General features: G+C 43.9%; 115 protein-coding genes and 1 tRNA gene (1 of these 116 running past the window's edge). 28 read left to right on the top strand and 88 right to left on the bottom strand.

The genetic code is table 11. The features are described from left to right. The 8 genes from AC6F33_RS04075 to AC6F33_RS04040 all read right to left on the bottom strand — a co-directional run. A protein-coding gene (locus tag AC6F33_RS04075) for an Imm59 family immunity protein (protein WP_500777778.1) crosses the window boundary here: on the bottom strand, nt 1-23 show its 5' end (the start). Its footprint begins 310 nt before the window's first position; only the first 23 of its 333 coding nucleotides appear in the window; it begins with the start codon at nt 21-23; the stop codon falls past the left edge of the window. Then, the gene (locus AC6F33_RS04070; protein WP_500777777.1) at nt 23-619 is read right to left on the bottom strand and encodes a TNT domain-containing protein; all 597 of its coding nucleotides are present in this window, start codon (nt 617-619) and stop codon (nt 23-25) included. The genes AC6F33_RS04075 and AC6F33_RS04070 overlap by 1 nt, the downstream gene beginning before the upstream one ends. A 148-nt stretch (nt 620-767) precedes the next feature. Beyond that, nucleotides 768-1,010 carry a T7SS effector LXG polymorphic toxin gene (locus AC6F33_RS04065; protein WP_480948264.1) on the bottom strand — a complete coding sequence of 81 codons (243 nt, stop codon included), beginning with the start codon at nt 1,008-1,010 and terminating at the stop codon, nt 768-770. Between the two features lie 334 nt (nt 1,011-1,344). Next, nucleotides 1,345-1,734, bottom strand: a complete 390-nt coding sequence (locus AC6F33_RS04060; protein WP_480947745.1) for a barstar family protein — start codon at nt 1,732-1,734, stop codon at nt 1,345-1,347. Between the two features lie 20 nt (nt 1,735-1,754). Then, complete coding sequence (locus AC6F33_RS04055; RefSeq protein ID WP_500777776.1) at nt 1,755-3,527, bottom strand: T7SS effector LXG polymorphic toxin; 1,773 nt, start codon at nt 3,525-3,527, stop codon at nt 1,755-1,757. Next, a complete protein-coding gene (locus AC6F33_RS04050; protein WP_480947749.1) occupies nt 3,524-3,778 on the bottom strand; it encodes a DUF5344 family protein in 255 nt (84 codons plus the stop codon). Before AC6F33_RS04050 ends, AC6F33_RS04055 begins: the two co-directional genes overlap by 4 nt. Further along, nucleotides 3,778-4,206, bottom strand: coding sequence for a hypothetical protein (locus AC6F33_RS04045; protein WP_480947750.1), 429 nt, complete (start codon nt 4,204-4,206; stop codon nt 3,778-3,780). The genes AC6F33_RS04050 and AC6F33_RS04045 overlap by 1 nt, the downstream gene beginning before the upstream one ends. 389 nt (nt 4,207-4,595) lie before the next feature. Further along, the gene (locus AC6F33_RS04040; RefSeq protein ID WP_480947751.1) at nt 4,596-4,889 is read right to left on the bottom strand and encodes a WXG100 family type VII secretion target; all 294 of its coding nucleotides are present in this window, start codon (nt 4,887-4,889) and stop codon (nt 4,596-4,598) included. A gap of 484 nt (nt 4,890-5,373) precedes the next feature. Here AC6F33_RS04040 and AC6F33_RS04035 point away from each other — a divergent pair, with 484 nt between their 5' ends. Both AC6F33_RS04035 and splB read left to right on the top strand, forming a co-directional pair. Next, a complete protein-coding gene (locus AC6F33_RS04035) occupies nt 5,374-5,607 on the top strand; it encodes a transcriptional regulator SplA domain-containing protein (RefSeq protein ID WP_500777775.1) in 234 nt (77 codons plus the stop codon). Between the two features lie 15 nt (nt 5,608-5,622). Continuing rightward, a complete protein-coding gene (splB, locus tag AC6F33_RS04030) occupies nt 5,623-6,651 on the top strand; it encodes a spore photoproduct lyase (protein WP_480947753.1) in 1,029 nt (342 codons plus the stop codon). A 283-nt stretch (nt 6,652-6,934) separates the two neighbouring features. Here the strand turns inward: splB and AC6F33_RS04025 are convergent, their stop codons facing one another. The 4 genes from AC6F33_RS04025 to AC6F33_RS04010 all read right to left on the bottom strand — a co-directional run bounded on the left by AC6F33_RS04025 (nt 6,935) and on the right by AC6F33_RS04010 (nt 9,447). Continuing rightward, a complete protein-coding gene (locus tag AC6F33_RS04025) occupies nt 6,935-7,801 on the bottom strand; it encodes a metallophosphoesterase family protein (RefSeq protein ID WP_480947754.1) in 867 nt (288 codons plus the stop codon). Between the two features lie 49 nt (nt 7,802-7,850). Next, complete coding sequence (locus AC6F33_RS04020) at nt 7,851-8,300, bottom strand: hypothetical protein (RefSeq protein ID WP_500777774.1); 450 nt, start codon at nt 8,298-8,300, stop codon at nt 7,851-7,853. Nucleotides 8,301-8,686: 386 nt separating this feature from the next. Further along, a complete protein-coding gene (locus AC6F33_RS04015) occupies nt 8,687-8,977 on the bottom strand; it encodes a YqfO family protein (protein WP_480947757.1) in 291 nt (96 codons plus the stop codon). A gap of 101 nt (nt 8,978-9,078) precedes the next feature. Beyond that, nucleotides 9,079-9,447, bottom strand: a complete 369-nt coding sequence (locus AC6F33_RS04010) for a MerR family transcriptional regulator (protein WP_480947758.1) — start codon at nt 9,445-9,447, stop codon at nt 9,079-9,081. An 80-nt stretch (nt 9,448-9,527) separates the two neighbouring features. Between AC6F33_RS04010 and AC6F33_RS04005 the strand changes: the two genes are divergently transcribed. Continuing rightward, the gene (locus tag AC6F33_RS04005) at nt 9,528-9,908 is read left to right on the top strand and encodes a carboxymuconolactone decarboxylase family protein (RefSeq protein ID WP_480947759.1); all 381 of its coding nucleotides are present in this window, start codon (nt 9,528-9,530) and stop codon (nt 9,906-9,908) included. A gap of 100 nt (nt 9,909-10,008) precedes the next feature. Here AC6F33_RS04005 and AC6F33_RS04000 read toward each other — a convergent pair whose 3' ends face one another. Together AC6F33_RS04000 and AC6F33_RS03995 are read right to left on the bottom strand one after the other, a co-directional pair. After that, complete coding sequence (locus AC6F33_RS04000; RefSeq protein ID WP_500777773.1) at nt 10,009-10,452, bottom strand: GNAT family N-acetyltransferase; 444 nt, start codon at nt 10,450-10,452, stop codon at nt 10,009-10,011. Next, nucleotides 10,449-10,697, bottom strand: coding sequence for a hypothetical protein (locus tag AC6F33_RS03995; RefSeq protein WP_500777772.1), 249 nt, complete (start codon nt 10,695-10,697; stop codon nt 10,449-10,451). The genes AC6F33_RS04000 and AC6F33_RS03995 overlap by 4 nt, the downstream gene beginning before the upstream one ends. A gap of 36 nt (nt 10,698-10,733) precedes the next feature. Between AC6F33_RS03995 and AC6F33_RS03990 the strand changes: the two genes are divergently transcribed. Then, on the top strand, nt 10,734-11,192 hold the full coding sequence (locus AC6F33_RS03990) for a hypothetical protein (RefSeq protein WP_500777771.1): 459 nt from the start codon (nt 10,734-10,736) through the stop codon (nt 11,190-11,192). 3 nt (nt 11,193-11,195) lie between these two features. Here the strand turns inward: AC6F33_RS03990 and AC6F33_RS03985 are convergent, their stop codons facing one another. After that, nucleotides 11,196-11,723, bottom strand: coding sequence for a GNAT family N-acetyltransferase (locus AC6F33_RS03985; RefSeq protein WP_500777770.1), 528 nt, complete (start codon nt 11,721-11,723; stop codon nt 11,196-11,198). 324 nt (nt 11,724-12,047) lie between these two features. Here AC6F33_RS03985 and AC6F33_RS03980 point away from each other — a divergent pair, with 324 nt between their 5' ends. Further along, nucleotides 12,048-13,040: a Gfo/Idh/MocA family protein gene (locus tag AC6F33_RS03980; protein ID WP_480947764.1), complete on the top strand. Its 993-nt coding sequence runs from the start codon at nt 12,048-12,050 to the stop codon at nt 13,038-13,040. A 14-nt stretch (nt 13,041-13,054) separates the two neighbouring features. Then, a complete protein-coding gene (locus tag AC6F33_RS03975) occupies nt 13,055-13,897 on the top strand; it encodes a MurR/RpiR family transcriptional regulator (RefSeq protein WP_500777769.1) in 843 nt (280 codons plus the stop codon). 79 nt (nt 13,898-13,976) lie between these two features. On the opposite strand, the gene metG is transcribed toward AC6F33_RS03975, so the two are convergent. From metG to AC6F33_RS03955, 4 genes are all read right to left on the bottom strand, one after another. After that, nucleotides 13,977-15,617, bottom strand: a complete 1,641-nt coding sequence (gene metG / locus AC6F33_RS03970) for a methionine--tRNA ligase (protein ID WP_500777768.1) — start codon at nt 15,615-15,617, stop codon at nt 13,977-13,979. Between the two features lie 777 nt (nt 15,618-16,394). After that, on the bottom strand, nt 16,395-17,828 hold the full coding sequence (locus AC6F33_RS03965; RefSeq protein WP_255749378.1) for a transposase: 1,434 nt from the start codon (nt 17,826-17,828) through the stop codon (nt 16,395-16,397). 226 nt (nt 17,829-18,054) lie between these two features. Further along, nucleotides 18,055-18,270, bottom strand: a complete 216-nt coding sequence (locus AC6F33_RS03960) for an AbrB/MazE/SpoVT family DNA-binding domain-containing protein (protein WP_480947767.1) — start codon at nt 18,268-18,270, stop codon at nt 18,055-18,057. Between the two features lie 563 nt (nt 18,271-18,833). After that, nucleotides 18,834-19,151 (bottom strand): hypothetical protein, encoded by a 318-nt coding sequence (locus tag AC6F33_RS03955; protein ID WP_500777767.1) that lies wholly within the window; start codon nt 19,149-19,151, stop codon nt 18,834-18,836. A 179-nt stretch (nt 19,152-19,330) separates the two neighbouring features. Between AC6F33_RS03955 and AC6F33_RS03950 the strand changes: the two genes are divergently transcribed. Continuing rightward, nucleotides 19,331-19,750, top strand: coding sequence for a helix-turn-helix domain-containing protein (locus AC6F33_RS03950; RefSeq protein WP_500777766.1), 420 nt, complete (start codon nt 19,331-19,333; stop codon nt 19,748-19,750). Between the two features lie 15 nt (nt 19,751-19,765). Continuing rightward, nucleotides 19,766-20,233, top strand: coding sequence for an Rgg family transcriptional regulator (locus AC6F33_RS03945; RefSeq protein ID WP_500777765.1), 468 nt, complete (start codon nt 19,766-19,768; stop codon nt 20,231-20,233). An 84-nt stretch (nt 20,234-20,317) separates the two neighbouring features. Here AC6F33_RS03945 and AC6F33_RS03940 read toward each other — a convergent pair whose 3' ends face one another. From AC6F33_RS03940 to AC6F33_RS03915, 6 genes are all read right to left on the bottom strand, one after another. Beyond that, the gene (locus AC6F33_RS03940; protein ID WP_500777764.1) at nt 20,318-21,190 is read right to left on the bottom strand and encodes an aminoglycoside phosphotransferase family protein; all 873 of its coding nucleotides are present in this window, start codon (nt 21,188-21,190) and stop codon (nt 20,318-20,320) included. Between the two features lie 85 nt (nt 21,191-21,275). Continuing rightward, nucleotides 21,276-21,890, bottom strand: a complete 615-nt coding sequence (locus AC6F33_RS03935; RefSeq protein ID WP_500777763.1) for a cation efflux transmembrane domain-containing protein — start codon at nt 21,888-21,890, stop codon at nt 21,276-21,278. 143 nt (nt 21,891-22,033) lie between these two features. After that, complete coding sequence (locus AC6F33_RS03930) at nt 22,034-22,492, bottom strand: GNAT family N-acetyltransferase (protein ID WP_255749550.1); 459 nt, start codon at nt 22,490-22,492, stop codon at nt 22,034-22,036. A 49-nt stretch (nt 22,493-22,541) separates the two neighbouring features. After that, nucleotides 22,542-23,261, bottom strand: a complete 720-nt coding sequence (locus AC6F33_RS03925) for a hypothetical protein (protein ID WP_255749549.1) — start codon at nt 23,259-23,261, stop codon at nt 22,542-22,544. After that, nucleotides 23,258-24,139: an ATP-binding cassette domain-containing protein gene (locus AC6F33_RS03920; protein WP_255749548.1), complete on the bottom strand. Its 882-nt coding sequence runs from the start codon at nt 24,137-24,139 to the stop codon at nt 23,258-23,260. Before AC6F33_RS03920 ends, AC6F33_RS03925 begins: the two co-directional genes overlap by 4 nt. Nucleotides 24,140-24,159: 20 nt before the next feature. Next, a complete protein-coding gene (locus tag AC6F33_RS03915) occupies nt 24,160-24,525 on the bottom strand; it encodes a GntR family transcriptional regulator (protein ID WP_255749547.1) in 366 nt (121 codons plus the stop codon). Nucleotides 24,526-24,767: 242 nt separating this feature from the next. Between AC6F33_RS03915 and AC6F33_RS03910 the strand changes: the two genes are divergently transcribed. Genes AC6F33_RS03910 through AC6F33_RS03895 form a run of 4 tightly spaced genes read left to right on the top strand, consistent with a single transcriptional unit; the run spans nt 24,768 to nt 27,412 of the window. Then, nucleotides 24,768-25,112 carry an ArsR/SmtB family transcription factor gene (locus tag AC6F33_RS03910; RefSeq protein ID WP_255749546.1) on the top strand — a complete coding sequence of 115 codons (345 nt, stop codon included), beginning with the start codon at nt 24,768-24,770 and terminating at the stop codon, nt 25,110-25,112. Further along, nucleotides 25,109-26,149 carry an ACR3 family arsenite efflux transporter gene (gene arsB / locus AC6F33_RS03905; protein WP_255749545.1) on the top strand — a complete coding sequence of 347 codons (1,041 nt, stop codon included), beginning with the start codon at nt 25,109-25,111 and terminating at the stop codon, nt 26,147-26,149. The genes AC6F33_RS03910 and arsB overlap by 4 nt, the downstream gene beginning before the upstream one ends. Nucleotides 26,150-26,165: 16 nt before the next feature. Next, on the top strand, nt 26,166-26,585 hold the full coding sequence (arsC, locus tag AC6F33_RS03900; protein ID WP_255749544.1) for an arsenate reductase (thioredoxin): 420 nt from the start codon (nt 26,166-26,168) through the stop codon (nt 26,583-26,585). 23 nt (nt 26,586-26,608) lie between these two features. Then, on the top strand, nt 26,609-27,412 hold the full coding sequence (locus tag AC6F33_RS03895) for an arsenite methyltransferase (RefSeq protein WP_255749543.1): 804 nt from the start codon (nt 26,609-26,611) through the stop codon (nt 27,410-27,412). Nucleotides 27,413-27,500: 88 nt separating this feature from the next. Here AC6F33_RS03895 and AC6F33_RS03890 read toward each other — a convergent pair whose 3' ends face one another. After that, nucleotides 27,501-27,773, bottom strand: coding sequence for a hypothetical protein (locus AC6F33_RS03890; protein WP_500777762.1), 273 nt, complete (start codon nt 27,771-27,773; stop codon nt 27,501-27,503). Between the two features lie 75 nt (nt 27,774-27,848). Continuing rightward, complete coding sequence (locus tag AC6F33_RS03885) at nt 27,849-28,748, bottom strand: APC family permease (protein WP_500777761.1); 900 nt, start codon at nt 28,746-28,748, stop codon at nt 27,849-27,851. A gap of 119 nt (nt 28,749-28,867) precedes the next feature. Between AC6F33_RS03885 and AC6F33_RS03880 the strand changes: the two genes are divergently transcribed. Further along, nucleotides 28,868-29,776 carry a LysR family transcriptional regulator gene (locus tag AC6F33_RS03880; protein ID WP_500777760.1) on the top strand — a complete coding sequence of 303 codons (909 nt, stop codon included), beginning with the start codon at nt 28,868-28,870 and terminating at the stop codon, nt 29,774-29,776. Here the strand turns inward: AC6F33_RS03880 and AC6F33_RS03875 are convergent. From AC6F33_RS03875 to AC6F33_RS03845, 7 genes are all read right to left on the bottom strand, one after another. Continuing rightward, nucleotides 29,749-30,036 (bottom strand): NUDIX domain-containing protein, encoded by a 288-nt coding sequence (locus AC6F33_RS03875; protein WP_480952895.1) that lies wholly within the window; start codon nt 30,034-30,036, stop codon nt 29,749-29,751. The genes AC6F33_RS03880 and AC6F33_RS03875 overlap by 28 nt on opposite strands. Nucleotides 30,037-30,473: 437 nt before the next feature. Beyond that, entirely contained in the window at nt 30,474-32,153 is a 1,680-nt protein-coding gene (locus AC6F33_RS03870; RefSeq protein WP_304654940.1) for a glycoside hydrolase family 13 protein, read from the bottom strand. A 35-nt stretch (nt 32,154-32,188) separates the two neighbouring features. Beyond that, a complete protein-coding gene (locus tag AC6F33_RS03865; protein WP_255749540.1) occupies nt 32,189-33,010 on the bottom strand; it encodes a PTS system mannose/fructose/sorbose family transporter subunit IID in 822 nt (273 codons plus the stop codon). Then, on the bottom strand, nt 33,003-33,833 hold the full coding sequence (locus tag AC6F33_RS03860) for a PTS mannose/fructose/sorbose/N-acetylgalactosamine transporter subunit IIC (protein WP_255749539.1): 831 nt from the start codon (nt 33,831-33,833) through the stop codon (nt 33,003-33,005). Before AC6F33_RS03860 ends, AC6F33_RS03865 begins: the two co-directional genes overlap by 8 nt. 21 nt (nt 33,834-33,854) lie before the next feature. Continuing rightward, complete coding sequence (locus tag AC6F33_RS03855; protein ID WP_500777759.1) at nt 33,855-34,346, bottom strand: PTS sugar transporter subunit IIB; 492 nt, start codon at nt 34,344-34,346, stop codon at nt 33,855-33,857. Between the two features lie 48 nt (nt 34,347-34,394). Further along, entirely contained in the window at nt 34,395-34,817 is a 423-nt protein-coding gene (locus AC6F33_RS03850; protein ID WP_255749537.1) for a PTS sugar transporter subunit IIA, read from the bottom strand. 215 nt (nt 34,818-35,032) lie between these two features. Further along, nucleotides 35,033-37,696 carry a sigma 54-interacting transcriptional regulator gene (locus tag AC6F33_RS03845; protein ID WP_500777758.1) on the bottom strand — a complete coding sequence of 888 codons (2,664 nt, stop codon included), beginning with the start codon at nt 37,694-37,696 and terminating at the stop codon, nt 35,033-35,035. A 189-nt stretch (nt 37,697-37,885) separates the two neighbouring features. On the opposite strand from AC6F33_RS03845, the gene AC6F33_RS03840 reads away from it, so the two are divergent. Together AC6F33_RS03840 and AC6F33_RS03835 are read left to right on the top strand one after the other, a co-directional pair. Beyond that, complete coding sequence (locus AC6F33_RS03840) at nt 37,886-38,185, top strand: hypothetical protein (RefSeq protein ID WP_255749535.1); 300 nt, start codon at nt 37,886-37,888, stop codon at nt 38,183-38,185. Between the two features lie 155 nt (nt 38,186-38,340). Beyond that, nucleotides 38,341-38,413, top strand: a tRNA-Ala gene (locus tag AC6F33_RS03835). Nucleotides 38,414-38,494: 81 nt separating this feature from the next. On the opposite strand, the gene AC6F33_RS03830 is transcribed toward AC6F33_RS03835, so the two are convergent. Beyond that, complete coding sequence (locus AC6F33_RS03830; RefSeq protein ID WP_255749534.1) at nt 38,495-38,842, bottom strand: winged helix-turn-helix transcriptional regulator; 348 nt, start codon at nt 38,840-38,842, stop codon at nt 38,495-38,497. A gap of 171 nt (nt 38,843-39,013) precedes the next feature. Between AC6F33_RS03830 and AC6F33_RS03825 the strand changes: the two genes are divergently transcribed. Both AC6F33_RS03825 and AC6F33_RS03820 read left to right on the top strand, forming a co-directional pair. Further along, on the top strand, nt 39,014-40,072 hold the full coding sequence (locus tag AC6F33_RS03825; RefSeq protein ID WP_480947773.1) for an LLM class flavin-dependent oxidoreductase: 1,059 nt from the start codon (nt 39,014-39,016) through the stop codon (nt 40,070-40,072). A 12-nt stretch (nt 40,073-40,084) separates the two neighbouring features. After that, nucleotides 40,085-40,651, top strand: coding sequence for an NADPH-dependent FMN reductase (locus tag AC6F33_RS03820; RefSeq protein ID WP_255749532.1), 567 nt, complete (start codon nt 40,085-40,087; stop codon nt 40,649-40,651). A gap of 73 nt (nt 40,652-40,724) precedes the next feature. Here AC6F33_RS03820 and AC6F33_RS03815 read toward each other — a convergent pair whose 3' ends face one another. Beyond that, nucleotides 40,725-41,162 carry a disulfide oxidoreductase gene (locus AC6F33_RS03815; RefSeq protein ID WP_255749531.1) on the bottom strand — a complete coding sequence of 146 codons (438 nt, stop codon included), beginning with the start codon at nt 41,160-41,162 and terminating at the stop codon, nt 40,725-40,727. A gap of 127 nt (nt 41,163-41,289) precedes the next feature. Here AC6F33_RS03815 and AC6F33_RS03810 point away from each other — a divergent pair, with 127 nt between their 5' ends. Next, nucleotides 41,290-41,892: a pentapeptide repeat-containing protein gene (locus AC6F33_RS03810; RefSeq protein ID WP_500777757.1), complete on the top strand. Its 603-nt coding sequence runs from the start codon at nt 41,290-41,292 to the stop codon at nt 41,890-41,892. Between the two features lie 493 nt (nt 41,893-42,385). Here AC6F33_RS03810 and AC6F33_RS03805 read toward each other — a convergent pair whose 3' ends face one another. The 11 genes from AC6F33_RS03805 to AC6F33_RS03755 all read right to left on the bottom strand — a co-directional run bounded on the left by AC6F33_RS03805 (nt 42,386) and on the right by AC6F33_RS03755 (nt 55,485). Continuing rightward, the gene (locus AC6F33_RS03805; RefSeq protein ID WP_255749779.1) at nt 42,386-43,612 is read right to left on the bottom strand and encodes an IS110 family RNA-guided transposase; all 1,227 of its coding nucleotides are present in this window, start codon (nt 43,610-43,612) and stop codon (nt 42,386-42,388) included. Nucleotides 43,613-44,073: 461 nt separating this feature from the next. After that, nucleotides 44,074-44,214 (bottom strand): FbpB family small basic protein, encoded by a 141-nt coding sequence (locus AC6F33_RS03800; protein WP_255748511.1) that lies wholly within the window; start codon nt 44,212-44,214, stop codon nt 44,074-44,076. A gap of 95 nt (nt 44,215-44,309) precedes the next feature. Next, nucleotides 44,310-45,449, bottom strand: a complete 1,140-nt coding sequence (locus AC6F33_RS03795) for a metallophosphoesterase (RefSeq protein WP_500777756.1) — start codon at nt 45,447-45,449, stop codon at nt 44,310-44,312. Between the two features lie 249 nt (nt 45,450-45,698). Further along, nucleotides 45,699-47,117, bottom strand: coding sequence for a M20 family metallopeptidase (locus tag AC6F33_RS03790; RefSeq protein ID WP_480947776.1), 1,419 nt, complete (start codon nt 47,115-47,117; stop codon nt 45,699-45,701). Between the two features lie 21 nt (nt 47,118-47,138). Next, complete coding sequence (locus AC6F33_RS03785) at nt 47,139-48,515, bottom strand: M20/M25/M40 family metallo-hydrolase (protein WP_255748508.1); 1,377 nt, start codon at nt 48,513-48,515, stop codon at nt 47,139-47,141. Between the two features lie 133 nt (nt 48,516-48,648). After that, a complete protein-coding gene (locus AC6F33_RS03780) occupies nt 48,649-50,283 on the bottom strand; it encodes an ABC transporter substrate-binding protein (protein WP_480947777.1) in 1,635 nt (544 codons plus the stop codon). A 30-nt stretch (nt 50,284-50,313) separates the two neighbouring features. Then, nucleotides 50,314-51,246, bottom strand: coding sequence for an oligopeptide ABC transporter permease (opp4C, locus tag AC6F33_RS03775; RefSeq protein WP_255748506.1), 933 nt, complete (start codon nt 51,244-51,246; stop codon nt 50,314-50,316). Nucleotides 51,247-51,261: 15 nt separating this feature from the next. Further along, on the bottom strand, nt 51,262-52,212 hold the full coding sequence (locus tag AC6F33_RS03770) for an ABC transporter permease (RefSeq protein WP_255748505.1): 951 nt from the start codon (nt 52,210-52,212) through the stop codon (nt 51,262-51,264). A gap of 14 nt (nt 52,213-52,226) precedes the next feature. Continuing rightward, nucleotides 52,227-53,222 (bottom strand): ABC transporter ATP-binding protein, encoded by a 996-nt coding sequence (locus AC6F33_RS03765; protein ID WP_255748504.1) that lies wholly within the window; start codon nt 53,220-53,222, stop codon nt 52,227-52,229. Nucleotide 53,223: 1 nt separating this feature from the next. Next, nucleotides 53,224-54,246 (bottom strand): ABC transporter ATP-binding protein, encoded by a 1,023-nt coding sequence (locus AC6F33_RS03760; RefSeq protein WP_255748503.1) that lies wholly within the window; start codon nt 54,244-54,246, stop codon nt 53,224-53,226. 18 nt (nt 54,247-54,264) lie between these two features. Further along, the gene (locus AC6F33_RS03755; protein ID WP_500777755.1) at nt 54,265-55,485 is read right to left on the bottom strand and encodes a M20 family metallopeptidase; all 1,221 of its coding nucleotides are present in this window, start codon (nt 55,483-55,485) and stop codon (nt 54,265-54,267) included. Nucleotides 55,486-55,887: 402 nt separating this feature from the next. Here AC6F33_RS03755 and AC6F33_RS03750 point away from each other — a divergent pair, with 402 nt between their 5' ends. Continuing rightward, nucleotides 55,888-57,126: a M20/M25/M40 family metallo-hydrolase gene (locus AC6F33_RS03750; protein ID WP_480947779.1), complete on the top strand. Its 1,239-nt coding sequence runs from the start codon at nt 55,888-55,890 to the stop codon at nt 57,124-57,126. A gap of 78 nt (nt 57,127-57,204) precedes the next feature. Beyond that, the gene (locus tag AC6F33_RS03745; protein WP_480947780.1) at nt 57,205-58,362 is read left to right on the top strand and encodes an amidohydrolase; all 1,158 of its coding nucleotides are present in this window, start codon (nt 57,205-57,207) and stop codon (nt 58,360-58,362) included. Between the two features lie 537 nt (nt 58,363-58,899). On the opposite strand, the gene AC6F33_RS03740 is transcribed toward AC6F33_RS03745, so the two are convergent. From AC6F33_RS03740 to AC6F33_RS03630, 23 genes are all read right to left on the bottom strand, one after another. Further along, nucleotides 58,900-59,559: a helix-turn-helix transcriptional regulator gene (locus AC6F33_RS03740; protein WP_255748517.1), complete on the bottom strand. Its 660-nt coding sequence runs from the start codon at nt 59,557-59,559 to the stop codon at nt 58,900-58,902. A gap of 121 nt (nt 59,560-59,680) precedes the next feature. After that, a complete protein-coding gene (rarD, locus tag AC6F33_RS03735; RefSeq protein WP_255748499.1) occupies nt 59,681-60,604 on the bottom strand; it encodes an EamA family transporter RarD in 924 nt (307 codons plus the stop codon). A gap of 75 nt (nt 60,605-60,679) precedes the next feature. Next, complete coding sequence (locus AC6F33_RS03730; protein ID WP_255748498.1) at nt 60,680-61,831, bottom strand: M20 family metallopeptidase; 1,152 nt, start codon at nt 61,829-61,831, stop codon at nt 60,680-60,682. Nucleotides 61,832-62,261: 430 nt separating this feature from the next. After that, nucleotides 62,262-63,398, bottom strand: a complete 1,137-nt coding sequence (gene nspC / locus AC6F33_RS03725; RefSeq protein WP_500777754.1) for a carboxynorspermidine decarboxylase — start codon at nt 63,396-63,398, stop codon at nt 62,262-62,264. An 11-nt stretch (nt 63,399-63,409) separates the two neighbouring features. Beyond that, on the bottom strand, nt 63,410-64,609 hold the full coding sequence (locus AC6F33_RS03720) for a saccharopine dehydrogenase family protein (RefSeq protein WP_480947781.1): 1,200 nt from the start codon (nt 64,607-64,609) through the stop codon (nt 63,410-63,412). Nucleotides 64,610-64,742: 133 nt separating this feature from the next. Then, on the bottom strand, nt 64,743-65,594 hold the full coding sequence (gene speE / locus AC6F33_RS03715) for a polyamine aminopropyltransferase (protein WP_480947782.1): 852 nt from the start codon (nt 65,592-65,594) through the stop codon (nt 64,743-64,745). Nucleotides 65,595-65,599: 5 nt separating this feature from the next. After that, nucleotides 65,600-67,048: an aminotransferase class I/II-fold pyridoxal phosphate-dependent enzyme gene (locus AC6F33_RS03710; RefSeq protein WP_255748494.1), complete on the bottom strand. Its 1,449-nt coding sequence runs from the start codon at nt 67,046-67,048 to the stop codon at nt 65,600-65,602. A 16-nt stretch (nt 67,049-67,064) separates the two neighbouring features. Then, a complete protein-coding gene (gene speD, locus AC6F33_RS03705; protein WP_255748493.1) occupies nt 67,065-67,856 on the bottom strand; it encodes an adenosylmethionine decarboxylase in 792 nt (263 codons plus the stop codon). A gap of 333 nt (nt 67,857-68,189) precedes the next feature. Then, complete coding sequence (gene tuaH, locus AC6F33_RS03700) at nt 68,190-69,338, bottom strand: teichuronic acid biosynthesis protein TuaH (RefSeq protein ID WP_500777753.1); 1,149 nt, start codon at nt 69,336-69,338, stop codon at nt 68,190-68,192. Between the two features lie 21 nt (nt 69,339-69,359). Next, entirely contained in the window at nt 69,360-70,130 is a 771-nt protein-coding gene (tuaG, locus tag AC6F33_RS03695) for a teichuronic acid biosynthesis protein TuaG (protein WP_480947784.1), read from the bottom strand. Nucleotides 70,131-70,148: 18 nt separating this feature from the next. After that, nucleotides 70,149-70,826, bottom strand: coding sequence for a hypothetical protein (locus AC6F33_RS03690; RefSeq protein WP_255748490.1), 678 nt, complete (start codon nt 70,824-70,826; stop codon nt 70,149-70,151). Beyond that, a complete protein-coding gene (gene tuaE, locus AC6F33_RS03685) occupies nt 70,827-72,311 on the bottom strand; it encodes a teichuronic acid biosynthesis protein TuaE (RefSeq protein ID WP_480947785.1) in 1,485 nt (494 codons plus the stop codon). A 13-nt stretch (nt 72,312-72,324) separates the two neighbouring features. Then, entirely contained in the window at nt 72,325-73,260 is a 936-nt protein-coding gene (locus tag AC6F33_RS03680; RefSeq protein ID WP_255748488.1) for an NAD-dependent epimerase/dehydratase family protein, read from the bottom strand. Between the two features lie 35 nt (nt 73,261-73,295). Next, nucleotides 73,296-73,913, bottom strand: coding sequence for a sugar transferase (locus AC6F33_RS03675; RefSeq protein ID WP_370646065.1), 618 nt, complete (start codon nt 73,911-73,913; stop codon nt 73,296-73,298). 235 nt (nt 73,914-74,148) lie between these two features. Beyond that, a complete protein-coding gene (locus AC6F33_RS03670) occupies nt 74,149-75,576 on the bottom strand; it encodes a lipopolysaccharide biosynthesis protein (RefSeq protein ID WP_480947786.1) in 1,428 nt (475 codons plus the stop codon). Nucleotides 75,577-75,663: 87 nt separating this feature from the next. After that, the gene (locus tag AC6F33_RS03665; protein ID WP_480947787.1) at nt 75,664-76,893 is read right to left on the bottom strand and encodes a glycosyltransferase; all 1,230 of its coding nucleotides are present in this window, start codon (nt 76,891-76,893) and stop codon (nt 75,664-75,666) included. Nucleotides 76,894-76,936: 43 nt separating this feature from the next. Then, complete coding sequence (locus tag AC6F33_RS03660; protein ID WP_500777752.1) at nt 76,937-78,256, bottom strand: UDP-glucose dehydrogenase family protein; 1,320 nt, start codon at nt 78,254-78,256, stop codon at nt 76,937-76,939. Between the two features lie 225 nt (nt 78,257-78,481). Then, nucleotides 78,482-78,775: a hypothetical protein gene (locus AC6F33_RS03655; protein ID WP_255748483.1), complete on the bottom strand. Its 294-nt coding sequence runs from the start codon at nt 78,773-78,775 to the stop codon at nt 78,482-78,484. Nucleotides 78,776-78,832: 57 nt separating this feature from the next. Next, nucleotides 78,833-80,308 (bottom strand): ABC transporter ATP-binding protein, encoded by a 1,476-nt coding sequence (locus AC6F33_RS03650; protein ID WP_500777751.1) that lies wholly within the window; start codon nt 80,306-80,308, stop codon nt 78,833-78,835. Between the two features lie 32 nt (nt 80,309-80,340). Then, nucleotides 80,341-81,027, bottom strand: coding sequence for an energy-coupling factor transporter transmembrane component T (locus AC6F33_RS03645; protein ID WP_255748481.1), 687 nt, complete (start codon nt 81,025-81,027; stop codon nt 80,341-80,343). Then, a complete protein-coding gene (locus tag AC6F33_RS03640) occupies nt 81,020-81,640 on the bottom strand; it encodes an MptD family putative ECF transporter S component (RefSeq protein ID WP_500777750.1) in 621 nt (206 codons plus the stop codon). Before AC6F33_RS03640 ends, AC6F33_RS03645 begins: the two co-directional genes overlap by 8 nt. Nucleotides 81,641-81,657: 17 nt before the next feature. Continuing rightward, on the bottom strand, nt 81,658-83,328 hold the full coding sequence (cydC, locus tag AC6F33_RS03635) for a thiol reductant ABC exporter subunit CydC (protein ID WP_500777749.1): 1,671 nt from the start codon (nt 83,326-83,328) through the stop codon (nt 81,658-81,660). Beyond that, on the bottom strand, nt 83,294-85,054 hold the full coding sequence (locus AC6F33_RS03630) for an ABC transporter ATP-binding protein/permease (protein ID WP_255748478.1): 1,761 nt from the start codon (nt 85,052-85,054) through the stop codon (nt 83,294-83,296). The genes cydC and AC6F33_RS03630 overlap by 35 nt, the downstream gene beginning before the upstream one ends. Before the next feature lie 258 nt (nt 85,055-85,312). On the opposite strand from AC6F33_RS03630, the gene AC6F33_RS03625 reads away from it, so the two are divergent. Beyond that, nucleotides 85,313-86,731, top strand: a complete 1,419-nt coding sequence (locus AC6F33_RS03625; protein ID WP_480947793.1) for a lipopolysaccharide biosynthesis protein — start codon at nt 85,313-85,315, stop codon at nt 86,729-86,731. Next, nucleotides 86,728-87,918: a glycosyltransferase family 4 protein gene (locus AC6F33_RS03620; RefSeq protein ID WP_255748476.1), complete on the top strand. Its 1,191-nt coding sequence runs from the start codon at nt 86,728-86,730 to the stop codon at nt 87,916-87,918. The genes AC6F33_RS03625 and AC6F33_RS03620 overlap by 4 nt, the downstream gene beginning before the upstream one ends. Before the next feature lie 145 nt (nt 87,919-88,063). Here the strand turns inward: AC6F33_RS03620 and AC6F33_RS03615 are convergent, their stop codons facing one another. The 4 genes from AC6F33_RS03615 to AC6F33_RS03600 all read right to left on the bottom strand — a co-directional run bounded on the left by AC6F33_RS03615 (nt 88,064) and on the right by AC6F33_RS03600 (nt 92,599). Further along, complete coding sequence (locus tag AC6F33_RS03615; protein ID WP_255748474.1) at nt 88,064-89,533, bottom strand: NAD-dependent succinate-semialdehyde dehydrogenase; 1,470 nt, start codon at nt 89,531-89,533, stop codon at nt 88,064-88,066. Between the two features lie 307 nt (nt 89,534-89,840). Continuing rightward, nucleotides 89,841-91,034, bottom strand: a complete 1,194-nt coding sequence (locus AC6F33_RS03610; RefSeq protein WP_500777748.1) for an N-acetylmuramoyl-L-alanine amidase — start codon at nt 91,032-91,034, stop codon at nt 89,841-89,843. Between the two features lie 149 nt (nt 91,035-91,183). Further along, entirely contained in the window at nt 91,184-91,507 is a 324-nt protein-coding gene (locus AC6F33_RS03605) for a hypothetical protein (protein WP_480947796.1), read from the bottom strand. A gap of 123 nt (nt 91,508-91,630) precedes the next feature. Then, on the bottom strand, nt 91,631-92,599 hold the full coding sequence (locus tag AC6F33_RS03600) for a phosphoglycerate dehydrogenase (RefSeq protein ID WP_500777747.1): 969 nt from the start codon (nt 92,597-92,599) through the stop codon (nt 91,631-91,633). Between the two features lie 461 nt (nt 92,600-93,060). Between AC6F33_RS03600 and AC6F33_RS03595 the strand changes: the two genes are divergently transcribed. Genes AC6F33_RS03595 through AC6F33_RS03585 form a run of 3 tightly spaced genes read left to right on the top strand, consistent with a single transcriptional unit; the run spans nt 93,061 to nt 96,331 of the window. After that, nucleotides 93,061-93,954 carry an ATP-grasp domain-containing protein gene (locus AC6F33_RS03595; RefSeq protein WP_500777746.1) on the top strand — a complete coding sequence of 298 codons (894 nt, stop codon included), beginning with the start codon at nt 93,061-93,063 and terminating at the stop codon, nt 93,952-93,954. A gap of 23 nt (nt 93,955-93,977) precedes the next feature. Further along, complete coding sequence (locus AC6F33_RS03590; protein ID WP_370646057.1) at nt 93,978-95,147, top strand: M20 peptidase aminoacylase family protein; 1,170 nt, start codon at nt 93,978-93,980, stop codon at nt 95,145-95,147. Next, the gene (locus tag AC6F33_RS03585) at nt 95,144-96,331 is read left to right on the top strand and encodes a M20 metallopeptidase family protein (protein WP_255748469.1); all 1,188 of its coding nucleotides are present in this window, start codon (nt 95,144-95,146) and stop codon (nt 96,329-96,331) included. Before AC6F33_RS03590 ends, AC6F33_RS03585 begins: the two co-directional genes overlap by 4 nt. Nucleotides 96,332-96,496: 165 nt before the next feature. Here the strand turns inward: AC6F33_RS03585 and AC6F33_RS03580 are convergent, their stop codons facing one another. The 5 genes from AC6F33_RS03580 to rpe all read right to left on the bottom strand — a co-directional run bounded on the left by AC6F33_RS03580 (nt 96,497) and on the right by rpe (nt 101,730). Continuing rightward, nucleotides 96,497-97,237: a gamma-glutamyl-gamma-aminobutyrate hydrolase family protein gene (locus tag AC6F33_RS03580; protein ID WP_255748468.1), complete on the bottom strand. Its 741-nt coding sequence runs from the start codon at nt 97,235-97,237 to the stop codon at nt 96,497-96,499. Nucleotides 97,238-97,327: 90 nt separating this feature from the next. Further along, a complete protein-coding gene (locus tag AC6F33_RS03575; RefSeq protein WP_500778133.1) occupies nt 97,328-98,029 on the bottom strand; it encodes a helix-turn-helix transcriptional regulator in 702 nt (233 codons plus the stop codon). A gap of 33 nt (nt 98,030-98,062) precedes the next feature. Continuing rightward, the gene (locus AC6F33_RS03570) at nt 98,063-99,253 is read right to left on the bottom strand and encodes a MalY/PatB family protein (RefSeq protein WP_500777745.1); all 1,191 of its coding nucleotides are present in this window, start codon (nt 99,251-99,253) and stop codon (nt 98,063-98,065) included. 784 nt (nt 99,254-100,037) lie between these two features. Next, nucleotides 100,038-100,967 carry a DUF1861 family protein gene (locus AC6F33_RS03565; protein WP_500777744.1) on the bottom strand — a complete coding sequence of 310 codons (930 nt, stop codon included), beginning with the start codon at nt 100,965-100,967 and terminating at the stop codon, nt 100,038-100,040. Nucleotides 100,968-101,070: 103 nt separating this feature from the next. Beyond that, complete coding sequence (gene rpe / locus AC6F33_RS03560; protein ID WP_500777743.1) at nt 101,071-101,730, bottom strand: ribulose-phosphate 3-epimerase; 660 nt, start codon at nt 101,728-101,730, stop codon at nt 101,071-101,073. 227 nt (nt 101,731-101,957) lie between these two features. Here rpe and AC6F33_RS03555 point away from each other — a divergent pair, with 227 nt between their 5' ends. Further along, nucleotides 101,958-102,944 (top strand): sugar-binding transcriptional regulator, encoded by a 987-nt coding sequence (locus AC6F33_RS03555; protein WP_500777742.1) that lies wholly within the window; start codon nt 101,958-101,960, stop codon nt 102,942-102,944. 70 nt (nt 102,945-103,014) lie between these two features. On the opposite strand, the gene AC6F33_RS03550 is transcribed toward AC6F33_RS03555, so the two are convergent. Both AC6F33_RS03550 and AC6F33_RS03545 read right to left on the bottom strand, forming a co-directional pair. Continuing rightward, a complete protein-coding gene (locus AC6F33_RS03550; RefSeq protein ID WP_500777741.1) occupies nt 103,015-105,024 on the bottom strand; it encodes a methyl-accepting chemotaxis protein in 2,010 nt (669 codons plus the stop codon). 166 nt (nt 105,025-105,190) lie between these two features. Next, nucleotides 105,191-105,565 (bottom strand): OsmC family protein, encoded by a 375-nt coding sequence (locus AC6F33_RS03545; protein ID WP_480947803.1) that lies wholly within the window; start codon nt 105,563-105,565, stop codon nt 105,191-105,193. 271 nt (nt 105,566-105,836) lie between these two features. On the opposite strand from AC6F33_RS03545, the gene AC6F33_RS03540 reads away from it, so the two are divergent. Further along, on the top strand, nt 105,837-106,859 hold the full coding sequence (locus AC6F33_RS03540; protein ID WP_255748454.1) for an LCP family protein: 1,023 nt from the start codon (nt 105,837-105,839) through the stop codon (nt 106,857-106,859). An 80-nt stretch (nt 106,860-106,939) separates the two neighbouring features. Here AC6F33_RS03540 and AC6F33_RS03535 read toward each other — a convergent pair whose 3' ends face one another. The 3 genes from AC6F33_RS03535 to AC6F33_RS03525 all read right to left on the bottom strand — a co-directional run bounded on the left by AC6F33_RS03535 (nt 106,940) and on the right by AC6F33_RS03525 (nt 110,268). Next, nucleotides 106,940-108,073, bottom strand: coding sequence for an iron-containing alcohol dehydrogenase family protein (locus tag AC6F33_RS03535; protein WP_480947804.1), 1,134 nt, complete (start codon nt 108,071-108,073; stop codon nt 106,940-106,942). A 16-nt stretch (nt 108,074-108,089) separates the two neighbouring features. After that, nucleotides 108,090-109,457, bottom strand: a complete 1,368-nt coding sequence (locus AC6F33_RS03530) for an aminotransferase class III-fold pyridoxal phosphate-dependent enzyme (RefSeq protein WP_500777740.1) — start codon at nt 109,455-109,457, stop codon at nt 108,090-108,092. A 175-nt stretch (nt 109,458-109,632) separates the two neighbouring features. After that, nucleotides 109,633-110,268: an HAD hydrolase-like protein gene (locus tag AC6F33_RS03525; protein WP_500777739.1), complete on the bottom strand. Its 636-nt coding sequence runs from the start codon at nt 110,266-110,268 to the stop codon at nt 109,633-109,635. A 238-nt stretch (nt 110,269-110,506) separates the two neighbouring features. On the opposite strand from AC6F33_RS03525, the gene AC6F33_RS03520 reads away from it, so the two are divergent. Then, complete coding sequence (locus AC6F33_RS03520) at nt 110,507-110,746, top strand: hypothetical protein (RefSeq protein WP_480947807.1); 240 nt, start codon at nt 110,507-110,509, stop codon at nt 110,744-110,746. Nucleotides 110,747-110,773: 27 nt separating this feature from the next. On the opposite strand, the gene AC6F33_RS03515 is transcribed toward AC6F33_RS03520, so the two are convergent. From AC6F33_RS03515 to AC6F33_RS03500, 4 genes are all read right to left on the bottom strand, one after another. Beyond that, nucleotides 110,774-111,667 (bottom strand): AEC family transporter, encoded by an 894-nt coding sequence (locus AC6F33_RS03515; protein ID WP_500777738.1) that lies wholly within the window; start codon nt 111,665-111,667, stop codon nt 110,774-110,776. A 562-nt stretch (nt 111,668-112,229) separates the two neighbouring features. Further along, on the bottom strand, nt 112,230-113,186 hold the full coding sequence (locus AC6F33_RS03510; RefSeq protein WP_500777737.1) for a ketopantoate reductase family protein: 957 nt from the start codon (nt 113,184-113,186) through the stop codon (nt 112,230-112,232). Nucleotides 113,187-113,326: 140 nt separating this feature from the next. Further along, nucleotides 113,327-114,751 carry a C69 family dipeptidase gene (locus tag AC6F33_RS03505; RefSeq protein ID WP_500777736.1) on the bottom strand — a complete coding sequence of 475 codons (1,425 nt, stop codon included), beginning with the start codon at nt 114,749-114,751 and terminating at the stop codon, nt 113,327-113,329. 63 nt (nt 114,752-114,814) lie between these two features. Then, the gene (locus AC6F33_RS03500) at nt 114,815-115,285 is read right to left on the bottom strand and encodes an Lrp/AsnC family transcriptional regulator (protein ID WP_500777735.1); all 471 of its coding nucleotides are present in this window, start codon (nt 115,283-115,285) and stop codon (nt 114,815-114,817) included. Between the last annotated feature and the right edge of the window lie 58 nt (nt 115,286-115,343).

Raw genomic sequence — 115,343 nt, 5'->3', positions numbered from 1 at the left:
TTTTTATCACTGAGCATATCCATTATTTTATCTCCCTTATTAATCCTAATTTTTCATACCAATCAACTGATGACTCAAATTTAATTTGAAGTCCCCCACCAGAACCGAAGACTTCTGATATTGTCCCTTTTTGTACATTTGCCATATCAGCTAATGAAAAATTATATCTTTCCATCAAAATACTTAATTCAGTTTTATCCAATTGTGATAATTGTTCAAAACCTTCGGCCATATTTTCAAAATTTATGTCTTTAACAACTTCATATCTATGATAATCCATAGTACTTTCCAGATATGGAAGGCCTCTAGAATCATAGGAAATTTGTTCTCCGTTCATTAAAGGACTAGTAAACCTCCCTCTTGCATCACCATATCTATCAATAATTTGACCCGATTTTAGATTGGCGTCAAAGGTTATGGCTTTACCATTACTGTCAACAACGAAGCCATCTGCTTCTGGCCATTTAATGTTGCCTGCTTCATCCAAATAATTCGGCGAACGTACAAGTACACCTTCTTTAGAATTAAAAGCTATCTCTCCATTACTTAAAACTACTTTTTTAGGTGTAAAACTACTGTTAGCTCCGCTGGTTTTCTCAACCTCATCAACTTTCGCCATACGATGCGTCTTCGCTATATCTTCGGCATCGTTGTTCATGTTCGTGAAGTCATTAGGCACACCTGCCATGGCCCCGGCGGCTACGCATTCGCCGGTGCTCAGCTTTCGCCCGGTCTCCGGATCAACGCCTTCGACCGCTCTAAGATAATCATAATAGTGCGTTAAAGTTCATCGGCTGAACAACCGCACCTTGCCGCGTTGCGTTGATCAGCTCGCCATACAGCGACGCAATGTACGGCAGGTCTTCGTTCACCTGACGATATTCATTGGTCAGATTCTGATCAAGGTCTTGAACATCAAGCACCGTTTGTGCGCGCTTTTTATCGGCCGCATCCAGTGCCTGATCAACTTCATGGTTGGAGAAGACGTTGATCGGCACAAGATCGGAAATACTTTGAAGAAATTTCTTCTGCTATAAAAAAGCATTCAGTGATGACCTAAGTCGGTCACTGAATGCTTTTTAATATCCTACGCAAAACAAACTCAATTTGACAGAATAGCCAATAATCAATTGAGTTTGTTCATTTATTTCCTTCAACTCTTTTGTTAATACGCACTACTAGCACACTACATAAAAGATAACTTGTAGAAAAATACTACCTAACAATTGCCTAGACCCATACGGATCACTTCCCAACTTTCCCAGCCACTACTTGCTGAATTAAAACGATCGTAAAAAAATTTGCAAGCACTAGTGCCCATAAGATACTGTGTAAAACATAAAATTAGCCAATCAAATACACATTAAATGACCTAACTCTTCCATTAACCATTGTTTCCATAACATTCTTCTCCCAAAAAGGTAAAATATCTTCTTGCAATACCTCTAAAAATATATCTTTATCTCCCTCATCCTTCTTTAAAAACTCTGAGTAATTATATATTACTAAACAAAGTTTTTCCTTATCAATCCAACTCAAGTCAGTCATCCAATCAATAAAAGAATCCCAACCAGAACTATCAGGCAATTTGAATTTTATCATCATTTCTTGAAATAGTTCACTTTTGGATTGTACTTGTCTTCCATCCACTTTGACAATATAGCAATCACTTTGATTCATTTTTTCTAACAAATTGTTATCTTTTTCTCTTATTCTTAAAATATTATTTGCCATATTCAAGTCTAATCCTTTCCTTATTCAATTTTTACGAAACTTTCATAATGGTCATCTGTATAATACAAATTATCATCACTACCTTTAATAAATCGTTCAGAATCTCTTCTAGCATCAGGTAATTTACTATTAACATCAAATTCTTGATAAGTCACTGGCTTTCCATTTTTGTCTATAGTTGGTAATTTACCATCACGATTTTTAAAAACACTTCCGGCCTTTGTTCCAGAGGATTGACCTGCCGCATTACCATTCCACCCACTCTTGTCATACTTTTTATACGATTTTGTAACATTTTCTGGCAGACCATCTAACTTTTTAGTAGGAATAGAAATTCCTTTTCCAGCTCCGCTAGCTTTCTTATTAGCACTGCTCACTTCATGATTCGTGGACAAATCTGAATTATTGCCCACTTTATCCGACTTTATCGTATTTTTTTCTCTGAGCTCTCCAACTTTTTCTGTTTTCTTAGCTCCACCACTGGTCTTCTCAACCGACATGTTCTGCTTTAGATTTTTAATGTCGTTGATTGAGTTCTTAAATCCGTTCGCTGTGACGAACCCACCGTGTCCAACGGCAGCTGTTCCCACGGCAAGGGCACCGGGTTCTAGAGCCAGAGATGCTCCAAGTGTTTCTGGTGCGCCCGCAACTGAAAGTGTGGTTCCGCCTCCGATGAGCGTACCACCGCCAATCATTTCAGCAATCCCTTCAAAAGCGGAGAGTACATCGCCAGCTAGTTCTCCACTTTTATAGGCGTTGAACTGACCCCATTCCTCCTGATGACCTTTTTCCAATCCGGTGTTGTTCTCAATGACTTGATCGCCGGCACCAACGGCAAAATGAACGGCACCTTGCACAGGAGCAGAATTGACCAGGTTATCTGCATCATCTTTGATCTCATCAACGATCTTTCCGGCTTGATTTGTTGCCTGCTTAACGTTGTCGGCAACCTGATCTACAGAGTCAATGACCTTATTCTCGACTTCTTGAGCTAAGTTTTCGATTGGTTCTTTCTCTGAATTTTTTTCTAGTTCTCTCACTTTTTCCTGCTGCTGCTTGTAATGGAGATAGTTTTGCGTCTCTTTTTTCATCTCATCCTGAACTTGGTAGACTTTACTATTATGATAGGCTTGCGCATTGAAATTCATCGGCTGAACTTCTGCACCTTGCCGCGTTGCGTTGATCAGCTCGCCATACAGCGACGCGATGTACGGCAGGTCTTCGTTCACTTGTCGGTATTCATTGGTTAGATTCTGATCGAGATCTTGAACATCGAGCACTGTTTGCGCGCGTTTTTTATCCGCTGCATCCAGCGCTTGATCCACCTCGTGGTTGGAGAAGACGTTGATCGGCACAAGATCGGAAATACTGCTCAGTATTTTGGAAATGTCCATGCGCTGCTCACGTACCATTTCTTTGGAACGCGCATACCCCATGGATAAGTCTTCATTCAGAAAGGGCACTTGAATCTGCGTGTCACCATCCAAATTTTTCTCCTCAACCGTGCCGGCAACGCCTTGGTAATAAGCAACCTTTTTGTCAATCAGCCGTAACCAGGCATCGACCACATTCACTTGCGCGGCATAGAATTTTTTGATTGCCTCGGCGCCCTTCCCCTGAAAATCAGGGCCAAGCCCCTCGATTTGCTGGAACGCCTGGCGCAACGTGTGGAATTGGCCGCGCAGCGTTTGATAGTGTTTGGCATGTGCTTTAGCGGCTGCGATCAGCGATTCGGCCTCATACGTTTGCGTATCGGAGGCCGAACCGGAACCACCGCTCATCGTTGCTCTCATTTGATCGCCTCATCTTGTCGTTGCAGAAGTGCAACATTCGCCTGCGTATCCGCTATGTTTTTCTGCACACCGGAAAGGTAGGCGGACAAAAGCTGCGCCATCATCTGTTCGCCCTCCTGCCAAGCGGATGTCGCGGCAAGATGATTCCGTCCGCAGGAGACAGATTTGAGCGGCAACACACCTTGGCGTGCATGCTCTGCCGCGACAATACGCCCCTCTGTAACATGGGTATTGAGTTCAATTTGAACCATTAGAACAACCGCCCTTTAATTTTGGATAACTTATGTTCCAAAGCGTCTGCTGCCTTTTCACCTTGGTGAACCAGCGCACTCGCTTCATGCGCCATGCTACTCGTTCCGGCGAGAAAATCGCTTTTCAGCTGCAACTCATGGATTTTAGCCTCTATTCGCTGCTGATAACTGTCCACACTCGTTGTGAGTTTTACTCGCATTTTATCCTGCGCGGAATCGCGTTTCTTTTGGAACGTGCGTGCCCTGGCTCCGGTCCAATCTGCACCAAGTTCCGGCTTCGTTAAGGTGCGCAATGCATGCATACCTGCTGCCTGTTCCTGACCAAGCTTGCGATTCGCTCGTTTCAACCGTTCAATTTGATCGTCAACCGCCGCCGACTGAAGGGCCAGCGCGCGGAAAATCACATTTAATGTTGCGGATGCGCCCATGAGACGCGCCTCCTTTCTTGACCCTGAGCCCTGAATTCACAAGGTATTTAGAGCCTTCATTAAGTAACGAGTAAAATAAGTGGAGATTTTCCGGTTATCTGCATCATGGCGCTTGTTTCACAGGTAAATAAGGGTAATTTTTCCGCTTATGTACTGCAAAACCCGCCATTTTCACGTTTTTCAAATTAGATAAGCGGAGTTTCTCCGTCTATTTAGGTTATTTTTTCGTTCATTCTCTAATTAAGCGGAATTCTTCCGTTTATTTCTCAGGCTTGGCGCTTACCTAATTGCCCAATCGAATCTTATGACCTTATCGTCGTACTAGCAAAGCAAAACGCTGTAAAAAAACCGGACTCCACCTAGAGCCCGGTCCTTTCACTTGTCTTGCGTTATGAGTTAATTTGTCCGGCAATCTGGCGGTCAGTATCTTCGAGGATCGTTGCACTTTTGGCGAGTTGATGATTCACATCTTCCAGGAGCTGCTGCATCTGTTGGAACGAAGGACGGAGCCGTTCATATTGATCTTTGAACGCGCGACTGGACGCACCTTCCCAAACTTGAGCCAGTTGATTGATCATGCCATCGAGACGGCCGATCAGTTCTCCTGTGTTCGATGATTCCTGACCATATTTAGCCGCGTAACTGCGCAATTCTTCCGGAGTTAATCGAATTTGCCCTGCCATAAGTAAAAAACCTCTTTGTTTTGTCGCATGCAGATAGACATGCGTATTGAAGCTTCACAGAATGGAGCGACCCTTGCGTTGTGTAAAAAGCCTTCATGAATCAAACTCCCATGAATGTATATGGATCCGCCCTAGGACGGTTTTCCGCTTAGTAAGGTTCTGTTTGAAAGAAAAATGAAGAAAATCTTGAGGTCGTTCGTGTATTGGGTCTCACCGGAGATATTTTTCTTGCTTGTTCGTATTATACAAAATGTGACGGTTTCTTGAACACGGCCAAAGCTCCTGAATTAGTGGAGGATTTTCATCAAATAAAGTTTATTTGACACGTTTCGACAAGAATCACCGTGCCTTTTTTACTAGTCAAGAAATCAGCACATTTCAAGTCGTTAAAAAGTCTACAATCGCTGCCTTGCTTCCAAAACATAATCCGGTTTTTTCTGGACATAATTAGTAGGTAAACAATTTGATCGGAGGTATATATCTGATGAAAAAAGAAGAAACGCAGATCGGTGATCATGTCTATGTCATTTGCCGAAATCCACACACAGCAACTGCAACATTGATTCAGGAAGCTGAAGTGATCCAAAATCCAAATAAAAAAGAAGACAAGATCTTATCCCTAAATGATATGTATTATGAGTTCGCTGAGGATAACGCGATGTTCCCAACGATCGACGACGCGAAACGCGTGTACAAGCAAATCTATGATGAAGACTAAGGAGATGCGGTACTCATGGTTAAACCCTTTGTTCCCCAGCTTGTCTATATTGAGCCTCGCGCATTAGACTACCCTTTAGGTCAAACACTTAAAGACAAATTTGAAGGCATGGGAATTGAGATTCGCGAGACCACATCGCACAATCAGATCCGCAACTTTCCCGGTGACAATGATTTTCAAAAATACCGCAACGCCAAATCAACTTTGGTCGTTGGCGTAAGAAAAACCTTGGATTTTCAAAGCTCCAAACCGTCGGCTGAGTATGCCATTCCGCTTGCAACAGGATGTATGGGTCACTGTCACTATTGCTACCTGCAGACCACAATGGGATCGAAACCGTATATCAGAACTTATGTCAACGTTGATGAAATTCTCGAACGCGCCGATCAATACATGGCCGAACGTGCGCCTGAGATTACACGATTCGAAGCGGCCTGTACTTCTGACATCGTCGGCATTGATCATTTGACACACTCATTAAAAAAAGCAATTGAATTTTTTGGTGAGCGCGATCTTGGTGAGTTACGTTTTGTAACAAAGTTCGCTCATGTGGATCATCTACTGGACGCTAAGCATAATGGGCGTACCCGATTCCGTTTCAGCCTCAATGATGAGTACGTGATCAAATTTTTCGAAGCGGGCACATCCCGCCTTGTTGAGCGAATTGAAGCGGCGAAAAAAGTGTCCGATGCAGGTTATCCGCTTGGCTTTATTATCGCGCCGATTTATATTCATGACGGCTGGCAAGAAGGTTACCGCAAGCTTTTTGAAACACTGCATGACTATCTGCCGGGACCCATGGCGGTTCCGATCACGTTTGAATTAATCCAGCATCGCTTTACCGGTCCCGCAAAGCGCGTGATTGAAAAAAATTATCCGAATTCAAAACTGGTCATGGATAAAGAGGAGCGCCGCTATAAATGGGGCCGCTACGGGATCGGAAAATACATTTATAAAAAAGAAGATGAACATCTGCTTCAAGAGACAATTGAAGGCTACATCCATCGCTATTTTCCAGATGCTGAGGTGGCGTATTTTACATAAAGAAAAAAATTGGGCCAGCAATGTCCTAGATGTTGACAGAGCCTTAGCTTTTCTGCTATCTATAGTCTCGCCTGTTCAGGCTCTGCAATTTGGTTAAAATTCGCCTTGTCTGGTCGAATTTTCCAAGGATTGGGTTGAACTTTTCGTTCGTTAGGTAGAACTTTTTTTCTTCGGTTCAACTTTCGCTCTCTTAGGTGGAACTTTTCAAGGATTGGGTTGAACTTTTCGTTCGTTAGGTAGAACTTTAGTGGGATTTAAATCAGACCTTGTTTCGCAATAGGTGTCAACTGCGATGCGCAGTCGATTCTGCTCCGATATCTTTTAAAAACTCGACCACATCTTTCTCATAACCAAAGCGTTGATTGATTTCTTTTAAAAAGTCTTTATCGTGTGTATGCGTTTTACCGGTTTCTAGTTGTTCTTTGTACAATGTGATATAAGGAATACTCTCCCGTTTTGCTTCTTCTAGTTCTTTGTTTACGTCGTAGCTGACTTTTTTAAAATTGATTTGAACGAGACCTTTTTCATCAATTTCAAGAATGGCATACTGCGCGCGCCGATCAGCGCGATGCTTCGCCCACTTGAAATAGGGCTGTCCCACGGAACCTGGATTGATGATCAGCTGGTCCTCACTGCTGTAGCGCATCATTTGGTGATGCACGTGGGCATAAATAGCAACATCACAATTTTTTTGAGTAAAAAGGCGATCAAAATTTTGTTGCGTTTGATCCGGTACCAAGTCTCCACCATAATTTTTATCCGGTAGGTTATGTGCAATACTAATGTTCAATCCATTAATTGTCTTGGTCGTATGTATCGGCAACTGCTTCAGCAACTCGAGTTCAGCATTTTTTAGGCTTTGACATTGGTACTGAACGAGCCTTGCAATGTAAATATCTGAAGGATCATTGAGATCAACTTGCCCATCCAGCACTTCGAGCAGACAGTCTTCCCAGTTGCCTTTTACATAAACGGATGTGTTGATTCTTTTCAGCAGAGCCAATAAATTGGCAGATCCCGGTCCGGGCATGATTAGATCGCCCAAAAACCAGTAGTCAGTGACCTTTTCACGAATGGTGTCTTCGATGACCGCCTCTAATGCGGTCGTATTTCCATGTACATCAGCAAACAAAGCTATTTTATGATTCACGTTCTTCCCTCTCCTCTGTATTTCTTCGAACGCAATGTACTCGCTATTTTCAACCACCGGCACCGGGCATATCAAACGTCTTCTTGGAGGTTGAAACCTGTTCACCGTTTAGCGAGATTTCTTTCAGATCGGATCGGCTTCTCACATGCAATGTGATTTTTGTTGATTTACTTCCTGCATAGATGAGATTTTTTGAGGTGTATAAGTTTAAGGATACTGCGTTGGAAGCGATTTTCATTTGATCAAGTTTTGTCTTGATTGAAGAAGGAACAGAACCAGTGATCGAAATGTAGTCGTACGGTTTCGTGCTCTTTCGGACCACTACGTGATAATCAATTTTTGCCCCTGTTAGTTTAAATGATTGAAGATGATCCTTAACGCTGATTTGTTCATTCACTTTGGCTAATGTATCGATCGATGTGAAGACCTTAATCATAAGGATGGCTGCTAAAATGACTGCAAGGCCGACACTAATCAAACGTTTCTTTCCTTTTTTCATTGTTCAAAATCTCTTTCCTACCTAGAGTGTTTTTCTACCCACTTCTCTAACTCTGCTTTGAAAACCTCTTTTTGTTCATCATTTTGAAATACTTTTTTTAAATTGTATTTCTTGATAAACCTTCTAAACTTTGGATCACTTAGAATTTTCCTGTCGTATTGGCGTTTAAACCATTCCTCGCCCTCAAGATATTCAAGATTAGACTGAATCCGAACCTGAGGAGCGAATAAAAAATCGAACAAAATAGAAATGAGGTCGAACAGATTCATCATGAACATCTCCGATAATGATTAACAATACTTCAAGAACAGTCTCCCTGTTTAAATAAAAGGAGATTCGGTTAAATTCGAAACACCCATTAGAAACATGCCAAGACAACCCATTATTCATAGCAAAGGAATGACGTTAATAATGGGTTCTTCATATGGATGAACAGCTTTAATGATCGTTTTGACACCATCAACATGCTCAAATTGACATCTAAATTCCATTTTGCATTCGGTCCCAGCAGATAGTTTACCTATTTCTCCATCATAGGGAGCGGCGCCTTCGAGCGGTCGCCAATAACCCTTAACTTCTGAATATGAGATAACGTTGTCATATTTTCCTACTTTTAGAATACCGGCTTCATTTAGTTGATTCCTAAGCGAAGCAATATAGCTTTCAGGGATTAGCACTTCTATTTTGCATGCTTTAAATTCTATTTTTTTATCTCCTTTACTGCTGTGGCGAAGCTCGTGTTTCCTTCAGACGGTTTGCTGAGTTCCCCCATACCGAATTATTGTTTCAGAGCAGCAATAGTCGCTTGATAGGTTTCTATTTTCTTGTCAAGATGTCCTAAATTGTTTTCAAGTTTTTCTATTTGTTTGAGCATTGAGCATCGATGTGCACGCAGCATTTCCATTCTTTCCTTCAACGTGACATCTCCCTCATCTCGTAATCGCGCATATTTTTTTATTTCTCGAATCGGCATCGCTGTTTCTTTCAGTCTGAGTATGAAGTCAATCCACGTCTTATCCTTCTCCGTGTACTGTCTCTGATTACTCTTATTTCTGGATGGATGGATGAGTTCTTCTTTTTCATAATAGCGAAGCGTATCGATGCTTAAGCGAGTTAACTTGGAAAATTCGCCAATTGAGTAATCCAAGAAAATCCCCCCTGATTTCTTGACATGGAGTGAACTCCAGCCGTTACAGTTTTATTGTATCAGAAAAGGAGATGGAAAAATTGAAAAAAAGTCGTTATGAATCGGGTTTAGAAAAATTAAACGAAGTAGATGGAAAAGTGGGCGACATGGTTATCCAATCATTGAAGGACATTGCGCCTGATCTGGGAACATTTATTATCGAATTTGCTTTCGGCGATATTTATACCCGCCGTGAATTGGATTTGAAGCAGCGTGAATTGATCACACTGAGCAGTCTCGCCTCGATTGGCGGTACGGAAAATCAACTGCGCGTACACATCAATGGTGCATTGAATGTAGGTATCACTGCAGAAGAGATCTCCGAAATTTTTATTCAATGTGTCCCCTATGTCGGATTCCCGAGAGTGCTGAATGCAGTAGCCATTGCAAAAGAAGTTTTCAAAGAAAGAGGGATTATTTAAACAAACCCAAGGCAATTTACTTTAAAAAAAGTAAGTTGCTTTTCTCTCTCTAGGGGAGGCTGCAATTCTTTTATGTTGACACCCTTTTCTCGGCCGGATTTTATTTAATCTTATAAACCATAAGATAATCATCTATGCCAAGTTGATGGTTATGATATTTACCGCTAAGATCTACGAATCCATTTTTTTGATAAAAGCTATGGGCAGTTGCCCTGGCGTTTACTTTGATCTGCTTAAAATCTTTACTTTTTAAATCTCCAATGGCAAATTCCAGAAATTTTGAACCAATTCCCTGCCTTTGAAAATCACGATCAACTGCAAAAGCGGTCAAGTGAGCGATTTGGGGTGCTTCAACAAAAATACTAAACGTAGCAATGATCTTGTTATCCATTAAAACCGCATAGAAATCATTATCTTTTTCAATGGACAAATTCTCGTTATAGATATCTTTCCCGATTGGTTTTCTTAAAACTATATTTCGTAGTGCTAAAGCCTGTCGATAATAGTCGTGATCATTGGATTTGTATTTAATCGTTTTCATCATTTATTTCCATTCCCCCTACTTAGATCATCCATTCCCAATTGTTTTTGGCACAACATTTTACTTAATCCTTCAATCGTCTCAAAGGTTATCATCGGGACATAGTCCGAATTTTTCGGCCGCTGCAGCCAAGCCGTCCCTTGCAGAGTTTTCATCCCAAGTTTGTTCGCCGGATAAATGTCAAAATCAAGCCGATCGCCAACCATGTAAGGCTTCACCGGGCAAAATGGATGTGTAAATAAAGCCAAACAAGGAGAACCTATTTATAAAAAAGGAATGACACGATGATCGGTCTGCTGCTCGCTGTTGTAGTCTTTAATAGCATTGCTTTTCTCATTAATAAACGACTCACTAAAAATCAAATTGTACATATTTGGATGTTTACCGTTGCCGTGCAGGTGCTTACCGATGGTTATTTGTGCAAAAAGTACCATGCATATTGGTATTTCTCAGGATCTCTTGAGTGGCAGACACTCTTTGCATTAACCGTATTGATCCCACCGGTAAACATCATTTTCTTAAACAGCTATCCATTTGGAAAAACGTTTGTTAAGCAACTGCTTTATATCCTTTTATGGGATGTAGCCATCACCACCTATGAGTTGATCGCACTTTTGCCTCAACCCTGGGGTTTCTTCAACTATGGCTGGTGGCGAATAGGCTACTCGTTCTTTGTGTATCCATTTTTATTGTCGAGTGTTGCTGCTTACTATAAATGGATTCGAAAGATTGAGCGGGAATAGCGCTTAGATGCCGCAGTCATTAGTGTCAATGACGTACTTAAAGAGTTCTTCATCTTCCTCTTTGTCATAGATGATCCCCAGGAATTTTCCGCCGTTTTTTTCGATGATTCTTTTTGACGGCTCATTATCTGTTCTGCAGGTTACCACTGCTTTTGTTATTCCAAGCTTTTGCGCTTCCGCCAAGGCTAACTTAAGAATCTGCGTCCCATATCCTCTTTTTCGGTGCTTTGGAGAGACATTATAGCCGATGTGACCGGCAAACATAACTTCCTGATGCCTAATTCGCACCACGCCAACCACCTCGTTTTGATCAATCAGCCAAAAGGTTGACGATGCTACCCGGCCATCAGCAAGATTATTTCCATGTGCTTCTTCAATCAAGTGATTTAAAAATCCAGAGAAATCCACTAATGCCTTGCTATATTTCTTAAAGTAATATGAGTCTTCACTTGCAACTTTATAATCGAGTGTGTAGTTCTTAAAGCTCTGCTTATAGTTGCTCGATGGTTCAGACAGGAATAGTTGCCTCATTATTTCACCCTTTGGATACATCGATTTAATATTCCAAACTGACGAACTTACCCCATTTTACCAAATAATCTCTTCGTCGCACTGTATCAAAATCAGATAATCATGGGATGTTTTTTAAAATATTTGATAGCAGATCTCATTATTATTAAATTTATTTTCATAATTAATTTTTATTGACAAATTAGTTTCATGAAGTTATATTAAAATTAGTTGCAAGATGAAAATAAAAGTTAAAATTATTTTCATTTTGTACAGCAAGACAATCGCTTGTAGTGGCTTGGCTTGGATCGTATCAAAAAATAAATCATTGGAAGGATGAGTTAAATGAAAACGTATAATTGGGGTATGATTGGTACCGGATGGATTGCACATGAAATGGCTGATGCATTAAATAGTGTCAATGGAGAAATTTACGCAGTGGCTGACGTTAATGAAGCCGCTTTAAAGGCCTTCAGTGAGGAAAAAAAGATTCAACGTACGTTCACGAATCCTGATGATTTGCTTAAAGACCCAAATGTTGATATCGTATACATTGCGACCCCGCATAATTTTCACTATGAATATATTATGAAAGCTCTGGAAGCCGGCAAAAATGTCTTTGCTGAGAAAGCGATTACGGTTAATTCCCGACAATTAAGTAATGTAAGACACTTAGCTGCTGAAAAAGGATTAATTGTGACTGAAGGCTTAACGTTATTTCACATGCCGCTTTATAAAAAAGTAAAACAGGTGATCAGCGACGGAAAAATTGGTGATGTTAACCTGGTACAAGTTAATTTTGGCAGTTTAAAAGATTACGATGTCAAAAATCGCTTCTTTAACAAGAATTTGGCCGGCGGTGCACTCTTAGACATTGGTGGTTATGCGACTGCCTTTGCACGTTCATTCTTAAAGACACAGCCTGTTAATGTTTTGACCACCGTTAAGTATTTTGAAACGGGTGTTGATGAACAATCAGGTATTCTTCTGAAAAATCTGGATGATCAAATTGCTGTGCTGTCATTGTCGATGCGCGCGAAACAGCCGAAACGCGGGGTCATCTCAGGTACCAAGGGCTATATTGAAATCTCTAATTATCCGCGCGCCACAGAAGCAGCGATCACCTATACCGATGATGCACATACGGAATCACATGAAGTGATTACAGCCGGAGATGCATCGCTTGCCCTGCAATACGAAGTTCAAGACATGCAAAGATATATTGAACAAGGCCATGACGACGGTGAATTTGCACTATCCTTCGACATCATGGACATATTAACCAACGTACGCAACCAATGGGGGATGAAATACCCGTTTGATCGTACAGACTATTAAATAAGGACTGTAACATGGAAGCGACTAATAAGGAATTCGTAAACAGAATCTACTCAAATTTAGGCAATTATTCTAAATCGGAAAAGAAGATTGTTGATTTAATTATCAGCGATGCCCAGTTTGTGATCAATGCAACCATTTCACAGCTGGCAAACCGAGCCGGTATTAGTGAAGCATCTGTCTCGCGTTTCTGTAAACGAATCGATTTGAATGGATTTCATCATTTAAAAGTATTATTGGCACAAAGTTCATTAATTAATGCTGAATTGCCAAGTACCTCCTTAACCAATCACGATAAAATTTTAGATAAATTAATGAGTGACAAGGAAGAGGAAATTCAAGCAACCTTAGAGGGTTTTGACAAAACACTCATCAAAAATACAATGAACGTCATTAAAGATGCCCGGTTAATTCAAATCATGGCGGAAGGCAATACGTTCCCTGTCGCGCTGGATGCTTGTTTTAAGTTCAATCAGATTGGTCGGTTAGCCTTTACATCGAGTTCTTGGGAAGTTGCCATGGGACAGACGTTAAACTTAAACGATTCAGATGTGCTTATTATCATTTCCAACTCGGGAGAATCCAGGCAGCTGCTTCAATTAATTGAGGTTGCTAAGAAGAACCAAGTAACGATTATCACGCTCACGAATAATGAGAGCTCCCCCATCGCCGCGCTGTCCGATCATAATGTGGTTACAGCCAGCAGAGGTACGATCTTTATGTCCGAGTATTTCTTTTCGAGAGTATCTGCAGTCACAGCAATCGAAGCAATTTTTATGCTGCTTATCGCAGATAATCCTCGGCTTAAGCGCAAAATTCAAGAGCATGAATTATTAATTGCGTCAAAAAAGATTTAAAATTAAGGCACCGGCGCCATAGTATCAGCAAACCCGCACCTGTTAAAAAGTGCGGGTTTGCTTTTGTTTATTAACATGCTCATTCCACGTTCGCGTTCTTTGCTAAGCGTTCATGCTCAATTTGAACTTGCTCCGGATCGATGCGGTCGAACAGTGGATCAAGGTCCTCCGGCAATTTTTCCGGGCAATGAATGGTCTCCCACTTAAATGGTCCGAGATGGAGTGCCTCAGCCAATTTCCGGCTGGAAAAAGGCAGAAATGGAGCCAGAAGCTTCGCCAGATTAGCGATACTGAACAAGCACGTATTTAAGGTTGCGTAAGTGTCAACTGGATCAGTGTTAACCGTCTGCCATGGTTTTTGTTCATCAAAATACTTATTTAAACTGCGAATCCACGAGAAAATTTCACTAAGTGCTGCTTTCAAATGTGCGGATTCGATCAGTCCGCCAACTTTTTTGTAAAGTACATGCGTTTCTTGCAAAATCTGCGGATTAATTTGATTTTTATCCACTTTAAAATCAGGCAGCTTTTCAATGAATTTGAGCGTGCGATTGACAAAATTCCCATACGCACCAAGTAATTCGCCGTTGTGGCTTTCGATAAATGCCTTCCAGGAAAAATCGGCATCATGTGTTTCGGGTGCATTGATCAACAAAAAGTAACGAATGCTGTCGTGATCATAGCGATCAAGAATATCCGGTGCCCATATTGCCCAGTTGCGGCTGGTGGACAGCTTCTTGCGCTCAAGCGTCACGTATTCATTAGATACAAGATGCGTCGGCAATGCTTTGTTGCCAATACCGAGTAGAATGGCCGGCCAAATAATCGTGTGAAACGGAACGTTGTCTTTCCCTTGAACATAGTAGGAAATCGTTTGCTCATTCCAAAATTCAGAGATATCCTGGTGATGCTCTTCTCCCCAGCGAACGCTTGCCGAGTAATAGCCGGACACCGCTTCAATCCAGACATACACTTTTTTATCTTCAAAGCCTTTGATCGGAACTGTAACGCCGATCGGCAAATCGCGAGTAACGGCACGATCCTGCAAGCCTTCGTCTAAATAGCGTTGTGTCAGATTCAGCGCGTTCTCCCGCCAATCGTTATTCTTCTTTGCCCGTTCATACAGCTGCTCCAATTCCGGTTGAAACTTACTCAGTGCAAAATAGAGATGCTCAACCTCACGAAGTTCCGGTGTGTGACCGCAAAGTTTGCATGTTGGCTCTTCAAGGTCGACTGGATCAAGAATGGTCGAGCACGCATCGCATTGATCACCTCTTGCATGTGCGCCGCAATGCGGACAGGTTCCTTCAACATAGCGGTCCGGCAAAAACTGCGCACAATGCGTACAGTACATCTGCTTTGTCTTCTTATGATAGATATACCCATTGTCATAAAGTGTTTTAAAAATATCCTGAACAACCTTGTGATGAATCGGTGTGTCTGTGCGCGTGTAACAGTCATAAGTGAACCCAAGTTGCTGAAAACATCGCTGAAATGAATCATGATAACGATCCGCAATCGTTGTTGGCGAGACACCTTCCTGTTTCGCGCGAATCGTGATCGGTGTACCGTTGCAGTCACTTCCTGAAACATAGAGTACCTTTTCACCCTTCTGCCTGAAATAACGTGCCAAACAATCCCCTGGGATTAAGCTTGATAAATGTCCAAGATGAAGATCTCCATTTGCGTAGGGCCATGCGCCTGCGATTAATACTGCCATATTTCCTCACTCCTTTTTTAAGAAAAACAAAAAAGCCCCCGACCTCATACATTCATCATGTATAAGGACGAGGACTTGTGTCCACGCGGTACCACCTTAATTTATCAGCCATTCGCATCACTGATCTCAGGCGAGTACGGAGCGTCTGCTCGATACTCGGGTTTTGTTAACCGGGTTTCCGCCCGACCATAGCCTAACCGCAAATGCCGCGGATCGGTATGGATGCTCAGAGGCCATTTTTCAGCTTGGGATTCTGCTTCTCTCACCAGTTACGAAGCTCTCTGCGGAGAATCCGGCTGCTTACTTCTTCTCATCATCGCATAATTTATCAATAGGATTAGTATAGACAGTTCAAATTCAAGATGCAAGAGCATACGATTCAACTTTTTTGTGTTGAACAATACGATTCCGATTTTTTGTTACAATTTTGAGAGGCTTTGTTACAACTTTTGTCCCGTTCGTTACTAGTTTAGATGCCTTCTTTTCAACTCTGACGCTTCATTACAATTTTTTCAAAGTATAATCAATCTTTGCTTTTAAAAATGGATATCATCTTTTTAATAAATGATACCAGCCAAATGATAATTATTATTCCACAAATATATAAAAAGGGGGGCGAACCCCAAAATGATAAAAGATCCATTTTCTCAGATCTTCTCCTTATTGTTATTTTGAATACCAGCTTTCTCTTAATTGCATCTCTTTAGAAAATTTATACCTTATATATATTTTGACTGCTCCTTCTGAAAGGTCTCGACAGTCAAAAGTTCTAAGCTGCTAAGAAATTCGTAATTCGTCCTGTACTTCAGGTGTTTCCTGCTTTTCTCGAATTATTTGCGTTATGGTTAAACGTGGGTTTCGGGCAAACAGGCAAAAAATCGAACGGCGCAAATAGACCATAACGGTCGCTTCAGAGACAATACCTTTCGATGGCGTGCGCAAATAACGAAAAAACAGTTGTGGCACTCTCTTTGAGTAGCGTAAGGCCACCATCTGAAGAAGTCCCAGCGCGATACAACTGCACATCATGTATCCTTCCATGGCGTTCACCGCTTGTAGGATTTGTTTCCGGGCGTTCCGGTCGACCACCTGATCCACCGGCTGAGATTCATCCTTTTTAAGGTAACGTTTCAGTTTCGGCATGGATCGACTCCAAAAATGATACGTGAAGGCTCCCAAGGACTGTTTCATTGTCCGAAAGGTGGTTTCGATGGTAAAACGCCGAGCATAGAGACGTATGATCGCTTCGGGAGACAAGGTCAGATCCGTGCTTACCAGAATGTCCTGCCGCCCGCACATCTTAACCAGTACAAAGCGCAGTTCGTGATACATCCCCGTACCCCAAAGCAGATCCCGACAGAGATACGACACGGGTTCTTCTTTACCATACAACGGAAGTGTGACCGCCTGAAACGCGTCGCTTCGGGAAGCAAACAGGGTGTTCAGCTTGACCTTCGCCCCTTTCTTTCTTGGCCGCCCCCTTCGCCCCGTTTGAACGGGATACTCATAGGCCGCTGCGGAAGCTTTGGCTCGGGTTACCAGATCCAGTTTCACCGTCCCTTCCTGATTCCGCAGATCGAGTCGTTGAAGCGCCGGCACCGATAAAAAATAACGATCAAGGAGAAACAGCGCATGCCCCAGAACTTTAGCTGCGGCATAGCCTTGATCGATCATCTGAACCACATGCGAATCGTCACACGCTTTGTGACCGTCCTCCCAGCTAAAGATGCTTTTGACCCCGTCTTGAAGGTTAAGGAATAGAGGTAGGCAAAGGACTTTGCCTGTGGTTCCCATCAGGACGCCGACGGCGCCCCAGAGATGACCAAAGATGAAAGCAGATTTGGACACATCCTCGGACTCTTGATAAAGCTTCTTTACGCCCGGCATGTGTCGCGCTTCTTTCGCCTGTTTGACCCCATCGCCAACGAGAATCACGGCTTCTCCTTCACGCTTAAGTGGCGCAAACTGGAGCACAATGTGCAGCCATTTCTGACGTAAATCATCCAGTGACCAAGCAGAGGAGCGAAAAAAATGAATCATCGATTCATAACCTCTAGGATTGAGGGTCAAGTCACGAATCACGGAAGTGACCCCAAGAGAATCGGAGCGAATCATCAAACCGGTAATGATCACAACAAACCATTTGAATGCGGCGAATCTATGGAAACAAGAACGGAATAACAGAAGTATAGAATCGATAAATTTTAACATGGCACTAGTCAATCGCGAAGGAACAGGATAAACTAGAAGAACGATAACCCTTGGCGATTTTTCCTCTCTATTTGTGGTGAATTAGAGGATACCATAAAATCCCATTTAAGGGTTATCCTTTTGTTTTATTTACACAGAACTTTTCACTCTCCAGCTGAAAGGTGAAGTTAAAAAAAAAGATCACCATGTTCAGGAACATACGTCATTACAACAATTCATTTCCTACTTAACCAAGATCTATTTCTTCATGACGATTTTCAGGTGTGATTCTGGAAAGCAGTTGATCAAGAGACGGAGCGGATTTTAATGATTTTAGAATAATGTCTTTACCCTTAATTAAAAATTCAAGTTCAGTCCCTTTTTCAATACCCGCAGATTCTGCGATGGACCCAGGCAAACGGACGGCAAGACTGTTTCCCCACATTTGAACTTTGATCGTCATGCGAATTCCCCCTTGTCCTTTCTCTTTAACTGGCTCTTCCCATTGACTAAAGTCACTGGTGTAATTATTATAAAAGTATGATAGTGGATTTCATGAAAGCATAAAATCTATCTAATTTACGTATAATGAAAAAGGCAACATTGATGCTGGAACATCAACGCTGCTTTAGATAAGAAGTTGCTTTAAGAGCAACGCATCACCTTTTAACTTCATATCTCAAGGATAATCCGTTACCGGCTGGTCGGCTCAGAGCGGATTATTTCTTTTCCTTAGAGATATGATCAAGCAGGTTTAGCAAGAATGAGCCACCTATAAAGAGCAAGCTCAGAATGCCAATGACAGCCATAATCGTACTCATGAAAAAGAATCGCACCTCCTCCGTCTCCGTCGTCTACACAGACAAGGAACACAGAAACAAAAGGTGTGCGCCGCTCTTTAGCCGTTCTTATCATGATCTTATTCTAGCATAATTTGGCAGCTATTAATTGGATAATCATCTTCTTTATTACATAAATCCATCCGTTTACTGCACCTCATTTTCCTGTATCACCTGCTTCTTATATTTACGGGTTAATGATAGATTGACAATCAATAATAATCCCGCTAGTGCGATCAGTAAGCCGCACAGCATAATGGTTAATCCTGCTGATCAGTATATCCTTGGACTCTCTATTTTCAACAAACACCCCTGCAAGTTGTCCCCCAATTAACCCGGCAATCATTTCGGCTGCGGTCAAAATCATAGTTGTTAAAACATCTTTTGTTTCATTATATACAGCAACAATCATAAGCATATAGGTAAACCACGTACCTAATTGTGAGATGATCACTGAGATCATCAAATAAAATAAATCCTTATGGGTTTTCAATAATCTGAACATTTAACCGCCTCTTAGTTTTTAAAGTCTGCGCATAGTGCCTAATCAACACGATTTTCAACAGCTAATTTTGCCCGCTCCTTTTCACAAGAGACATATTATTTGCTATTATAATACTAATGTTTGATTATTTTCTAAAATATGAATATGTTCATAATTAGATTTAAGGGGGGGGGATGTACATGACTCCTGTTGGGTCAATATTAAAGAAAATACGGCAGTCTAAGAACCTTACTCAAAAAGATATATCCGGTGACCAATTATCACAATCTACTTATTCTAAAATTGAAGCTTCAAAGGTGACACCAACCATTGATCATTTCTTCTATATACTAAACCGCCTTGATATATCCTACGATGAATTCGTTTTATTGAGCGAAAAGAATAATATTGACCCAAAAAAGCAGATTATTAAAGCATTCTCACGTATTTCCACCACGATTGAATTAGATAAAATTGTTGCGCTTAAAAGGGAATGTGTACAATTTTTAAGGTACACGGAGGATCCTGTTATTCAAGATATTCAATTAATTTGTCAATCGCTCCTATTTATCCAAGAGGGAAATGATGAAAAAGCACGACACTTGGCTAAGTTAGTCTGAGAAAGACTCTCGAAGATGGATTGCTGGTACTCACTCGAATTAAGATTAATCAACACTATTCTCTACATTTTCCCAATGGAAACACAGATATCTATTACCCGTATCGCATTAGAAAAGCTGCGCGAGATATCAGCTGATTCTAGAGAATACATGACTCTCCGTATTGCATTTCTACTAAATAGTGGATTGTTATTGATTAATCAAAATAGATATACTGAAGCATTAGATCGCGTTGAAAAGGCATTAGAAGAAAGCTTATCCATACAAAGAATAGATTTTACAACTATATCTCTGTGTAGAAAAGGGGAAATTTTAATTCATTTGGGAAACGCTCAACAAGGAATCACGCTAATCGACAAAGCTATACTGATTAATGAATCTCTCGGTAAAAATCAACTATCAGAAAAATTGAAAGACGAAGTCAAGAAAAAGATTGGAGACATTAAGGAATGTGGCATTAACTTTGAGGCCCATCTCGTGTAATCACCATTTGTTCCGAAAGACAAGCACCTCGCCGAACACCTAACCAATTCAGTTCCAAACGAATACACAAGACTCTTTCCCTTTTTACAATACCAATTGCTTTAAACTCATAAATCGCGTCAATAGTTTCCGATCAAACGCTTCATTTTTTTTGACGGAATGGAGCAGCTCATGAAATACCGGCTGTAGTCCATAAAATGTACTTATGCGATCGAACATCGCTTCAATTGACTCATCTATATGATAGAAAGAAAGTACTTTTCTCGTATACTCAGGACCATAATTCCAGTAGATTCCGGCAAAATCAAAGGCCGGATCACCCATTTGTGCATCTGTGAAATCGATGATCCCGCTGATTCGATTTTCAGCTCTGTCAAAAAGGATGTTAGACGCTGAAAGATCACCATGAATCGACACCTTTTTATAGCTGAATGCTGGGTATTTGTTCAAAAAATAAGTGAACACCTCTTCGATTGCCTGTTGTTCTTCGCCGTGTAACTGTGTGAATACCTTTTTTCTAAGCGATTCAAATAACGATTGCCAATAGCAAAAAGTATGAATTGAAGACAAATGACTCCCCTTGATTTGATGCAGCTTCGTGAGAAAATCGCCTAGTAATTGAGCATTTTCCGGGTTCTTCCTTAAATCAAATGGATGTTCATTCAACGATTCTCCACTCAAAAAAGGATAGGTGACCGCTTTGAGCACATCTCCTTCATAAATCATTTTGTATCGTGGAATTTGCAGAACAGGATTCTTTCGTGCAAGTTGCTCTAAAAGCTCGCATTCATTCTTAATTTGGTCAGTAATCTGATCTGTTTTCGGGAAGCGGAAAACCTGCTGTTTGTTTATGATCAAAATGTCATTGTCCCAACCGTTCGTCTTTACTTCACTCGTAGCAATGGGCAGCTTCGGCACAGCGCTTCGGACAAAACGGATCATTTCTTCTTTTCTCACAAACACTCATCCTCTTTTTCTACAAAAGAATAAATTTTTTCCGCTATTACGCAATGACCACCGATCCGCGGTTTCTCACATGAGCTCACTCCTCATCGGGATGGAGTGCCTCCCATCCTTCACTGACAATGAAGAAAACAAGAATCAATGCCGCCACGGAATCAGCCCACCACCAATTGAATAGTGCGGTAAATCCCGCACCAATCAAAACGGTAAACGCCATATAAGCGCAGACCAGATTGCACATGCCGTCTTCAATCAAGGCATCACTGCCAATGGCATGACCGATCCGCTTTTTGGCAATCATCAGCACCGGCATCAGCGCGCACGAGCCGATAACCAGAGCAATTCCTAGCACACTCGTTTCCGCAGTCTGTCGCGTGACCAAACGATAAATGGACGACAGGACAACGTAGAGTGCGAGCAGCATTAAGGCGGCGCCGACCACATACGAAGAAATCCGCTCCGCATGAGCAACTTTTTCCTCGCCGGATTGATTCTTTTCCGTCTGCAGCCGCCAGAGCAGAAACGCTCCGGAGATTAATTCAATCAGACTGTCTAGTCCCAAAGCAACCAGCAGCAAAGAGTGTGCCATCATGCCTGACCATAACGCAATCATGAATTCGACCGCCATCCATGCAATAGAAAAGCTTTCAATTTGAATCCCTCTATTAATTAAACGCACATCATTCGTGTTCACGGTTGTTTTCCTCCTCTGAAACAAAGCACTATATAAAATTGACGCGATGCGATCCATTCTCTCTATAAATCAATCATTATAGGAAAACTTATTTAAAGTCTATTATAGAGGACGATTTCCAAACATAGCCACAAGAACTTGTTTTATAAATTTAACCGCAAACGAACCATATCCTTAAGAATTAGTTTGTTTTCAATAATTGGCTCGCTATAATGCTTAACAAAGAAATCGGTATCAATGGAAACCATCCGAAACCCGCATTTCTGGTATAAATAAAGCTGACCAAAACTTGTACTTCCCGTTCCAATCTCAATAATTTGATAATGTCGCTCCTTGGCACATTGAATCGAATGTTCAATCAGTGCCTGTCCGATCCCTTTATTACGTTGTTCAGGCACTACCGCAATATTAACGATTTCAATGGTTTCTGGTCTTGTCGGCAACAAAATGACAACACCTGCCATTTCTCTTTGCGTATATGCTTCAATACAGATGCTTTGCGGTAAATAAGCGTCAATGAGCTTCTTTGATGGATCAGCATCGAGAAGCAGCTGGTAGTGTTGGGGTGTTGGTTGAAGAAAATTTTTGTATATGAGATCCATAACATACACCTCACTTATATTGAGATTGTAAGTCCTATGATTTGCTTTGTTAGGGCTTGATTGGCATGCGTCTAATCATCATATGGAGCAAAGCAATGAGCAGGGCAAGAATCACTGCACTGCCGACAAACCCTGTAACAAATAAAATCTGTGTATCAGGTAGCCAGCTCATAAGTAAATCCAACCGCCAAGGAAGCTTCATATAGGAATTCCAAAAATATTCGGACAAACCGACCAGAACGATTGATAAGGCAATGGAAAACATACCAGACAAAAAGCCGTACCGTGAAAATGCCAGGCCGATCAACCATCCGATCGCAAAGTAGATCACGCAAAGCAAGAAAAAGATAAGAAACAGAGATAGAAACTGATTATGATAAATCTGTGATAAACCATTAGATTGCCCAAATTCATTGCCGAAGATCCATAATGAAAGACCATAAAGAATCTGTACCACTAGTGACAGAACACCTACCGTGCAAGACATGCCGATAAACACGCCGTTGAACATATTTTTCCTAGTTACCCCATTTCTGATGTACGCGCCGGGCACCGAAAGTGCAAGGATGATCCCCACAACAAGCATGTAAACTTTTGCCGACTGTATTGTGCCGTCAAAAAAGTTAAGGTCAATCTGAATTTGCGGCACAAAATGCTCGATAATGAAAAAACCGATATAAAAAGGAAGACACCAAGCCATCCAAGTCGATAGCCTCCAAAAAATATCCACAGCGACTTTTCGAGTGACGTGATTCATGAATCCGCTCATTCTTCATCCCCCTCATGTTCCGTTAAATAAATAAACAATTCCTGCAATCCGATCGGACCAAGCTCAAATCCTGCTGACTCAAATTCTGCTCGTCGTCCGCTCTCTAGCTGCCCATAAATCATCACCGATTTCGTTCTCCCCAATTGTTGCTGTTTCAATAGGTGAAGACCACTTGTCAATTGGTCCACCTTTTCAGCCGGTCCTGTAACACTAAGTCCATGGCTCATGAGCGTGTCGACCGATTCATGGAGGAGCAGTTTGCCACAATCAATAATCATCACTTCTTCTATGAGAGAGGCTACTTCAGAAATCAAATGCGTCGACAAAATCATGCAACGTGGGTGTTCAGCATAATCCTTGATCAGTTCTTCATAAAATACTGACCGCGCCGGAGCATCCATGCCTAAGTATGCCTCATCGAAAATCGTGACCGATGTACGCGAAGCAAGACCAATCACCACATCCAGTGCCGACTGTTTTCCTTTGGACAACGCGTCGACCTTTTGATCCAATGGCAATTTAAATCGCTTCACAAGCTTTAATGCATACTCGGCATTCCAATTCGGACGATAGCGTTCGGCAAATTCGAGCATTCCTTTTACTGTTTCCGTCTCATTACTCTGATCTTTTGCATAGACAAAATTAACTTGATTCATCACTCGATCATTCTCAAAGGGCATCTCATCGTTAATTCGAATCGTTCCCTCCGTTGGTTCACGAAAAGAGGCGAGCAGTGACAACAACGATGTCTTGCCTGCTCCATTTCTTCCAAGCAAGCCGTATATTTTATCTCCCTTTAATTGAAATGAGATGTCCGATAAAACATTGTGATTTCCTAACCGCAGCGACACATGATCGGCTTTAATTTCAGTTGTCATAATATCCTCCTTTGCTTCAATCACTTTTGTCCGTCTTCAATCATCTGAATTAATGTTTCTTTTTCTATCTGCAGTTTTTCTGCTTCGTGAAGCATGGCAGCCACATAGTCATTGAAAAAGGTTTTTTTGCGTTTCTCGATCAATTTTTCACGCGCATGCTCGGCAACAAACATGCCGATCCCTCTTTTTTTATAAAGAATGCCTTCATTCACGAGCAGATTCACTCCTTTTGCTGCTGTTGCCGGATTAATTTTGTAGAAAGTAGCAAATTGATTGGTTGAAGGGACTTGGCCTAATTCCTCAAGTGATCCCTCAAGAATTTCGTTTTCAATGTGTTCAGCAATCTGTACAAAAATAGGCCGACCATCATTCATTGGTTCACGCATCGGTTCACCACCCAATCGGTTAATTACTTATGTAGCTAACTATATAAGATAATCTATTCTATGTCAATAAAAGTAAGCGATCAAATCGAGGAGCAAAAAGCCGATTTGAATTTACTATTCATAAAAAATTGACATCCTACACTCCGTGACGGCTCTGATTACTTTCGTTGAGTGTTTTGATTTGACTTGAACATAAGTGCATACTAATATAATTATATTATTATATAAGTGAGGATAAATATATGAATGATGAAAAAGAGATTGAATCCATGTCCGATTTGCTCAAGATTGTCGGTGATAAGACTCGGTTGAAAATGCTCGCCTTCTTAAAAAATGGTGAACGATGTGTCTGCGAGTTTGTCGATTTATTTGATTTATCGCAACCGGCAATCAGTCAGCATTTGAAGAAAATGCGTGCGGCCGGTTTAATCAACGAGCGCAAGCAGGGAACTTGGGTCTATTACCGTCTTAATGACCAGCTCCCAAGCTATGTATCAGAGATTATCCAGGCACTGCCGTCGCTGAAGGCAAAAACATGCGATTGTCAAAAAGCCGGCATGAGCATTCCATTGGAGCCATTAAAATGAAAAAGCTGTCCTTTCTTGATCGCTACTTAACCGTATGGATCTTTTCGGCAATGATTTTGGGAGTCTTGCTCAGTTATTTGATTCCATCATTTGTACGTACGTTAAATCGTTTGCAAGTCGGAACAACATCCATTCCGATCGCTATCGGTTTAATTGTGATGCTTTACCCGCCTTTGGCAAAAGTTCGTTATGAAGAATTGGGGATGGTCTTTAAAGATGTAAAAATCTTGATCTTGTCTTTGGTGCAGAACTGGCTGATCGGTCCTGTTCTCATGTTTCTTTTGGCAGTCATCTTTCTCCATGGCTATCCGGCCTATATGACCGGGTTGATTATGATCGGTCTTGCGAGATGCATTGCCATGGTCATTGTCTGGAATGATCTTGCTCAAGGAAATCGTGAATACACTGCCGGATTGGTCGCATTTAATTCTATTTTTCAAATTCTGTTCTACTCTGTATTTGCCTATTTTTTTGTTACTTTATTACCGGGATGGTTGGGATTAGACAGCCTTCGCATCCCGATCACTATGCTGGATATTGCGCAGAGTGTGTTGATTTATCTAGGTATTCCTTTCCTTGCCGGCATGCTGACTCGGCTTATTTTCGTCAAGATAAAAGGAAAGGCATGGTATGAAGCTGTTTTTTGTCCGCGGATCAGTCCGCTTGCTCTGATTGCTTTGCTTTTCACAATCATCATTATGTTCTCAATCAAAGGCGACATGATCATCCAGCTGCCTCTTGACGTCATTAGAATCGCCGTACCACTGCTGATCTACTTTGTGATCATGTTCTTCATCTCGTTCTTTTTGGCGAGAAAAGCGGGTGCTGATTACGGAAAAACATCCGCGCTTAGCTTTACCGCAGCGAGCAATAATTTTGAACTTGCCATTGCCACAAGCGTCGGAATCTTCGGCATTCAATCGGGCGAGGCATTTGCTGCAGTTATTGGCCCACTCGTTGAAGTTCCGGTCATGATTGCACTCGTCAACGTTGCTCTGCGACTTAGAAATCCATTCAATCGCCAGGATAAGGCGTAAAAAGGTGGTTCACGAAATGGAAAAGAAGTTGATTTATTTTCTCTGCACCGGCAACTCCTGCCGCAGCCAAATGGCTGAAGGATTCGGAAAAAAGTATTTAAGTGATGATTACGAGGTTCGATCGGCAGGAATCGAAGCACACGGCTTAAATCTAAACGCAGTTGCCGTCATGAAAGAAGTCGGCGTCGATATTTCCAACCATGAATCCAAGCTTATTGATCCCGATCTGCTCAACCGCGCATACCTTGTCGTCACACTATGCGGCGATGCGGAGGATCGATGCCCGATGACTCCGCCGCAGGTAAGAAGAGAACATTGGGGATTTGACGACCCGGCCAAAGCGCAGGGAACTCCTGAAGAAATCTGGAGCGTCTTCCAAAACGTTCGAGACGGCATTGCAAATAAAATAAAAGCATTCGCTGAAGAAGAAAAATAATCCAATAAAAAGGAATGGTTTTCATGGCACTATCAAAAGATCAAATTAGACAAAATGTCCGCAACCGTTACAAACAAATCGCTCTGCAAGACGTGTCGGCATCATCTTGCGGATGCTCTTCCCCTGATGTCGGCTGCTGCGCGACACAAGAAAACAAAAATGATGTTTCCGAGCAGCTCGGCTATTCAACAGATGAATTAAACGCTGTACCTGATGGCGCGAATCTTGGATTAGGCTGCGGCAATCCTCAAGCAATCGCGTCACTGAAACCCGGCGAATGCGTACTGGATTTAGGCAGCGGCGGCGGATTCGACTGCTTTCTTGCCGCCCGGCAAGTCGGCGACAATGGAACGGTCATCGGCGTGGATATGACGCCGGAAATGATTAGCCGAGCAAGAGCAAACGCGGAAAAAGGATCCTTTTCAAACGTTGATTTTCGTTTAGGCGAAATCGAGCATTTACCGGTCGCCGATCAATCCATAGATGTGATTCTGTCCAATTGCGTCATCAACCTCTCCCCCGACAAGCCGCAAGTGTTCAAAGAAGCGTACCGCGTCCTGAAGAAAGGCGGCCGGTTGGCCATTTCCGACGTTGTTCTGACCGCCGAGCTGCCGGAAAAAATTAAAAACGATTTGGATGTATCTTATTCCGGATGTGTTTCCGGCGCTTCTTCCATTAATGATCTACAGCACATGCTCGAGCAAAGCGGCTTCGCACAAATTGAAATTAAGCCCAAGGATGAATCAAAATCATTCATTAAAGAATGGCTTCCAGGGGTTGGCATTGAAAAGTATATCGTCTCATCAACCATTCAAGCAGTAAAATAATCGCATATGCAAAAAATGAGAATCCGAGATCATATGATCCTAAGGATTCTTTTTCATTATTGGAAATCACGCGTCTGAATGGCAAGCATCATTCATAACGTTTTTTTCTTAGCACGCGAACCATCCTTTGTCCCGCTATGAACACACAAATAATGAGTGGATAAAGAATAGCAGATCCAACAAAAAAGAACATGAAAAGCGTGGCAAGCAACGCAACGAGGCTGATGAGAAATTTTTTCTTCTCCTTTCTGAAAAGAATTAATCCTGCCGCGCACCCGCCCATGTAATTAAGCAGAAAAGTCGCGTTGGGCAATTGAATCAATTTTGTCAGTGAGATCAGGCCAATGGAATAAGCAGTCATGACGATGAGAAAACACGCCGCTAAAAAAAGCAGTCCGCTGGTTGGGGTCTGAAACTTTTTCGACTGTTTATTGAGCTACCGCGGCGCCGTCCCTTCTTTTGCCATCGCGCAGGCCATTCGTGCTGCAGAGCCGATATAGGCGATGACCGTCGCCAGGCAGATCAACAAAGCTGCCACGCCAATAATAATCGCACCACCTCGACCAAACACTTGCTCCGAAACAATAACCAAGGCTGCCTGTCCTTGCACATGATAACTTCCTGTGCCAACGATAACGAATGCGGTCATGAAATAAAGACCGCCTAAGATGAGTGCGGATATGATCGTCGCACGATGCACATCTTTTTCCGGATTCACGAACTCCGTTGAATAATTGGTGATTGCTTCCCAGCCAATAAAACACCAAAAAAGCAGCGTTGATGCATGTCCAATACTCCATGGACCGTTTGGCATGAATGGTTGAAAATGGCTCACCCGTACATGCGGCAATGCCCCCGCCAAGGTAACCGTCAAAATGACGAGGATCATGGCAATGACCGCGACCTGCACTTTTCCCGCAATTTGCATTCCCCGATAGTTGATCAGTACAGCCAAAAGTAAAACCAAACCGGCCAAGGCAATGGTTACCGATTCTGGTAGCCTTAACGCCGTGCTTAAATAAGCAGCTCCTGTGATGGCGGTTACCGGTGCCCCGATTGGAACCGACATTAGGAAAAACCAGCCAATCACCTGTCCCGTACGATGACCGAAAGCCTCCGTAACAAAATAAGAGACACCGCCGGAATTTGGATGTTTTTTAGATAAATAGGCCATACAAAGGGCCAGCGGGAGAACCAAAATCAAGAGTAATCCCCAATCAATTAGTGATGCAGGACCTGCAACTTGAGCAGCCAGCCCTGGTATAAGAAGAATCCCTGCACCAAGAACGGCCCCAATATATAAAGCAATTGCCTGTGGCAAACGAATGGTCTTCATGTTCAACCTTCTTTCAATACTTGTTTTTCTAGCCTCCTCATCATAAAATGAAATTATCAATCGGAAAAGCTGATTATTTTGTATTAATCAATCGATATATTCGATAAGGAGACTAAATCATGGATACAAAGCAGCTTTTGACATTCAAAATTGCCGCAGAAAATCTTAATTTCACATTAACCGCGCGTCACCTGCACTTTGCTCAATCCAGCGTCACTGCTCAGATTCAGGCATTGGAACGCGAACTCGGGCAGCCTCTATTTGAACGATTGGGTAAGAAAATTCGGTTGACAGAAGCCGGCCGGCAGTTCAAAATTTATGCTGATCAGATGGTGCAGCTCACCCATGATGCAGAAGAAAAACTGATGAATACCCCGCCAACATTGACGATTGGCGTTACGGAAAGTCAGTGCACCTATCGGCTTCCACAGCTGCTGAAAAAGTATAAGCAGTATGATCCGAAAGCACAGCTGATTGTGAAACCCGTTAATTTTGACTCGGAAGTTCGTGAAGCGATCATGGACGGCAGTATTGATTTAGGCTGGATGATGGGTACGCATCATCCTTCACCTTTAATGACTGAAGAAGATCTAATTGACGAGAAAATGGTGCTGGTTGCCGCATCAGAAAAGTCGATATGCAGACATCCGCTAATTACAGATGAAGATCTCAATGGTGAAACCTTTTTACTAACGTCTAAAGGCTGTTCTTATCGCAACTCCCTAGAGAACGCCTTCGAAAAACACGAAATTATCCCTGAGACCGTAATGGAATTTGTTACGGTTGAGGCCATCAAACAATGTGCCCTCGCCGGGATTGGTCTGGCCTTTTTGCCTGAGATCACCGTTCACGCAGAGATTGAAAAGGGACTGCTTACCAAACTCAATTGGCAGGCAGCCCCAAAATCGATTTCCACGTATATCGCTTGGCATAAAGACAAAGTGCTCACTGGAAACATGCGCTTTTTTACTGACTCAGCCCTTGCTATGTATGGAAAAGCTCAAGCTTCGGTACATCCATCGAAATAATCGTGTAAAATTTTTCGGTGTTCCGGAAACAACCGCTCAGGCAGTTGGTCGAAAGCTCGGAATTCAAACGTTTCCGATTCGACGGCATCACTTTTCAAATCGCCGCTATAATCGGTCGTTTTGTATATCGTCGTAACTGTATAGTACTGATCACCATTTTCCGCTTCATACAAAGGTGACCCCGAATAAACGTTGAACAGCTTCAGATTGGCAAGCTTCAGACCCGTTTCTTCCTCAATTTCGCGAGTGGCAACCTGAATAATTTTAATGGATCAGAGCGGATTGGGAAAATTGTGCCTGATCCTTTTTTTGTTGTGTGTGGAGCTTACCTTAGCGCAAAGTTAAGACGTACTGCGCAACAAAGGAAGATTTGGTTCAACTTTTCGAGCGTTCAGTCTAATTTTTCACAGGTTCGGTCTGACTTTCCATCGGTTCGGCCTAACCTCTACTTTTCGGTCTAATTCTCACTAGATTCGGTCTAGCTTTCCCTGGATTCGGTCTAACTTCTTCTCTTCAATTCAGCTTTCTTAATATTATTAGTGTTTTTTCAATTGATACGATATTGCGCCTCTTCCGTCTTCTATTCAAAAATGGCAATAAAACATGAACTCTATGAAAGCCATAATCCTCCAGAAATTTGCCCATAAAAAAACCATACCCGATTCATAAACGAATCAAGTATGGCGGAAATGCAAGTTTACTTCACTTTGCGAATAATGTAGGCTTCATAAGGTCTCAGCGGTTGGTGCGGATCAACGGATGGATAGTTTCCAATCACAGGTTCCCATTGATCGTAAAGGAATTGAGAAAGTGGAGCAGCATCTGTGTTCTCCTCTGAGAAGTTGGCAACCACCAGCCATTTTTCATCACCATAAGTGCGCTCGTAAACAAACAGGTTCGGATCATCGGCAAGATAAAGCTGATAGGTTCCCTCTCTCAGAATCGGTTCCTTGTGCCGCAGGTCAATCAGTTTCTTATAATAGTAGAAAATGGAATCCGGATCGTCGAGCGCTTCCGCCACATTAATCTCCGGATAGCGCGGATTCACTTTGAACAATGGCTTGCCGGTCGTGAATCCCGCTTCAGCTCCTGCATCCCACTGCATCGGGGTGCGTGCATTGTCGCGACTGACCTGCCAGACCGCTTTCTTAAAGTCTTCCTCTGAGATCGATTTATTTTTTAGAACGTATTCTTTATAGGCGTTCTTGATTTCCACATCATCATATTCATCAAGAGCGTAATGGGCATTCACCATACCGATTTCCTCGCCTTGATAGACATAAGGTGTACCTTGCATACCATGCAGAACGGTTGCGAACGCCTTGGCACATTCCTTGCGGTAATTCGTGTCATTGCCCCACCGTGAAATAATGCGCGGACGGTCATGATTTTCAAAATACAGTGCATTCCAACCACAGCCGCGTAAGGTGTCCTGCCAGTCGGAAAGCACCTTCTTTAACTCTGTGAATTCAAATGGTCGAAGTGCCCACTTGCGGTTAGGCGATCCTTTCACACGGTCAAGTTCGACGTGTTCAAATGTAAAGATCATATTCAGTTCTTTACGCTCAGGATCGGTAAACAGCTTGGCAAGCTCAGCATTTGACCCTGGTGCTTCGCCGACCGTCATACTGTCGTTCGGCGCGAGCACCTTGCGATTCATTTCTTGAATAAATTCATGCAGGCGCGGTCCGTTTTGATGCATTGATCCGACAATAAATTCTTTTCCAGGCTGCGGTGGATAATCAGGGAAATCGGTATATTTAGAGATTTCAGCAATCACATCCATACGCCATCCGTCGACACCTTTATCCACCCAGAACTGCATCAAATCATAGATTTCCTGACGCACCTTTTCATTTTCCCAGTTCAAATCAGGCTGTTTTTTCGTGTAAAAGTGCAGGTAATATTGACCGCGTTCCGGTTCATACTCCCAGGCGGATCCACCGAAATGTGAGCCCCAATTATTCGGCGCGCTTCCGTCCGGCTTCGGATCCTTCCAAATGTAATAGTCACTGTATGGATTATCCTTGGATTTCTTACTTTCCTGAAACCAGTAATGCTCATCCGAAGTGTGATTTGCGACTAGATCCATAATGATCTTAATCCCGCGCTGATGCGCTTCGGCAATCAAATGCTCCATGTCCGCATTTGACCCGAACCGATCATAGATCTTGCGATAGTCGCGAATATCGTAGCCATTGTCATCCTGCGGCGAATCGTAAACGGGACTGATCCAAAGCGCATCGATGCCAAGTTTTTTTAAATAATCGAGTTTCTTAATAATTCCATTCAAATCGCCCCAACCGTCGCCGTTGCTGTCCTTGAAGCTTCGCGGATAGACTTGATAGATGACCGCGTCTTTCCACCATTCACTCATCGTTTTTCCCCTTTCATGCTGTCTTTCCCGTGCCATTAAGCAATATGGAATACAGATAATAGGATACTTAATCCGATTACGCCGAAGATCAAGTAATTGATGCTGACTTTTTTATTCAGCAGATAGAAACAGAGCAGTGTAATTCCGAGCGGAACAATGCCAACAAAGATTTGATCAAGCATGCCTTGCAACTTAAGCACCGACTCGCCCTTCATGCTCATGGAAATCGTTGTCGTAAATTTGACCATCTGACTTGTCATCCCGCCGACCATGATGAGTCCAACAATACTTGCTGCCTTCGTCAAAATGTGAATCAAACCACTCTGGTATATCTTTTCAATATAGGTTGAACCTAGGGTGTAACCAAGGAACGTTCCATAATAGCGTACCAAAATTGTCGGGATATTGAAAATCAAAAGGAAAACAATCGGTGCCAGAATATTACCCGACTGGCCCATGCTGACTGCGATTCCGGCGGCAATGACACGCAGTACGCCCCAGAAGAACGAATCACCGATACCAGCAAGCGGGCCCATCAAGCTCGACTTAATCGCGTTGATTGAGTTTGCGTCAAAATCTTTATTTTTGCTATTCTCTTTTTCCATTGACGCCGCAATACCCATGATAAATGTGGACAATGGAATCGTTGTATTGAAGTAAGCCATGTGACGAACAAGTGCATCTTTCTTTTGTTTCGCATCTTTATAAAAATGATCGATAAATGGCATCATTGAGTAGCAAAAACCGGAAGCACCTTGTTTTGCCGGCGTTACGGCTGTGTACAGCGTAAACGCGCGCCAGAACATTTTACGCAGCATCTTTTTCTCATCTTTGGAGACGTTCGTCATTTTACTCATCAAAGAAGTCCTCCTCTTCTGTATCCATTTGGCCCGCATTTCCTGCAGGAGCAGCTGTGGCAGGAGCAGCATTCATTTTTTTCGTCAATTGACTTAATTGATAGTCCCGTTGTGCAATGGTTACCGCAATAATGGCGCCAAGAACAGCCAGCGCAACGAGCGGCAATTTCAAATAAGCAACCAGGATAAATCCAAGGAAAAAGAATGCATAGATTTTCTTATCCCAGAGCAGCTTCAGCAGCATCGCCATGCCGACTGCCGGAAGCAGCCCGCCGCAGATGTTCAAGCCGTTCATAATTACTTGAGGGATCGCTTTAACAAAAGCGTTGATTGCATCGGATCCCGCAAGGATACCTATGAATGGCAGCAGTCCGTAGAGGCCCCACTGCAAGACCCATGCTCCATAATGCAAGAGTACAATTTTTCGTTCCTTGCCCTCTGCCGCCAAGCGATCGAACACCGGGGCAAAGAAGCCAATGACACCTACATATAAAAGCGTTTTCACTTGCAGGCCAAGAATACCGATTGGAATCGCAAGCGGCAGGGCAACCCCCGCGCCTCCGCCCAATGTAATGGCAAATGCAGTACCAACTGCGGTTGCAAGACCTGGTTCAGCAGCACTGGCACCGCCGATATTGACAACGCCCATGAAAACAGCCTCGAGAGACGCGCCAATGAGCACGCCGGATTGAATATCACCAAGTGCAAGACCGACTAAGGGACCGATTACGATTGGACGGTTCAACATGGTCATACCAAGTAATTCAGCACCGCCGACTGTGGCAATAACAATCAATGAAACAATAATTGCTTCGTATAACATTTTTTCATCACCTAGTTTCTGTTATTTTTTTAACTGTGCCAATACATCCACAGCCAATTTCTTTTCCGCTGAAGGAACAACCTGCAATGCGGTCTTCGGTTCGAGTTCAACAAGTTTCTTTAGATTTTCGATTTCTTCGTCTGTCAAGAGAACAAAGCTGCTGAGTTCCGTTTTGTCACCGCTTACAGATTTGCCGACGTTTCCAATATTTACATATTGAATATCCGGTACGTTCTGAACAATGGTCAATGCGTCTTTGATTGTTTTTACAAGAACCAGCATGCGCATAGCCGCTGCCTTCGGATTATTAAGTACCTTGATGGCTTCGTTTACCGGTTTAATTAACACTTTGATGTCACTTGGAACCGCCATTTTCAATGCCATCTTCTGCATTTCGTTGGCCGCTGCTTCATCATTCGGCACGACGATTCCTTTAATTTTCAGTTCCTTCGACCAAGTCATCGCGATCTGTCCATGAATCAGCCGTTCGTCCACTCTTAGTGCTACGATCATTTAAATCAGCTCCATTCTTATTTTTAAAGCTCCGTTTAGCCTGCTGTCTCAGCTTAAGAAATCTTCTTCCGAATCTTCAACCGTTGCCAGTTTTTCCGGTTCAACAAGAACCATTGCTTTCCTGCATTCTTCAAGTTTTTGGTTTAAAAGTTCCTTGGTTATCGGCGCGGATGCAAGCAGTACTTCCAAAATAATCGGCAGGTTAAATCCTGCAATGATAAATGCATGATGCTTCTGTGCACGCAGCGTTACTTTCTGATTGACACTACCGCCAAGCAAATCGGTGAAAATGATCAATTCATCATCTTCTGCAGCATCTGCGAAAAATCGGTCAATCGTTTCATCCACATCTTCTTTGTTTACGTAAGCGTTTAGAAAAGTAATCGAATCCGTTTTACCGACTAAGATTGACAGGCTGCTTTTTACTCCGTCGGCAAATTGCCCATGAGTTGCTACTAATATCTTTTTCATTTCTTTCCACCTCGCCTTCTCTTTTTACTAAGCAATTTTCGTGCCAACTTTTTTAAACACTTTGTAAGCGCATTAAAAAACGGCCAAGAATCCGCAAAATGCGTCACTATCTGACCATTTGCGATTCATTAACCGTTTTCAAAGCACGTATTTTATTTACCTTTAAACACTTATACACAAATCCAGTGTCTTTTTTAAACACATCATAAAACCGTTTAATTTTCCTGTTCACTATTTCGTTTAATAAACGGTTTCAACAGTTCATAAAGCAGTGAAAGTTCATAGCCGTTTACGCGAATATTGTACTTGGTTTCCATATCATGAAAGATTTCTTTTGTGATCGCAATAAATTCCTGTTCTTTATTAGAAAGTTGAACGCTGACATTGTCCCGCACGCTGCTGTCTTTGGTCGTAATTAATCGTTCCACCATCAAGGCAATATGCATATAGAGATTCAACTTGACCTTGCCGTCCAGCCGAACTTCGTAATAGTTCTCATATAAAGAAATCACATGCTCAACTTCGTTAATAATGACAGTCGGATTTAAGAAGCTCAGGCGGCTAGAAATGCCTTCAATCGTGAAATTCTTCAAGAAGTCCTGAATCATTAATTCAAAATGCGGACGTCCGATGAATGGCTTCAACCCTTTCCACAGATACCCCTGGCCTCGGTCCTCAAGAATTTCATAGATATTAACATTAGGAACATCAAGTGTTGACGGCAGTTCTGATGTGGTAATAATAAACAGCGTCTGTTTAAAATACGACTTGTCATTGCGTGCAATCGCATCTCTGAGCTCCTTGTACTCCATGGTCAAAACATCCAGTCGATCCTGAGGAATGTAGTGTGTCATGATTTCACGTACACGATTGGAAATACCAACACCGGACATACACGAAATAATGATATTTTTTCCTTGAGTCAGCCCTTCAAAATAACGAGCATCAATCGTGTAATTTGTCTTTGCCTGCTCCGCAATTTTCCGAAACGGAGTGTTTTGTACCATTTTCATCCCAATATCAAGTGCAACTTGTGTCGTTAGATTGTTGATAATCAGAAGATCTCCATTGAGCTGATTCTTAATAGAAGAGTACAGTCGTGTCAACGAGCCCATATCGACAAGCAGAATGAGTCCGTCGCTTGTATCCTGCCTCTTCAAATAATCCTTAACCTTGACAATGATTTCTCCAAGATCGGTTGAAATCGGCATATCAATCGATTCAAATACGAACGTGTGACAGAGCTGATTCGCCACTGCCTGAATACTGCTCGCCGTATGCCGTCCATGGGCAACGATCAGACCGTGCAGGCGAATATTCTCTTCAATATAAGGCTGTAAATAGAAGGTGAACAGCTGTGTAAGTGAATTTAATCCATGATCGGTTAACGCCGCTGAGCGCTCAGCAAAGCGTTCAGCGATATAATGTGCCTTTGGAAATAAGGTAGCTGTCTTTTTATTGAGCACATCACCTTGATCTGAGGGCAGCACCATTTTTTGGAATAAGATAAACGCATGGAACATCGCGTCAATCGTATTGGTTGAACACGTCACACCATAGCGTTCCTGCATCCACTGCACCTGTTCATCAAATCGTTCACGAATTGCAGAAAATCGATTGATAATCTCGTGATCTGTTGGCTTGGCTTGGTCAATACTTTGTGCCAGCTTCTTAAATTCCAAGATTAATGCGGCGCGATCCTTGGCTGTATCCTCTTCAGGGTACTGCGACAGATAGGAGAAAAAGCCTGTCATTTGCTTCTTCTGATGACGAGGTTCATTTGCCACAGCAGTAAGCTCGTCATTCATTCCAATCTGCAACGGGGAAAAATTCCGTTTAAGAACATTCTCACCTGTTCTGTCCTTTTTTGAGAGCGGAAGCTGGTCAATCGTGATCTGCAAGGATTCCCGGCTCTGCTGTTCGGTGAACGCATGAGCACAGCTGATTTGAATTATGTTCCGCAGCATCCCGATATTGCCTTCAAGTCTTTGAAAGCATAATTGATTGAGCACTTCACTGCTCACCTCAAGATTTTTGCGCATCTTTTTGGCTTCCTGAAGATAACAATTATAGACCAGCTGCAAGCGCTCGGAGAATGGACGCTCACTCAAATCGCTGATATGGATTTTTAGCGGAATTCTTCTTCGAAATGTGGCAAGAAGAACCTCATCGTTTTGTTCGGTGGTTGCAAAAATCAGTCGAACCTTAGCTGACTGCCATTGTTTATTTTCACCAATTGGACGGAACTGTCCCTTGTCCATAAAGACAAACAGTTTTTCCTGATTCTCGAAGGACAGCCGATGAATTTCATCAAAGAACAGATACCCGCCGTCCGCTTGCTTCAGCAAACCCTCTTTGTCCTGATCAGCCCCGGTAAATGCCCCTTTTTTATGACCAAACAGAGTGCTAGAAAGCAACTCGGGATTATTGGCATAATCCGCACAGTTCAAAATAATGAACGGCGCATCCGCGCCAATCGCGCCTTTGTCCAGAGCATAACGGTAGATTAGACTGGCGAGAAAGCTTTTGCCTACGCCGCTCCTGCCATTGATGATCAGGGGCAAACCATTCGGCGGATAATTAACGGCCGCCTTGCATTGTTCAATCACCGATTTTTGGCTTCCGTCATGTCCAACAAATGCTTGGAAAGCGTCTGTTTCTTGTTTCGGCTCATCTGCTTCACGCTGGACAGCGCTCCAATAAACCGGCTTTGTTCCCTTCTTCTGAGCACGGCCTTCTTTTAACAATCCACTCAAATAGTGACTGACGACCGGCCGACTCAACCCCATCTGTTCTGCAAGTTCTGAAGCGGTAACACCTTCATCGCTGTGATCGGCTGACTGTATTAAGGCATTATATACTCTGTCCTGTGCTTTCATGAAGGCTGTTCTTCCTTCCGTTTTTTTGCTATATCTTTTATTATATCAAAGGCAAGACTAATAGACGATGCGTGTCGTAATATGATCAGCGGATACGGCTTGACTGCAGTGAAGCATGGAAAAGATTTACCGTAAAGAAATAATTGATTTCACCATGATTGTGATACCATAGTCGTAGAGGTGGTACTTGTGACAATCGAAGACATTAAGTCTTATTTAGATGATCCGTCAACTGCCATTGATGCTGCGAAAAACTCTTTATACACGGAATCAGATATTCAAGAAATGCTCGATCAAGTCTATAAGGAACTTGATCCGTCATGGAAAAAGCTTGGTCCTTATCAGAAACTCATTTTCGGCTGGTCAATGAGTGCCCCAAAAATACTGATGTCGCAGAACTATTTGGATGAAACCATGAAACCATTCATTAACCAATTAAATCAATCACTGAATTGGCACCTCAGAACGCCTGCCGATTTCATGAAGTAACTGCTTCTGCATAACCTCCGCAAATCAAGCGGAGGTTTTTTTCAATAATTCGAGATGGTTATGGCTAATTTATCGGATCTTTTCTTGACCTTCACGCCGGACATCATGTAATATAATAGCATTGCCATAAGGTAGAGCTTATCATTCTTGATTGCGGGGCATTAGCTCAGCTGGGAGAGCGTTGCGCTGGCAGCGCAAAGGTCAGGGGTTCGAGCCCCCTATGCTCCATAATAAATATGAAAATAGAAAAAGGCATCTGAGTAGGTTCCTCAAAACCTGAACTCAGATGCCTTTCGATCTATTTGTTTCTTAATGGAGACGGGTCAGATGCATTTGCTGCTTATGTGCGATGTGCTTCAAGCCCCATTCATGCATGTCTTCTAGAATTGGTTGCAGACTCTTCCCGTATTCGGTGATTGAATACTCAACTTTTGGCGGCACCTGAGGGTAAACGACACGCTTCACAATGTCCTCCTCTTCCAGTTCACGAAGCTGCTTAGTGAGCATTTTTTGCGTAATACCGTTCACATTTCGTTTCAATTCGCTGAATCTCTGGGTGCCGTCTCTGAGCAGATACAATAAAATAATCGGCTTCCATTTTCCCACTAATATACTCAATGCGTTTTCCACATGGCATAAATCAGGTTCAATTTTCATATTCATTCGCTCCAATAGTATCCATTTGTATACTATACCACTTGAAAGTGTGTACTTACATAAATAGGTATTATCTTTTATAATAACATTACATGAAATATATGAGAAGATCTTTTCGTAGGAACATAAAAGACAAAGCTTGTGAAAATAGAAAAGAAGGCATGATGATCCATGAGAAAATATCGTATTGATTCAAGTAAAGGGCTTGAATTCGGCATCTATACGCTAGGCGATCACTTGCCGGATCCTGTAACCGGTGAGCGGATTTCGGCCGAACAGCGCATTCATGAAATCATTGAGTATGCGAAGCTCGCCGATCAGGCGGGTATTGATTTTTTCAGTGTCGGCGAGAGCCACCAGGACTACTTTGCGACCCAGGCACATGCCGTTGTGCTTGGGGCTATTGCACAGGCGACGAAAAAGATAAAAATCGGAAGCTCGTCCACAATTATAAGTACTTCAGATCCGGTCCGCGTCTATGAAAATTTTGCAACGATTGATCTGATCTCCGGCGGACGTGCGGAAATCATTGCCGGACGCGCATCGCGAATCGGCCTTTTCGATTTGCTGGGCTATAATCTTCGGGATTACGAAGAACTGTTTGAAGAAAAATTTGATCTGCTCTTGAAAATAAATGAAGAAGAGATCGTGAATTGGAAGGGAAATTTCCGCGCCCCTTTAACCAATGCAAAAATACTGCCACGTCCCAAAAATGGTTCGCTGCCGATATGGAGAGCGGTAGGCGGCACGGCTGCCAGTGCAATGAAGGCAGGCTATGCCGGCGTTCCCATGTTTATGGCCCACTTAGGCGGACCTGCCGCCATTTTCAAGCGTACCATTGATGCTTACCGAGAGTCGGCTCAAGCGAGCGGCTTTGATCCGGCCGAGCTGCCCGTGACTACTGCCGGATTTTTCTACACTGCGGAGAGCACGCAGCAAGCACTTCGTGAGCTGTATCCGCGTATTAATGAAGGCATGAAAAAAACGAATGGTCAGGGATTTTCTAAGCAGCTTTTTGCACAAGGAGCCGATCCTCATAGTATTATTAATGTGGGCAGTCCTCAGCAAATCATTGAAAAAATACTTTACCAATATGAATTATTTGGCCATCAGCGCTATATTGCTCAAATTGATTTCGGCGGTATGCCGTTTGATAAGGTCATGAAGAATGTAGAAGTGATCGGCACAGAAATAGTACCGGCGATCAAGAAATACACAGCAAAAAAATAAGAAGGTGGAAACATGAAGATTGTCGGATTAGTCGGCACAATTGTCGGTCACAAAACGCGGATCGCCATGGATTATATGCTCACAACGTTAAGAGAAAAAGATCCGAATGTTGATGCATCCTTGATTGATCTGGCTGAATATAATATTCGATTCAGTGATGGACGCAATTATTTGGAGTATGACGGCGACACGCAGTTCGTTGCCAAGAGCTTAATGGATGCAGATGCGATTATTATCGGGACACCTGTTTTTCAAGCATCAATACCTGCTCCCTTAAAGAACATCTTTGATCTGCTGCCCGTAAATGCCTTCCAAGATAAAATAATCGGCATGATCGTAACCGCAGGTTCGCCTAAACATTACTTGATTGCCGAACAGCAGTTAAAACCGATACTCGCTTATATGAAAGCACAAATGGTGCAGAGCTATGTATTTATTGAAGAAAAGGACTTTTACCAAAAAGCAATGATTAATGAAGACATCTTATTTCGAATCAGTCGTCTGGCTGAGGACACCGTTGTCCTGACAAAAACCTACGCAGCGATTCGTGAGGAACAAGAAAAAGCTTATGGATTTTAATCACTTCGTGCAATCTCCTTTCCACTCCAGGTGAGTTGGAAAGGAGATTTTTTCATAGCAACAACTAGTGCGATCACTTCATTTCATTTTGATGATTTGCTTTGAGAAGCAACATTGACAAAGTGATCAGAAAAAAAGCAGTTGCGGACATCAGTGGAATCGTAATAAAACCAAGAATTGAAAATTCCTTGTCGGTACATGGATTGTTCGGTGAGCAGAACTGCGAAGTACTGACATTCGGCAACATCTGAATGGTATAATGGTAGCACGCTAAAACAAAGCCTGGGATAGAAACGGGCAAAATATATCTTCTAATTGAAACATCGTTATGTAAGTAGGCAATACCGAGGCTGATGACCAGCGGATACATGAGAATACGCTGGTACCAACACAATGTGCAAGGCACGAAATGCATGACCTGGCTGAAAAACAAGCTGCCTCCTGTAGCAAAGATCGCGGCAATCCAAGAGAATAAGAGAAGATAATGATTTGGAATTCTATTTTTAATCAAATGAACCATTCCTTATGGATTAATGATTAAGAAGCATGTGTCTCTCTCATTTTATCTGAAAAAGGCTCATTAGGATACGAATTGTTCCCGAGTAGGTTATTATTGTATGAAAGTCTGGTGAATAGCAATGGAATCAGGAACACCAATTGAAAATAAAACACTTTATCTCGAAGAAATTGAAGAAGGATCCGTCTTGAAAAACTGTGAAATTGACAGCCATCAGGAAAAAAAGCTTTTGAGCGATGTTCAATTTAACCATTGTGTCTTCCTCTTTGAAGATTTTACAAAAACGGAGCTGCTTGACTGTTCGTTCGCACACTGTGATTTCTCAAATTGCGATTTTGAGAAATCAATCCTGTATCGAGACACTTTTACTGCGTGCAAATTTTTGGGAACCAATTTTATCAAAGCAACATTTAAAGACACTACTTTCACGGATTGCTTGATGACCTATATCAATTTTTCTGATTCCAAGTTCACAAATGTCACCTTTGAAACAGATAAACTAAACGAGAGTTCCTTCCAAAATGTGCAAATGAAAAAAATGAAATTTAACCGTTCGTTGATTGACGGTTCCGATTTTAGTGAAACAAAGCTCAAGGATGTCAACTTGTCCAGCTGCGAATTTTCAATGATTCGAATTGATGTTACTTTATCCAACGGGCTTAAAATTAATCAATTTCAGGCAGCAAGTCTGATTTCATCTTTTGGAATTAAAGTAGTTGAATAACCTGTACTTATTGGTCGACCCACCATCAAATAAGAAAAACCGGGCAAAAAACGCCCCCTCCTTACTTCGGCAGAATGCGATGATTTTCGCGTTGCATTGAGCATCCTTGCCCTTCAATAAGGAACAAGTAAAATAAGCGGAGATATTCCGGCTATTTGCACTCCGAAGCTTGTTTCACTGGTAAATAAGGGGAATTTTTCCGCTTATTCACAGAAAAGCCCTCCATTTTCACGTTTTTTTTATTCAATAGGCGGAATTTTTCCGTCTATTTAGGCTTTTTTCTCGTTCATTTTCGAATTAAGCGGAATTTCTCCGTCTATTTATCAGACTGGGCGCTTAACTGATCGCCTAACCGATCCATGCGGATTGGGAACTAGCAGCTTGTGATCTTATCGGCGTACAAAATCATATACTTTTATACGTAAATGTGATGACGCTCAAAAAAAGTGCAAAAAAATACTGTCCCTGATGCATGAACTGAATTTTTTTCAGTTCATGCTGTTTTTTCGTGAATTTCTATTTCGTAACCGAGCAGTTTTTCCAGCTGTCGCTGATAGAACTTGGCACTTTGCTTTTTCTTTGGCAGGTAATCAGGACCGAACTCTTTATAGGGTTGCTTCTCTTTTAAGATATGATAGATAATCTTCAGAATGAGATGTGCTAAGGCCATGATTGCTTTTTTCGGTCCACGTCGTTTGACCAATCGGTAATAGTAAGCCGACAAGCGTGTCTTCTTACTCCGGACAGCTCCCCAGGCGACCTGACAAAGCATTGACTTTAAGCCTTTGTTTCCTTTCGTCGTTTTAGACGATCGTTTCTTTCCGGCACTCTCATTGTTTCCTGGGCTCAGTCCACCCCAGGAGGATAAATGCGCATCCGTTGGGAACTGGGTCATGTCTGTTCCGATTTCCGCTAGGATGACCGCCGCTGCATCCTGATTGATTCCCGGAATCGATGTGAGTAGCCCCACTTCCTCTTGATAGTCCGTCATCAACTGATCAATTTCTTGTTCCAGTTCCGCACTATGTTTTTCTAAGTCAAGAAGCAAATCATATTGCCGTCGAATCATCTTTCGATGATGCCGTCGAATTTTCCCGTTTAGCGCATCCAAAAGCTGAGGCACTTTCGCCCTTAGTTTTGTTTTTACTCGGGAATGAACCTGTTCCCGAGTTAGCGATTCCCCATTCATGATTGCCTCAAGCAATGCGCGTCCGGAAACACCAAAGACATCGCTCATATAACTGGTCAACTTAATATTGGCGTCCTGCAAGACGTTATGAATGCGATTCTTCTGCTCCGTTGTCATCTGCAGCAGCTTTCTCCGATACCGAGTCAGGTCACGCAAGTTGCGGATCGCTTCTGGGGGAACAAAACTTGACTCAATTAATCCGTTGCGTAAAAGTTTAGCAATCCATTGGGCATCATTCATGTCGGTCTTCCGCCCCGGAACATTCTTAATCCTTTTCGCATTGGCAAGGATTAAGATGAACGAACTCTCGAGGATATTCCAAACCGGCTTCCAATAGACACCCGTACTTTCCATGGCGACATGCGTGCACTGAGCTTCCTGCAGCCAATCGCTAAGGGCAAGGAGTTCCTTGGTGGTCGTGCCAAAGTTCCGGATCTGTTTCTGAACCTTTTTTTCGCCCTTTAACACACAGGCAACGATTTCTTTTTGATGAACATCCAAACCCGCACAACAGTTTAAAAGTGCATCCATGATTCATCATCCCCTCTAATCATGATAAAATGATGGAGGGACAGGTGGTGCACCTGAGTGATATGAATTTTTATACACGTGCTTTGAAAAAAGCGACATTGGGTGGTGCTCCAAGGTGCATGGGATCGGTTTTGTACACGGGGTTTAATAGCCCTCCAAAAAAATACCGACCTTTGCCTGTCCCCATTCTCCTTTTATCCATTCTTACATAGAAGAAAACGTAGCCCTACATTTTCATGACCGGTGGTGTCCCGCACCCCTCAAAGCGGGGCATGGGAGTTTTGTACGTAAATACAAGCTAGCTTCTCAGTTCCATAGTATTTTCATTAAGTGGTGTCCCCCGCCCCTCAAGCAAGTCATGGATGTTTCTTTACTTGTCAAAAAGACGGCCTGAGATTAACTCAGCCGTCTCTATTTAAAGCAACAATAGACAGGTTATTCATGTACCCAAACACAATCATTTATCTCGTCGCGCTTTTTTTTACTTGCGAGGTGCGGCGTTCATCAAGTATTCGATCGATCCTGTTCAATTCGATCCGATCCCTCATTATCTCTTCTTTATTTTTTTTCACTAATTGCAGATACGTAACCTTTTTTCTCATTTCAATCATCCTCTCTTCTTGTTAACTAAATCATAACGCAGTTATTTGAAGAAAAGATTAACGAATTGTGTGATATTTTTGACTTTAATACCCAGTCACCGTGCAACATGTTTTTTTTTCGTTTTTTTCACCTTTTTGGTCTTCTGGTCAAGGTCGAAGCCGAATGTAAAGTTGTCTTTGTTTTTCTTAAATGCATGCGTTCGATTCACTTGCGGTGAGAAGGTGCGCACATAAATTTTATCATGCTTAAGGTCAAAACCCATGACACGAATGTAGCCTTGCCCGCCTTTCACCGATTGATAATCAGACAAAATTTGCATGACCTTTCGATCCGGTTTTCCATCGAAATTATCATCAATCTTATCAATTCGACGCGCGGCACCAAAGCTGTGACCGTTCATAACCATTCGAACATTGGGATTGGGACGCACCACATTTTCAAAGAGCATCTGTCCCTGTGCGGTGCGCCTTCCATAGCTGCCCAAGTAATCATGTACGAACAGGATAGCAATCCGTTTGCGATAAGACTGCAGCACATGATTCATCCAGGAAATTTCTTCACCGCCTATGCCCCAACCCATGCCAAGCATAATGTACTTTTGACCATTTGAGTTAATTAAATCAAAATGGCCTTTATTGTTATCATAGGAACCGCCGTACCATGGGTTCAGCTGATAACGCTGTTCTCCAAAATAACGATCGAATGACGCATATTTTTTTTGAAAACCAACATCATGATTACCTGTAATAATCCCATATGGCACATTTGCCTCATCCAGGATTTTCATTGCCTTGTCAGCTGTTTTCCATTGATAAGGCTGATCATAATTATTAACAATATCACCCAAGTGAAAAATATATTTCAGATTTAATGAATCTCGGTTAGCGACAAACCAGTGATTCATCCGTTTAAATATGTCCGGATGCAACTTACTGTAGTATTGTGTATCCGGAAGTACACCAAAAGTAAAATCAATGGAGTGAATTCCTTTAAACAGCTCATGTGCTACCTTTGGTTCCTGATGATCAACCGGACTTAAACTCGGCCGTTGAAAAAATACATGGTGAGCTATTTTTGTATTCACTGCATGCCGCTTAACACTAGTCGTTTGAGCATTGGGTTCCGTTTGTTTACCTGGGAAAAGACTAAGAATCCCTGAAATGACGCAACAAAGAAAAAGAATAATAATCATTATCTTTACAGCTAAAAAATCTCTCCAGTTCATATGCTGCATACTGCCTTCTCCCTTCCGTATCGGACGATTGTCCCGGAGGGCAAGCTCGCCATCTTCGGTTCGCCTTTGAGTCCCTTCCCGTTTTAATTGTGCAAAAATAGTGATTCTCACACGAGCAACTGTATTTAAATTGCACGATTTCTGCTCATTTCATGCAATAAAAAAAGAACTTTCTCCCAAGTTACGGAAAAAGTTCTCTTTAGATGTTTGCTGAAAAAAGTCAACTATCCTCTTAAAGCTGACTTTTCATTATAAACTAGATGGCGTTACATCCGGTGGAATCAAACATTCATAGGTTTCACCGTCAAGTCGTTCTTTGAATTCCCGCTTTGCCTCAGCAAGCAGTTCCGGATCTTCCAATGCCTTGAGTGCAGTGCAAGCCATGGCTTCTCCGGCGTAGAGAGCCGCATTCAAAGCAAAGTCTTGAGTTCCCTGAGCAACCACTTGCCAAGTATGCGGTACCGTTGCAAATGCCCATGTTGATGTAAAGCATTGCGCAGTCGGAACATTCCAGCTGACATCGGAAACGTCAGTAGAGCCCTCCATAAATGTATCGTGTTCAGGACATGGAATCACCCAATCAGCAATAGGCTTTTCATCAATCGTTTTACGCTGTTCAGTCGTAAGGAACTTTTTCGCAAAGTTCTTTTCATTATCTCCTAGCGATGCATAGATATCTTTAATGAAAGCAAGATCTTTCTCTGATGGTTCAGGGTAACCGATTTCTTCCATTAAATCAGCCATCACTTGATGCAGCGCAGTGTTCGGAATCAAATTACAGCAGCCGCCCTCAATCTTATAGCTCATTTCCGTATCTGTCATCAATGCTGCGCCTTTGGCAACATTAACCACGCGTTTAAACAATTCTTTTACTTCATTTGGTTTCGGCGAACGAACGAGGAAACGCTCCTCAGCAATGGCTTGAACAACATTTGGCGAGACACCGCCAGTGTTCGTTACTGCGTAATGGACACGTGCCTTATCTGCCATATGCTCGCGCAAATAGTTGACACCAACATTCATCAATTCTAATGCGTCCAGCGCGCTGCGCCCCAGTTCCGGCAAAGCAGCAGCATGTGCACTGACTCCCTTAAATGTAAAACGAGCTTCAATGACCGCATTGCTTGAAAGATGCTGCACCGTATTTTTTGAATCCGGATGCCACGAAAAAGCAGCGTCTACATCTTTAAAACAGCCTTCGCGTGCCATATAGGCTTTACCGTTTCCGCTTTCTTCAGCCGGGCAGCCATAATAACGAATCGTACCCTTGAGTTGGTGCTTCGTTAAGTATTCTTTTGCAGCAAATGCCGCAGCAAGCGAGCCGACGCCCAGTAAATTATGGCCGCAGCCGTGACCGTTGCCATTCGGCACGATCGGATCGTGAACCGTTTTATTACGCTTCTGACTCAACCCTGCAAGCGCATCGAATTCACCAAGGAATGCAATGACCGGCTTACCTTCACCATAGCTGCCGACAAATCCGGTTTTTAATCCTGCTATCTCTCTTTGAACTGTAAAACCTTCATCCTCAAGTGCTTGACTCAGCAGCTCTGCTGATTTCACTTCGCCAAAATGGAGTTCTGCAAAATCCCATACCTTTTCGCTCAGCGCTTGGTAGCTGTCTCTTTTTTCATAAATCATATGCTTTATCTCATCAATTAGGCCCAAGTTAGATTCTCCTTCTCTCTTTTATTGCGCAGCGAAATCAGTCAATAAGTAAGCCATGTGCAGGCTTCCATCCACATAATCTTTCATACGAATCGATTCATTCGGTGCATGTGCTTTAGATTCAGCCCAGCCGACACCAGTGCTGACAATCGGAAGATGGAGGTATTTATCGAAAACATACATCGGACCCGTTCCTGCTGAATTCGGATACAGGATGGCCTCAGACTGATAAGCCTCTTCCGCTGTTTTTTTAACTAATTTAAGAAATGGATCATTAATATCTGAGCGGAAGGCACGCTGTGATTCGATCATGTCCACCTTGACGTCTGAAAAACCGTGACGGGCAAGATGACGCTCGAAACAAGCAAGCAGATGTTCTCCAGTTTGTCCGGGAACCATGCGGCAATCAATCTTAACCTTTGCTTCCTTAGGCAGCACGGTTTTAGCGCCTTCACCGATATAACCGCTCACCATACCGCAAATGGTCAAAGTCGGATGCAGCATGAGTGCGTCTTGGGGCACCTCGCCGCGCGCCTCTGTAATAAACGGACGACTGAGTCCAAACGATTTTTTCAATGCTTCATCATTAAAAGGAACGGCGCGAACCGTTTTAATTAATGCCTCATCGGGTTCCTCTATCTCGTCAAAAAATCCTTCAACAGTTATGTCGTTATTCTGGTTTTTCATGCTGGCCAGTGCCTGCACCAAACGCCAGGCCGGGTTATCAATGACAGCGGCAAGTGATGAATGGATATCGATATTTGCGCTCTTCGTAGAGAATTCATAATAAGCAGATCCTTTTATTCCTGCAAAAAGCGAAACGCGTTCCGCTGCATCCTTATTGCCGAACTCCCAGATACATGCGTCAGCCTTAAAAAGTTCTGCATATTTTTTTAGATATGCGGTGAGACTGGGACTCCCGATCTCTTCTTCCCCTTCAATAAGAAATTTGATATTGCATGGCAGTCCGCCGGTTTGTTCCAATGCTTTAATCGCCGCCAAACGCTGCATCAACGTTCCCTTATTATCAGCAGTACCACGTGCGTAAAGAATGCCATCCTTTAAATAAGGTTCGAATGGCTCTGAGTTCCATTCATCAAGCGGATCCGGTGGTTGAACATCATAATGATCGTAGAAAAGCAAGGTTTTGTTTGCATTGCCCTTTTCCCCCGCAGGTAAAAAACCGTAAATAACGGGGTTGCCACCCAAATCGTCAAGAACCTTAACTTCTGCGCCAAGACCATTCAACAATTCAGAAACAAAATTGACTGTTTCCGGAATTGCCAAGTTCTGAGCAGAAACTGTTTTAAGCCGCAAATAGCTGTAAAGTGTCTCAATCGACCGATCCGCTTGTGCGCGTACTTCTTCCTCCAGTGCTTTTCTCTTGCTGCTCTCCATGATATCGCTTCCTTATCTCGTTTTATTAAGTCGCTAAAGCGGTATAAAAAATTTAAACAGCTGACTCAGAAGAGCAGCTGTTTAAATTTTTAACCATTTAATTGAGCTGGATCCAAAAGTTCAAGCTTGTTTATTATTTAAAAGCCCATTTTTGGAAATTGGCAACTGTGCCCGGCCAGTAAGCAGAAGCACCGCCGTAAGCAAGATCCTTACTCTTCACAACAACTTCGTTGTCAGAGTAGAGCGTAATTACAGGCATATCCTTTTCCCAGATTGATTGAAGCTTGCTGTAAATAACCTTTCTCTTCGCGCTGTCCGGTTCAGCCTTGCCTTCGGCAATAAGCTTCGTTGCTTCCTTATTTTCATATTTCATGAAGTTGTATGCACCTGTTGGACCATAAAGTGCGGAAACATCAGGATCAAGGTTGAATGTAAATCCGATCAAGAGCAGATCAAAATCGCCTGCCGCACCTTTTTGCATGATCGTTGGGAAATCATAAGTTGTTTCTTTAACTTTTACGCCGATCGCTTTGAAGTTCTGAACAATAATATCGGCGGATTGTTCACGCACTTTGTTTCCGATCGGAACAACGAAATTCAACGTCTTGTTGAAATCCCATCCAGCATCTTTCAACATTTGTTTTGCTTTCTTAGGATCATATTTAATCACGTTTGTGCTCTTGTCGAGATAAGGGCTTTGTGATGTGTATGGTCCGTCGACAATTTCACCGTTTCCTTTGAGCAGCTTGTCAACGATCTGCTGACGGTCAATTGCATACGCAAGTGCTTGACGAACTTTCGCGTTTGGCAATGTCTTTGTGTTGTACTGCATGGTCTGGAATCCAATTTGCGGATGAATTTCTGTTTTTACATTCTTAAGTTTCTGAGCTGTTTCAACATCTTGGAACGGTAGATTTCCGATACCGCCTGATGTGTTTGCCTGAATGGTTCCTGCTTGCAATTCAGCTAACAGGTTAGAAGCTTGCATAATCTTGATGAAGAACTTAGGTGTCTTAGGCTTACCAAGGTAATAGTCATTATTCGCTTTATATTGAATGTATGTGTTCTTGTTGTAGGTTACAAATTTATATGGTCCGTCCGTTACATTAGGTGCCTGTACAAATTTACTCTTAGAGAAATCTGCCGGAGCGATATCTTTCAAGACATGTTTTGGCATCGTAATGATCTTCGTACCGATCATTTCTTTAATGTAATTAGGATCAACCGGTTTCTTCGTTTTGAAAGTAACCGTATGTTCGTCAACTTTTTTCAGATTAGGAATCGTCGTCGCGCCGCCGGTCAATTTACCATTGGCATCAACGCCTGTTAGCGTCGAGATATTCGTTCCGACAGCTACTTCTGATTTCGGGTTGGCAATCAAGTTGAACGTGAAAATAACATCATCAGCGGTAACCGGTTTGCCATCGGTCCATTTCGCTTTAGGATTCAAATTAATTGTATAGGTCTGGTTATCGGTCGTGTCGATCGACGTTGCCAGTTTCGGCTGAAACTTCAATGGTGACGTCATATCAAGAAATGCATCGAACATAACGCGAATCGCGAATTGTCCCCCAATATCTCCGGTATTAATCGGATTAAAACCGCCGGGAGGGTTTACGGTTCCAACATAAATTGTATCTTTCTTCTTGCTGCTTCCTGATGATCCTGAACCGCCACCGCAAGCTGCGAGAAAAACGAGGGACAGAGCCATAAAGGATGTGATCACATATTTTAAGATACGTTTTGAAATGATTTTGTGTCTGTTCATTGTGTTGTTTGCATCCCCTTTTATTGTTTCTTATTTTGCGTTCTGTGACTCAATTGCATCACGGAGGCCGTCACCGATAAAGTTAACCGATAGCACGGCAAGTAAAATCATCATGCCCGGCGGAATCCACAGCCAAGGCTGCGATGAAAGCACGGTAATCGATTCCGCCTGTGTGAGCATATTTCCCCAGCTCGCCGCCGGCGGACGAACGCCCATTCCAAGGAAGCTTAATGACGCCTCCATGATAATGGCCGACGCAACGCCGAATGTGGCGTTAACTAGGATTGGCGCCAGCGCATTCGGAAGAATGTGCTGGAATAGGATCTTCGGCGTTGAATAGCCGAGTGCAACACCTGCCTTTACGTAGTCCATTTCTTTTATAGAGAGCACACTGCCCCTGACCAAGCGGGCAATAGCGGGCCAACCGAGAAGACCAATAACGATGGTAATATTGAAAAGGCTAGGTCCTATAATACTAACCAAGACAAGAATAACCATGAAGTATGGAAAAGACATGAAGATATCGGTGAGCCGCATAATAATCATGTCGATCCATTTGCCGAAATAACCGGCAACAAGTCCTAAAACAATACCAATTGCAACATAAATGGCCACAGCTCCAATCCCAACAGAGATGGATACTTGAGCGCCATAGATCAAGCGGCTCATCACGTCGCGCCCGACGGGGTCGGTACCTAATATGTGTGTTGCTGATGGTGCGGCCTCAAATTCATTAAAAATCTTATTTGGATCATGAGGCGCGATCACAGGAGCCAGCGCAGCAATAAGGATAATTAACAGAAAGACAATCAGTCCGATAAAAGCGAGCCGATGTTTAAAGAAGCGCCGGCTGACCATATGCAGATAACTTTCTTCATCTCCAAGCTTTGCAATCATTTGTTCGGAAGTCGCAAGGCCGTCTGCTTCCGGAACATTTTTATTCGGGTTTAATTTCATAGCCATCTCTTCCGCTCCTCCTTAGTCATACCTGATTCTTGGGTCGGCGACGGCATACAGAATATCTGTCAGCAGGTTAGCAACAAGTACGGTTAATGCTGCAAGCAAGTTGATCGCCATCAGTGTCGAGTAATCCCGAGAAGTAATTGATTGGATCGTGAGCAGCCCAAGTCCCGGCCATTGGAAGACCTGCTCGGTAACAATCGCACCGCCGATCAGCATCGGAATATCAATTCCAATTACAGTAATAATAGGAATCAATGAGTTTCTCAGCGCATGCTTATTCGTAATTATAAACTGTGAAAGTCCCTTAGCCTTCGCTGTTCTCAGATAATCTTTGCCGAGGACGTCCAGCATACTGGAACGAACATAGCGCACCATGTTTCCAGCGATTCCTGTTGCAAGGACCAGAACCGGAAGAACGAGGTGATTAATCGTATCCATCAACCCTCCGTCTCCGCCAAGAGTATTCATGCTACCCGTTGGGAACAGCAACAGTTTGCTGGCAAATACATAAATAACGCCGAGTCCTAAGAAAAAGTGAGGAACTGAAATGCCGAAAAATGAAAAACCGGTAACAAGATAATCAATCCAAGAATTTTGCTTTCGCGCGCAAAGGATACCGAGTGGAATGGCAATGAGATAGCCGACAATTAGTGACACACCCATCAACATGACCGTAGGACCTACATGAGCAAGCAAAATCTGCGTTACGGGTTCACGTGTTGAATAGGAAAAGCCCAAATTACCATGAAACAACTGAGTAAGCCAATTCCAATATTGCACCCAAACCGGCTGATCCAAACCAAGCGCATGCTTGGTGGCAGCAAGCTGCTCCGGTGTTGCGGAAGGATTGACCATCATATCCACGGGATTTCCTGGAGCAAGATTAATAATGAAAAAGTTCAGTACGGTTACCCCAAAAAGCACGGGAATAGCGATTAAAATTCGCCTAATGATGTATTGAAACACTTAAAGTCCTCCTTTCATGCATTTACTGGCTCAAGCGGAAAATGACAAGCAACGAGATGATCTTTTCCTGTGAGCGCGGGCACTTTTTCGCGGCAGATATCTTTTGCGAACGGACAGCGCGTATGGAACACGCAGCCCTTCGGCGGATTCGCCGGACTCGGAACATCGCCTTCGACAACCATCTGATTCCGACCGCGCATATGCGGATTCGGAATTGGATAAGCGTTAAGCAAGATTTCCGTGTAAGGATGTTTCGGATGTTCAAATATTTCTCGTGTCGTCGCAAGCTCCATAACTTTTCCCAAATACATGACAGTGATCCGGTCGCTTATGTACTTTACAGCGCCAAGTCCGTGTGCAATAAACACATAAGTCAGATTGAGCTCTTTTTGAAGATCTTTAAGCAGATTCAATACCTGAGCTTGGATGGAAACATCAAGAGCAGAAACCGGTTCATCACAAATGATCAGCTTCGGATGCAGCATCAAGGCACGGGCAATCCCGATTCTTTGCCGCTGTCCGCCGGAAAATTGATGGGGGTAACGGTTTTTATATTGTTTCGAGAGACCGACAATTTCCAGAATTTCATTCACCTTTTTGTCTGCCTCGCTTTTGGTCGCCAACTTATGGGCGATCAGTGGTTCAGCAAGCAAGTCGCCGACGCGTTTTCTCGGATTTAATGAGGAATATGGATCCTGAAAAATGATTTGCAGATCGGTTCTCAGCTTCCGCATTTCCTTATGCGAGATACTCGCTAAATCCTTGCCCTGAAATAAAACTTGTCCGGCTGTCGGGTCTTCCAAACGAACCAGCGAGCGTCCGGTCGTGGATTTTCCGCATCCGGATTCGCCAACCAGACCCATCGTTTCGCCCGGATAAATGTCGAAGCTTACATCATCGACTGCTTTTACGTAGCCGACTGTTCTTGAGATAACGCCTTTCTTAATTGGATAATACTTTTTTAAATTCTTGACTTGGAGCAACGGCTCTTTTTTTTCAACGGATGGCATGTTATGAACTCACTTCCTTTTCTGCATGCTTCGTTTCATATTCTTGCTCTTCTTTTTCATATAAGAAGCATCGAATGCTGTGAGCCTGCTTGTCCTCAATTGGCTTAAGTTCAGGCTTTTCTTCCAAGCAGCGCTTCATTGCGTGCGGACAACGGTCATAGAAACGGCAGCCCTTCGGCATATTATGAACACTCGGTACGGAACCCGGGATGGAGTTCAAACGCATATCGTCCGGATTGGTGATGTGCGGAATGGATTTCATCAATCCCAGTGTGTACGGATGTTTCGGGTTGTCAAAAAGGGTATAAACATCCGTTTCCTCAACAACCTGACCCGCGTACATGACCGCAACTTTATCCGCCATCTCAGCTACAACACCTAGGTCATGAGTAATCAAGATAATTGCGGTATTCGAGTCTTCACGCAAATTTTTCATTAGTTTCAAAATCTGAGCCTGAATCGTCACATCGAGCGCTGTCGTTGGTTCATCAGCGATCAGCAGCTTCGGGCGGCAGCTGAGCGCCATGGCAATCATGACACGCTGCCTCATACCGCCGGACAGCTTATGCGGATACTCATCAATAATTCCTTCAGCTCTTGGAATACCTACTTTTTTCAACATTTCTACCGCATATTTTTTTGCTTCACTCTTTGAAAGCTTCATATGCAGCTTGATACCTTCAGTCAGCTGATCGCCGATAGTAAGGACAGGGTTGAGTGACGTCATCGGTTCTTGAAAAATCATGGAAATATCATTCCCGCGGATTTTTCGCATGTCTGATTCAGTTGCATGTGCGATATCCTTGCCGTTGAAAAGGATAGAGCCCTCAGTTACTGAGCCGTTTCGATCCAGGAGATGCATGATCGAAAGTGAGGTCACTGACTTCCCGCAACCTGACTCGCCGACAAGGCAGATCGTTTCTCCTTCATTTAAATCGAAACTCACTTCGTCAACGGAAGTAACGGGACCTTTTTCCGTTTGAAATTCGGTTTTAATTTTGTCTACCTTTAAGAGTTCACTCAAAACGTTGTCCCTCCTCAGTTATTTTACGGCAGCCGCATTGTCGGTTAATTGTGGCGTTTCCTTCGCACATAGATATTTATCAACCAGCGACAGGAATGCTTTTCCGGCTACCAGCATCACGCGTTCATCAAAATTGAATTTCGGATGATGATGCGGATAGCTGGCTCCCACTTCCGGATTGCCTGCTCCGGAAAACCAAAACATACCCGGTTTTTTCAGCAGGAAGCTTGAAAAGTCTTCGCCGCCCATTTGCGGAGCGATTTCAACGGCTGTACCTTCACCGAATGTCTCATCCATTGCCGTTTTGAAAACATCGGTCTCTTTTTCGTGATTGTAAACCGCCGGGTAGCCGTCATGATAGTCGACATGACCTTGTGCATGATACGCAGCACAAACATTTTCAACGATAGAATCTAATTCCTTCTTTATTTTTTCGCGAACCTCCGGATCAAAAGTTCGAACAGTTCCTTCAAGTGTCGCCGTATCTGCGATTACATTCGGAGCAACGCCCGCATTGAATTTTCCAATCGTTACGACTGCTGCTTTTTGCGGATCGACTTCCCTGCTGACAATCATTTGCAGCTGATTGACAACTTGAGCGGCCACTGCAACAGAGTCAATTGAAATGTGCGGTGCGGATCCGTGTCCACCCTTGCCTTGAATTTCAATTTTTATATAATCGGCTGCTGCCATGAAATAGCCTTTACGGTAGCCAATCGTGCCATAAGGTACCGTACTCCATAGATGTGTTCCAAAGACCAAGTCCACATCATCCAGGCAACCATCTTTAATCATTGCCTGAGCTCCTCCCGGCGGAAATTCTTCAGCTGGCTGGTGCAGCAACACAACGTCGCCGGCGAGTTCATCTCGATGCTCTTGGATAACTTTCGCAACCCCAAGCAGAGTGGATGTGTGTCCGTCATGTCCACATGCATGCATCACATTCGGTACTTTCGATTTGTAAGAAACATCGGTTTCTTCATTGATCGGAAGTGCATCGAAATCCGCGCGCAAAGCGACAGACAATCCCGGTTTTGTTCCATGAATTCTTGCAACAATTCCGTAACCGCCGACATGAGTCTTAATATCGGTGATGCCAAAGCTTTTAAGCTTTTCTAAAATAAACGCCGATGTTTCTGTCTCGTGATATGAGAGTTCCGGATGCTGGTGAAGAAATCTTCGCCACTCCACCATTGAATTGAATGATTTTTCCAAATCGTCAGACCATGAAGTGTTCATTTTCTGACCCCCTGCTATGAATTAATTACGAATAGTAACAAGTTAAAACAATGAAACTATAAATTATTTTCAGAATTCACAAAAACTATAAAGCAATTATAAATGACGCAAAGCAATTAGTCAAAAAAATTATTAAAATGATAAAATGTTTTTACAAATATGCGTTAAGAATCCTAACACATCAGTCATTATTATGACTACAATGAATTATTTTTCACTTTTTTTTGAATAACGAGCTTTAATTCGGAGAGATATGATAGAATTTATTACAATAATAATAAATTATTTATGATTTGACAATAAGAAATACTATAAATTATTTAAATAGTGTATTCTAATAAAGAAAGTCAGGCATCTTCTGACTCATTAATTTTTCTATTATTCTTTCAGGGGTGAGTAGTTATGGATGGTCAGAATCAATCACCGAACTTCAGCAAAATCGTTTGCGACTTGCGGGCACTTCCCTCCGTTAATGATGCATTGACGTATCTCGCTTCGGACAATGACAGGACCACCACAGAACAAATCGAGTTGACATCGATTCCTGCGCCGCCGTTCAAAGAATCTAAAAAGGCAGCCTGGATGGTTCATCGTTTTCAAACACTCGGCTTGACAGATGTACATACGGACGATGAAGGAAATGTCATGGGATTGATTCAAGGTAATTCGGATGCAAAGAAAATCGTTGTTTCCGCTCATCTTGATACGGTTTTTTCCGAAGGAACACAAATTAAACCCATCATCAAAGATGGCATTGTGTACGCTCCAGGCATCTCTGATGACGGCCGTGGTCTTGCCGTACTCTTGACTCTTATTCGTGCATTGAGTGCATCCGGAATTAAGCCGCAGCGTACACTCCTTTTTGTTGCCACCGTTGGAGAAGAAGGTCTGGGAGACTTGCGCGGCGTCAAAGCACTCTTTAAAACACGTAGAGACATTGGCGGTTTCATCTCCGTTGAGCCCGGCAGTCCCGATCGAATCACGGCGACTGCAGTCGGCAGCCATCGTTATTCGATTACATTTACAGGACCGGGCGGACACAGCTTCGGAAACTTCGGCATTCCAAGTGCCATTCACGCACTCGGACGAGCTATTGCAAAAATAAGTGAGATTCAGGTTCCTGACAATCCGGTAACTACATTCACTGTGGGTACAGTCAGCGGCGGCACATCGATCAATTCGATTGCACAGAATGCGGAAATGGGATTGGACATGCGTTCGATTTCGCAGGAAGCGCTGCTGGAGCTGGAGAATAAGGCGCTTGCCTGTATCCATCAAGCGGTTGAAGAAGAGAATGCGCGTTGGAAAAAAGGAGAATTGATTAAAGCAGTAATCCGGCTTGTCGGAGACCGCCCGGCCGGAGCTCAAATGAAAGACGCTCCGGCGGTTCAAACCGCAATGGCTGTCATTCAAGATTTTGACCTTGAACCGAAACTGCTGCCGATGAGCACCGATTCCAATGTTGCCATCCATTTAGACATTCCCGCGCTCACTCTTGGCGGAGGCGGTGAATGCGGCGGTATGCATACTTTGGAAGAATTTTATAATCCAAAAAATGCCTATATCGGTGCACAAACGGTTCTATTGACCGCACTCGCATTCTCAGGCATCGCGGAAGCTTCACCCTCTGTATTACCCTAACTACTTATTTTTTGCTTAGAACCGCATCCTGCGGCTTTAACGGACTAATAAACGAAACCGTATAAAGGGGACTTACCATTGACTAAAACTCTCGAAGAAAAAGAATTAGAACAGAAGCTGATTGCATGCCGCCATCAGCTGCATGCAAATCCCGAGTTGTCCTTTGAAGAATATGAAACAACCGAGGCACTGAAAGGCTGGTTGTCCGAAGCCGGTGTGGAAATGCTGGATTTACCGCTGGAAACCGGAGTACTCGCAGTTATTCGCGGAGAAAAACCGGGTCCGGTCATTTGTCTGCGTACGGATATCGACGCCTTACCCATCCAAGAGACAACCGGACTTCCTTTCGCTTCCAAAGTTCCGGGCAAAATGCACGCCTGCGGTCACGATTTTCACACGGTATCGATTCTCGGCGCAACCTTGCTGCTCAATGAACGTAAAGATGAGCTTGAGGGAACTGTTAAAATCATTTTCCAACCTGCTGAAGAAAATGGCGGTGGTGCAGTAAAAGTATTGGAAACCGGTGTCCTTGACGATGTACAAGCCATCTTCGGTATGCACGATATGCCGCATATTCCAACGGGAACCATCGGTATCAAGCCAGGTGCCCTGATGGCCGCTGTTGATAAATTCACCATCGATGTTGAAGGGACTGGAACTCATGCTGCAGCACCAGAAAAAGGAATTGATTCTATTCTCGTTGCAGCGCACATCATGACCGCGCTTCAATCTATTGTTGCTCGAAATATTTCGCCTTTGGATAATGCCGTAATCAGTGTCACACGTCTGGAAGCCGGAAACACTTGGAACGTCATTCCGCAAACGTCTCAGATGGAAGGCACTGTGCGCACGTTCCAAGAACATGTACGCGACCAGATCCCTGCTAAAATGCAGCGAGTTGTTGAAGGAGTTGCCGCAGGACTTGGTGCAAAAGGTACCTTGCACTACACGAAGCTTGGACCGGCAACAATCAATAACGAGAAACTGGCGAATTGGGCGGTCGATACCGCTAAAGCATCAGGTTTGAATGTCATCACACCGATTCCTTCGTCTGCCGGTGAAGACTTTGCCGAATATATGAAAAAGATTCCCGGTGCCTTCTTCTTCATGGGTGTCTCCGGAAATTCCGGATTGCATCATCCCGACTTGATTATCGATGAAACAGCAATTCTCCCAAGTGCCAAATTCTTCGCAAATTTAGCGGTTGATATGTTAAAGAAGGTCACAGATTTATAATCTCATCTGGTTCAAACAGAAAATGCCTGAAAGATCGGAAACCGGTCTTTCAGGCATTTTTTATACGATAAAGAAATGAAGTAGTGGGCAAGAAAGACGAACTGCGAGGTATATGAAAGCGACATGAACGGCAGCAACATTGCAAGCTAATGCGGACCCGAGAAAAGTGAAAACTAATGGCGGAAAGCTTAGAGCTAATCCATTAAAAATTAAAGCGAAACCCCAGAGTTTAAAGCCAAACCTATAAAAGTGAAAGCGAACCGCACCTATTATTATCTCGTTACCGAACTTCATTCGTTTCAACTTTTCATGATTTCGTTACGACTTTTTCTCGATTCGTTACAAGTCCAGACATCCGCACATCTTACGGGTTCTTGAGCATCTTCCGACTACTGTTCAGAAAATCCATTAAAATCTTCACTTCTTTTTTCTTCCAAGAACAAAAAGAACCGGTATCCTGATCTGATCCCCAAAATTTGGATCTTGTTGTCCAATTTATGGGGCAGTTTATTCAGGACCGGTTCTTTCACTATTTTTTCACACACTGCCGTGCACTTTTTTAACCTTGCTCAGATAGCGGTAGATCGATGCTTCCGAAGTGCAGAGTTCCTCAGCAACAATGCTGACAATCCCCTTTAGCAGGAAGATTCCGTTTTCATTCAGTTTCTCAATGATTTCCAAGCGTTCTTCTTGAGACATTCGCTCCGGCGGTATATTCACGCCGCCGACAATTTCTTTAATACTTGCCTTGGCAAGATCTTCAATGGACGGGCTTAAATGTTCAACAGTCGGCAAGCTCTTCTTTTCTTCCGGTTTGCGGACACCGATAAACTTACTTAGATAGTCTATAACTCGTTCCATTTTTTTATAATCAACGTTAATACAGAGCATGCCGATGATCTCATCTTTTTCATTACGAATAAAGAAAGTCGACGAACGCAAAATCGTGCCGTCTTTGGCTACGCCTTCATAATTTGTGATGAACGATTTGTTTTGCGATCTGCCTTCTTTAAGCATTTTAAGAATCAAATTGGTAACCGGAGAACCTATTTCGCGTCCACTTAAATTGGTTTCACTAATCGCTACAATCGAATTCTCGAGATCCGTCACATCATGAAGAATAATTTCAGTATCATCTCCAAGCACTTCTCCCAGAAAATCGACCAAATCTTTATACCTTTCTAATTCCGCGTTGATAAAACCACCGCCCTACTTGTTCATCAAATATAAGAAGAAACAATTATCATAATAAAAAAATAAAGGTATATTTATTGTCCAATATACATTCATGCTTGTCAACGAATGAGCAGCTGCGCCGCTATATAGTGGAAGATCGATCCACACGTCTATTCGATCCTTTAGCCATTTCGTTCCATGCATAGACCGCAATGGACAGCCATATGAAAATAAAGGATACGATCTGAATCCGATCCATCGGTTCGTGAAAAACAAAAAGGCCAATAAGGAAAGCAGCCGATGGTGTCATGTATTGGAAAAAGCCAATCATTGTTAATGGAATACGTTTCGCACCTTCGGCAAACCAAATCAGTGGAAGCGCAGTAAGCACACCGGCGCCAATGAGCAACAGTCCTGTTGGTTGAGAAAAGACGCTTATGGATTGTGGTATTTGAATGCCACGAACGATGAGAAAGATCAATGCAAACGGAACAACCACCAGCGTTTCGATGGTCATGCCGACGTATGCTTCAAAGAGAACGAATTTCTTGCTGAGACTATAGACACCGGAAGTCGCGGCAAGCGACAATGCCAGCCAAGGTACATGCCCATAGCTGAATGCCATCACAAGGACACCAGCAGCTGCGAGAAAAATAGAAAAGATCCCTTTATTCCCCGGTCTTTCACTTAAAAAGAGAATGCCCATCAGCATGCTGACCAGTGGGATAATGTAGAGACCGAGACTTGCTTCAATTACATGTTCATTGGCAACAGCCCAGATATAAATGATCCAATTAGCACTGATTGATAACGAGCTTGCGATGACAATGATCAGCTGCTTCGGCTGCTTCAGCAGCCATTTGCTTTGAACGATCAAATCGTTAAATTTCTTGCGAATCAGGATCATAACTACCATAAAAACAAATGCCCAAATGATGCGGTGAGCAAGTACCTCACTTGATGGAACAGACCCCAGCCATTTCCAATAGAGCGTGAGGAAACCCCAAATCGAGAAGGCAAAGAATGTATAAATAACTCCTGAACGCATGTCATCTCGTGAATTCATCCTCGGCGCACCGTCAAATCGCCAGCGGTAAAAGATCTGGAACGGATCCCTTTATTCATCTTTAGACAATCCCTGTCAGTTAAGGAAATCAAGAGCAATTTTCTTATAGATCTTAATTGAATCAAAATATGGTTCACGCTCAACATACTCATTCGGCTGATGCGCGACCGGAGGATAGCCTGGTCCGACAACGGTGATCGGAAAGGTTTTTTCGACTTGAGAGAAGAATGCACCATCGGTATATCCGGAAAAACCATACGGCTCAACTTTTTTCCCACGTACTTCCTCAATGACTTTCACAAGCCGTTGCACAAAGTCATCATCCTTCGGTGTTTTGACCGGATGCATATCATTGAGAATGTCGATTGTCGCATTTAATTCAGGAATATCATTTTTAACTGTATTAATTAAAGACTCTATTGCAGCGATGATTTCTTTATGATTTTGTGAAGGCAGTGTCCGCATATCGATTTCCACGGTGCATTTGTCCGGAATGACGTTCGTTCCATTTCCGCCGTGCATAACATCTATGCTGGAGGTCGGCTCACTGAGCAGATCGTCTGCTTCATAGTCGAATTGAAATTCAGATTGAAATTTTGAGAGGATCGCAATCATGTGCTCGTTAGCGTTAATTCCGCAGCTCGGCGTTGATCCGTGTCCAGTTTTGCCAAATGTAGTCAATCGAACCCACAATGCTCCCTTTTCCGCGATTGAGAGCTCATTATCGGTCGGTTCGCCGATCAGCACTGCATCAAGATCATCTGCGTAACCGCCTTTAACCAGCTGCTCCGCTCCGATCGAGGAGGTTTCTTCACCGACAGTCGCAATGAATTTAAGTGTTCCTTTTATTGACGCACCCTCCTCCTTCAATTGAATCATCGCTGCAATCATTGCCGCAAGGCCGCTCTTCATATCTGAAGCACCGCGTCCATAAATCTTTCCATCTGCCTCTTCAGCACCGAACGGAGAATAATCCCATGGAATTTCTCCTACCGGTACAACATCCATATGCCCGGTAAAGGCCAACGTTTTTCCTGGTTCTGCACCTTCTAATGTCGCAATTAACTGGTGACGCTTTCCGCTGTATGCAACAACTTCAGTATCAATACCCGCCGCTTCAAATAAAGGCCGAATCAGGGCAACAGCCTCAGCCTCATTTCCCGGAGGGTTCGTCGTGTTGATTTTTAATAAGTTCTTGAGCAGCTCAATTGCGCTCTCATTATCCATTGATTATACCTCTTTTCTTAGGACGAAAGTCTGTCTATTTTATTAAAAATGCGTTTACCGATCTCTCAATTCCACAAATATAATCGGCATTTGGCAAGCAGCTTGACGTATGGCACTCTGACAAACGAGAACCATGGGCGGCTGCCCTCCAATCGTGCCAATGTTCAGAACAATTATGGTACAATGTGTTTCTCAGTTGTTTCGTTCCCCCTTTAGGAGCGATTTTTTACGACTCGCAGTAATGGCTCTGTTGTCTTTGTCTGAAGGTGCAACTTTACGGAAGTCTAACCCTTAACGCTAAGTATAGCAAAATTCTGTCGATTTCTGCACTCCCTTGCAATATTTTCTAACAGAAACCATAGATAAAGGCAGAGGCTCTTGAATAACCGTTGGTTTTTCAAGAGCCTCTGCGTGAATCGAATATCATCTATTATGAAAGTCTTGTTTTAAAATTTTCGTAATTGAACTGCTTAACCACATGAATGCCTTCTGTATCATTGTACGAAGCAATGGCAGGCAGTGCAATCCCGTTAAACGTATTGTTTTTAACCATGGAATAGATCGCCATATCACAGAATACGAGACGATCACCGACCTGAAGCGGATGGTCAAAAGAATAATCGCCGATCACGTCGCCTGCGAGACAGGTTGGCCCGCCGAGTCGATACGTATGCGCTCGCTCCCCCGGTTTTCCGGCATCAATAATTTCAGGACGATAAGGCATCTCCAGCACATCGGGCATATGGCAGGTCGCCGATGTATCCAGAATCGCAATCGGCATGCCATTTTCGAAAACATCGAGTACGGTGGAAACAAGGAAGCCTGTATTCAAGGCAACTGCTTCTCCCGGTTCAAGATAAACATCAATAGCGTATTTTTCTTGAATCGATGTAATACATCGAGCAAGACGATCCATGTCATAGTCGGCGCGTGTAATATGATGTCCTCCGCCGAAATTGATCCATTTCATTCTCTTAAGGTATTTGCCGAATTTGCGCTCCACTGCTTCAAGTGTATGTTCGAGCGCGTCCGAATTTTGCTCGCACAAAGTATGAAAATGCAGCCCGTCAAGACCATCCAAAGCGTCAGGTTCAAAGTTTGCTTCCGTAACGCCCATGCGCGAAAATGGAGCACAGGGATCGTATAGTCCAGTCTCAACTTCCGAATACTCCGGATTGACACGCATCCCGCATTGAATCCGGCGCGGCGATGCTTTTACTTGGTCCTTGAATCGTGCCCATTGGCTGAACGAATTAAAAACAATATGGTCACTGACCTTAAGAATATCGGCAAAATCCTTTTCGTCATAAGCCGGTGAGTAGATATGGACTTCCTTATCCATTTCCTCGCGTCCAAGTCTTGCCTCGTATAACGAGCTGGAGGCTACACCGCTAAGATAGCGACCGATGAGCGGATAAAAGGCATACATCGAGAATGCCTTCTGGGCGAGTAAAACCTTGCAGCCGGTGCGGTCCTGAAGCTGCTTTAAAAGCTCTAAGTTCTTCACAAGCAGGCGTTCATCAACAACATAACTTGGCGACGGAGCCGCCGAGAAATCAATAGTCATTCACAGACTCCTCAATCAATCAGTGCCGGCGCGAAGCTCTCATGCCAAGGCAACCCGAATTTATTTAGGGCATCCATGAATGGATCCGGATCGAATTCTTCAATATTGAACACGCCCGGACGCTTCCATTTACCCGTCATGACCATAGAGGCTCCGATCATTGCCGGAACACCGGTTGTGTAAGAGATCGCCTGTGAGCCGACTTCTTTGTAGCATTCCTGGTGGTCGCAGACATTGTAAACATAGTAAGTGCGCGGCTTGCCGTCTTTGACGCCTTGGAAGATACATCCGATATTCGTCTTGCCCTTTGTCCTCGGTCCTAGTGACGCCGGATCCGGTAGAACGGCTTTCAGGAATTGCAGCGGAACGATTTGTTTTCCTTCAAATTCGATCGGTTCGATCGAGGTCATGCCGACATTTTCCAAAACCTTAAGATGGGTCAGATAGCTTTGACCAAAGGTCATCCAAAAACGAATCTTCTTAATGCCCTTGATGTTGAGGGCGAGTGATTCCATCTCTTCATGATGTAGCAGGTAAATGTCCTTTTCTCCGATCTGCGGGAAGTCATAGACACTCTTGATCGACATCGGTTCGGTTTCGATAAATTTTCCATTCTCAAAATAGCTGCCGTTCGCCGTCACTTCACGAATGTTGATTTCAGGATTGAAGTTCGTCGCAAAAGGATAGCCATGATCACCGGCATTTGCGTCAAGAATGTCAATTGAATGAATTTCATCAAAATAATGCTTTTGTGCATAAGCTGAGAATACACTCGTCACACCCGGATCAAAACCGCTCCCGAGCAGCGCAGTGATTCCCGCTTCTTTAAAGCGATCGCGGTATGCCCATTGCCATTTATATTCAAACTTTGCCGTATCCTCCGGTTCATAATTAGCCGTATCCACATAATCCACTTTGGTCGCAAGGCAGGCATCCATAATCGTTAAATCCTGATAAGGAAGGGCAACGTTGATTACGATGTCCGGCTTCACCTTCTCAATGAGTGCAATCAGTTCCGAAACATTGTTTGCGTCTACTTGCGCCGTCGTGATTTTTGTCTTCCCACCGTCAAGCTTCGCCTTAAGCGCGTCACATTTCGAGACCGTTCGGCTCGCGATGCAAATTTCTTCAAACACCTCAGAATTCTGACAACATTTATGTACCACAACGCCAGCAACGCCGCCTGCGCCGATAATTAATGCTTTACCCAAACTAAACGCCTCCTTAAAAATTTATCTCTGTCAGCAAACTGTATTGACCCATACGAATTAGGGAACTTGAGGACACGTTCAACATTTAGCCTGTCCACATGATTCCTGCATTAGCCCTCAGACACACAAGGCTTTATTCCATTTCTTCCAACAGTTCCTTTACATAATTTGGCAATGCAAAGGCGCCAACGTGAATTTTATCATTATAATATTTGGTTTTCATGCCTCGCGCTTTCCATCCGGCGGCGTTAAAGTCTTCAACCGGATGGTACTTCTTCGAAGCGAACCCGAAAAGCCAATGCCCGGATGGATAGGTCGGTATATGAGCCTGATAAACACGGCTGATCGGGAATGAATCAATGATCCGTTTATGCGCGCGCTGCATGGCTACTGCGTCAACAGGATAGAACGGACTCTCATGCTGATTCACCATTGCGCCGGTGTCCGTAAGTGCTTTATAGCAGTTGCCGTAAAATTCCTTCGTAAACAATCCTTCACCTGGACCAAACGGATCAGTCGAATCGACGATGATCAAATCGTATTCGTCCTTCTTTGAACGCACGAATTTCAAACCATCGGCATAGTGAATCGTCACTCTTGGATCATCCAATTTTCCCGCGGTCTGCGGCAGATACTTTTTGCACGCCTCAATCACCTGTTGATCGATTTCCACCAGATCAATCTGCTCAATTTCCGGGTAGCGCACGAGCTCGCGAACAGCACCTCCGTCACCGCCTCCGATGACAAGTACCTTTTTCACATTCGGAAGTACGGACATCGGCACATGAACGATCATTTCATGGTAGATGAACTCGTCTTTCTCAGTCAACATCATATAACCGTCCAGTGTCAGAAAGCGTCCGAATTCAAGTGAATCGAAAATATCAATCCGCTGAAATTCACTTTGGCCGCTATACACTTGACGATCCACTTTGATTGAAAAATTGACGTTTTCTGTGTGCTTCTCAGTAAACCATAATTCCATTCCGATCACTCCTTCACGGTCTGTATTCGGTTCACCAGACTGTCCTGGGTACCGGTCAGAAAACAGCCCTTTTCCTTTGCGTACTGAATATACTCGAGTACCCGGTCCGTCACCTTTTCACCCGGTGCGAGAATCGGGATGCCCGGCGGATAGCACATAACGAACTCGCCGCAGATGCGTCCAAGGCTCTCCTGCAATGGGGTCGATTCGCTTTCCGCATAAAAAGCTTCCTGCGGACCAAGCACGACCTGTGGACGAATATATTCCTGGCTGAGCATTCCCGCGCGATCTTTCGCATAGCGCCTTTTGATCTCGGACAGTGCGGACACAAGACGCTCCAAATCAAGGATTCGATCGCCAATTGAAATATAAGCCAGTATGTTGCCGATATCACCGAACTCGATCTGAATGTCATACTCATCGCGTAAAAGGTCATAGACTTCAATCCCTGCAAGTCCGATATCCAAGGTCAGCACCGACAGCTTCGTACGATCAAAGTCATAGACTGAATCTCCATTGATCAATTCGCGTGAATAGGCGTAATAACCGCCGATCTGATTAATCTCCGTGCGTGCATATTCAGCCATTTGGGCAACTTTTTCAAAAATCGCTCGTCCTCTGAGTGCCAGATTTCTTCTGGAAATATCCAGTGAAGAGATCAGCAAATAAGAACCGCTTGTTGTCTGTGTGAGGTTAATGATCTGCCGAACATAACCCTCGTCAAGTCCGTTGACCAAAAGCAGCGAGCTCTGGGTCAGGGAACCTCCGGATTTGTGCATACTGACCGCTGCCATATCCGCGCCAACCGACATTGCTGAAGCCGGGAGTCCATCTCCAAAATAGAAATGTGTCCCATGCGCTTCATCGACGAGCACAAGCATCTTATGCTTATGTGCAAGCTCAGTAATCGCCTTCAGATTGGAGCAAACGCCATAATAAGTCGGATTATTGACCAAAACGGCCTTCGCATCCGGATTTTCCAGAATCGCCTGCTCCACATCGGCAAGCGCCATGCCAAGTGAAATACCCAATTCATGATTCACACCGGGATTGACATAAACCGGTACCGCCCCGCTCAAAATAAGCGCATTGATCGCGCTGCGGTGCACATTGCGCGGCATGATGATTTTCTCACCGCGTTTGCAGGCACACATCACCATGGATTGGACCGCAGAGGTCGTGCCATTGACCATAAAAAATGCGTGCTTTGCACCAAAGGCTTCTGCGGCAAGCGCCTCCGCATCCTTAATCACCGAAACAGGGTGGCAGAGATTATCGAGCGGTTTCATCGAATTAACATCGACGGTCAGGCATTTTTCACCGAGAAAATCAGTCAGTTCGCGATTGCCTTTGCCGCGTTTGTGACCCGGTACGTCAAATGGAACGACGCGCATAGATTTATAACGATTAAGCGCCTCAAGAACCGGCGCACGCTCTTGTGATAAAGTCGTCATGTTCTCTCCTCACTAATCAAAATATGTTCGCTCCGCTAAAGATCTCAATCATTTCTTTGCGAAGATTGTTGCTGATCTTCAGACGCTCTTTTGGCGGAATTTCCAGCACATCACGATTAAACAAATAGTTCTGCAACTCAGGTTCTTTAATGAGCATTTTGGTATGAAAAAGATTGGCCTGATAAACATTAATGTCCATCGCGTCATATTTTTCAAGCGTCTCATCATCAATATAGTTTTGGATCGATGCCATCGGATGGTCCATAAACAATTTTTTACCATCTACATCTCGGGTAAAACCGCGTACTCGATAATCCGCAGTAATGATATCCGAGTCAAAGCTGCCTATTAAATAATTCAATGTATTTAAGGGGGATATTTCTCCACAGGTAGCCACATCAATGTCGACGCGGAACGTCGCGATCGCTGTTCCTGGATGGAATTCCGGATACGTATGCACCGTCACATGGCTTTTATCCAAATGGCCTACAACCGTGTCTGCGTACTGACCGAGATTGCATGAACGGTCGATTTGATCCTTCGGAAATTCCTGCTCCGCAATCAGGATGGTGACACTTGCGCCCTGTGGATCGTAATCCTGCTTGCTGATGTTGAGGACATGGGCGCCGATCATTTCCGTTACACGGCAAAGAATATGGGTCAGTCGCTCTGAATTGTACTGTTCGTCAATGTAAGTAATGTAGTCTCTTTGCTCACGTTCACTCTTCGCATAGCACACATCGTAAATGTTGAAGCTCAGTGATTTCGTGAGGTTGTTAAAGCCGTACAATTTCAGCTTATTTTCCAACCCTATCCTCACAACCTTTCCCGGTTATTCATGATCTATAGCGCCGCTTCGTTTCAAAGAGGAAGAAAATAATTGCGCATGCAAAGAAATGAATTCATTCGCTTATGTTAACAAAAACGCGGCAAAAATTCTATTTTAATTATATAGACAAGCACGTTTAAGTCAAGTAGTTAAATCCATTCAAGAAACGAATTTCTTCTATTATTTATTAACATATCGGCAAGTATTATCCAAAGAAAAAAAGCAGGCAGAATGCCTAACTTTTTAGCGGAAATTTATTCTGCGAAACATCTGCTTAAGTTTATTTAACCAGATCAACTACAGTCTTTTCTATCACAAATAGGAAAGCATTTTTTTAAAAATGATTGGCCAATCCTTTGTTTTTGCGAATTCCTTGCGTGCGCGTATCGCTTCAGAATCAAAAGCGACTGGTTCAAGATGTTCGCACGCTTGAATCAAAGATTCAGGATCAGAAGAATCCAGACAGAGGTACGCAGATTCTTGCTCATACTTTTTCGTTGAAGGCAAATGAATGCCGATTGCTGCTTTCCCTGAAGCAAGAAATTCAAATAATTTTAACGGGAATACTGCATTGTTATACGGCGATGCTTTATAGGGCATCAGCCCGATAGAAATCTGATTCATGAAGCGCGGTACATCCTCCGGAGGAACAGCATCAATCCAGCGTACATTATCCTCCTCAAGCAGGCGTGAATAATCAGGATCTCCTTGAGTCCCATTAGGACCGACAAGTAGAATCTGCCACTCCGGCTTTTTGCGCGCGACTTCACGCAGCAGAACAAAATCAAGTTTTGGCTTGATTCCGCCAATATATCCGAGAACCGTTCCGGTACTCTGCACAGCTAATCCATCATTACCTGCAAAAAGCGAATAATCCACGCCGTTTTCCAAAGTCACAATGCGGCTGCGTTTTTCCGCAGGCATTTCCAGATCAGTGACATGATGCAGATAATCGGATGTGCAAAAAATTAAATCGGCGCGATGCACTATTTTTTGTTCTGAGTGCGCAATCAAACGTCTTCGCAGCTTTGCTGCAAGTGACATTCTGCCGCTTATTGGCGCCGCCCATAGATCACTGCGATCATAAATGACGCGATCCCACGTGAGGAGATCAGCTAATTTCGAAAATCCGGGAAAGGTATACCATAAGTAGAGATGATCATGACCGACATGTGACTTCAGCAAACGTGCCAATTCGGACAGTCGCCGCTTATGGAAGACCGACAAATAACGTGCAAAACGAAAGAATTTGTGCGGAAGCACGTCGGTAATCGTACACTGTTCAATGGTTTCGGATTCGCCAACCTTTCGATCCGTCAGCCGTTCTGGCGACGGACAGATCCAAAACACATGTTTCGTGTTCGGCTGCGCAGCTAGAAATTCAGCAAGTCGGTGACGGCGATAGCGCAAACCGTCTTGCTGCCATGTGCCGGCGCCGACAATAACGTGTATATCCTTCACAAATTTGACCTTCCCTCTTTATTAAATGCTGATAAACCGTTTAATAACCGCATTCGCTGCATAGTTGACGAAATACCAGCATGAAGGCAGAAGCGGCAGGTGCTCAACACGCCGATACACAAACCATGTTTTTTTAGCCGCCTTCCATTTATTACCCGAAAGTGATTCTTTGCCGCTTATACGGTATTCTGCCAATATCTTATCAAGTCCGTAAGCGACAGCCCCCTTTTTCAGCAACGACAGCCAAGTAGCCAAGTCCTGACGCGAACGAAGATCAGGCATGCGAAAATCACCGACTTGTTTCCGGTCAATCATCACAGTCAGACATCCGACGATCGTGTTTTTCAGCATGCGTTTATAGGTGACACGAGCCGGTGCACTGATTATTTTGTTGAGCAAATGCCCATTTGTGTCCATCAGTTCATAGCCTGTGAAGGTAAACGCATAATGATGAAGCTCCATAAATTGCAGTTGTTCCTCCAACTTTTTCGGCTTCCAGCAATCATCACTGTCAAGAAAGGCAACAAAGCGACCCTTGGCTTGCTCCAATGCAGTATTTCTGGCAAATGCCGCACCATGATTCTCGTTGAGAAAAACGGGACGGATACGGCTGTCCGCCGCAGCAGCTTCCTGCAGCAGTTGACGTGTTCGATCGGTCGATGCATCATCAACAATGATCATTTCCCAATGGGGATAGGTTTGCTCACGTACCGAACGTATCGTTTTCCTTATTGTCCTTTCCGAGCAGTAGGTAGGCGTGATAATTGAGATAAGTGTATGTTCAATAGCCATGAACCCTCCGCCTCTTTTCTATTCTTTTTTCCTTACAAACTCAGGCAGTGCGGCACCGATAATGACCAATGTAATACCGAGCATAAAGCCAAGTACCGCTCTCTTTTTCGAAGAAATCGTCGAAACGCCTGACCCGCTTTTCTTTTGCGCCGACTCGAGAACCTGAGCACGCCTCATTTGTACTTTTCTTGACTGAAGTGTATAGAGAAACCGAGCGCGGCTCACAGTCTCTTCACTTGAAACATGCGATTTATTTAAGTTATTTATTGCCTCATCAATAATTTTTTCTTTGTTATCGAAACGATTTTTATCCTCATCTAGAAAGGCGCTCGTCACACGATTGACTCCTTCAACCGCCTCAGCCTCGGATGTTCCTTTATAACTAATTTGAATCAAATGATTGGTTAAATCCGTGATACTGATCTGACTGAGCAATGCTTGTTCCTGCTGCTCCCAAAGTTCAGGCAGCCGTTTTTCATAAAACGGAGCATTCGAAAGAAGCACGATCACTTGATTGGGATCGTTCGTGGTATCGTCTCCATACGAGCCTAGTTGAACCGTTGTTTGCGCTTCGAACGACGAGGGCATTTTCCCAGCCGGAACAAAGAATCCGACAATGCCGAGAATAATAGGCAGAGCAGCAACGATCCACAGGTATTTTCTTAACCTCGTCACAACATTTCTAAACACATTCATTCAATACGACTCTCCCGACTGTATCAATTGATGAAGAACTGAAACCGTGCAAATGACAAAACCCAGAAAAACCCAATGAAAATACAAGTTGCTGACCGAGCTCGGACTGATACTGGATATGAGAAACGCGATCTGAGCCGTCAGACAGGATTCTGCAAGCAGTCGTGTATTTCTGCTGGTTAGCTTTGAATGTATCTTCATTAATGTGAAAAAAAGTGTCAAGTACATGGCTAAATAGCCTGCACCAATTAAAAACCCGAAATTACCCGTCAATTCCATTAGCCAATTATGAACTTCAAAAATCTGATCCGTATTCTGAATCGGCTGATTTTCAAGATAAACAGGTACATTCCCTGCGCCGACACCCATACCAAGCGATTCCTTCAAGTAACTCCATGTGCTTTGTAATAAATGAACACGAACAGTGTTTGACGATGGATTTTCATTTACAGCATAGGTTGCCTGGACAAACAAAATCTCTTGCACTTTTGCAATCACTTTCGGCAAAAGGATGAGCAGTCCTCCGACAACTGTAACTCCGCCAATCCAAAGCGACGTCTTTTTTAGTCTCGGCGGCAGCATTAAGAACAAATAGAGAACACTTCCGGCCGCAACGCCAAGTAAACAGGCACGGGATTCCGTCAGATAAATAAGCCAAACCGAGAGAGCAGCGAATAAAAAACAAACCATGCGCAGCAATGGTTTCCGGAAATTCCGTACTGCCGCTAAATAAAAAAAGAACGAGATCGACAACAAAGTTGCAAAATCATTTTGGTTCGTAAACACCGCTGTCGGATAAGCCTGCTTATATACCGGACCTCCAAAAAGAGTTGAAGTCGGCAACTGAATGCGGGCAAAATGGTTGACCAAACCGATCAAAATCAGTGCACCGCTCATCACCAGCCAGATCCAGTGAAAGGCAGCCAACTGACGGACATGTGTAAATGTAAATACGGCCAAAAAAACAAATAAAATACCGATCGCAAGAAGAAGCAAAGCTTTCATTCCTTCAACAAGCGACCAAGCCCAAAGCAGCGACACAGCCGCATAGGCAAGCCATAGCAGAAGAAACACAAGCACTCCTTTAACAGGAGTCGCCGACCATTGATTACCGAATCCGCCAATCCTCGCCGCATGTACCAAAAAAGCAATAAGACTGAAGATCAGAATTAATCGGTATACAAACAAAGTAAAGAATCCGGTAGAAAGACTAAGGAGTTCCTGATTTAAAAAGGTTGATGCGACCAGTACATACATCATGCTCGATAACAGAATGGAGCTTGATGCATGTTTCTTTAAATAAAGAGCGGCAATCGCCGCAAAACAGATCCACCCCAAAGCGAGCAGCATCTGCATCCACGCGTTGCCGATCCAGTAGACACCAATCAGCGCTGCAGACAAAGCTGTGACGATCGCTGATGTTTCAAGCGTCGAGCGATGCGCGCTGAGATGGCTTTTACATAAAGTTAGTGACGCTGATGTCATTGTTTCCTCCGTATCAGACTGCTTCTCTTTTTCGTTTCTTAAGTGAACGCAGGGTCATTCGGAGACCGTCTTTTAATGATACTTCCGGCCGCCATTGCAGCAGTTCCTTTGTCAGCTGGTTGGACAGGACACTGTGCCTGATATCTCCACTTCGTTTCGGGCCGTAATAAACGTCAAGATCAGATCCTGAAACATCCTTCATTAATAGAAAGAGATCCTTAATGCTGATCGCTGTTTGCGATGAAACGTTGACACACAAGCTTTCCTTTACTGAAAGAGCGGCTACTATAGCCGATGCAATATCTTTCACAAAGATAAAATCACGTGTCTGATCACCATCGCCATAGATCATTGGAGGGGTTCCTTTTTGAATCCGATCTGAGAAGATCGATACAACGCCGCCTTCACCCTCCGCATCTTGTCGTGGTCCGTAAACATTGCTGAACCGCAAAATACTGTAAGGCAGCTGATAAAATTTATCAAACATACGCAGATAATGCTCGACAGTCAGCTTTGTCAGTCCATATGGAGACTCCGGGTTCGTCGGATGGTCAATTGTCACAGGTATTTCAATCGGATTGCCGTAAACAGCAGCAGATGATGCAAAAACAATTTTTTTCACTTTTGTCTGCCGTGCTCCATTCATTACATTCAACGAACCGGTCACATTTGTACGTTCGTCAAACAACGGATCGGCAACCGAATGCGACACACTGATCTGAGCCGCAAGATGAACGATGTAATCGGGTTGAATCGCTTGAATGACATTAATAACTGCCGGATCGGCAACATCGCAAATATATAAGTCAACCGGCAGATCGGCAATGTTCTCCCGGTGCCCTGTTGAAAAGTTATCCATGACAGCAACTGCGTACCCTTGTCTTAGCAAAGCCTCAACAACGTGAGAGCCAATAAATCCTGCTCCACCGGTAACTAATACTTTTTCCATGGAAATACCTCCTGATTTTCAAGTTGTTCCTGTTCTTATCGAGCACCGTCTCCGGTCAATAAAACCTTGACCGTGCGCATCAATATGTTCAACTCAAGCGCCGGCGATAGATTACGGACATATTCCAAGTCATAAACGAGCTTCTCTTTCGGCGACAAATCGTAGCCGCCACTTACTTGTGCGAGTCCCGTCAATCCTGGTTTCACAAGCAGACGATTCTTGAATCCCGGAATTTCGCGGTCGAATTCCTCAGTGAACATCGGCCGCTCAGGTCTTGGCCCAATCAGCGACATGTCCCCTTTAACTACGGAAAGAAATTGAGGAAGCTCATCAATTCTTGTCTTGCGAATGAAGCGTCCGATACGAGTGACACGAGGATCATGTGCCTGTGCCCATTGTGCGCCGCCTCGTTCAGCATCCTTCCGCATTGATCGGAGCTTGACAAGTCTAAAGGTCTTACCGCCTTTGCCGACGCGTTCCTGCACATAGAATGGAGATCCAGGCGTCTCCATAACAATGAGCACTGAAAAAATAAAAATAATCGGTGCTGCAATAACCATTCCAACTAGGCCAAGGAGTAAATCAAAGCCTCTCTTAACCAAGAGGTATGTGCGTGCATTCTCTGGGAGAACGACTCTCGGCGGTTTCACCACTGAATAACCGCTATAGACCTCTATTTCTTTTTCCGCCTTCACATGAAACACCTCTCCAGTTCATCGTTTACTTGCCTCTGAACTTGTTTCAATTATAGTGAACGTTTATGTAGCAAATATGGACTATTCATTAAGGCAATGTAAAAGTGCATCCTAAAATTTTAGAAAAATTTACATACTTTTTTCGTTTGCAAGCGGCAAGACCTCTGAAATGCTTGCCGATTTTAGGCCTGCCTCAAGGAAAAAAGGCAGATGAACGGTTATTATCTTTCGACCCGCGCCATTTCATATAAACAGTGATAATCGATCGTCTCTGAATGATAATCACTAATAAAAGCATGCCCAAATTTGCCAAAACCATGAATGGGAAATGAAAAGCATTGAGGATGCCTGCCGTTAAAAGGACGAGCATAACCGAGTAATGCTTTGTGAGTGAAAAACCCTTCCAATTTTTTGAGGAAAAGTAGCTTCGACTCCAAAAGAACAGAACATAGGAGATACCTGTTGCAAGTCCCGCGCCAAGAACGCCGTAAGAAGGAACGAAGAGCCAATTGATGATGAGGCATGGCAGAAGCGAAAAAAGGCTAACCCAAATATTCAAGTAGCTCTTGCGAGAAAAAACGATACCGAGTGTCGTTGTCTCACTGACCGTATACAGTACAGGTTGAAGGCAAAGCAAACCGAGCACACCTGCGGCAGGCACATATTGAGGAGATAAAAGAAACATTAATTGATCCTTAAAGAGCAAAACACCAAAATACAGAACCGACATGAACAAAAGAACGCCTTCACTGACCGCCTGAAACGTACGAATGGATCGCCCTTCGCTGTACCACCGATAAGCGGTCGGCACCCAAAAACTGGTGAAGCTTGATTGAACAACGGCAAGAACAGCGGCAATTTTCAGCGCGGCTGTGAACATGCCGATTTCATAAAAACCGCTCCATGCTCTAAGAGCAATGCGTCCGGCAGAATTCAGTACTGTCGATGCAGACGCTGCAACAACCAGCGGCAGTCCGAAGATAAGCATGCGTCGCAGCAGCGCCCGATCAAAATGAAAATCGTGAAGAGCAAAATAGGAACGGTAGCGAATCAACAGAAATAAATCACCGATAATTTGACCGGCAGCCGCTGAATACACAACCGCAAGAAAATCTCTTCGAATCATCAAGACAAACAGCAAGGTGGCGGCCAAGATGACCAGCTTAATAAAAATGGTAAACATCGAATATGCAAATGCTTTTTCCTCCATACGAATCGACAGCAAAATAAAGCGTTCGAACGTAATAAAAACGAGCGAAACGCCGAGAAGGAGTGCCGCACTATGCTGATCGCTTGCGCCAAAAAGAATATGCGAAGCAGTTCCAAAATTCAAAGCGATTAAAAGCAATAACAGTAAGGCAAATAGAAGCGGAAGCAGCAGTGCATGAAGAAACAATGTCTTCCGATCATTCACCTCATTAAATTCTCTGGCATACGCTTGATCGATGCCTAAATATTGAAAGGTTGACAGCATCGTCAACGCGAGCGCAAACATGCTCGCTTTGCCATATTCCTCAGGTGACACAAAGTGTGTGGTCACTGGTATGGTAATAAAAGCGATGAGCGCACCGCCGGCAGGTCCGATTGAAAAAGCAAGCAGACGTTGAATAAATTCCTTCATTGTTTCCCCTTTTCGATAAAAAAACTATGATTTGAACTTGTTCCTCTTTCTCCTACTTGTTACTTCTGATTTTTATATCGTTTATACTTACAAAACTGTATCGAAAAGCCGAAGCAGTTCAGCGTTCAGCTTTTGTATATTAAACTGATCTTTAATCGTTTGACGCGCATTCTGCGTGATTCTGCTCCACTTCTCCGGTGACAATATGACTTCCTCCAAAACACTCGTCAGTGCTTCCGAATTTTTCTCAGCCACAAGGAATCCGTTCTCTTTGTCGTGAATCAATTCAGGTATACCGCTGTGATAGGTAGAAACAACGATTTTTCTCATCGCCATTGCTTCCATCAACTGAACAGGAATACCCTCCATATCACCATCGCTCGCTGTGATGCTCGGAGCAAGCACAATTTGTGCCGTCTTCATCAGTTCAATCCATTCATCCTGCGTTTTCCAGCCAAGCAGCTGAACATGACGAGTCAGTTTATTCTCGTCAATCAATTGTTGCAGCTTGTCCCGTAATGGACCGTCCCCCGCAATATAATAGCGGACGGAATAGCCCTTTTTTACGAGCTGTCCGACTGCTTGAATGCCATAAACTAATCCTTTCTTTTCAACCAGACGTGCGGCGGAGACAATGACTGCCGGTTTCGCAGGCTGAGAGGGATGGCTGTCAAAACGCAACAAATCGATCCCCATATGATGAACGATGATTCTCGACGAATCTGCTCCGAGTTCGATGCAGCGCCTGCGCCAAAAATCACTGATCGGCAGGATAAATGACGGCGAACGAAAAAGGTCACGATAAGCATCCTGACCTTTTTGTTTCACATAACGCAGCATATCGTAACCATGAAAAGTGGTGAACAAAGTTCCCTTGAGCAGTCCCATCTCAATGCACTTTTGCGCAAGCAGCCCATTAGGTCCAAAGTGAGCCATAATGACCGTTCGATCCGTCAAGTCAACTTGATTAAGCTTGCGAATAAGCATTATTAAGTTTGGCATCTTGATCAGATCGCGAAAAGCAGCTTCGCATTTATATCTTGGATTAAAAACGCAGGAATACAAGTGCGCACCTAGTGCTCGAACGAAAGACATTCCTTTGCCGATACGCGTTTGCACCTGAGTTGAATCTCCATAATAGACCACTCGACTGAGCAGTTCATAGTTCACCACATCAGGATGAATTTTTGCATCCGGCGCGCTTTTCTTTGCGAGGATGGTCACTTCGTTTCCTGCGTCAATCAGCCCTGTGATTTGATTTAAAATAAATGTTTGTGAGAGTTTAGGAAACTCCCCGACAAAATACAAAATTTTCATTGAGTGTCACCATCATGTTGAGACATTCGACCGCGATGCTCGTTTACTTGCTGACTTCCGGAATCACATCTGGTCGGCCGATCGAGTAATATTCAATATCTGCCTTGCGTGCTGCAGGAATACTGTAGCAATTCCGACCGTCAAAAACGATCGGTTCGCGCAGCAGACGGGCAAACGTCTGCGGATCCATTCGCTTAATATCCGGCCAATCGGTAACAATCACCGCACAATCTGCATCGTTCAATGCTTTGGCAACACTGTTCGTATACACTGCAGGTGCACTGATCCATTTGCTTCCTTGATTTGCCGCAATCGGATCGTAGCACACAACCTCCGCGCCAAGCTCTGTCAGTTTCGGTATCAGCACAAGTGCAGGCGATTCACGCAAATCGTCAGTATTCGGTTTAAATGCAAGTCCGAGCACGGCAACCTTTTTTCCGCTAAGCGATCCAAAACGCGTAAGCATTTTTTCAATTAAGAGCCTTTGCTGATGATTGTTGACTTCAATTACCGACTTGAGCAGATTGAAATCATGATGATGATTTCCAGCCAGCTGCACCAGTGCATTGGTATCCTTTGGAAAACAAGAACCGCCGTAACCGATTCCCGCTTTCAGAAAAGCACTGCCGATTCGATGATCCAAGCCCATGCCTTTAGCAACCTCTTCAACGTCAGCACCCAATTTTTCGCATAAATTCGCAATTTCATTTATAAAACTTATTTTCGTTGCCAAGAATGCGTTCGAGGCGTATTTAATCATTTCACTGCTGGACACATCAGTTCTAACTACAGGAATGCCGAAAGGCGCGTTGATTTCTTCCAGCACATCCGCAGTTCCCTGATCTTCCGTTCCAATAATGATTCGATCGCCATGAAAGGTATCGTGAATTGCCGATCCTTCTCGGAGAAATTCCGGATTTGAAGCGATTCGAATGGCAACACTGGGACGAACATGGTTGAGCATCAATTGCTTAATGCGCATGTTTGTGCCGACCGGTACTGTACTTTTGATAACGACAATAACTGATTCTTGCACATGCTCAGCTACATCCATTGCCGCCTGTTCAATATAGCGCAAGTTTGCCGAACCATCGGCAAGCTGTGGGGTTCCAACCGCCAGATAAACAACATCCGCTCCGTCCAATCCGACCCGGTGCTGATCAGTAAAGTGCAAACGCTGACGTTTCTGGTTTCTCAGCATCATTTCACCGAGTCCCGGCTCATAGATGGTTGGAATGCCTTGGTTGAGCTCAGCGATTTTTTCCGGATCAACATCAATACACGTGACCGTATGACCGATTTCAGCAAGCGCAACACCTGTAACCAATCCAACATAACCTGTGCCGATCACTGCGATTTTCATATATGTCCCCCCACATTTTTCCTCTTTAATTACTAAAATATCCTTGAACGCATAAAATCATGCATTGGTTCTTATTATGAATATCGCACGTAAAGAAAGTATTAAGGAAATACATGAATTTAGTTAAATTTTATATCAGCACTCGGCATGGCGGGAAAGAGTTGGGTATTGGGAGATTTTATGGACGATCGATGGGAACGTTTTTATTGTACAAAAAGATCCGTTTCACTTTCCCGGAAACGGATCTTTTTCTTCAGATAATTCTCCATACTTAAGTAGTCGAAAATAATAACCGAAATTGCTGCTTTGTCCAAACAGATTTGTGCGGCGAAACCATACCCGTACATCGTCCTCGGGAAGTTCAGCATAGCGGATGATTTCAAGATTGTGGGTAAGTGAAAAGGCGTTGACCGCATCACGTATTGATGCCGCCTCAACTATTTTCTTCGGCAGCCGGATATTAATAGGAAATCGTTGCCTGCCGTCATACTCTTCATAAATGGCATATCGATTCTTCATGCTTTCCCTCCCTTACCTTTATTATTTCCTATCGTACCCTAAAAAGGGCTTCCCACATCATGATTCATCTTGAGTTAAAAGGCTTAGTACACGAGCACCGGATGTGTCATCTAAAGGAAAATCATCAGTGACGATGCGGTCCTTTAAATGAATCAGCCGCGTACCTGCCTGGCTGATCAATTCATAGTCATGCGTAATCACTAGAAAAATCCGATCTTTTTCCGCTTCTCTTTTTAGACATTCAGCTGTTTTTTCTAAGCTGCGCCAATCGAGTCCGGAGGTCGGTTCATCGAGGATAATGACCGGTACGGTACTCATTAAAGCGGCTGCGAGCGTCACCCGTTGTTTCTCTCCTCCCGAGAGTGTCGATGGATGCCTGTCACGCAGCGACCATAAATCGAGTTCTCGTAAAAGCTGCTGCGCACGCGTTACCTGATCAGCATCTTCTTTAATCCCGACAAACAGTTCATCCCAAACGCTCTGTCCAAATAACTGGTAATCCGCTTCCTGCATGACATAGCGAATTTGCCGACTTCTTTTTCTGCGCAGAGCAAGCCGTCCATCCACTGTGACCTTTCCCTCACTCTTTCTGGAAAGGCCGCAGAGTGCGCGAGCAAGACTTGTCTTGCCGATCCCATTTGAGCCGGTCAGCATCACAACCTCACCGGAATGAATAGAAAAAGTAAGATTATGCAAAAGTGCTTCTCCACCGGACCAACTGTTAATTGTTAATTGATGAATGCTCAATTCATGGATATTCTGCGGTACTGACCGACGATTAATACCCGTTTTCCAGACTAAACGTGTCTGCCTCAACCCGGATGCAGACAATTGTTCAGCCGGCAAGATTATGAGCTTATCCCTTGAATAACTGCGCACCGCCTGGCCATTGCGCACATAAATCATTCGATCAAGCAAATCTGTTAAATAATGCAGGCGATGCTCCGCAATCACAATCGTATGGCCGGCTTCCTTCCATTTTCGAATCAGATTGGCGAGCTGAGTCGTCGCTGCCAAGTTCAGATTCGATGACGGTTCATCAAGCACGTAGACCGTTTGCCGGGCAACACGGATAGCAGCAATCGCTACTTTTTGTTTTTCTCCACTCGATAAAGTCATGATTCGATGATCAAGCAGCGGCAGCAAGTTTTGTTCCTTTGCAGCCTGATGCACACGTTTTGTTATTGTCTCCGGTTTCATACCGAAATTTTCGCAATAAAATGCAAGTTCATCCTCTACTATCGGTGCAAAAAACTGGCTTCGAGGGTCCTGAAACACACTGCCCACCTGCTCCGATCGTTCCCATGAATTCATACTTTTAATCGATTGGCCGTTCAGCTCCGCCTTTCCCTCAATGACTAATGCATCATCCATGTAAGCCAGCCCATTAATCAGGCGAATGATCGTTGACTTGCCGCTTCCGCTTGGTCCGGATAATACAACCAGTTCTCCAGACGCCACAGATAAAGAAAAGTCATTGAGAATCGGCGTTCCTTGACGCGAATGTACATCAATGTTTTTTAATTGGATCATGAGATCAACTCTTTCATCAATTCATCGGCGGACTATCTCGTCATCAGTAAAAAGAATGCTAAGGCAAGAACCAGCAGAATAACCACATAATCGCAGGAACGAAATTTGATCACATGCACTGATGTACGTCTTATCGGAGCCTCTACCCCACGGGTTACTGCCGATGCCGTTAATTCATCGGAAATCTTCAACAATCGAATCATCAGTGGAACAAGTGCATACTCAAAGGTACGCCACGGATGCAGCCAGCCTGTTCGGCTGAAAAAAGCTACACCGCGCTGCTTCATGACCTCATGAATGGATCGTATTTCCAAACCGGCAATGGGGATAAAACGCAGACTGACGGCAAAGGCAATGATCATTGTCTTCGGAAAATGCCAGCGCCCCAGTGCAGACATGAGTTGGCCTGCAGGCGTGCGTACGAGTACTTCTCCGGCAAGTAATGCAGGCAGGAAACAAACAATAAAATAAGAAAAAAATGCAATGCTGACAAAAAGAATATTCCGCGTCTCGGATGCTAAATAATCAGATAGAAAATAAAGCAAAAGGAACAGCACATAAATGGGCAGTGATTTTCGCACCCCATTCAGAAATCCGTAAATTCCCATAACCACGAATAAGAACAGCAGCTGCGTCACGCTTGATCCAAAAATGAGGAAACCAATAATTAAAACAACACTGAACTTCGTTCGAGGATCCAGAATTAAAGGTTTACTCATTGATCTGTAAAATACCCGATTTAACAAAATGCTTGCGCAAGATCTTGGCCCCTGCCCAAGAACCAACGGCAGACCCGGCAAAAGTCAGAACGAAAATAAGCGCTACTGTGATCGGATTAAAGTAGATGTCCATCATCTTGGTGATCTGTGCCGCGGTATAGCCATGAACACCCTGCGGATTATAATTGCCGATAATCCATAGTATGGCCGCCGGATGAAGCGCCTTAACACTGAGAAAAACGCTGCAGGCAAGCCCTGCTCGGAACACATTGTGATACCCGTTCCCGCGCGGCATCATCATCACTTCGCCAATCAGTCCGACCAGAGCATAGAAAATGACCATATGCGGCAGACCAGCGAGCAGAAAAATGAACCCGTAAAGAATACTGTGCAGAAAAATTGCTCCGTGCTTCCCCACTTTCAAAACCATAAGCAAAAACAGCGGTGCCGTTAAAAAGGATATAATCGCCCCTGAAACCAAAATGGCGCCTCCTGCGGTCAAAAAGCTTAAAACCCCAAACACTTTAGAAAGTGCACTTCCGATCATCATGATCGCTGCAGTAAAAATTGCAATCGTAACTACATCACGTATACCTAAAAATCTTTTTTTCATGACATCTCAATCCTTATCTATCTGATTTTCTTTAGTGTGCCCTGTTCCAAGGCGTAAACCGCATCGGCATGATTCAGTGCGGAACGGCGATGCGACACGATGAGCATCGATTTTCCGTCAAATCGTTCATCAATGGAGCGAAGAATAATCCGTTCATTCAAACGGTCGACATTGCTTGTCGGCTCGTCAAGCAGAATCAAATCACTGTCGCGCACAAACAAACGTGCCAAGGCCAGCCGCTGACGTTCACCTGTTGACAAACGATCCCCAAGCTCGCCAACCTTTGTTTCAAAGCCATGAGGAAGTGTATCAATCATCTGCTTCAGGTTAACTTGTTCTGCTGCTGTTGCCACTTCTTCATCCGTTGCGTCCGGGTTGCCGATCCTAATATTGTCGGCAATGGATTGATTGAACAGAAAAGCGTCCTGGAGCGATGCGCCTTCGATCGCGCGCAGTGCGCGCGTTTTAATCAGCGTCATGGGCGCTCCATTCAGCGTGACTTCACCATGAGTCGGATCCCAGAAACGCATCATCAATTTGAGCAACGTACTCTTTCCTGATCCGCTTGCGCCGGACAGACCAATTCTTTTACCTTCTTCTAAATGAAGATCAATTGCTTTCAGTATTTCTGGTTGATCGTTATAGCCGAAGTCTACTTGTCCAAGTTCAAGGTCCTCAAATGTACTCGGCTCGTAGCCGCCTGCTGCCTCCTGCACGGCCGGAGGTTCTTCGATGAGCTGCACAACGCGGCGACAGGCAGCAAATGCCGGAATCAGTCCATTGCCGAGCTGATTTAACGCAAGAACCGGCGCCGATGAAGCAAATAAAGCTATGGCTGCATAGAGGACGGTTGACCCGATAAGTGTTCCGGATGAAACCAGGATGGTACCCGCAAAAATGATGGCAAAGGTAAAAAGCAGCAGCCCGCTCTCACCGAGGCCGCGAAGAAAAAATGCATTTTTACCAAGCTCAATTTCTTCCTGATTCAATTCTCGTTCCATGTCCGCTATCTTCTGCTCATAGACCTTTTTTCGCCCAAATAAGCGAAGATCACGAATACCCGAAAAAACGTCAAGCTGTAAGTGATGAAATTGACCGGCTAGTTTCCTCAGCGCAGTTCCTTTATCTTTTTCGAGCTGATAATTGATAATCGGAATAACGAAGCCAAGCGTTAAATAAGCGAGTAACCCAATCATCCCGAAAATCGGATGCATCATCCAGAGGACAATAGTCATGACCGTCGACACCGTCACACCGATTAATACCGGACCGATTGTGTGCGCATAAAACACTTCAATGAGTTCGATATCACTGGTAACCGTTGAGACCAGTTCACCGCTGTTCTTCGCATCCATTTTTGCAGGTGCAAGCCGTCTCAGCGCCGCGAAGACATGATTGCGCAGCTCTGCAAGCAGCCGGAAGGCGACATAATGCCCGGTATACTGTTCCGTGTAGCGAAATACGCCGCGGATCAAGGCAAGCACGAGCATGCCGCCAAACACGCTCCATAAAATGAGCGGACTTCCATACATGAGCTTTTCTATTCCATAACAACCCAGCATAAAGATCGCGGTCACGGACAAACTGCTCATCACCCCTGAAAATGCGGAAAAGAGCAATACAGGTGTCAGTGGTCCGGCTAGTTTCAGAAGTTTAATAACTGCCGAATTCGTTTTTCTCATCTGCATGCACACCCTCTTCCAGTTTTTCTTCTTCCTCAACAAACTGTTTATAAACGCCTTCTTCATTCATCAATGTCTCATGTATGCCCGTCTGAACCACAACACCATGATCCAGCACATAAATACGGTCTGCATCACGTATTGAATACATTCGGTGCGCGATCACTATCACCAGCTTTTCTCGAGCGAGTTCCCGCATCACATCAAGCATGATTTCTTCACTGTCAGCATCCACATTTGAGGTTGCTTCGTCAAAAAGATAAATCGGCCGATCAGCGAGCAAAAGCCGAGCCATAATCAGCCGCTGCTTCTGACCTCCCGACAAATTGCCGCCATTCTCCGTCAGCGGCGTATCAAGCCCCTGCTCCAACTGATCAAGAAACGTTCCAAGGTTAACACGTTCCAAAGCGGCAATAAGTTCGTTGTCTGATGCATTCGGATTGCCGAAACGCAGATTTTCTCTCAGAGAAGCCGTAAATAACCGACTGTCCGAGGACATAAGCCCGATCTGTTGAAACACACTGTCCGGAGCTACGCTGCGCAATTCGTCTCCGTTAATTGTTAAACTTCCTTTATATCCTCGAAGCAAACCTGAAATCAATGCTGCCAGTGTACTTTTGCCGGATCCGGATTGGCCGACAAGCGCAATTCGTTCTCCTGTTTGCGCTTTAAAATCTATGGCTTGCAGAATAGGACGGGTTCCATCGTAAGAAAAACTGAGTCCGTTTGCCTCAATTCTACAGTTCGATGCCTCAGGCAATTTTTGCTGTCCCTGTTGTTCTTCCGGAAGATCAAAAAACTGAAAGAGACGTTCTGCAGCCGATACACCGGTCATCGCAACATGGAAAAGTGAACCGAGATACCGCAATGGGAGAAAAAACTCAGTGCTTAAAAACAGGACGAGGATCAATCCGACTAGATTAAGATTGCCTTGTGATGCCTGAATCAAACCGGTCGCAATGCCGGCCCCAGAGCCGCCATATACAATAAAGTCCATAACGGTGATCGAATTGAGCTGACCCTTAAGTACCTGCATAATCGAGGTACGAAAGCGCTCAGAGTTCTGATTCATTTCCCGATGAATCGTTTCATCCATCTGAAAGATCTTAAGTGTCGTCAAGCCGCGAATATTTTCAAGAAAATGTTCACCCAATCCGACATACGCACGCCAGTAGTTCCTTGACTGCCCTTTCGCCATTTTACGAATAACAAGAATTGAAAGCGGAATCAACGGCACACAAATCAGAAGTACAAGCGCAACAACCCAATTAAATGCACCGAGCACCAGCAAAATCGTCGGCGGAATCAGTATGGTGCTGAACACATGAGGGATATAACGGCCGAAATAAGCACTTAGCTGATCAATGCCGCCTGCTGCTGTCTGTGCGAGCTCTGCGGTCGAGAATGAGCCATGCTCACGAATCTCCTGCTCCGCTACTTTTTGATAAAGCCGACGCCTTAAGATACTTCGTGCAGCATTTGAATAGCGTGCCGCTGCTGCAACCATGTGCCCATTCGTCTGCATTCGCGCAAAAACCAGTACGAGTAATACCGGCAACGCAGCAATCACGTACCAAAGCACAGCCTGTCCCATTAAAACAGATTGAAGTACAAGAGCAAAAAGCAGCATGCTTGCCATATAAAAAACAGCGCTTAAATAACTGTTCAGTACACTGATGAACAACCATTTTCTTGCGCCTTTTGTCAAACGGAACAGTCTCTTATTAATCAAAACAAACCGCCACCCTTCTCACCCACAGTTGTTCTGTCCCTGCCCGAGAAACGAAGGGACATCAAACGGTCCGAAAAAACTAATCTATACTCTACTATACATGATTCGCCTGGTGTTATAAATGAAAATGTATCTCAACTAAAGTGTCAACACCTTCCTTTCAACAAAGCTTACGTGCATCTGTATGAAATGCGCATACAAGTGACAGACTAATAACATAATTTTTAGCAAAAACTGCTAACGAAACGGCTGAACCCTATGAACAAATTGATTAAGAAATTAATCGGCTTTTCGATGGGACCGATCATTGGTGCACTGATTTCATTCATGACCATCCCGATTACTACGTATTACATTGATCCCGCCGAATATGGAAAAGCAAGCATGTTTCTCCTGTTCCAGACAATCGTCGGCACGTTTCTCTTTCTTGGCGTTGATCAGGCCTACACACGGGAATATCATGGTGCCATCGACAAAACAAGACTGTTACAAAATGCATTGCTGCTGCCCCTAGGACTGGCACTTCTGGTTTTGCTTGCTGCGCTGCTTTATCCCAGTCCCCTTTCACAGTTGTTATTCGGCCGTCAGGGTGAACTATTGCCTACGATCCTTTTTGGTGTGATGGCCGTATTTATGGTTCTGGAACGCTTTCTCATGCTCTCCGTTCGTATGCGAGAAAAAGCGTTTGAATATTCCCTGCTGGCAATAATGACTAAATCGGCGGTGTTTCTTTTAACCTTGCTTTTCATTTTTTTCATTCGTCGAGATTTCTTGACTGTTGTCTATGCCACGGTTTTTGGCCAGATCATTGGTGATGTCTGGCTGCTCTGGCACTACCGTAGATTGCTCAACCCAATTGGATTCTCTGTGGATCGTGTTTTGTTGAAGACGCTCGTCACGTTCGGGTTGCCAATAGTGATTGCGACCTCGCTTTCAAGTCTTCTCGGTGGATTAGATCGGCTGGCACTTCGGCTTTGGAGTAATTTTGATCAGATCGGCATTTTTTCTGCAACCTTGAAAATTGCCGCCGTTCTTTCCGTATTTCAAAGCGGATTTACCAGTTTTTGGGTCCCAACTGCCTATCGCTGGTACTCAGAGGACCGGCCTGTTATCTATTTTAAATTGGTTAGTGATACCGTTCTGCTCGCGATGTCGCTGCTTGCCGCCGGTATCTTCCTATTTAAAGGAGTTATCGTGTTTCTTTTATCTTCTCACTACAGCAGCGCACGGTACCTTGTTTGTTTTTTATGTATGCAGCCGCTCATCTACACTGTAAGTGAAACGACTTGCCTCGGTATTGTTTTTTCAAAAAAAAGTTATTTGAACATTTGGGTTGGCCTTTGTGCCCTGATTCCGGCGGTCATACTCGATATCCTTCTCGTACCGCCGTTCGGTGCAAAAGGTGCGGCGATCGCAACAGCGGTTGCGTTTCTCTTCTTTTTTGCGGCGCGAACATTTTTCTCAGGAAAACACTGGGTCTATTTTCCAATTGTCAAGCATTACACGGTATTCCTCATTCTCTTTGCCGGTGCATTTTTAAACCTAGTGAACTTTCGTTGGATCACATTCGCAAACATTTTTATACTGCTCCTAGTCCTTGCTGTTCAGCACAGCACCATTCGCGGACTTTGGACATTATGGAAAAAATCAAGAATGAATCGGAGGGAAGCGTTATGAAGATCGCACTCATTTGTACGGAAAAGCAGCCTGTGCCTGCCGTACGAGGGGGAGCAGTAGAGACATTAGTCGATCTGCTCATTCAGGATAATGAACGAAATCCGATGGCTGCACTTGATATCTACTCCATTGATGATCCTGCTGCACGACTGCAGAGTGAGGGCATACGACACACGCGTTTCTTTTTTATAAAAAAGAACGATCCATTTCATTTTATCCGATGTATGATGAATCGAGTTTTCAACAAATATCATATCTCTATTTATTCAGACATGTTCTTGCATCGAACGATTCGTCTGCTTGAAAAACATCACTACGATTGGATCATCGTGGAAAATCGTCCGAAATTCATCAAATCGCTGCGCAGACATCTTGGCAGCAAGGTGCGCATCGCACTGCATCTGCATAATGATACGCTGAATAAAGGGTGTTATGAGGCGAGCTCAATTGTTCTACTGTGCGACCGTGTGCTCTCGGTCAGCAGCTTTATCAATAATCGTGTACAGACCGCTGCATCTGAGCAGGATAAATGGAAAGCACGTGTTCTTTACAATCGTATTGATCACGCTTTGTTCAGGCCGTCCTTTGATAACCGTTTCTCAAACAGAATCCGTGAACAGTGCGGCATACCGGAAAACCGGCCGGTTGTGCTCTATTATGGACGCTTGAATATCGAAAAAGGTGTGCTGGAACTGATAAAAGCCTTCACGCGCGCACGAAAAGTCAAACCGTCACTCTATTTAGTGCTGCTTGGCAGCTATACTTACAAAAAGGAGCAGAAGAAAATCCAGGAGGCACTCGATTTACTTCCAAAAGACTCCTATTCTCTGATGAACTACATCAGCCATGTTGAATTGCCGGCATATCTCTCTGTCGCCGATATGGTCGCACTTCCTTCGTTATGCAATGAAGCGTTCGGCTTAACAATTGCCGAATCGATGATGCTCGGCAAAGCCATCATCACAACCGATGCCGGTGCCATTCCCGAACTTATTGGAACAGGAACAGGAACAGGACTTGTGGTCCAAACGGGAAACAGCATTGGTCCACGCTTGACTGATGCCTTGCTACGCTGTGCAGCTCGTCCGGATTTACGCAATCGACTCGGTGCAAATGCTCGAAAAACCGCATTACAGCGTTTTCGAGCTAACGGCTATCTCAAAGAGCTCCTAGAAAAGCTAAATTAAAGCTTGGCTTCGTATGTTTCATGAACTTATCTTCTGATAACCAAGTGCCCTCGAAACTTTATCGTGCGGTTTAAATCGTTTCCGCTCTGTAAAACAAAAACTCCGGACCCAATTTTCCGGATCCGGAGTTTCTTAATTAAATTGTTTAAATCCCGTAATTGAGATTGATAAATTTTACATTTACATAATCATCAATGCCTTGATGACCGTTTTCTCTGCCGAATCCGGAATGTTTAACACCGCCGAATGGAGTTTGAGTGTAAGCAACCGTGTTGCTGTTGACACCGACCATGCCGTACTGCAATCCTTGACTGACCTTGGCAATCCGCTTCAGATCCAAAGTGTAAAAATAGCTGGCAAGCCCGTAATTGGTGTCGTTAGCCATGTTAATTACTTCATCTGTATCTTTAAACTTAATTACCGGAAGCACCGGCCCGAACGTTTCTTGGTAAAAAATATCCATTTTATTCGTGACGCCAATCAGAACGGTAGGCGCATAGTAGTAACCGTTTGCGTAATCACCATCGGTCAAACGCTTGCCTCCGGTTGCGAGCAACGCACCCTTTTCAACACTGTCGTTAATTTGACGCTGGATTTTTCCGATTGCATCTTCACGAATAAGCGGTCCGGCATCCACGCCTTCCTCCAAGCCATTGCCGACTTTAACTTTTTTCACAGCGGAGACAAGCTTGTCTGTAAATTCATCGAAAATCGATTCATGCACGAAAATTCGATTAGGCGATGTGCAGACTTGTCCGTTGTTGCGGAATTTCGATGATACCAAATCGGTCACCGCTTGATCAACTGGGGCATCATCGAATACGATAAACGGTGCGTGACCGCCAAGCTCTAAGGATACTTTTTTCAATGTATCGGCTGACTGTCCGAATAGCATCTTTCCAACTCCGGTTGAACCTGTAAAAGTGATTTTGCGCACCACGTTGCTCGAAGTCAGTGCCTTACCGATTGCAGGTGCGTCGCCAATTACAAGATTTACGACCCCATCAGGAATTCCTGCTTCTTGGAAAATTTTCATCAGTGAAGTCGCAGAAAGCGGCGTTTCCGGTGACGGCTTCAGCACGATTGTATTTCCGCCTGCAAGGGCAGGTGAAATCTTTCGAGTAATCATTGAAGACGGAAAGTTCCAAGGCGTAATTGCACCGACCACGCCAAGCGGTTCTTTTTTGACAAGAAATAAATGGCCGCCTGGTCCCGGAATGGTTTCCCCATAGATGCGGCGCATTTCTTCCGCGTGCCAGCGCACGCTCTCCGCACCGCCAAGCACTTCGCCTTTAGCCTGAGCGAGCGGTTTGCCTTGCTCGATTGTCATAATCTCTGCAAGCTCATCCGCTTTTTCTGTAATCAGATCCGCAACCTTACGCATGATTTTAGCGCGTTCGTCTACAGGCATCGATGACCAAACAGGAAAAGCCGCCTGCGCAGCCTCAATCGCCTTTTCCGTATCTGCCGCGCCTCCATGCGCTACTTGAGCGATCACTTCACCGGTAGCAGGATTAACAACATCATCGACCTCCATGCTTTCCGCATCGATCCATTTCCCGCCGATAAAGAGTTGCTTCGGTGCCTGATCTACATAAGAATTATTTATTGTCATTACGTGTTCACCTCGTTAGTGTAATAAATCCATGCTGTATGATTGAACTATAAAACTAGCATACCTGATCTATTTGGCAACTTCCAACAGTTTGCAAACAGAATGGCACTTGATTCGAAGACTTGGTTTCGTCAAGCTTCTGGCGAAGGTGTTAATGCTTAGAAAACCTGATCCTACCAAACCTTTTTGAATTTGGTCATTTGTTTTTGTACATAGATATTCTAACGTTAGGTGAGCAGTCATTGCAATACTTTTCAAAACATTTAAAAACCGCTCTCATTATTGAGGCGGCATTTAAAATAGCTTATCAGTGGAAAAAAGGATGCATGATGCGAACATCACTCTTTTTCACAAATGCAATGCGGTGATTATAAGAAATCTGGTAATACTGATCCTCACCGCTCACAACATGATCGGTTTCTGGTTTATTAAACAGCTTGGCATAGTAATAATCCGAGCAAGTTGCTTTCTCAGCGACATAATTTTGGCCGGCAGGCATCGAATAAATCGGCGTAATTTCCACAGCAGGAATGCTGAATTTTTCATAGGCAGATACCTCCGGATAGGCAGATCCGTAAACAGGGATTGATGCCGCGCCTTTTTTTGCCGTGATCATCAGACCGCTGCCCGTAACTGTATTGACGCCCTTTGGATTGTAGAACCACGCCTTTTGGCCTCCGAAATTGATAGCCGTCCAATCCTTCATCTGATCTACTGTATAATAGGAACGACCGGCAACGGCTTTATCGCTCCAATCATTAAGCACATTTGTCCCGCTGCCGTTCGAATGAAGAAGCGGATCGCTGATCAGTGGCGCGTCAAAACTTGGCTCCGTATATAGATAAACAAAGTTTGAAGATTTCGGTTCAAGCGGCTGGTTATTATAAGACGTTTCCGGTTTGTTCGTTTTATAATCCGGATTGATTGTAATAATTCCATTATTTTTCTTCAGATTTAACGCATGCGTTTTTTTGGAAAATGGAGCACCAAGTAAATCAAAGTAATAAGCCCAGTCCCAATACGCTGCAGGATCCCAGTGCATGCCCACCTGTCGTGACGGACTGAGACCCGGTACTTCCTCATGGCCAATGATGTGTTCGCGATCCAGAGGAATATTATATTTCTTCGCTAAATACTTAACCAGTTTTGCTGAAGCACGATACATCGGTTCACTGTACCATGTCGAGCCTTCAACCGCATAACCTTCATGCTCAATGCCGATTGAATGGCTGTTGATGTACCAGTTGCCTGCATGCCAAGCAACATCTTTCGGATCCACCATCTTGGTAATTTGTCCATCTGAGGATCGGATTACATAATGCGAGCTGACATAGTTCTGCTGTAAAAAGGTGTTCATCGTGCCTTCATAGCTGACCTCTGAATCATGAATAATAATGTAACGGATTTTTTGTCCGTCATACGGACGATTGGCAAGGTCATAGTTGCCGTAATCACCGTCCGCATCGGAAAATGCTTTGTATAGTGCAGGAACGTTCTGCATGTCGACTCCTTTCGGACCGTCAGCGCTGCTGTGCTTGTGTTTTTGCAGATGAAGATGTGCCAAACTACTTTTATCAGGCTTAACATTTTTCGCCGAAAGCCGAAGCGTTTCGTCTGAAAAAGGTGCACACAGCACCTTTCTTGATCGTTTTATAGACTTGATCGGCAAAATCGGACGCGTTTCATAATCGGCACAGATCCGCTATCTTCAGCGACAGTGCCAAACCAATCCTCGAGATCCCTTGAACGTGTACCTGTGATCTGTTTTTGATAATCAGAAGGCAACGCAGCACCGCCAAGAATATTCTTCTCAGTATCGTTCTTGAGCGATTCAGGCGATGCATGAATCAGCTTCGCCGCTCGATCCAACGTATGAATCGTGCTGTCAGACGATTTTGTACTTGTTCTTTTTTTTAGTATATCACCCTTAGCCAGAAGATCTGCAGACAAATTGATGTCTGTAAAATGCATCACACCATAACCATATGTACTGCATGTTCAGAAAAAAATGTTCCTGAACGGCTCTATAAAATTTCAAAAAAAAGAAAACGGACAATCACCGTCCGTCACTTTTTAAAATCTATCTTCTATTAGTACTCATTGATTCTGCCGCAGCGCTTCTGTATTCACGACAAAGTCCGGTTGCTCATGCTTCATGAACTTACGCACATTTTCGACGGTCACACGAGCGACTCGGGCAATACTTTCTCGTGTTGTTCCGGCAACATGAGGCGAAACAATCAGGTTATCCAAATCCGGCAAAGATTCAGGCGGTTCCTGCTCAAACACATCCAACGCAGCGCCCGCAAGCCGCTTTTTCTTCAGAGCATCGAGCAGTACCGGTTCATCAATCAGCGCTCCTCTGGAAATATTAACTAGAAATGCGGTTGTTTTCATCTTATCAATCGCACGCTGATCAATAAGATGGTAGTTTGAGGAGGATAGCGCTGTGCTGATCACGATATAGTCCGCTTCGCGCAAAAGACGATCCAACTCCACAAACGTAGCATGCAACCTACCTGCTGCGTCTTGATCTTGATAATTGCCAAACGCAAGTACACGCATATTAAAGCCGCCCGCGAAACGTGCTACCTTTTGCCCGATGGAACCGAAACCGATAATTCCAACCGTCTTTCCGTCAAGTTCATAGGCATCGCCGCTCGGCCACTCGCCCTTTTTCGTTCCGCGATCCAACATTGGAATCATCCGCGACAAACTGATCATTTGGCCAAATGCCATTTCCGCAACCGAAGTAGCATTTCCGCCCGGTGCATTGCTGACCAGAATCCCCCGATCCGTTGCATCACTGATTGCCACATTATCCAATCCTGTTCCAGTCTTCAGTATATAGCGGAGGTTAGGAGCTGCCTCAATCACTTCACGGTCGCAAGGAGCAATGGCAGTAATGCAGACCTCGCAGTCCCGAATTGATTTCTTAATCAATTCTTTATCCAGAGCCTGGTCATACATCAGGCAACGGACATGCGCACCCATCGCTTCCAACTGATCCGCCATTTGCCTATGGATGGGCACATATGATTTACCGACACAAAAAAGAATTTGCATGACGAACCCTCCGATTAATCAATGATGATTTCTGTTTCACGCACTACTCGCGTTCAGTTATTAATATACCAAAAACAACCGAGGTACTCTAAATAAAATGATTCAATAGATTGTATTCATGGTGCCAATCCTTTGTTGAACACGGTACTTCGGTATGTTACAATTCCGTTAATTAAGATTACTCAGATGTTTTCTTCCATTTGTTCACACTTTTTACTCGGCTGTTTTTTTTGACTATTCATTAGACACCATACATTCGAGCGATTGCAAGAAACCTTGAGCTGATTTAATTGTATGTATCCCAATCCTTTTTCGGCACAAATTACGTATGACTGACAATCGAACCGTGCTATGATTGAACAAGATACAAACGTTTTTTTAAAAGCCGGAATATTCAGGTTCTGTTTGGTCATCGGTCTCGCTTACGAATGCGATAAACTATCAAACTAGTGGTGAAAAATGTGAAATACGGATGGATGATCTATTCGAAATCAGCAATACATAATCGATATGGCAACAATGCATTTGCTTGGATGACGGAGACTGCCGCCAAACATCATATCCATTTGGATATTCTTTTTGTTGAAGACTTAATGATTCAAATCGCATCATCGGTGACTTTCTATCATAAAAATGAGCAGTTGAAGCTCCCGGATTTTGTTCTCATGCGTTGCTACAACAGAATTGTCGGCTCTCAATTGGAACAATTAGGGATCAGGGTCATCAATCCTATATCCGCCATGTTTCAGTCGCGCAACAAAGTCATTACGTCGCAGCTTCTCGCTCATGCAGGGATTCCGACACCGAAAACCGTTTACACCGTTACGAATGACTATTCCCTGATTTCGAATCACTTTAGCAAAAAGCCTTTCATCTTAAAAGAGGTGGAAGGATCACAGGGAAAAAATGTTTTCTTAATCAAAAATGAACATGATTTTACAGAAGCATTCAACACAACAAAAGGGTATTGTCTTTGTCAGGAATACATGGACAACAGCTATGGCAAAGATCTTAGAGTGTATGTGCTTGGCGGGCGTGTAATAGGGAGTGTTCTTAGAAAATCAAAGTCAGGATTCAGAGCCAATTACTCATTAGGCGGCACCGCTGAGTTCTATGAAACGAGTAAAGCTATTGAATTGCTCTCAGTCCAAGCCGCAAAAGCTCTTAATCTGGAATTCTGCGGAATCGATTTATTATTCACCAACAACGGATTTACCGTTTGCGAAGTGAATGGTAATGCAGGCTTTAGGACCATATCAAAAGTATCCGATGTTGATATTGCCGAGGAATTATTTACTTATGTGGACCAAGTCGTTTATGGACATGAACCTGTGATTGGCAGTAGCGATTGTTAATGAAGAACTGATTAACAAATAAAATGAGAAGGCAGGGCGATTCGATGCATCGAGAATTAAGCAGCTCCGTAAGAGAAAATGTGATGAACCTTTTCCACTACCTGCATACCCATGCAGAGATCAGCATGAAAGAAACCGCAACGACCGCTTTTATTAAAGAAAAATTGGACGAGCTCGGATATCGTACGCGTACATTTGATGACTGTCCCGGTGTTATTGGCGAAATCGGCAGCGGAAAACCGATCGTCGCCTTACGTGCCGATATGGACGCGCTTTGGCAGGAAGTCAACGGTAAATTGCAGGCCAATCATTCCTGCGGCCATGATGCTCACATGTCGATGGTACTCGGAGCCGCCATGGTGCTGAAGGAAAAACTTGATTCTGGCGCAGGCACGGTTCGTCTTGTGTTCCAACCTGCTGAAGAAATCGGTCAAGGCGCTCTGGAGTTAAGCAGACGAGGCGTTCTGGACGATGCCGACTACTTCTACGGCGTACATCTGCGCCCTATTGAAGAAACAAAAGACGGCCGCGCCCGGCCTGCAATCCTGCACGGTGCCTGCGGCACGATCCGCGGCGTAATCGATGGTGAAGACGCACATGGTGCTCGTCCCCATCTCGGAACCAATAGCATTGAAGTCGCAGCCTCCATCGTGAATGCACTTGGACACCTCCACGTCAATCCGATGATCCCGAGTTCAGTCAAGATGACCAATCTCCATGCTGGCTCGGCAACCAACATTATACCGGGTCACGCTGAATTCAGTTTGGATGTGCGTGCACAGACAAATGAAGTCATGGCCGAATTCAAAAAGAAAATTAAACAGATTGTTCAAGGAGTAGCAGCGAGTTACGGAGTCAGCATAAGCCTTGACGATTCACATGGCAGCCCTGCCGCCGTTTCCGATCCCGAAGCGATCGCGATTATGGGGGCTGCTATTAAAGAGGTCCTTGGCGACGACCATTTCGACCCTGCCAGCTTATCAAGCGGCGGCGACGATTTCCATCAATATGCGATTCGCACACCAAAACTGAAATCGACGATGCTTGGACTCGGCTGCGATCTCAAGCCCGGCCTGCATCACCCATATATGACCTTTAACCACGATGCCATGTATGACGGCGTACTGATTTTAGCCACTGCAGTACTCAAGACATTTGAAAAAGTGAGCGGTTCCGCCGCGGTTAAGGAGTGATCGCCCTGAACGCGCAACGATCGAAGCAATTGCTGCAGGAAGCTCAGCTGCTGCAGCCCCAATTAACCGCATGGAGGCGTGATTTTCATCAGCATCCCGAGCTTGCTTTTGAAGAACAGCGCACCTCTGAAAAGGTTAGCTGCTTTCTCAAATCACTCAATCTTGAAATTAGCGGACCGTTTGCCGAAACCGGGATGGTTGCCTTACTTAAAGGCAAAAAGCCTGGCAAAACAATTGGTTTGAGAGCGGATATGGATGCACTTCCGATTCAGGAACAGAACACTTTCTGCTTCAAATCTGAGAATGACGGTAAAAGCCACGCCTGCGGCCACGATGCGCACACGGCCATGCTGATGGGTGCCGCGCAGCTTTTGGCAAAGCGTCAACCGGAGCACGGCAACATTGCCTTTCTCTTTCAGCCTGCCGAAGAGGTCAGCAAAGGAGCCAAAGCGATGATTGATGCCGGCGCCTTAAATGGAATTGACGAGATGGCTGGCCTTCACATTAATGCGGGTATCGATCTTGGCAAGATCGCCTTCTCAGGAAAGATTGGCTGCGGATCTACTGATTTTTTCTCTTTAACAATTATAGGAAAAGGCGGTCATGCGGCACATCCTGACCTTACCGTTGACTCTGTTGCAGTCACCGGGCAGGTGATTACTGCACTCCAGCAATTAGCCAGCCGCCAGATAGATCCCGCTGATCCCGTCGTTTTGACGATTGCTACCATCCATGGCGGAACGGCAAACAATGCCATTGCTCCTTTAGTCAAAATGACCGGAACGGTGCGTACATTGAATCCCGAACTGCGCAAAACGATGCCCGAACGAATGACGAGCATTGTAAAAGGCATCACCTCAGCCTTCGGAGCAGATTATGATCTAGACTACACATTCAGCTCACCATCGATCATTAACGACGACCGCATGACGCTGCTCGCACAGCAAACCGTTGATGCGCTGCTTGGCAAAGGTCATCGCTTGCAAAGTAAGCCGAGCCTCGGAGGAGAAGACTTCTCGTTCTACACGGAGCAGCTCCCATCCGTATTTTTTGTGCTTGGAGCAGGCAGCGATGCGATACCGCGTCACCCAAACCACCACCCGCAATTCACCGTTGACGAACGCGCCCTGCCTTACGGATCCGCCGTACTGGCCGCACTTGCTATGAATGCTCTTGAAAATTGAAAAAGGCTTCTGAACCGAACAAGCGGTTCAGAAGCTTTTTTAATAGACATTTTTCATGTATCGATGCGTTTTATTTGCACATCCGTTACTCAAGAACACTTTTATTTACGCAAAAAAAATCCTCCTAAAGGAAGATCTTCTTTCCTTATAATCAAAAACGCGGCCTTACACTTCCGAATTTGCTTGTTTCATTTCGATGCAGGCATCGACAAAGTGCTTGAATAAGTTGAGCATGGTTTCACTGCCGCCGGCGGTCATCGATTCCGGATGCCATTGGACACCCATCAATCCCTTCTCCGTCATATCAATGGCTTCAATAATCCCGTCGGACGAGAATGCAGCAGTTTTCAAGCCATCTCCTATTTTGTCAATGGACTGATGATGAAGACTGTTGACAACAAGTGTTTCCTGCTCACCGAGCACTTGGTACAATCGAGTGTCTTTTTCAAGATGCACCCGATGACTGCCTTCACGACGCGGCACTTTTTGTTCATGCTGAATCGGATGTTCCAATTCACTGCCGATATCCTGAATCAATGTGCCTCCAAGCGCAACATTGATGACTTGAAGTCCGCGGCAGATGCCGAATACAGGCTTGCCTCGCTTCAACGATTCACGTACCAATTGCAACTCTGCTTTGTCACGTTCCGTATCAAATACGCCGCAGCCGGGCGTCGGATCTTCATTAAAGAATTGCGGATTCACATCACATCCGCCGCTGAGCAGAAATCCATCGCACAGTTCTGCATACCGCTCTGTGCATGGACCGGGAGCGATCGGCAGGATCAAAGGAACAGCGCCAGCCATTGTCAGCGAAGTTATATAATCTTTATGCGCATAATCACCTTCTGAAAAATTTGTGAGTTTTACAAAACCACTGGTGATTCCGATAATAGGTTTTGACACCGCTTCTACTCCCTTCTCGCTCTGGTCGTTTTACAGTTTAATATAATGATTTTTTACGAGCACGTCAACGTACCTCTGGAGATCACGAATTTATGGTGCCTCAAAGCTGATTTTGAGCTCGTTTTTCTTCATTTTACTTAAGTAACGGTAGATCGTCGCTTCCGAAGTCTTCAGCTCCTGGGCAACGGTTCCGACAATACCCTTGAGCAGGAAAATACCATTGTTGTTCAGCTGATGAACCACGTGCAGCTTTTCTTGCTGTGACATACGTTCTGACGGAACATTAACGCTTGAGACAATCTCCTTAATGCTGCTGATGGCAATATCTTCAATGGATGGACTGAGGTGTTCAACATGAGATTCTTGATCACCGTCAACCGGTCGATCGATACCGACAAAGTCGCCTAGGTACTGAATCGCTTCCTCCATTTTGCGGAAATTGATGTTGATACACAGCATACCGATAATCTCATCGCTCTCGTCATAAATAAAATATGTTGATGATCTGAGGACCGTGCCGTCTTTGGATTTTCCTTCATAATTGGTGACGAAGGTTTTATGAGATTTTTTTCCTTCCTTCAATTTTTTTAAAATCAAATTTGTTGCCGGCGACCCAATCTTGCGATCTGTCAAAGTGGTATCGCTTAATGCAATCACCGAATGCTCCAAATCCCGCACATCGTGAAGAATGATTTCTGCGTCATCCCCCATCACATCGCTTAAAAAGGAGACAAATTTCTTATACCGCTGCAGTTTATCTTTAATGTTTGTCCTCCCCTTACTTTCAAAAATTCGACAGCCACCATGTCCGTATGTACAGTCGTATTAAACGTTCGCACGAGCAGCCATTAATTGTTGAAAAGCGCGCAGCACCATGCTTGTGCCCTTTTCAACATTTACTCGCGGCGTTGCAATATTCATTCGAAAAAAACCGTTTCCGGCTTCGCCGTACATGCTGCCCATTTGCAGCGCAACTCCGTTGGCAACAAATGCTTCATTCACTTCTTGTTCAGACAATCCCAGTTCCGCATAACTGATCCACATTAAATAGGTCGCATCACTGTCCATGCATCGGAGTCCGTTAATTTGCGTGAGGTGTTTGCGAACGTAATCACTGTTCCCCTTTACATAGACAAGCAGCTCGTTCATCCATTGCTCGCCTTTTTCATAAGCGGCCGTCATCGCTGCAATTTGAAAAGGATTGATTTCCGGATATACCATGAGCTTTTGTTCACGTTTTATTTTCTCGGTAAGTTCGCGTTCAAATGTCAAAATATAGGATGGCCCGATTGCCGCTAAATTGAATGTTTTTGTCGGTGCCATTAAGGTAATAATCGTGCACTTCCCGGCGGCAAGCTGTGCCATTGGCTGGTGTTTCCTCCCGGGAAGTACGAGATCCGAGTGAATTTCATCCGCAATAATCGGCAACTCATACTTTACAGCCAGATCAACCACAACCTGCAATTCCTCCGGATCCCAGATGCGTCCGCCGGGATTATGCGGCGAACAAATGAGAATACACGAAACATTTTCTTCATTAATTTTCCGTTCCATATCCTTAACATTCATAAAATAGCGGTTATCATGAATGTCGAGTTCCGATACAACCGGAACGCGCTCAAGCTGCTTTAGCTGCTCAAAAAAAGGATTATAAACCGGGTTATGGATCAAAACCTTATCCCCTTTTTTCGTCAGCACGCGTAGCGCAAGCGAAATACTTGATACCACGTTATGGTTGAAAACAATTGCTTCGCTCGGAACCTTCCAATCATAATGCTTACTCAGCCACGACTGTACCACCTGTTTCAAGGATTCAGGGGCATAGGTATAGCCGAAAATTTTCTGATTTAGGCATTCCTTCAGCGCGCCAAGAATGCAATCCGGTGCGCTGAAATCCATGTCAGCAATCCACATAGGGAGCAGCTGCGGCTTTCCATACAGACTTTCCGCCCCGTCCCATTTGACACAATTTGTATTTTTTCGTTCCACAATTTGATCAAAAATACATTTTGACACCGTATGTTACACCTCTTTTCAAAAGATCATTTTTCATCATTTCATCATGCTTAAAAAGAAATGATCATTTAAAAAATAATAATCTCGTATCAATTACGAGATAATTTGTTATCATAATAATAATTTATTTATTGTTTATATTTTCTTTCTTTTATAAAAATAAGTCAACATTTTTTTATAACTTTGGACATCTCTATGGAGACTATTGGCGCGCAGCCAAATTGATCAACAGAAACACTCCCGCTGTCGTTTCGCCCTTCGTGTTTGATTTCCAACTTTTTATTAATCCGAAACCCATTTACTTTCTCTTTGTATAAGAAAAGCCTGGAAAAAAATGCCCAGTCCTTACTTCCGCAGGGCGCGGTGACTTTCGCGTTGGAAAGTTCCTTTATCTCACTTTTGTTTCATTAAGTAACAATTAAAATAAGCGGAGATATTCCGGTTATATGCAGCATGGGGATTGTTTCGCAGGTAAATAAGGGTAATTTTTCCGCTTATGCAAAGCAAAACCCTCCATTTTTCCGTTTTTCGATTCGATAAGCGGAATTCTTCCGTCTATTTAAGCTATTTTTTTGTTCGTTTTCTAAATAAGGGTAATTTTTCCGTCTATCTATCGGAATGGGTGCTTCACATGATCTCCCAATCGATAAGTGCGGATTAGAATCAACCTCTTATGGCCTTATTGTCGTGCCGGCAGGGCAAAATCTTATACTTTCTTTTTGTATGATAAAAGCCTTTCCTTATAAAGGAGAGGCTTTTGCCGCAATGATGGCTCCGGAAAGCATCAATAGCCCAGTTCATATTTTGCAAATGGATCGCTGATCACAATTCGCTGCGCCTCTGCATCGCTCGTGCCGACGTATAGCGTCATCCGTCCTTCACTGCGAATGGCGCCGCCGGTGAAGACGACATCGCGAAGATCCGGGCGTTTTGTCGGTCCATCAATAAAATCTTGACGTGTGGCAATGATTTCAAGCGGTGAATGGCGTCCGGTCATCGGGTCCAAAGTAAAAATCATTGAGTAATAGTGTCGTTCCCCTTGGTGATCAAAATATGCGATATGTCCGAGCACACCTGCATCGCCATTTTTTAATGGATGAATTTCATTGGCTCCGCCCCACTCGTCATCGGCAAAGTGCCCATCGAGCAACGGCGCACATTCAATTTTTTCCGTATCGAGCTCATCAAGCGAAGCGAGAAGCACATAGCCGATCTTACCGCGTCCTCCTTTTTCACCTTGAGGGCGGGTTAAAACCAGAATCAAGCCATTCGGCATTTGAGCAATTCGTATGTCCTTCATACCAACCGGTCCTTCAAAGAAAGGACGCAAAGAGCGAATGGTCTTGCCACGGAAAAATAACGTCCGCCAAGTCACATGGCCCTTCGTGTCATGCGCGACCCAAACTCCCCCAAAAAGCAGTAAATCATCGATTTTCGTGATAAACGGATCTTGAAGTGGGAAAAACGGCATGTCCTTCATTAAAATCCATCCATTTATATCTTGCTCAAAGAATCCGACATGGGCGCTTTCGCTGTCCCGAGATTCTACGCGTGCGGCGATGATCCGTCTTCCTTCATCATAAAAGGGAGCCGTGCAGTTATAAACATCCTTAGCACCAGCCCCCTTAAAATTTAGTTTTTCAACAGCGTACACAGTCGAATGATCAGCCATGTACTGCTCTAGTAAGTCCAAGCATTCTGTGACATGCTCCATGAATCTGCGCCTCCCGAAATAACACCGCGCTGATACGGCATCACCTCTACTATAGTCTTCTGAACACGCAAATTCATGTGTCGGCACCATTTTTGTACTGTCTCTATTCGTTATTTTGCTGAACACTGCGAATCAGCTTCTCAATCGCAGCATGCCGATCCGCGAAGGTGAAGATTGCTGATCCCGCAACAAATAATGTTGCTCCGGCATTAAAGCAGAGTGGAAGCGTTTCCGCATCCACGCCGCCATCTACCTCAATTTGAACCGACAGATTTGACGTAACAATCATTTCATGTACAGCTTTTATTTTATCAATCATTGAAGGGAGAAAGCGTTGACCGCCAAATCCTGGATCCACGGTCATGATCAAAACATAGTCGACATCCTTAATAATCGACTCCAGCGCTGATGCAGGTGTTGACGGATTCAATACGACTCCTGCTTTTGCTCCTCCGTCCTTGATCATCTGAATGGCGCGATGCAGATGTGTGCATGCTTCATAATGAACCGAAATCATGTCTGCGCCTGCATCAAGAAACGATGGCAGTAAATGAATCGGCTCATCCACCATCAGGTGCACGTCTTGAGCGACCTGAGTTTCCCGCTTCAATGCATGAACAACATTCGCACCCATGGTTATGTTCGGCACAAAATGCCCGTCCATGACGTCAACATGAATCAAATCAACATCTTTCTCTACATCCCGCACTTCATCTGCAAGACATGCGAAATTGGCAGATAAAATTGACGGTAAAATTGTCATGAATACTTCACTTCCTTCCTTTAATTGTAAACGTTTACGTATACAATCTATTTTAATCGTATTCCTAGGAAAATCAAAGCTTCTGCAAAAAAAAAAAAGAACATCAAATAATAGGTTCAAAGCTATTATGAACATTTTACAAATAGTAGATCTTGGAATATAATAAATGGGTAGTTATATGCACATTTTCAATAAAGTTGACCATTTGTGCTCGATGAGGTGATGAAATGGATAACGTAGAAACGAAAAAAAAATATATTCAGATTGCTCAGCTGTACTATGAGCAGAATCTGACCCAAAATGAGATTGCTCAAAAGACCGGTATCAATCGAACATCAATCAGCCGAATTCTCAAGAAAATTCGAGAAGAGGGTATTGTAAAGATAACCATTAACTATGATCTGAATGACCTGTCACTAGCGGAAAAATTAGAGAAAACCTTTCATTTGAAAAAAGCGATCGTGATTCCTGTCGACCACCAGCAGCCCACTTCCGTAAAGCTTACGGCAATTGGTCAGGCTGCTGCAAAATTTCTCGATTCTGTTCTTGAAGATAATGATGTGATCGGCTTTTCCTGGGGAAGCAGCCTTGCAGCAACTGTTGAAGCGCTCGATCCGATGGATGTACACCAAAACATTTTTTGTGTGCCTATGGTGGGCGGTCCGGCAGGAAAACTCGAAAGCCGGTATCACGTCAATACAATTTGTTATCAAGCGGCAGAAAAACTTAAGGGACGCTCATTAATGATTGATGTCCCAGCAATCGTTGAGAAGCCGTCAATGAAAAGTGACTGGATGCAGACACAATACTATAAAGAGATTGCGAACATGTGGAACAACATCAGTGTCGCATTGATTGGCATAGGGTCAATCAACAGTACTGGTCATTCAACGTGGCGCGCATTCTACAGTGACAGCTCCGTTGAGAAATTCAAGGCAGAGCACGCAGTGGGCGATCTATGTTCCCGCTTTTATGATCGGGACGGCAATGAAGTGCAAACACATCTCTCAGACCGGACCCTCTCAATCCCGCTGGATATTCTGCACAGAACACGTTATACAATCGGCGTTGCAGAGTCTGAAGAGAAGATCTCCGGTATCCTTGGCGCATTAAATGGCGGCCATATTAATGTACTGATTACAACGGAAGAGACAGCTGACGGCTTACTAGAACAGGTAAATCAAGAACAAATGAATGAGAAAAAGAGCCAATGATCCTAAAATCGAGATCTTTGGCTCTTTTTAAACTTTATTTTTAATCGATCAGCCTGTATCGTTTATATTCTTAATTCTTGTTAATCACAAATTGTGAGGCAATCTGTCTCAGTTCATCAGCCAGCGCTGACAGACTTGTTGCATTGTGTGCAATTTCTTCCATAGACGCGGATTGTTGTTCTGCTGCTGCGGAGACATTTTCTGTCAACCCACTTGCGGTTTCCGACAAATGCGCAATGTCATCAATGCGATTGACAATCTCTCCGGTAGCCCCTGATATCGTCTGTACAGAATGGTTGACCTCATTCGCCGCTTCTGACACAGATGTCACCGTCTCTTCAATAGATGTGAATGTCTTTGTCGCTTCATCCGCGACAATAATGCCTTGATCAACTTGCTCAGTACTAGTTTGCATCGATTGCACAAGCTCGCGTACCTTTTCCAGAATAGAATCCTCAATTTCAGCAATCTTCTTCGAGGAATCTGAAGATTGGTTCGCCAGCTTCTGAATTTCTGCCGCGACGACACTGAATCCCTTACCTTGTTCACCGGCACGTGCCGCTTCGATCGCCGCATTTAATGACAAAAGGTGCGTCTGTGCGGCAATATCGTTAATTAAGCTGTTTGTGTAATTGATTAATTCCATCTTTTCAACCAAATCATTCAGCTCACCAGTAACCTTATTATTTGTTGATCGAATGTTTTTAATCTGTCCGGTTACCTGGTTCAACGAAACTTTTCCACTGTTTACGGTACCCATTGCTGCATCCGATTTATCACGAAGTGTACCCGCCTTCATCAAAATATTCTCGATTTCTTTATAAATAGCCGTAACGTTTTGTTTCGAAGCATCCACTTTCTCATTTTGATCTTGAGCACCGGCTGCGATATCCTGAATGGAATGGGCAACTTCATCAGATGTGGCCTTATTCTCTTCTGTTGAAGCTGTCAGTTCTTCAGAGGAAGAGGCGAGCGCAGTCGCTTTTTCATCCACATGTGACAAGACATCGCTTAGTGAATCAATCATTTGGTTGAATCCGATTCCCAAATGTTTAAATTCCTCAAATCCATCCGTATTTGCATAAGCAGTGAGATCCTTATTTGCAACCTTCTTTGCTACACTGATTAAATTTTTAATCGGACGAATGATCCATATGATGGCAACTAATGCAATCAGCGCCGCGATAATTGCTGTGATGCCCCCGACAATGATGGAGTTCCAGAGAATGCTGTTTGTATTTCCTTCCACTTCGCTGTGGAGCAGTGATCCGACAATCACCCAGCCTGTATCTTTATTCGTGACGTAAATATCTTGTTTGCGCACCCCTTTATAAACTGAGTTGAATGCGCCATGACCCGATTGTTTCACACGTTTAAGTAATAGCTTATCAGGAACTGTAACGCCGGGCTTGAGGCTTGGATGGGCTACGATTTTTCCATCACTGCTGATAATAAACGCATAGCCTTTTTGACCGATGTTTACTTCATTGGAAATCTTTTGAACATCATCCAGTTTTAGATCTAATCCGACCACGCCTTCTCCATCCGTAGTCGTTTCCGACAATGACACTACATAATCCTTCACTAGTTCCGATTGATAAGGTTCGTTGACAACAATATGGTGCGGATTCGCCATTGCGCTTTCGAACCATGGTCGTTTTGCAGGATTATAGTTGTTCGGTTTGATTAGTGACTGCGGTGTATACACATAGTGACCCTTTTTATCGCCGACATAAGCCTGAGCAAGGCCACTGTCTGATTGCTGTTGGGACAACAACGTATCCAGAATCTCACGATTGCCTCCACCTGTCATGTTGGCGGCCGACACGTGAGTGGATAAATAATCCAGTCTTGTTTTTTCTTTATCAATCATTTGGGTAATGTTTTGATTGAGCAGTGTCACACTATTTTTCGCACTGTCCTCCATTTGCGCCGTTACGGCATTCTTCGCGTTTATAAAAGAAAATGTGCCTACTATCGTTGCTGGAATGATGGTAAAACAAACCGCAGCGGTAATTAATACGCGTCGCAAATTCACTTGAACAAAGTGGAAATGAAATTGTTTTTTCTTTTTTGACATTATTCGACAAAAACCCCTTCCTTTCGCTCTTATTAATATATCGGAAACAGAAGGAGGTTTTGTAATAATAATTTCATATTACTATAATAATAATTTACGATTCATTAAGATTTTCTTTCAACTTTTCCCATTTATTGAATGTTCGTCATCATCGTTTACTCTCAACTTAATTAAAAATAATGGATTCATTAATTTTAACGCGCGGGTGCAGGGATTGAATAACCGGACAATTTTCTGCGATCTGATAAAACACATGTTCAATTTCCTTACGTACGCGTGCATTTGCTTTGATAAAAAATTGGACGTCGATCTTTGCGACTGGATTCGGATAATATACTCCGAGTTGATAATCAAACAAAACTTTTTTCAGTTCGTAGGGAATGCCGCGTTCGTCAAGCAGCTTTTCAAACACGTACGTGCTGCAAGCAGCCGCTGATGCTGCGATAAGCTGGACGGGTGAAAAGCCGGTCTCCTGGCTGATCGACCAATTTCCACGCGTATGAACAAGCTCCAGGGTCTCAGAAGGTTGAATCAGTTCCATATCTGCCGCCTCCGAAAAATCGTTCTTTTTTTGCATTTACTCAATTGTATGGCTGGATTCATGTCAATATGAGCAGGCATTCGAACGCAATATATTAAAAATACGGTAACTTTTTTTCAACACATTCTGAAAAAAAAGTCGAAATTTTGCTATACTATTGGAATGGTATGGAAGTAAGCCGAGCGGTGGATGACCAACTGCTTCTCTGCCGCAGCATTTCTTCGCACACCGTTCACTTCTGAACGATTTCGACAGTTAAAAGGAGAAAAACATGGTTAGAAAAAATGAATCGGGCAACTCAAGAAGTACACTTAGAAAATCAAGAAAACATCATCGCGTTCTTCGTATCGTTTTGTTGAGTCTCGCACTCCTGCTGATCGCAGGAACGGCTTATGGATTCTTTGAATATCATCGTCTCAAACCGGAAAACCATTTTAATAATCTTAAAACCGTCGGCGGCACTTCGAAAAGCACAAGCAACTATAAAGAAAAAGCCGGCACATTCAATGTACTGCTGATCGGATCGGATGCACGAAAGGGCAACACGGCGAGCCATACGGATTCGATGGTCTTGATCCACGCTGATCTGAACAATCATACATACAATATGCTGAGCATTCCGCGAGACACGCGTGTATACATGCAAGGCTACGGCTATACGAAGCTGACCAGCGTACAGTATATTTCGCAAGTAAAACAAGGCGAAAAAAAAGGAATTGTTTCAGCCGTACAAGCCGTGTCTAATCTCACCGGTGTTCCGATTCACTACTATGCCGAAACTAACTATTGGGGGCTGCAATATATGGTTGACGCACTCGGCGGTATTGATATAAACCTGCCATTCAAGGTGACGCTCACCCATCCCTGGTATAAGAGAAACGCAGGCAAAACCTTTGCACCAGGTGTTCACACGGTGAACGGTGAAATGGCCGCTGAACTTACCCACGAACGTTATTCATTGCCCGGCACTGACTACGGACGCCAACAGTTGCAGCAAGCTGCGCTGATCGGTATCGCCAAAAAAATAATGCAGCCGTCAAATGTCACTCGACTGCCTGCCCTTTCCCGTTCACTGTCTAAATTTTTGGTTGCGACCAACATGTCTACAGAAGATATGGTCAGTGTGGGGCTTGGTGTCAAAGGCGACTTTCATCCGGAAAGTCAGATCAAATACCGCCAAGTTAAGGGAAGCAGTGCCACCATGTATGATGATCTGCTCAAGGCTAACAACAGCCAAATCATTCTGAACAAGAACGAGCTTCAGACAACGATTAAGAAATATTTCTCGAATTAAAATAAATAAAAGAGCCGTTCCGCATTTTGCGAAACGGCTCTTTTATTAGAGCAATAAAGCCGGGATCATCCATCCCGACTTTATTTTTCGGATAAATTTTGATAGATACTCTTCAAACGCTCTTTTGTTATCTCAACCGGATTATTGCTCATGTTCGGTGCAAAGCTTTTGCTCACCAAATCATCAAGATCTGCAGAATTAATACCCGCTTCTTCCAACGTTGTATGAAGCTTCATTTCCCTTTTCATCATATCCATCCGATCGGCCAGCGCAGCACTGTCCTTAAACCCCAACCGTTTACTGAATGCCTGCAGCCGTTCTGTTTCTGGGCCTTCGCTGCTGTTCAGCCTCCAGAAAGAAGGTAAAGTAAAGGCGCATGCATCCCCATGGGGAATTCCATAGTCCTGAGTCAATGGATAGGAACAGGCATGTGCTGCAGCCGTTTGAGTGATGCCGAATGCAAGGCCTGCCGTTACCGACGCCTCACTCATTTTTGCTCGTGCTTCTTGATTGTCCGGCTCACGGTACGCAGTGAGCAGATTGTCAAAAACAAGTGTCGCTGCACGTTCTGCCGCAAGATCGGTCAGCGGCTGATGCTTTTTGCCGTAATAGGCCTCTAGCGAATGTGCGAGCACATCAAATCCGCTCGCAGCCGTCACCCTTGGCGGACAGGTCATCGTTAATTCCGGATCAACAAGCGCATAGACCGGATAGAGATAATCGCTTGCCAGCAATGCTTTGACTCCGCGCTCCGTATCGGTCAATACCGAAGCCGTCGTCACCTCACTTGCCGTTCCGGATGTTGTCGGAACAGCAATCAGCGGAATCCCCGCATGATCGATCTTCCGCTCACCCGAAAGAAAATCTGCCGCACTGTATGGTGTCCCGGCAACAAAACACGCTGCCTTCGCACAATCCATGACGCTTCCCCCGCCGAGCGCGATCGCAAAGGTGCATTTATCTTTGCGGAGCATCGCTGCACACGCGTCCGTATTTAAGACGGTCGGGTTCGGTTGAATATCTGAGAAAACTCCAATAATGCGTCCGCCCGATTGCTCCATGACACGCTGTGCGATTCCAGCGCGTACCATCGACGGCGCGCTGATTAACAAGCCGCGATCCAGATTCATTTGAGCCAGAATTTCCGGCATCCGGCTGAGTTTTCCGAAGCCGAAGTTAATGGGTACCGGTTGTTTATAATAAAAATTCTCCACATATGTCACCTTCTTTTCATTTCAATCCAACCGTTTGATCAACAAATAGGACATGGTCTTCAAAATGCCGTAACACATCTTCAAACAGATTCATGGCTTCATTAAGTTCTTCTTCACTAATAATAAGCGGAGGTGCAATGATGACGCTTGACTCATGAGAATAGGTGTAAAATCCATATTCACTCAACATGCTGATGAATGTGGACATCAGGCCGACCTTATCTTTCCCATAATCCATGCCGTATGCGATCAAAGGTTCCTTTGTTTTTTTGTCTTTAACAAGCTCAACCGCCGCAAAGAGTCCGATATAGCGCACATCGCCGACCGAATCAAAACGGCGCAGCTTCTCAAGACGAGCCGCAAGAATGTTGCCCATCGCCGCGCTGTGCTCGATCACATGCTCTTCTTTGTAAATATCCATCGTCCGGCAGCCGATCTGAGTCGATACCGTGTGTCCACTATACGTCAGACCTGTCATCAGCACATGATCGTCAAAATAGTCGGCTATTTTTTGATTGACGATCACGCCGCCAAGCGGACTGTAGCCGCATGTGACACCCTTCGCAAACGTCATCATATCCGGCTCGAAATCAAAATGATCAACCGCGAACATTTTTCCCGTGCGACCGAACCCGGACATCACTTCGTCACAGATCATCAAAATGCCATATTGGTCGCACAGCTCTCGGATACCTTCCAGATACCCTTTTGGAGGCACAAGCACACCATTGCTTCCGGGGATCGGTTCCATGAAAATCGCAGCGATCTGCTCCGGTCCCTCATACAGAATCTGATTGTTCAACCGATCCAGATAATAGTCGGAGACCGCTTCTTCACTCTCGAAATGGAGAAACTCACGATATAAATAGGGGGTATCAAACTTAATGAAGCCCGGAAGCCCTGGCTCAACAGCAAACCGGCGCCCCTCACCGGAAAGATTGCCTGCACCGAATGTTGCGCCATGATAAGAACGATAACGCGAAAAAATTTTATAACGCCCGGTAACCATTCGCGCAATTTTTACCGCATGATCATTTGAGTCCGCACCGCCGTTTGCGAAAAAGACTTTCGCCATGCTGCTTGGTGCAGCTTCGATAATTTTCTTTGCAAGTTCTGCTTTTGATGCCGTCGCAAAACCGGGTGATGCAAGCGGAATCTCGCCGATATGCTTAAATTCATCCATCAACTTCGGGTGACTGTGCCCGACATTCAAATACACGAGCTGGGAACACATATCATAATACTTCTTTCCCTCTTCATCCCAAAAGAAAATCCCCTCGCCTTTTTGAATCACCTTTGGATGAACATTCCTCTGCTTTGACCATGAATGCAGCACGTATTTTTGGTCGTCCTGCTTGATTTGTGTAACGTTCACTTTTTCCATAATAACCCGCCTCTCTCTAGTGACTGATCCTTTAAATTTCACTATAAAGCACAGGAAACGGAAAACAAGCAGCATAAAAACGAAAAAAATTATGCAGTTGCACAAATCAATTTCATTGACGATAACCCTTTTTTTAAGTTAACCGCAATCCGTTTTATCTAACTCAATCAAGGGTTCATGGCAGTTCACGGACAATGCGCAGCACATCAGCCGGGTGAGCGGCAATAAAATCCGGTCCTGCCCTTCGAACATTTTCGATTCCGTCAAAACCCCAGGCTGCCCACATGACACGAATACCGCACTTTCGACTCGCCAAAATGTCACGTTCCTCATCGCCGATATAAACGACCTGATCAGCAGTCAATTGGCTGCTCCTTAAATAACGGTGCATCAGCCGATCCTTCGCAAACAGCTTTTTCGAGCACATCACTGTTGAAAAGCAGTCCAGTCCATGCATCGTTAAAAACGAGCGAATATTTTTTTCTTCATTTGAAGATAAAATTGCTAAAGTATAGCCGGAGTCGCTCAATTCCTGCAGCATCTCCCGCACGCCTTCAATCAAAGGGATACTCTTAAGTGAATCTTGATACAGCTTAGACAGTTCTCCGACAAGAAAAGGGATTTTATAAAACGAAATGCCGAGCGCCGCACAGCGTTCCTTCATTGATCGTGACTTTAATGAATCGAAAATCGCCAACGTCATTTTTTGGAAGTGATGCCGACCAGCTAATTGGTTGTATGCTGAAAGAAATGCTTCTTTAGAATCCGCTAAGGTTCCGTCAAAATCAAAAAGGACTGCTCTAAGCATCATAAAGACCTCTATTCATGGATTTTCGTGCCGATATTTATTATGTTCCGTGTCACTGCTTCCTAACTCAAATGGCCTTCAGTTCCAATTATTAAGCTCAAGGACCTATGACCATTATTCTGATTTCACAGAAAAGCAACACAAAAGCGACTTAGATCATGACTTTTTCATCACGATTTTTTTACTCATTTTATGAATACTAGAGAGTAGAGATCGTATAGTGCAAAAGGAGCTGACTTTGATGCGCCAAATACAACCGTCAAACGAACTAGTTTCAGATATCGTTACCCTGCTCAAACAGGAACAAAGACCGCTTCATTCTGGTGAGATTGCCCGCAAACTGAACAAGAATGTCCGAGATATTCTTACCATTCTTTTCAATACAGCTTATCAGAAAATCATTCAAGTTGTCATAAACAAAGACGAAACGAATAAAATTTGTCAGCCTTCCTATAAAATAAGGTCGGAAATACAAAAATAGATTTGTGAACTTAGGATCATGCAGTGGTCAAAACCACCCCAGCAGCAAATCGAGCGACAAAGCGCTGATCACGGTTGTAATGAGCGTACAGCTGGAAACAAATTGAGGATGTGCGTTGAATTGAATCGCGTATAATGTTGTGTTCGCTGCACTCGGCATCGCGGCCATGACGATAATGACGTTTCGAAGCAGTGGATCAATGGGAAACAGCAGACAAACGAGGAACGCGATCACCGGGGATATCACAAGCCGAATGAAGGTAGCTAGGCCAATACGCCCCCAGTTCATATTATGCACAGTTACATTGGCCAGCTGCATACCGAGGATAATCATAATAATCGGAATCGATGTGCTGCTCACGAGTTCGATGCTTTGCATAAAATTTGTCGGAATGTGAATGTGAAACGTTTGCAGAAGTATAGCCGGAAGAATAACGTAATTCATCGGCTGCTTGAGGACGGTGTAAAATGCCATTTTTGCACTGCCTTTTCCATTTGCGGCAATATAGATGCCGACAAAGCCCATCAGAATTGCATGGAAAATCATCAGAGGCATCGCGTACACCACACCTTGTTTCCCAAAGGCAAATAAAATAATCGGCACACCGTAGTTGCCGCTGTTTGCAAAAATGGTAGAGAGTAAAAACGCGTTCGTTTCACTTTTACTGTAGTGGAGGACGTGTCCTGCAATGATACCGACAACAATTAACAGCAGCATAATCATCAGAGCGGTTGCTGCAATATAGAAGAAACTAAGATTCATAGGTGTTGTATAAAAGATATCAAAAACAAGAAACGGGAGCAGCAGATAGACGGCGAGCGTCGAGATCGGCTTAATATCTAGTTTGAAAATTTTCTGTAGAATAAACCCGCTGAGAAAAATTAAAAACACCGGCAAAATCACATCGAAAAAAATACGCACAATCTGTTCCCTCTCTCTGCTGTCCATGGTTTCAATGAATTACTCATTCATTTTACTTGGTTACCGTATGAAAGATCAATACAAGCATACTAAAATGCAAGTGCTAAGAAAAACCGGGCAAGAAGCGCCCAATCCTTACTTCCGCAGGATGCGGTGGCTTTCGCGTTGCATGAAGCATTCTGGTTCTTCATTAAATAACAAAAAAAATAAGCGGAGATATTCCGGTTATTTGCACCTTGAGCTTGTTTCGCGGGCAAATAAGGGTAATTTTTCCGCTTATGCAAAGAAAAATCCTCTATTTTCACATTTTTCAATTCGATAAGCGGAATTTCTCCGTCTATTTAAGCTTTTTTTTCGTTCATTTTCTAAATAAGGGTAATTTTTCCGTCTAATCATCAGATTGAACCTTACCTGATCGCCCAACCGATCAGTGGGGATTGGGAATCAGCAGCTTATGACCTTATTGTCGTGTCGGCGGGGCAAAATCTCATACTTTCTTATCTTGAAAAAAATAGTTCCCATTATTTAAATGGAAACCGTTTTTTAGTCAACGCCATTGGTTTCATACATTTGTTTTCAACTGTTTTGCACTTTCCGCCAAATGCAACAAGTCTACGAGCATTTCGTGACTTTTCGCTTCCATGCCATGCTTCTTCGCGGTCTTCACAATATAACCATTTATATAATCAACTTCAGTCGGACGGCTATTAACCATATCCTGATACATAGACGGATGATGGAGCGGGTTCACTTGCGAGCTTTCATGGTCAATGATCTGCAGCATTTCTTCTCGACTTTGCATAAATTTTACTCCATCGGCAACGCCCGCAGCATAGCCTTCATCGATCAATCGACGAGACAAATCATCCGCTCCAGAATAGGCAACATATTCGCCCATCGTGATATCCATCAATGTACACAACGTGTTGATGACCGAATTCATGAGCAGTTTAGACCACAGCGTTCCCATGTAGTTGGTTTGAAGCGTCGGATTCATACCCGCCTTTTCAAATTCTCGGACGACCTCATGTGTGAACGCATCGGGCTTTTCCGTGACATTCACCAGCTGCGTATGTGCCGCACCCTTTGCACCCATGAAATCTACTTTTCCCGGTGCGTCAAGAACAGTCGCGATTAACGCAATCCCTGCAATAATGCGTTCATCAGGCACATACTTGCGAATCTCATCCACCGAACCGATCCCGTTTTGATTCGTCAAAACATAGGTGTGCTCGCCAATAAAATGCTGGCAAGCCTGCATCGCTTCTTCGGACTGCATCTGTTTTGTAAATAAAATCACCAGATCCGGAGTCTGCGCATATTCAGCAGGCAGGAAAACATCAACCGGTACCAAATGCTGATTCTGATGGTCGCGAGAAACATAGACGCCGCCTTGTTCGCGAATCGCCTGATAACTCGGTTTCCACGGCTCCACAAAATCGACGTCGTTACCTGCTTCTTGCAGAAGCACTCCATATCTGAGTCCCATTGCTCCTGCACCAATCACTGTAATTTTCATTTTGATTCCTCCACTCATCTGTATCTCAGCTTGTCTGTAACTATTTCTAAATACAATAATACTCTAAATCGAGTGGTGTAAAAAGAGCAGCCACTAAGGAAAAAGTAGCCACTCTTTTATACGTCTTATTTGTTCAAATTTCACAAATTCTTATCCATATTAAACGTCAGTTTCGACATACTCATGGATTGCGTCGTCAAGTCTTGCAAGAGCGCGCGCGTCTCGCTTAACCCGAGCTCGGCATTTTCGCTGCTTGCCTCATTCAGAACATCTACCACATTGTCTTGACTCGTATTTTTTGCCGCTTCGTCGGTCTCAGCGATCTTCCCAAGAAATTTACTGTACAGATGTTCTTTATAATCAAGCACCTGTTTGAGAAAGGCGTTGTAATGCGGTTCAACGATGACCGGAATCGTTTTATACAGCCAGTATGCCGAATCAAGAGACAGCTTCATCGGCGTAACTTCGTATGATTCCGGCACTGATGTAATGTTCGTATAAAAAGGCACATAAGGACTGAATGTGCCGGCAAGCGACACCCATTGAATGCCCGCGAATGCATCCGGAACATCAGGACGGATTTGCAAGATATGCGAGTCTTGAGTTCGATTTAATGAAATCGCGCGGAAAGTGGTCCGCTCTGCCTCGCTTCCGCTGCCCAATGGATCGAAAGGCGTTTCCTGATAGTGCGAATCTAGAATATAGGCAATGTCATCAACACCGATTTTTCTGCTTGCCTTGCACAGGAATGGCAGATCATTCGACATCGGATCCTGTTCGATTTCCGGATTCAAATATTTTTGACCATACCAGACGCGCGGCGTATTGTAATGACGGTCAAATACATTTTGCCGTCCGAAAATACTCCGGAAGTTGATCGTGTCAAAGCCGTTATTCAGATGATGCTTTTCAATAAAATCAATCAAATGGGTCGCCAGAAGGAAATTGTCCTTATCATAGGGATCAATTTCTTGAATTGCCGTCTGATTGGCAACCACCGCATAGGAATCATCTGGAATGCGTTGAGCAACCCATTGATGACCGGTTGCAATTTCCATATACCAGACTTCGTCCTTGTCTGAGAACAAGACGCCATTGGACTCGGCAGCACCATATTTTTCAACAATCGCCCCGAGTCTTTGCACACCTTCACGCGCCGAATTGATATACGGCAGCACAACCGTGACCATACAATCCTCGGCAATTCCATTTTCAACGAGCGGATCATAGCCCAGCACACGCGGATTACCGTAAATGCTTTCCGTCGCACTCATGCCGACATTTCTCTCATTAATCCCCGCATCTTCAAACGTAACATAACGTTCCTCTCGATCGGGAATCGCCGTATAACGATAGCGTTCCTTTGGCAAGGTGATTGTGAAGCGGTTGCTCGGCGACACATAGGTCTCCTCTTTTTCGAGCACTTGATGCGGATGCACCGTGAACTTTTTCGGAACGAGCACTTCATAGCTGTCTCCATTCCGTGCAATCATCGTTGACCCATCGAGTGTCGCGCCCTTGCCGACCAGTACTGTTGTACAGGCCGCGTGTGAATTATTCTGCATTATGCCATCCCTTTATTCACAAATTAAGTTGCAAGTAACTCATAAACTTACTACTATCTTAACTCAATTTTGTTTGTGTGGAAATTCATGGCCTTCGAAAGAATCGAGTTCAATTCCGCGGACAATCACAGGTGTTGAAAACACAATCTGTGTATTCGTTTTGCCAAACCGCTGCAGTTCATTAATAAACGAATCAAGCAGTTCCGTACTCTCGAAAACGACTTTGATCAGCATCGCAAATTCACCGGAAACACAATCGCATTCAAGTACATTAGGAATTTTCTCAATATATTTATAGAATTCGTGTTTATCGCTCGGCTCAACCTTCAAATTGACATATGCCTTGATGTGATAACCCATTTTTTTGTAATCAATCAACGTATAGTAATTTTTAATTATTCCTTGTTTCTCCATCTGATGAATACGTGCCGATATCGTCGGCGACGAGATAAAACATTCATTTGCCAATGCTTTAATCGACACACGTGCATTCTGCTGCAGCCGGTTCAGTATTTTGCGATCAATCGCGTCCATTCGGGCAGTCCAGCTCCTTCTTATCATCCTTATCCGCATTTATTATATTAGTGAATCA

The organism is Sporolactobacillus sp. BBK16-2 (assembly GCF_059878335.1).
This window is presented reverse-complemented; position numbering and strand designations above follow the sequence as displayed.

What these genes read in the sequence shown, in the direction of transcription:
- AC6F33_RS04070 (WP_500777777.1), bottom strand. Translation starts at nt 619, where the DNA reads ATGGCGAAAGTTGATGAGGTTGAGAAAACCAGCGGAGCTAACAGTAGT.
- AC6F33_RS04060 (WP_480947745.1), bottom strand. Translation starts at nt 1,734, where the DNA reads ATGGCAAATAATATTTTAAGAATAAGAGAAAAAGATAACAATTTGTTA.
- AC6F33_RS04055 (WP_500777776.1), bottom strand. Translation starts at nt 3,527, where the DNA reads ATGAGAGCAACGATGAGCGGTGGTTCCGGTTCGGCCTCCGATACGCAA.
- AC6F33_RS04050 (WP_480947749.1), bottom strand. Translation starts at nt 3,778, where the DNA reads ATGGTTCAAATTGAACTCAATACCCATGTTACAGAGGGGCGTATTGTC.
- AC6F33_RS04045 (WP_480947750.1), bottom strand. Translation starts at nt 4,206, where the DNA reads ATGGGCGCATCCGCAACATTAAATGTGATTTTCCGCGCGCTGGCCCTT.
- AC6F33_RS04040 (WP_480947751.1), bottom strand. Translation starts at nt 4,889, where the DNA reads ATGGCAGGGCAAATTCGATTAACTCCGGAAGAATTGCGCAGTTACGCG.
- AC6F33_RS04035 (WP_500777775.1), top strand. Translation starts at nt 5,374, where the DNA reads ATGAAAAAAGAAGAAACGCAGATCGGTGATCATGTCTATGTCATTTGC.
- splB (WP_480947753.1), top strand. Translation starts at nt 5,623, where the DNA reads ATGGTTAAACCCTTTGTTCCCCAGCTTGTCTATATTGAGCCTCGCGCA.
- AC6F33_RS04020 (WP_500777774.1), bottom strand. Translation starts at nt 8,300, where the DNA reads ATGAAAAAAGGAAAGAAACGTTTGATTAGTGTCGGCCTTGCAGTCATT.
- AC6F33_RS04000 (WP_500777773.1), bottom strand. Translation starts at nt 10,452, where the DNA reads ATGATGAAAACGATTAAATACAAATCCAATGATCACGACTATTATCGA.
- AC6F33_RS03990 (WP_500777771.1), top strand. Translation starts at nt 10,734, where the DNA reads ATGATCGGTCTGCTGCTCGCTGTTGTAGTCTTTAATAGCATTGCTTTT.
- AC6F33_RS03985 (WP_500777770.1), bottom strand. Translation starts at nt 11,723, where the DNA reads ATGAGGCAACTATTCCTGTCTGAACCATCGAGCAACTATAAGCAGAGC.
- AC6F33_RS03980 (WP_480947764.1), top strand. Translation starts at nt 12,048, where the DNA reads ATGAAAACGTATAATTGGGGTATGATTGGTACCGGATGGATTGCACAT.
- AC6F33_RS03975 (WP_500777769.1), top strand. Translation starts at nt 13,055, where the DNA reads ATGGAAGCGACTAATAAGGAATTCGTAAACAGAATCTACTCAAATTTA.
- metG (WP_500777768.1), bottom strand. Translation starts at nt 15,617, where the DNA reads ATGGCAGTATTAATCGCAGGCGCATGGCCCTACGCAAATGGAGATCTT.
- AC6F33_RS03965 (WP_255749378.1), bottom strand. Translation starts at nt 17,828, where the DNA reads ATGTTAAAATTTATCGATTCTATACTTCTGTTATTCCGTTCTTGTTTC.
- AC6F33_RS03960 (WP_480947767.1), bottom strand. Translation starts at nt 18,270, where the DNA reads ATGACGATCAAAGTTCAAATGTGGGGAAACAGTCTTGCCGTCCGTTTG.
- AC6F33_RS03955 (WP_500777767.1), bottom strand. Translation starts at nt 19,151, where the DNA reads ATGTTCAGATTATTGAAAACCCATAAGGATTTATTTTATTTGATGATC.
- AC6F33_RS03950 (WP_500777766.1), top strand. Translation starts at nt 19,331, where the DNA reads ATGACTCCTGTTGGGTCAATATTAAAGAAAATACGGCAGTCTAAGAAC.
- AC6F33_RS03945 (WP_500777765.1), top strand. Translation starts at nt 19,766, where the DNA reads ATGGATTGCTGGTACTCACTCGAATTAAGATTAATCAACACTATTCTC.
- AC6F33_RS03930 (WP_255749550.1), bottom strand. Translation starts at nt 22,492, where the DNA reads ATGGATCTCATATACAAAAATTTTCTTCAACCAACACCCCAACACTAC.
- AC6F33_RS03925 (WP_255749549.1), bottom strand. Translation starts at nt 23,261, where the DNA reads ATGAGCGGATTCATGAATCACGTCACTCGAAAAGTCGCTGTGGATATT.
- AC6F33_RS03920 (WP_255749548.1), bottom strand. Translation starts at nt 24,139, where the DNA reads ATGACAACTGAAATTAAAGCCGATCATGTGTCGCTGCGGTTAGGAAAT.
- AC6F33_RS03915 (WP_255749547.1), bottom strand. Translation starts at nt 24,525, where the DNA reads ATGCGTGAACCAATGAATGATGGTCGGCCTATTTTTGTACAGATTGCT.
- AC6F33_RS03910 (WP_255749546.1), top strand. Translation starts at nt 24,768, where the DNA reads ATGAATGATGAAAAAGAGATTGAATCCATGTCCGATTTGCTCAAGATT.
- arsB (WP_255749545.1), top strand. Translation starts at nt 25,109, where the DNA reads ATGAAAAAGCTGTCCTTTCTTGATCGCTACTTAACCGTATGGATCTTT.
- arsC (WP_255749544.1), top strand. Translation starts at nt 26,166, where the DNA reads ATGGAAAAGAAGTTGATTTATTTTCTCTGCACCGGCAACTCCTGCCGC.
- AC6F33_RS03895 (WP_255749543.1), top strand. Translation starts at nt 26,609, where the DNA reads ATGGCACTATCAAAAGATCAAATTAGACAAAATGTCCGCAACCGTTAC.
- AC6F33_RS03890 (WP_500777762.1), bottom strand. Translation starts at nt 27,773, where the DNA reads ATGACTGCTTATTCCATTGGCCTGATCTCACTGACAAAATTGATTCAA.
- AC6F33_RS03885 (WP_500777761.1), bottom strand. Translation starts at nt 28,748, where the DNA reads ATGAAGACCATTCGTTTGCCACAGGCAATTGCTTTATATATTGGGGCC.
- AC6F33_RS03880 (WP_500777760.1), top strand. Translation starts at nt 28,868, where the DNA reads ATGGATACAAAGCAGCTTTTGACATTCAAAATTGCCGCAGAAAATCTT.
- AC6F33_RS03870 (WP_304654940.1), bottom strand. Translation starts at nt 32,153, where the DNA reads ATGAGTGAATGGTGGAAAGACGCGGTCATCTATCAAGTCTATCCGCGA.
- AC6F33_RS03865 (WP_255749540.1), bottom strand. Translation starts at nt 33,010, where the DNA reads ATGAGTAAAATGACGAACGTCTCCAAAGATGAGAAAAAGATGCTGCGT.
- AC6F33_RS03860 (WP_255749539.1), bottom strand. Translation starts at nt 33,833, where the DNA reads ATGTTATACGAAGCAATTATTGTTTCATTGATTGTTATTGCCACAGTC.
- AC6F33_RS03855 (WP_500777759.1), bottom strand. Translation starts at nt 34,346, where the DNA reads ATGATCGTAGCACTAAGAGTGGACGAACGGCTGATTCATGGACAGATC.
- AC6F33_RS03850 (WP_255749537.1), bottom strand. Translation starts at nt 34,817, where the DNA reads ATGAAAAAGATATTAGTAGCAACTCATGGGCAATTTGCCGACGGAGTA.
- AC6F33_RS03845 (WP_500777758.1), bottom strand. Translation starts at nt 37,696, where the DNA reads ATGAAAGCACAGGACAGAGTATATAATGCCTTAATACAGTCAGCCGAT.
- AC6F33_RS03830 (WP_255749534.1), bottom strand. Translation starts at nt 38,842, where the DNA reads ATGAAAATTGAACCTGATTTATGCCATGTGGAAAACGCATTGAGTATA.
- AC6F33_RS03825 (WP_480947773.1), top strand. Translation starts at nt 39,014, where the DNA reads ATGAGAAAATATCGTATTGATTCAAGTAAAGGGCTTGAATTCGGCATC.
- AC6F33_RS03820 (WP_255749532.1), top strand. Translation starts at nt 40,085, where the DNA reads ATGAAGATTGTCGGATTAGTCGGCACAATTGTCGGTCACAAAACGCGG.
- AC6F33_RS03810 (WP_500777757.1), top strand. Translation starts at nt 41,290, where the DNA reads ATGGAATCAGGAACACCAATTGAAAATAAAACACTTTATCTCGAAGAA.
- AC6F33_RS03805 (WP_255749779.1), bottom strand. Translation starts at nt 43,612, where the DNA reads ATGGATGCACTTTTAAACTGTTGTGCGGGTTTGGATGTTCATCAAAAA.
- AC6F33_RS03800 (WP_255748511.1), bottom strand. Translation starts at nt 44,214, where the DNA reads ATGAGAAAAAAGGTTACGTATCTGCAATTAGTGAAAAAAAATAAAGAA.
- AC6F33_RS03795 (WP_500777756.1), bottom strand. Translation starts at nt 45,449, where the DNA reads ATGCAGCATATGAACTGGAGAGATTTTTTAGCTGTAAAGATAATGATT.
- AC6F33_RS03785 (WP_255748508.1), bottom strand. Translation starts at nt 48,515, where the DNA reads ATGGAGAGCAGCAAGAGAAAAGCACTGGAGGAAGAAGTACGCGCACAA.
- AC6F33_RS03780 (WP_480947777.1), bottom strand. Translation starts at nt 50,283, where the DNA reads ATGAACAGACACAAAATCATTTCAAAACGTATCTTAAAATATGTGATC.
- opp4C (WP_255748506.1), bottom strand. Translation starts at nt 51,246, where the DNA reads ATGGCTATGAAATTAAACCCGAATAAAAATGTTCCGGAAGCAGACGGC.
- AC6F33_RS03765 (WP_255748504.1), bottom strand. Translation starts at nt 53,222, where the DNA reads ATGCCATCCGTTGAAAAAAAAGAGCCGTTGCTCCAAGTCAAGAATTTA.
- AC6F33_RS03755 (WP_500777755.1), bottom strand. Translation starts at nt 55,485, where the DNA reads ATGAACACTTCATGGTCTGACGATTTGGAAAAATCATTCAATTCAATG.
- AC6F33_RS03750 (WP_480947779.1), top strand. Translation starts at nt 55,888, where the DNA reads ATGGATGGTCAGAATCAATCACCGAACTTCAGCAAAATCGTTTGCGAC.
- rarD (WP_255748499.1), bottom strand. Translation starts at nt 60,604, where the DNA reads ATGAATTCACGAGATGACATGCGTTCAGGAGTTATTTATACATTCTTT.
- AC6F33_RS03730 (WP_255748498.1), bottom strand. Translation starts at nt 61,831, where the DNA reads ATGGATAATGAGAGCGCAATTGAGCTGCTCAAGAACTTATTAAAAATC.
- nspC (WP_500777754.1), bottom strand. Translation starts at nt 63,398, where the DNA reads ATGACTATTGATTTCTCGGCGGCTCCGTCGCCAAGTTATGTTGTTGAT.
- speE (WP_480947782.1), bottom strand. Translation starts at nt 65,594, where the DNA reads ATGGAATTATGGTTTACTGAGAAGCACACAGAAAACGTCAATTTTTCA.
- AC6F33_RS03710 (WP_255748494.1), bottom strand. Translation starts at nt 67,048, where the DNA reads ATGACGACTTTATCACAAGAGCGTGCGCCGGTTCTTGAGGCGCTTAAT.
- tuaG (WP_480947784.1), bottom strand. Translation starts at nt 70,130, where the DNA reads ATGGCTATTGAACATACACTTATCTCAATTATCACGCCTACCTACTGC.
- AC6F33_RS03690 (WP_255748490.1), bottom strand. Translation starts at nt 70,826, where the DNA reads ATGAATGTGTTTAGAAATGTTGTGACGAGGTTAAGAAAATACCTGTGG.
- tuaE (WP_480947785.1), bottom strand. Translation starts at nt 72,311, where the DNA reads ATGACATCAGCGTCACTAACTTTATGTAAAAGCCATCTCAGCGCGCAT.
- AC6F33_RS03680 (WP_255748488.1), bottom strand. Translation starts at nt 73,260, where the DNA reads ATGGAAAAAGTATTAGTTACCGGTGGAGCAGGATTTATTGGCTCTCAC.
- AC6F33_RS03670 (WP_480947786.1), bottom strand. Translation starts at nt 75,576, where the DNA reads ATGAAGGAATTTATTCAACGTCTGCTTGCTTTTTCAATCGGACCTGCC.
- AC6F33_RS03665 (WP_480947787.1), bottom strand. Translation starts at nt 76,893, where the DNA reads ATGAAAATTTTGTATTTTGTCGGGGAGTTTCCTAAACTCTCACAAACA.
- AC6F33_RS03660 (WP_500777752.1), bottom strand. Translation starts at nt 78,256, where the DNA reads ATGAAAATCGCAGTGATCGGCACAGGTTATGTTGGATTGGTTACAGGT.
- AC6F33_RS03655 (WP_255748483.1), bottom strand. Translation starts at nt 78,775, where the DNA reads ATGAAGAATCGATATGCCATTTATGAAGAGTATGACGGCAGGCAACGA.
- AC6F33_RS03650 (WP_500777751.1), bottom strand. Translation starts at nt 80,308, where the DNA reads ATGATCCAATTAAAAAACATTGATGTACATTCGCGTCAAGGAACGCCG.
- AC6F33_RS03645 (WP_255748481.1), bottom strand. Translation starts at nt 81,027, where the DNA reads ATGAGTAAACCTTTAATTCTGGATCCTCGAACGAAGTTCAGTGTTGTT.
- AC6F33_RS03640 (WP_500777750.1), bottom strand. Translation starts at nt 81,640, where the DNA reads ATGAAAAAAAGATTTTTAGGTATACGTGATGTAGTTACGATTGCAATT.
- cydC (WP_500777749.1), bottom strand. Translation starts at nt 83,328, where the DNA reads ATGCAGATGAGAAAAACGAATTCGGCAGTTATTAAACTTCTGAAACTA.
- AC6F33_RS03625 (WP_480947793.1), top strand. Translation starts at nt 85,313, where the DNA reads ATGAACAAATTGATTAAGAAATTAATCGGCTTTTCGATGGGACCGATC.
- AC6F33_RS03620 (WP_255748476.1), top strand. Translation starts at nt 86,728, where the DNA reads ATGAAGATCGCACTCATTTGTACGGAAAAGCAGCCTGTGCCTGCCGTA.
- AC6F33_RS03615 (WP_255748474.1), bottom strand. Translation starts at nt 89,533, where the DNA reads ATGACAATAAATAATTCTTATGTAGATCAGGCACCGAAGCAACTCTTT.
- AC6F33_RS03610 (WP_500777748.1), bottom strand. Translation starts at nt 91,034, where the DNA reads ATGCAGAACGTTCCTGCACTATACAAAGCATTTTCCGATGCGGACGGT.
- AC6F33_RS03600 (WP_500777747.1), bottom strand. Translation starts at nt 92,599, where the DNA reads ATGCAAATTCTTTTTTGTGTCGGTAAATCATATGTGCCCATCCATAGG.
- AC6F33_RS03590 (WP_370646057.1), top strand. Translation starts at nt 93,978, where the DNA reads ATGAGAAGGCAGGGCGATTCGATGCATCGAGAATTAAGCAGCTCCGTA.
- AC6F33_RS03565 (WP_500777744.1), bottom strand. Translation starts at nt 100,967, where the DNA reads ATGGAGCATGTCACAGAATGCTTGGACTTACTAGAGCAGTACATGGCT.
- rpe (WP_500777743.1), bottom strand. Translation starts at nt 101,730, where the DNA reads ATGACAATTTTACCGTCAATTTTATCTGCCAATTTCGCATGTCTTGCA.
- AC6F33_RS03555 (WP_500777742.1), top strand. Translation starts at nt 101,958, where the DNA reads ATGGATAACGTAGAAACGAAAAAAAAATATATTCAGATTGCTCAGCTG.
- AC6F33_RS03550 (WP_500777741.1), bottom strand. Translation starts at nt 105,024, where the DNA reads ATGTCAAAAAAGAAAAAACAATTTCATTTCCACTTTGTTCAAGTGAAT.
- AC6F33_RS03545 (WP_480947803.1), bottom strand. Translation starts at nt 105,565, where the DNA reads ATGGAACTGATTCAACCTTCTGAGACCCTGGAGCTTGTTCATACGCGT.
- AC6F33_RS03540 (WP_255748454.1), top strand. Translation starts at nt 105,837, where the DNA reads ATGGTTAGAAAAAATGAATCGGGCAACTCAAGAAGTACACTTAGAAAA.
- AC6F33_RS03530 (WP_500777740.1), bottom strand. Translation starts at nt 109,457, where the DNA reads ATGGAAAAAGTGAACGTTACACAAATCAAGCAGGACGACCAAAAATAC.
- AC6F33_RS03525 (WP_500777739.1), bottom strand. Translation starts at nt 110,268, where the DNA reads ATGATGCTTAGAGCAGTCCTTTTTGATTTTGACGGAACCTTAGCGGAT.
- AC6F33_RS03520 (WP_480947807.1), top strand. Translation starts at nt 110,507, where the DNA reads ATGCGCCAAATACAACCGTCAAACGAACTAGTTTCAGATATCGTTACC.
- AC6F33_RS03510 (WP_500777737.1), bottom strand. Translation starts at nt 113,186, where the DNA reads ATGAAAATTACAGTGATTGGTGCAGGAGCAATGGGACTCAGATATGGA.
- AC6F33_RS03505 (WP_500777736.1), bottom strand. Translation starts at nt 114,751, where the DNA reads ATGCAGAATAATTCACACGCGGCCTGTACAACAGTACTGGTCGGCAAG.
- AC6F33_RS03500 (WP_500777735.1), bottom strand. Translation starts at nt 115,285, where the DNA reads ATGGACGCGATTGATCGCAAAATACTGAACCGGCTGCAGCAGAATGCA.